Raw genomic sequence first — 115,343 nt, 5'->3', positions numbered from 1 at the left:
TGTACCTGACCGTGGTGGCCGAGACCGCCTTTACTAACACGCTCTTTGTCGCCATGCCTTCGGAAGCCGCCCGCAACGGCGACTATGCGCTGCCGACCGTCTTCCTGTCGGTGCAGTCCGACGAGAGCCGGCATATCGGTAATGGCCACTCACTGCTGATGGCGGCGCTCAAGGAGCCGGAAAATCACCTCTTGCTCGAGCGCGACCTGCGCTATGCCTTCTGGCAGAACCACGCGATCGTCGATGCGGCCATCGGCACCTTCATCGAATACGGCACCACCAACCGCGACAAGAACAAGGAGTCTTACGCGGAAATGTGGCACCGCTGGATCTATGAAGACTACTACCGCACCTACATGCTGCCGCTCGAGAAATACGGCATCAAGGTCCATCACGACGACGTCCAGGCGGCCTGGGAACGCATCACCAAGAAGAATTACGTCCACAAGGTCGGGCAGTTCTTCGCGGTCGGCTGGCCGGTTAATTTCTGGCGCATCGAAGCTCAGACCGACAAGGACTTCGAGTGGTTCGAGCACAAATATCCAGGCTGGTACGCCGAATTCGGCGACTTCTGGAAATGGTACGCCAAGCTCAGCCACAAGGGCGAGAAGGTACTGCTGTTCAACAGCGACGTCGGCTACGTCTATCCACATCGCTGTTGGTCCTGCCTTGTTCCCTGCCTGATCCGCGAGGATATGGTGGTCGGCGAGATCGACGGCCAGTTGCACACCTTCGCCCACGAACTCGACAAGTGGACTGCCACCGTGGCGTTCGCCGACGAATATCAGGGCCGCCCGACACCCGCGATGGGCCGCTTCAGCGGCAAGCGCGAATGGGAGACGCTCTATGACGGCTGGGATCTGGCCGATGCCATCAAGGACCTGAACTTCGTCCGCTCTGACGGCAAGACGCTGGTCCCGCAGCCGCATATGCGTTTCGCCGACAAGGAGATGTGGACGCTGGACGACGTGCGCGGCAACAAGCTCGGGTCGCCGCTCAACGCGCTGCGTGCCATGTCACCCGCGGACCGTGAGAAGCACCTGGCGGAATACCGGGCCGGCTTCACGATCACCCCCTGCAACTGATCAGGCCAAAGGGGGGCGGGTTCGTCCCGCCCCTTCCTTTCACTGGAGGTCCGTATGTCGGAAACCCACACGGTCAGGCTCAGCCCGGTCGGCGTCGAATTTGATGTCGAAAATGGCGAAACGGTACTCAACGCCGCTTTCCGCCAGGGCATCGCCCTGCCGCACGGCTGCAAGGAAGGGCAATGCTCGGCCTGCAAGAGCGTGTTGCTCGAAGGCGAAGTCGACATGCTGAAATACTCGACTTTCGCGCTGAACGACATGGAGAAGGAGAGCGGCCACGTCCTTTTGTGCCGCTGCATCGCCTACTCCGATCTGGAAGTCGAGCTTCTCAACTACGACGAGGAGATTTTGGCGAAAGCGATCGCCGTGAAGACGTTCAACGGCCGGATTGCTCTGATCGAGCACCTGACCCACGACATTCGCGGCATCGAGATCGAACTCGGCTCGCCGATAAAGTTCTGGGCGGGGCAATATGTCGACATCACGGTTACCACGGAAAAAGGGGAGACGATTACGCGCTCGTTCTCCATGGCAAATACGCCGGACCAAACCGAAAAACTCTGCTTCATCATCAAAAAATACCCTGAGGGAAAGTTCTCTGGAGAACTCGATTCCGGAGGAATCAAGGTTGGAGCCGAAGTCACCGTCGTCGGACCCTACGGAACCTGTTTCCGTCGCGAAGAACGGCAAGGACCCCTAGTCCTGGTCGGCGCCGGCTCGGGCATGTCGCCGATCTGGTCGATCCTCAACGACCATCTGAAGAGCGGCGAGAAACGTCCGGTCTATTTCTTCTACGGTGCCAGGACCCGCAACGACCTGTTCTATCTCGACAGGATCGCCGAGCTGATCGGCCAGCATTCGGATGTCACTTTCATTCCCGTGCTGTCGCACGCGACTGATGACGCCGAATGGGAAGGCGAACGCGGTTTCGTACACCAGAGTGTCGACGCCAAGCTCAAGCAACTTGCGGTCGACGGGCAGGGCGATGTCCATGCATGTGGCCCGCCACCGATGATCGATGCGCTTCAGCCGGTTCTATTCATGAACGGGTTCGAGACTGAACGGATCTTCTTCGACAAGTTCACCACATCGACAGGTGCTACGCCGACCCACTGTGGGGACGGCCACGCAACTGCAACCATAACTGCAACAAGGGAGTGAAGACTATGCCAGCTATCTCGAGTTCAGTCGGATCCGGAGCCGCCGGCGCGGCGATCTTTGCCGATTCCGACAGCCGGAAGTACCGGTATTTCGACCCGAAGGGCCAGCGCGCCACGCACTACGAAGACATGACGGTCGACGTGCAGCCTGACCCGGAGCGTTACTTGATCCAGGACTGGATCATCTCCTTTGCCGACGGCAAGGGCGCTTATGTCAAGCAGAACACTGCTGCGCAGAGTTCCAACTGGCATGCCTTTCGCGCCCCCGATCAGGAGTGGGAACGCACGCACTACCAGCGCCAGTCGAAAATCGAGACGATGGTGCAGAGCGTCATCAACAACGCCCGCAAGTCGGGGGCGCCCAAGACCTTCGACAAGGCCTGGGTCAAGATTCTGCAGACGCAGCTCGGCGCCTGGAAGCACTCCGAATTCGGGCTCGGCACCTCGCTGATGCAGGCGCAGCGCTACGGCTACACCCAGATGATCAACAACGCGACGCTGACCAACTCGTCCTACAAGCTTCGGCTTGCCCAGGACATCACGCTCTACCTTGCCGAGATCGGCATGGACCTTCCCGGCTGGGACGACGAACTTGGCAAGAAGGCCTGGCTCGAGGACAACAACTGGCAAGGTACCCGCGAGGCGGTCGAAACCATCATGGGCGCGACCGACTATCTCGAACAGTATTTCGCCATCAACATCGTCTTCGAGCCGCTGGTCGGGGAAGCATTCCGCTCAGGCTTCCTGATGCAGATCGCCGCCGCCAACCACGACTTCATAACGCCTGCGGTGATCTCGGCCGCCGAGGCCGACTACGAACGCAACCTCGCCAACACGATCGACCTCATGCACATGCTCGCCAACGACGAGAAGCACGGCGCGGCGAACAAGAAGCTCTTCCAGGGCTGGGTCGAGAAACACGGCGCGCTCGCCGACAAGGCAGCCACCGGCCTGCAGCCGATCTGGTCGATGCCGCATTCCAAGCCGGTCGCATTTGCGGATGTCCGTGCCAAATCCGAGGAACGGATTGGTCAGATACTCCGCGAACTTGGCCTCAAGCGCTGACACAGGGAGAAACCGTCATGTCAACTGCAGCACGCGACGCATCGCAATCCAACATCTTCAGGGCGATGAAGGACATCACCTTCGAACAGACGATTTCGCATCAGTGCGGCGTCACCATGAACGACTCGGTGGAAGCCAGGGCCATCGCTGAATTCATGGGCCTGAAGCCGAACGTGACCGTAACCTACCAACCGGCGATGATCCGGATCGACGGCACCGGCAAACTGATCTTCAAAATGGACGAGATCAGCGAATATCTCGGCCGCGAGATGACGGCGGAAACGTTCGAGGTCAACAGCTCGACCCACTACGGGCGGATGGTGCGCATCGACGACAACACCGTGATCCTGTTCGGCAACATGGACGAGATGTTCGAATACATCGAATAGCCAGCAAAAAATCAGGCGTGCCGGCTGGTTGCGGCACGCCGAACCGATCAACACGCATCTTGCGGAGGAAAGAATGTTTAGGACACCGGAAGGCAAGGATATTTTCGTGGTCGACGGCCACACCCATTTCTGGGACGGCAGCCCGGAAAACCAGAAGAATATTCACGGCAAGCAGTTTATCGATTGCTTCTACGCCTATCACACGGGGATGAGCCCCAAGGACCAGCTGTGGGAGAAGAGCAAGTTCGAGAAATACAGTGCCGACGATCTCTATCGCGACCTGTTCATCGACGGTCCAGATGACATGGCGATCGTCCAGTCGACCTATCTCAAGGACTTCTACAAGAACGGCTTCAACACGATCGAGCGCAACGCCGAGGTGGCCAAGCGTTATCCGGAGCGTTTCATCGTCAACGGCGCCTTCGATCCGCGGGACGGTGAGAAGGCGCTTGAGTACATCCATTTCCTCAAGGAGACCTACGACGTCAAGGGCGTGAAGATGTACACGGCCGAATGGAACGGCGCCTCCAAGGGCTGGAAGCTCACCGATCCCGATGCCTACAAATGCTTCGAACTCTGCGACAAGCTTGGCATCAGGAACATTCACGTCCACAAGGGCCCGACGATCCTGCCGCTCTCGAAGGATGCGTTCGACGTGCATGACGTCGATCATGCGGCGACGGATTTCCAGGGCCTCAACTGGGTCATCGAGCATTGCGGCCTGCCGCGTCTTGACGATTTCTGCTGGATCGCGACCCAGGAAACCAACGTCTATGGCGGGCTTGCGGTAGCGCTGCCCTTCATCCATTCCCGCCCGCGCTATTTCGGCGAGGTCATCGCCGAACTGCTGTTCTGGATCGGGCCGGAGAAAATCCTGTTCGGTTCCGACTACGCGATCTGGACGCCACGCTGGCTGGTCGAGAAATTCTGGGCCTACCAGATCCCCGACGACATCGCCGCAGAACGCGGCGTGCAACTGACCGACGAGATCAAGGAGAAGATCCTCGGTCTTAATGCCGCGCGTCTCTACAACATCGACATCGCAGCCAAGAAGAAGGCGCTCGCCAGTTCGCCCTTCAGCATCGCGGCGGAGTAGGGGCCATGGCAACCGCCGCCAGCGTTTCCGGCAACCGCGAGAAGGAGCTCTGGCGGTGCCTTGGTGAGGTCAATGACCCCGAACTCGACGAACCGATTACCGAGATGGGCTTCGTCGAGCGAGCCGTGATGACGGGCGATGGCAGCGTGGAGATAGATTTCCGCCTGCCGACCTACTGGTGCTCGCCCAACTTCGCGTTCCTGATGCTGGACGGCGTCCGCAAGGCGCTCGACCAACTCTCATGGTCGCCGGCCTATCGCGTCAAGCTGCACGACCACATGTTCGCGGAAGAGGTCAATCGCGGCATGGCAGCCGGCAAGACATTCGGCGATATTTTCGCTGAACTTGCCGAGGATCAGGATCTCGGCGCCTTGCGCGAAACCTTCAGGATGAAGGCATTCAAGCGGCGCCAGGAGGCGGTTTTGCGGGGCCTTCGGCAGCATGGTCTGACGGATCGGGAAATCCTCGGCATGGACCTGCCGGCATACGACGTCGCGCGGCTCGAGGCGGGCGAAGCGGCCAAACAGAAGCCGAGATACCGGGCGGCTCTGATCGAGCGTTTTCCCGGCCGCCGGGCGGATGATCCTGTCTTCGTGACCTGGGAAGGGCAACGCATACAGACTGCCGCACTCGGCGCCCATCTCGCTGAACTGCGCGGTGTGCGCGTCAATATGGAGTTCAACGGCGCGCTTTGCCGTGGGCTCAAGCAGACCAGATACAAGGAACTGTATGTGGTCGACGGCGAACCGACACTGGTCGATTTCATCATGGATCGCGTGCCGGCACGAGCCGCGCCGACCGCCTGAAGTAGAGCCGAAAACAACGGCCTCCCTTGCACGAGGCCCCTAACCAACAACCCGCCCGTAAGGCGGAAGGAGGAATCATGCCCAAAATAATGCTTCACAACTCCGACGCCCGTCGTGCTCTCGCCCGTGGCGTCTTCCGGCTGGCCGCTGCCGTCGAGCCGACGCTCGGCCCCAAAGGCATGAACGCGATGATCGATCGGCCGATCGGCACGCCGATGGTGACCCGTGACGGCGTCAGCATCGCCTCCGAGATCGAATTGCACGACCGTTTCGAAAACATGGGCGCGCAGGTCGTTCGCGAAGTGTCGATGCAAACCAACGAGGTCGCCGGCGACGGTACCACGACTGCCATCGTGCTCGCCAACGCTCTCATCCAGGGCGGTGTGGAGGCGAATGAACGCGGCGTGAAATCCGTCGATCTGTGCAAGGGTATCGACCTTGCCGTGACAGCGGTGGTGGCGGCGCTCAAGGCTTCGGCCAAACCGGCTAAGGGCAACGGCATTCTCGCCTCGGTCGCCAACATTGCGGCGACCAATGCCAAGCTTGGCGCACTGGTGGCGGAAGCCCACCAGCGGGTGGGGGCCGAAGGCGTCATCACCACGGACTTCAGCGTCACCACCGAGACCACGCTCGATGTGGTCGAGGGCATGTCCTTCGACCGCGGCTATCTCTCTCATCACATGGTGACTGACCAGGAGAAGATGGAGGCTGTTCTCGAACGGCCGTACATCCTGATGACCGATCTCAAGATCAAGCAGCCCGAGGCGCTGGATGCGGCTCGCCGCATTGCCGCCGAGGATGGTCGGCCGCTGCTGATCGTGTCCGAGGAAATGTCGCCGGAAGTCGTGGTAACGCTGCTCGGCAAGCAAGGACCTGGAAAATACCTCGTTGTCCATCCGCCGGAATATGGCCATTGGCGCAAGGCGATGATGGAGGATCTGGCGATCATCACCGGCGGCAAGGTGATCGCGCGCGACCTCGGCGGTCGGCTGGAGGACATCACCGCCGACGATCTCGGAACGGCTGACCGGGTGAAGACCAGTTCGTCCTACACCTCGATCATCCGCGGCGGCGGCGACCACGCGGCAATCGCGTCGCGTCGCGCTCAGGTGCAGCGGCAGTATGAAGCTTCGCCGCCGAATATCGATCAGGACAAGTTGCGCGAACGCCTGGCCAAGCTTTCTGGCGGCACCGCGATTCTCTATGCCGGCGGTGTCACGCCGGTCGAGCAAAAGCGAACCATTCAGCTCATCGAGGATTCGCTGAATGCGGTGCGCGCCGCATCCGAAGAGGGCGTGGTCGCCGGAGGTGGCTCGGCGCTTGCCCAGATCGCGCCGCTGCTCGACAAGGTGGCGGCAGACGTCGACGGCGATGTCGCCGAAGGCGTGCGCCTGGTGCGATCGGTGCTGTCGCGGCCGCTCTGGCGCATAGCCGTCAATGCCGGCGCCGATCCCGAAGCGGTCGTGGCGGAAGTCACGCGCATCAACGGCGGCTACGGCTACAACGCGTCTGCCGGCAGCTACCAGAACATGTTCGAGGCAGGGATCATTGATCCGGTCCGCGTCACCTACACAGCATTCGCCAACGCAGCTTCGGTCGCGACGCTGATCCTGACCACCGAAACGCTGATCGGCCATCTCGCCGAGGACGAGGACCCGACGGCCGGACCGGCTCGCGGTGGCGGTTCTGAAAAGCTCGGCCGTGCCTGAAGCAATCCGAACAATCTCGACGTTGAAAGGATACGACGATGAAAGCTGCCAGACTGTACGAATACGACCCGCATATGAACGTCCAGCTCAGGGTCGAGGAGGTCAAGGCGCCGACCATTACCGCTCCCGACGAGGTCATAGTGCGGGTAGGTGCCGCCGGCCTCTGCCGCACCGACCTCCACATCATCGAGGGTGTGTGGAAGCCGACCATGGATCCAGAGGGGACGCTGCTGCCTTACATCATGGGCCATGAAAATGCAGGCTGGGTCGAGGAGGTCGGCAGCGGCGTCAGGTCGGTCAAGCGCGGTGACGCCGTGATCTGCCACCCCTTCCGCTCGTGCGGCATCTGCCTCAACTGCCGCCACGGCGAGGATATGTACTGCGATAACGGCCAATTTCCGGGCCTCGGCATGAATGGCGGTTTCGCGGAGTATTTCATCACCAGCGAGCGTTCGTTGATCAAGCTGAACGCCAACGTCACGCCGATCGAGGTGGCGCCGCTTGCCGACGCCGGCATCACCGCTTATCGCGCCGCCAAGCGCGCCGCCAAACTGCTGCGACCAGGGAGCTATTGTGTGCTGCTCGGCATAGGCGGGCTCGGCCACATCGCGCTGCAATCGCTGCACGCGATCTCGGGCTGCCGCATCATCGCCGTCGATCGCGAGCCGGCAGCACAGGTGCTGGCCAAGGATCTCGGCGCCGACTTCGTCCTCGATGGCGGACCGAACGTCATCGAGGAGGTCAGCCAGATCACCGGCGGAGGCGCCCATGTGGTCATCGATTTCGTCGGCGAGCTCGGCGTCGAAAACATCTGCTGGAAGATGGTGCGCAAGGGCGGGCAACTGTTCGTCGTCGGCTATGGCGGCAATATCAATGTGCCGACCGCCCATCTCGTCATCGAGGAGATCAACATCGGCGGCAGCCTGGTCGGCAATTTCATCGAGCTTGTCGAACTGATGGAGCTCAACGCCGACGGCAAGGTGAAGATGCACTACACCGAATACAACCTTGCCAGCATCAACACCGCGCTCGACGATTTCAAGAACCGTCGGTTCACCGGTCGCGGAGTCATCGTGCCCTGAAATGTATGGACCGGATTTCGCGCGGACGCGGTGTCCGGTCACATCTAGACGGAGAGAAAGGGTCCAAGCGTCATAACCAAGATCGGCGCTGCTGTGGTAATTTCGCTGACCATTGGCATGACTTTCCCCAGCCAGTGGCGCGAATGCCGCGCGGCGCTTTTGTGCCGGTGACGGGTTCTGATCCTAGAGGAAACCGCGGCGGATGCCGTATTGGTCGAGTTTGCGATAGAGCGTCGGCCGGGAAATACCGAGCCGCCGCGCGACCCGACTGAGATTGCCGCCCTCGGCTGCCAATGCGTTCTTCATCGCCTGGCGTTCCGCCTCGACGAGTGTGCCTCCTGGCGACTCGGCCGACAGGGTCTTGCCATCATCGGACGTGGCGCTGGGCGCCGCGATTTCACCGGGGAGATCGTGGAGCCCGATATCTCGGCCCCGCGCCAGGACATGCAACCGCCCGATGAGGTTCCTCAGTTCGCGTACATTGCCCGGCCATTGATAGGCGAGCAGGGCATCGAGCGCTTCTTGGGAAAATTCCAGCGGGTCCTCGCCCGCTGCGGTGGCGATCTGCCGGTTGAAATGTTCGACCAGCAGCAGCACATCCTCGCCACGCTCGCGCAGCGGTGGAACAGTGATCGAAACCGCGCCAATTCGATAGTAGAGATCGCGGCGGAATCGGCCTGCGGCAATTTCGTGCTTGAGATCGCGATTGGTCGAGGCGACCAGGCGCACATCCACCGGGCGGCCCCGGCTGTCGCCAATGCGGTTGACCACGCGCTCTTCCAGGACACGCAGCAGAAACGGCNCAGAAACGGCTGGATCTCGAGCGGCAATTCGCCGATCTCGTCGAGACTGAGGACGCCGCCATGGGCGAGCTCGAAAACCCCCGGTTTGCCTTCACGCGAGGCGCCGGTAAAGGCGCCGGCGACATGGCCGAACAACTCGCTGCCGAACAGGTCCCTGGTGATCGCCCCGCAATTCATGGCGATGAACGGATCGTTCGCCGTGCGCCGGCTGCCGGCATGGACAAGCCGCGCAAACAGCTCTTTCCCGACCCCTGTTTCACCCTCGACCAACAGCGATGTTACGCTGCTCGACCGGGCGACGCGGCGGGCGACGTCGATGGCGGCATGCAGCGCTTCGCTTTCGCCGACGATCATGGCGACAGCATCCTGAAGATGCTTGTTCACTTCCCGGTGGACCACCGCCGCACTGGAGACTGCCGGCACGGAGGGGAACACCAGCGCCGCGCCGCGGAGGTCGCCATCGAGCTTGAGCGGGGTGATATGGCAGGATCGCAGATGGGCCGGCAGCGCCCTGGCAAGGTCGGCTTCGGAGCCGGAGGACGGAAGGTTCATCAGCCAGCGGCCACGACCTGGCTCCATCGGGCCGTCCATCATCTCAGTGGCCTCGCCATCAGGCACATTGTTGCAGAAGATGGCACGACCGCGGTGGTCGACGATTACCAGCCCGTCCTTTCGGCGGTAGCCGGGAGCCGATGAAATGAAAGCTTCGAGCAGGCGCGTGCGCTGTTCCTGCTGCTGTTCGGCCAATGCCTTTTCGATCTGCCGGGCTGTCGCGGCGACGAGCGCGGTGTTGTGCGGCCTGAAGATCGGCGAATAGCCTGACAGGTCGACCACACCGATGATCTTGCCGTCCAGCGGGTCGCGAATCGGCGCGCCGGCGCAGGTCCAGGATTTGATGCCGGCACAGAAATGCTCGGCCGCATGCACGAAAGTCGGCTCGCCGGTCCACAGCGCCGTACCGATGCCGTTCGTCCCGACGGCATCCTCGTTCCATTTGCCGCCGATGGCCAAGTGGATATCCATGCCGTCATGCAGCGTCTTCTTGTCGCCGATGGCGTCGATCAGCACGCCGTCGCTGTCGGCCAGAACCAGCATCGCGCCGGTCCCGTCCAGTAACTGGCCAAGCGACGCGAACGACCGCCGCGCCGCCGAAAGCAGTTCTGCATTGGCCCGGGTAAGATATTCGATTTCGTCGCGATCACTGCTCAGCGGCGCTTCAATGCCTTGAGCGTTGATGCCGCCGGTGGCACTGCGATACCAGGAATCGTGAATGAGGGAGCGGACGTGGCTTGGGTGGACAGCATCGCCGGCGCATTTGGGCTCGTCAGCCAGGAAACTTTCCCAGGCGCGCATGGTGGCATGCTCGTCATAGTCGATGTTGCTCAGAGCCATTTGGCCGGTGGCCAGCGACCTACGGGCCGGAAGGGCATCGATCTTCATCTGATTGGGGGCTATCTCGCGTTTCATTCAGTCATCACAGAACCTTTGAGGCATGCCATTTCTGTATGCTGTCGCGTTCGTAGGCTGCCGCGAGTTGGACGTGAAGAAGCACGCCCAGGCGTTAGCCTGATCAGTTGATGCCGAGTTTCGCGCCGATGTCGAAGGCAAGCTGTTCTTCGGTATAGGTGGCAGCGAGGCGGGATCCGTCCAACTCGGCAAGCGCTTCGGCGACGGTTTCGTCGACCGGCGAGAAGAAGCCATTCTGCTTCGTCGCCAGAACGAAGATCTGGTCCCCGCCGCGGTCGCGGATATCGCCGATATGATGAAGTTGACGGCCGGTGTTCCGATCCTTCGAAATGACGCGGCCGTTCATGGTGACTTGGATGGACGGCTTGGCCTCGGCAACCGGTGCCGCGCCGCCGCCAACATGGATGATCAGGCCTTCCGCCTTTGGTTGCTGTCGTGGCTTCCTGGAAGCTGAATAGCCGCCACCGCTGATCTGGTCGGCAAGGCGGACGATGGTCGAGCGGTTCTGCTCGATCAGTCTTTTGACTTGTGCGTCCTCGCGCCGCGGGCCATCCCGCTTGGAGATAATCTCGACCATGAATCCTCCCAGATTCGCTCCGCGTCGCCGTTTCTACGGCTCAATTCTTCTTTTGCGGTGAACCCTATACCGCCTCGGCGAAGTTCGCCATTCATATCAAGATAGCGCCAAAATTTGCTTTGCTGGTAGCAGGCGGCTGCTACACGGGATTTCCGATAACCGGAACGCCCGCTTGCTCAGATGCACGCCCGCTGTCATGCCGGCCTCGGCATGCGGCTTGGCTTCATTGAGGCGACGGTGAAAGGCGAGAGGCTCGACTTGTGACGGACTATCTGCTCGCCAGCGTCGCTACAAGATCGCTGAAGCGTTCGCCCTGGATGCTGACATGCTGCCGCAGGAGCGTGCGCGCCTGCTCCGCGTCGCCAGCGAGGATTGCTTCCACGATCGCGCCATGCTCGGCGAACGACGTGGCAACGCGGTTGCGCACGCGCAGTTGGAGACGCCTGTAGGGCTGCAGACGGCGATGCAGTGCGACGCACTGCTCGGCCAGAAAACCGCTGTGGCTGGCAGTGTAGATAGCTTTGTGAAAGCGCTCGTTATCGTAATAATAGGCGTCGCTGTTGCCGGCCGAAGACGAACGCTCGCAATCTGCATGCGCGGCCAGGATCGTGGTGCGATCGGCATCGGTGAACCGTCGCGCGGCCAGCGAACCGGCCAAGCCTTCAAGTTCCGCCATCACCTCGAACATTTCGAAAATGCGGTGCGGTCCCGGATCGATCACCACGGCACCCCGGCGCGGCCGGATCTCCACCAGCCCGATTGCGTTCAACTGCATCAGCGCCTCGCGCACCGGCGTCCTCGACACGCCGAAGCGTGTTGCCAATTGCACCTCGTCCAGTCGTGCACCGGGGGCGAAGTCGTTCGAGATTATGCCGTTTTCAATCTCGTCACGTAGGCGCTGAACGACATTCTCCGACATTTTCTGGGCCTTCCAATGCAGCATGATAAATCTTGTATGCAAGAACATTGACTTTGCGTACAAGAACGTTTAAGAACAATACCACAAAAGGCAAGTCGCACACAAATGGGTGGACGCATCCGAGCACCCGGCACGCGTCGAGGCCGCGCGGCGGGTCTGCTTGCGCCGATTTCGATTTTTTTGCCAGGAGGGACTCCGACATGGCAGGCATCTCGTTCTTTAGCGATATGGTGCAAAGCATTACCGATCGCGGCCGCAGGCTGGTTGCGGCAGGGGCGCGCAGCGAACCGGTCCAAGCCGAGACGAATATCGAAACACTCTGCGACATGCTGTTGTCCAGCCGGGGCGAGGCCTCGGGCATGGCATTGGCCGCCGAGGTCCTTCAGCGCTGGGCCCAACTGGACGCGGCCGGTCAGCAAGACTTCGCGCGTATGCTGCACGAACAGTTCGGCCCAGACATCGCCAAGCTTGACAAAGCCATCGAGCGCTACCGCAGCGACAGGAGCTCGGACGCCGTCATCGAACTGCACCAGGCCGCCGAGCCGCGTCGCCAGGAACTGGTGCGCAGACTGAACCTGGCCCCCAAAGGCACGGCAAGGCTGGTGGAGATGCGCGAACGCCTATTGGCCATGAAGGATGCGACGGAACCGTTTCGCGCTGTCGATGCCGACTTCGCCCACCTGTTCGGCTCATGGTTCAACCGCGGTTTTCTGACCCTGCGTCCGATCGACTGGTCCACGCCAGCTGACATCCTGGAGAAGATCATCAAATACGAGGCGGTGCATGAAATCGCCGGCTGGGAGGAGCTGCGGCGGAGGCTAGCTCCAGCCGACCGCAGATGCTTTGCGTTCTTCCACCCGCGTCTCGCAGACGATCCGCTGATCTTCGTCGAGGTTGCGCTGACCAGGGCGATTCCCTCTGCCATCGCTGATGTGCTCGATGTAAACCGTTCGCCGATCACGGCCCAGGACGCCACCACCGCTGTCTTCTATTCTATCTCCAACTGCCAGGACGGACTGCGTGGCATCTCTTTCGGGAATTTTCTGATCAAGCAGGTGGTGGAGGATTTGCGCCGCGACCTGCCCGGCTTGAAGACCTTCGTGACGCTGTCGCCGGTTCCGGGTTTCGCTGGCTGGCTGGCAAAACTGCGCAAGGCGGCCGATGCCAGCCTCGATGATCGGACCCTCAAGACGCTCGAGCTGCTGGACGATCCGGGCTGGGCGGACAATCCGCAGAAGGCACAGGCCGTTGAAGCGGTGCTTCTCCCGCTCGCCGCACGCTATTTCATTAGGGAACGAGCCACCGGCAGACGGCCGGTCGATCCTGTGGCGCGTTTTCATTTGGGCAACGGCGCTCGCCTTGAACGGCTGAACTTCCTCGCCGATCGCTCCGCCAAGGCGATGCGGCAGTCCCACGGCTTGATGGTCAACTACTTTTACAAGTTGGACGACATCGAGGCGAACCACGAAGCCTTGGCGCAGCATGGCGAAATAGCCGCTTCGCCGGAGGTAAGAAAACTGGCGGCAACCGCTTCGACCGACACCGATATCGCGGCCCCGGTTCATCGACGCCGCACCGAAATGCAGAAAACCTAATAAGCAGATTGGGAGGAGTTCAATGAGCAATCATCTGTTCGACGCCATGCGAGCATCCGCTAAGTCAGGCGAGTCGATTTTCATCGAGACTATTGATGGTCAGCGTTGGACCTATGCAGATGCGCTGCGGCTCTCCGGACAGATCGCCAGCGCAATTGATGTGCTCGGCGTTCGCCCGGGCGACCGCGTCGCGGTCCAGGTGGACAAGAGCCCGCAGGCTCTGATGCTCTATCTCGCATGCGTGCGCTGCGGGGCGATCTATCTGCCGCTGAATACCGCCTATACGCTGGCTGAACTCGACTATTTTATCGGTGACGCCGAACCGCGGCTCGTCATCGTCTCCTCGAAGTCGCGAACTGATGTCGAGACGATCGCGCACGGCTACGGCGCGATTGTCGAAACGCTCGATGCGGACGGCGCCGGGTCGCTCATGGAGTTGGCCCGGGACGAGTCTGACGATTTTCTCGACGCGGCGCGCGCGCCTGACGATCTCGCCGCGATCCTGTACACATCTGGAACCACCGGCCGTTCCAAGGGCGCAATGCTGACGCACGACAACCTTTTGTCCAATGCAATAGCACTGCGCGAATGGTGGCAGGTGACGGCAGCCGACCGGCTGATCCACGCGCTGCCGATTTTTCACACGCATGGGCTCTTCGTGGCGACCAATGTCACACTCATCGCCGGCGCCTCGATGTTTCTGCTGCCAAAGTTCGATCCGGAGGAAATCCTTTCTCTGATGCCGCGGGCGACGCTGATGATGGGCGTGCCGACCTTCTATGTCCGGTTGCTGCAGCATGAGGGCCTGAACCGGGAGACGGTCGCCAACATCAGGCTGTTCATCTCCGGCTCGGCGCCGTTGCTCGCTGAAACGCACGCCGCATTCGAGCAGCGCACCGGTCACGCCATTCTCGAACGCTACGGCATGACCGAAACCAACATGAACACCTCAAACCCCTATGACGGCGAGCGAAGGGCAGGGACAGTAGGTTTCCCACTCCCGGGCGTGTCGGTGAGGGTCACCGATCCGGCCACCGGCGAGACGCTCGGACCAGGCAAAACCGGCATGATCGAGATCAAGGGCCCGAACGTTTTCCGGGGTTATTGGCGGATGCCTGAAAAGACCGCGGCGGAGTTCACCAAGGACGGCTATTTCATCAGCGGCGACCTCGGCAAGATCGATGAGGCGGGCTATCTCCACATCGTCGGCCGCGACAAGGACCTGGTGATCTCCGGCGGCTACAACATCTACCCGAAGGAAGTCGAGGGTGAGATCGATCAACTCGACGGCGTCGCCGAGAGTGCGGTCGTCGGCATTGCACATCCGGATTTCGGCGAGGGGGTGACGGCCATCGTGGTGCTCAAGCCCGGTGCCACAATGGACGAAAAGGCCGTGCTGAACGCGCTGCGCGACCGCCTCGCGCGCTACAAGCAGCCGAAACGGGTGATCTTCGCCGAGGACCTTCCGCGCAACACCATGGGAAAGGTGCAGAAGAACCTTCTGCGCGACCGGTTCAGCAACCTTTACATGCCCGCCTCCTAGAGCATGATGCCGAAAAGTGTGAAGCGGTTTTCGGACGACATCATGCTCTATCTCTTTGATTTAGAGCCGGATTNATGCCGAAAAGTGTGAAGCGGTTTTCGGACGACATCATGCTCTATCTCTTTGATTTAGAGCCGGATTCAGATTTCAGGTCGACTCCTGAAATCATCCGGCTCTAGGAGGCGCTGACGACCCTGCGTTGGTGCTTGGGAGCGAGACCAACGCAGGCTGATCTACCACCGATGGAAATGAGAACGGGCGCCTGAAGGCGTTTCCCGAGGGAGGAAGCTATGAACATCCAGATTCTGTCGATTGCGCTGCTGATCGGCATGTTCGTGATCGCCACCATGCAGCCGATCAATATGGGCGCGCTCGCCTTCGCATGCGCCTTTCTGGTCGGCTCGCTCGTCATGGCGATGAAGCCGGCGGAAATATTTGCTGGCTTCCCGAGCGACCTCTTCCTGACATTGGTCGGCATTACCTACCTGTTCGCCATCGCCCAGATCAACGGTACTATCGATTGGCTGGTCGAGGGCGCGGTCAAACTGGTGCGCGGACATGTGGCGTGGATTCCCTGGGTCATGTTCCTGGTCGCGGCCGTCATCACCGGCTTCGGTGCGCTTGGACCTGCGGCGGTCGCCATCCTGGCCCCGGTGGCGCTGGGTTTTGCGTTCCAGTACCGCATCAATCCGGTCATGATGGGATTGATGGTTATTCACGGTGCACAGGCGGGCGGCTTTTCGCCGATCAGCGTCTATGGCGGCATTACCAACCAGATCGTCGAAAAGGCGGGGTTGCCGTTCGCGCCGACATCACTGTTTCTCTCCAGCTTCTTCTTCAATCTGGCCATCGCCGTCCTCGTATTCTTCGTCTTCGGCGGCTCGAAGGTGCTGCGTAAGTATTCGGTCGCGTCGGGACCGCTGCCTGACCTCCACCCCGAAGGCGTCACGCAGTCAATCGTCGGCCACGGCGGCACGCCGGCTACTCCGATCAGCCATCACGTCTTTGAGGAGCAGACAAAAAATGTGTCGGCGCTTTCCGACCTGACTACGGAAAGGCTGACGACATTAGTCGGCCTAACCGCGCTCGCGGTCGGCGCACTTGTCTTCAAGTTCAATGTCGGCCTGGTGGCGATCACCGTCGCGGTCGCGCTCGCGCTCCTCTCGCCAAAGACCCAAAAGGCAGCGATCGACAAGGTCAGCTGGTCGACGGTGCTCCTGATCGCCGGCATCATCACCTATGTCGGCGTCATGGAGAAGATCGGCACGATCGACTACGTCGCCCAAGGCATTTCAAGCCTGGGCATGCCGCTGCTGGTTGCACTCCTCCTCTGCTTCACCGGCGCCATTGTATCGGCATTCGCCTCGTCCACGGCATTGCTGGGAGCCATCATTCCACTGGCCGTGCCCTTCCTCCTGCAGGGACAGATCAGTGCCATAGGTGTGGTTGCGGCGATCGCGATCTCCACCACCATCGTCGACACCAGCCCGTTTTCGACCAACGGTGCGCTGGTCGTCGCCAATGCCCGGGAAGCAGAGCGCGAGGGCGTGCTGAATACGTTGCTGATCTACAGCGCGCTTATCGCCATCATCGGCCCTGTCATGGCCTGGCTGGTTTTCGTGGTCCCCGGTTTGGTTTGAACGGTCGGCCAATCAGTCTGGCCGCTCCGGTGCAATTTGACCGGCGGCCAGGCTTGAGCCGAAATGATCTGATCGGCGTCAACAAGAAAAAAGGCGGCGCAGGCGGAGCTGATTGCCTATCAAGGCAGCCGTTTGGCCGATAGCGCCGCCCGCCCTGCCTGGCGGGCTGTCGCTGCTCATGCGGCGGGTGAGGGCGCGTAGCGGCTGCCCAGCGAATAGCGGCTGCCGACATAGGTGAGCTTGTTGACGGTGGCGACCGCCGCGCCCGACCAGGTCCGCCGATGCAGGAGCAGGCATGGGTCGCCGGGTCGGATCTTCAAATGGCGGGCCGCCATCTCTTCTGCGGCGACGGCCGAGATCACATGCTCCACTTCCGTCAGCGGCGTCGCCCGCTGCAGGTAGTCGTAAGTGGTGGTCGCCACGAAATCTTGCCGATGGTAGTCCGGTGCGAGCGCCGGATTGACAAAGCGTTCCTCGAGTTGGACGGGCACATCGTCTTCGAAATGCACGATGATCGAATGGGCGACCGGTCTGCGGCGCGTGAACTCGAAGGCGACGACGAGGTCCAGCGCCGGGTTGCGAATCTTCTCGAGGACGATGACCTCGGCCCTGTGGCGTGCGCCGCGCGCGGCGATCTCGCCGGCGATGTTCCTGATTTCGATGAGGGCCGATTGCGGTTTCGGCGGCGCCACAAAGGTGCCTACGCCCTGGATACGCAGCAGGTGGCCTTCCGAGGTCAGTTCCCTCAGCGCCCGGTGCACCGTCATCCTCGAGACGCCGAGCGTGCTGACCAGCTCGTTTTCGGAAGGCAGCCTGCGGTCCTTCGGCCAGTTGCCACTGCCGATATTGCCAAGCACGTAGTCCTTGACCTTTTCGTAGAGCGGCCCGGCGGTTTCGGTAAGCCTGATCATCGTCCGCTCTCCATCCGGACGATGGTCTTCAACCCGCCGCTCACGCCGGCGATCAGGCGCTGGTAAGCGGCGGGAATTTCGCCGATCGCGATCTCGTCGGACACGAAGCGCGACAGCGCGGGCGCGAGATCGCCCAGCATCGAGACGGCCGGCGCAAGCTCGTCGGCGAAGGCGTGGCAGCCGACAAGCGCGATCTCGCGCTCGACCAGCAAGTTGGGGTCGAGGTCGAGGCGGCCATGCGAAATGCCGACCAGCGCCAGCGTGCCGCCGCCGGCCAAAACATCGAGCAGCCGCGCCATCACCGCCACGCTGCCCGTCGCGTCGATGGCATGGCGCAGATTGGGGGCATGGCGCAGATTGGGATCACAGGGCAGGGCGTCCAGGTCGACGACGGTCGCGCCGCTCACCTTGGCCACAAGCTCCGCACGCGCCGTATTGCGGTCGGCGACGAGGACCTGTCTCTCGCCTGGCCGCGACAGGAGCAGCGCAGCCAATCCGCCGATCGGGCCGCAACCAGCGATAAGCACCGGCGCTGCGGCCGGCGCCGCCAGCCGCCGCACCGCGTGCAGGGCGACCGCCAGCGGCTCCGCCATGGCGGCGATCGCGGGATCGAGCGTGGGGTCGTGGCGCACAAGCAGCCGCGCCGGCAGCTGCGTCTCTTCCGCGAAGCCGCCGTCGCAGATCTCGCCTACAAAGCCCAGTCTGGCACAGACATTATGCCGGCCGGCCAGGCAGGCAGGACACTCGCCGCACCAGAAGCGCGAATCGGCCACGACCCGGTCTCCGAGCGCAAACTGGGACACGCCGGCCCCCACGGCAGTCACTTCGCCAGCGAACTCATGTCCAACGACGCTCGGCGCGCGGCTGATCCACTGACCGGTGCGGAAGTTGTGGAGGTCGGAGCCGCAAATGCCGGCGGCTGTCACCTTGAGCCGCACCCAGCCAGGCGCTGGTTCGCCGGGAGATGGCACGTCCTCAACCCGCAAATCGCCCGCCGCATGGAGTCTGGCCGCCTTCATCATCCGCTACCGCGCCAGATATCGGTCGCGCACGTCGGAGACGGCGTGTTCATGCGAGGAGAAGCCTTCATAGCGGGCAAGTGTGCGGGCATGGCGCGCGAATTCCGGATAGGCCGCTTCCGTCACGTAGCCGATCGAAGAGCGCTTGACGAAATCCGTGACCGAGAGCGGTCCACAAGTACGCGCCCAGCGACTGGTCGGCAGCACGGCGTTGGGGCCCAGCCCGAAATTGCCAATCGAGACCGGCGTGTGCGGTCCCATCAGGATCTCTGCAGCTTCGGTGATGTGGCCAAGGTGCGCGAAGGGGTCGGTGGAGAGGATCTCCAGGTGCTCCGGTGCGTAGTCGTTGATGAAGCGGTAGCTCTCCTCGATCGAGGCCGTCAGCACAATGCCGCCACAGGCGCCGGTCAGGACCGCGGTGGAGAACGCGACCCGTTGCTCGGTCATGCGCGCCCAGTGCTCCGGCAGCGCGGCCAGTGCCTCCTCCGCCACGCGGCGGCTGTGGGTCACCAGATAGGCAGACGAGTCCGGTCCGTGCTCCGCCTCGATGAGGAGGTCGAGCGCGGCCAGCCCGCCATGCACGCTGTCGTCGGCGAGGATGATCGCTTCAGACGGGCCGGCGGGAAGGCCAGGATCGATGACGCCGGCAAGCAGCCGCTTGGCCGCAACCACCCAGGGGCTGCCTGGACCGACAATCTTGAGCGCGGCCGTGATCGTCTCTGTGCCGTAGGCGACCGCGGCGACCGCCTGCGCGCCGCCGCATTTGTAGACCGTTTCGACGCCGGCGAGGCGCGCCGCAACCAGCGTCGCTGCGTCCACCGAACCATCGGGCGCCGGCGGCGTGACGATGGCAAGCTCCGGAACGCCCGCCACCACTGCGGGCACTGCGGTCATCATCGTCACCGAAGGGAACGCCCCTTTGCCGCGCGGGACATAGAGCGCCACCGAGCGGATCGGCGTGAAGCGGTCGCCGGCAAAGGCGCCGGGCCGCATTTCCTTGAGCCACATCGCTTCCGGTTTCTGCTCTTCGTGGAAATGCCGGATGTTGTCGATGCCGAAGCGAATGGCGGCGATCACGTCCTCGTCGACCATGCCGAAGGCGGCGTCGAACTCGGCGGGGCTGACCTTCAGTCGCGTGGCATCGAGATCTGCCTTGTCAAAGTCGCGGGCGAAGCGAACGAGCGCGGCGTCGCCTTCTGTTCGGACCGCCTCGATGATCGGCGCGGCCTTCTCCATAAAGCCAGAGAGATCGGTCTCTGAGCGCCGCATCAATGCCGAACGAGCGGCGGCGTCGAGTTGTCTCAAATCGTGGAATGATACGTTTGGCATAGGATTTCCTTTGCGGCCCGACGAGCCGGCTTTCCTCATTTCGATTTCAGGAAGATGTCGAGCCCGACCAGCCTGTCGAGCAGGAAAACGGCGACAGCCGAGCAGGCGATGAAGACCACGGAGATCGCGGCGAGATCCGGCGTGATGATCGAGCGGATGGAGTTGTAGATGAGCACCGGCAGCGTCACGATGCGGGCATCGACGAGCAGCAGGCTGACCAGGAACTCGTTGAGCGCCAGGATGAACATCAGCAGCGAGCCGGTGATCACCCCTGGCATGACCGCCGGCAAGGTGACGGAGAAGAACACCTGGAGCGGCGGCGCGCCGCAATTGGCGGCGGCCAGTTCAAGATCCGGGTCAAGCCCGGTGGCGCTCGCCGTGACCGCCCAGATCATGAAGGGCAGGTTGATGACGCAGCAGGCGATGCCGACCGGCCAGAGCTGGCCGAGAATGCCGGCGTTGCCGAAGATCAGCATGAGGCCGATGCCCGATCCGATCAGCGGGATGGTGAATGGCAGCAGCAGGTAGATCTGGATCGTCTTCTCAAAACGCACCGCATATTTCGCCAGCGCGATGCCCGCCAGCGTGCCCACTGGAATGGCAACGATCGTACAGACCGTCGCGACCTGGAGCGTGCGCAGGAAAGCATTGCGCAGGTCGGAGGCCTGCGAAATACGCGCGTACCACCGCAGCGACAGTCCATGCGGCGGAAACGTAATGATGTTGCCGCCGGTAAACGAAGCGCCGAGCACAACGATCGTCGGCGCCGAAAGCGTCACCAGGGCGATCGTCACCAGGGTCCACAGGACAATCGATTTGCTGCGCGAGCCGCTCACGCCCGCGACCTCCCCATGGCGAGCGTTCCGGCTCCAAACAGCGCGAACACCAAGCCGACAAGGATTGACCCGAGCGCGACCAGCATAAGCGCCAGCATCGCGCCGAGACCCTGGTCGGAGGTGCGGAAGAACTGGTCGTAGATGGCGTTGGCGATGAAATCCTGCGAGCCGCCGCCAAGGATCGCAGGGACTGCGAAATCGGTGAGCGAAAGCGTCAGCACCACCACGCCGGCGCCGACGAAGCCTGGACGAGCGAGTGGCAGCACGACGTGGATGAACGTGCGAACCCAGTTCGCGCCGAGCGATCCAGCGGCTGCCTCCAGCTCTTCGGGAATCGCGGTGAGCGCCGGCGCCAGCATCAGTACGGCAAACGGCAGCATGTACTGGACGAGGCCGAACAGCACGGCGGGATAGTTATAGATGAGCCGCATCGGGGCCACCCCGACAAGGCCGAGCGCCTCGTTCACCATGCCCTGGTTGCCGAGGATGATCAGCCAGCCATAGGCACGCACCACCTGGCCGATGAAGAACGGCAGGAACAGCGCGATCAGCAGGAATTTGCGCAATCCTGGCGAACGCGTGCGCACCATCAGATAGGCGTAGGGAAAGGCGAAGACCAGCGTCACCGCGGTGACGATCAGGGCGGCAACGAGGCTGCGCTGCGCGACGACGAGGAACAGTGGCTCAATCAGCGCGCGGCGGAAATTGGCGATGGAATAGTCGTCGGAGAACTGGAAGGTGGTGTCGAGCGTGCGCAGGCTGGCATCCGCGATCTGGATGAGACCAAGCACGAGCAGCCCGACAAGCAGCACCGCCGGAAGCAGCATCAGATAGGGCGTTGCGCGCCTGAACCGCGCCGGCCAGACAGCGGCGGCAACGCCTTCCAGCACATCCATGATGCGCCATGTCAGGGGATAGGCTGTCCTGGCTGCCCGCATGAAAACCCGTATCCGACGTCGTGAAGGAGCCGGTGCCGCACGAGCGCAGCACCGGCCGACCGGCGTCAGCCCTGCATGATCGCCTTGAACTTGGAAAACCACTCGCTCTCGTTCTCGACCTGGATCTTCGACGAGATGCGGATAAGGCGCTGGAAATCCGCTTCAGTGGTCGGATAGGACGGATCGCCCACCAGATCCTTGGGCGGCGTGAGGCCCGGCACCACGCCCGGCAAGCCAAGCCCGTCCAGCCAGATCTGCTGGGCTTCCTTGGTCAAGGCGTGATTGATGTACTTCTTGGCCCAGTAGAGTTCGTTTTCCGGCAGGCCCTTGGGGATCCACAGACCGTCAGTGTCAAATTTTGCACCCTCTTCCGGCACCACCCATTCGATTTTGACGCCGTTCTTGCGCGCCTCCCGGGCGTTGGTCGAGATGGTGCAGGCGGCGTCGATCTCGCCGTTCTGGAACCAGGTGGTGAAGTCGGGATCTTCGCCCAGCAGCGGCTGCTGTGCCTTCATCTTGGTGATGAAATCCCATGCCGGCTGCATGTTGCCGGGAATGTCCTCCAGCTTGCCACCACCGGCGACCTGGGCGGGGAAATGGAAGCCGATGCCGTCATTGTAGAAGGCAAGCCGACCCTTGAACTTCGGGTCAAGCAGATCTTTCCAGGACTTGGGCGGTCCATCCGGGAATGCGGCAGGCCGATAGGCAAGCACATAGACATAACCGTAGGTATTGACGATCGGGAAGCCTTCCAGGCCGGCCGGCTTGGCAAGGTCCGTCACATTGGCGAGGTTCGGCAGGTCGGAGAGGTCTTCCGTCACGCCGCGCAGTGCCGATTTCGTGGCATTGGTGGTGGTGTCCCAGTTGATATGGATCGGCGGGACGCGTTTCTGCGCCACGGCCGCCCAGACCTTGGGCTGAATCTCGTTGTCTTCGGTCAGGTCGTGACGGACAGCAATCCCCGTCATCTTGGTGAAGCTGTCGGACACCCCGGCCTTCAGGCTATCCACCCAGCTGCCGCCCCAGGCGCGCACGATGATCTCCGCCGGCTTTTCCGGTTCCTGCGCATAGGCGCCGCGCAGGCCGAGCGCTGAGGCGCCGCCGAGCGCAGCGGTGGCCTGAAGGAAGGTTCTGCGGGAAAGATGGGATAATGTCGGCTTAAAGCGCTTCATCTGCATTCTCCTCTGGGTTTGACCGGTCTCCGGTTCTATCGAAAAACAAGCATGTCCCTGGCATTCCACCCCAGGAACACGCTTTCGCCTATGTCGAACTGCGTGTGCGCGGCGGGATCATGGTCGAAAACGCGAATGACCTCGTCGCCAATTGCGGCGCAGGCTACCTCATAGACCATGCGCTCGCCTTCGAAGATGGTGTCGGTCACAGTCCCGGCCAGCATGCAATCAAGCTTCGACAGCTGCGCAGCATCGCCGGCGAGACGGATCTGTTCGGCGCGGATCGCTCCCGATGCCTTGTCGCCCTCGGCAGGCGGATTGACCGGATCGCCGACCTTTCCGGCAAGCATCAGATCACCCCGAACGATGGAAACATCGCCCATTTCCGATACGGCCCGTACCGTGCCGGCAATGAAATTGGTGACGCCGATGAAATTGGCGACGAAGGCGTTGCGTGGCTGGCGGTAGGTGTGGATCGGCCGTGCCTTCTGCTGGATCTCGCCCTGATCCATGACGACGATATCGTCGGAAACTACCAGCGCCTCGCGCTGGTCGTGGGTGACATTGATCGTGGTGACGCCGAGCTCACGCTGGATGCGGCGGAATTCGAGCTGCATTTCCTCGCGCAGCTTGCGGTCGAGTGCGGCAAGCGGCTCGTCGAGAAGCAGCAGGTCGGGCTCAAACACCAGCGCGCGCGCAATCGCGACGCGCTGCTGCTGCCCGCCGGACAGTTCGTGAATGCGCCTGCCGCCATAGCCTCCGAGCCGCACCAGAGCGAGATATCGCTCGACGCGGTCGGGAATGGTGCGTGCGTCGCGCCGACGCATCTTCAGCGGGAAGGCGACATTCTCGGCCGCCGTCATATGAGGAAACAAGGCAAGTCTCTGAAAGACCATACCGATCGACCGCTTGTGCGGTGGCACCGCGCTCACCGCTTCACCGTTGATGAAGATCTCGCCGCTGCTCGGGGTCTGGAACCCGGCGATCATCCGCAGGAGGGTTGTCTTGCCGGACCCAGACGGCCCGAGAATGGTGAGAAACCGGCCCTTCGGCAGATCGAAGGACGCGTTCTTGACGGCTTGAACCCCATCGAAGTCCATCCCGACGTTGCGGACCGTGACGGCGATTTCCCTGTCGCCTTCCGCTTCGTGCGAAGCTGCGGCCCGAAAACGCTCCTGCATTGTGGTTCCCCATTTGTCGCCGGTCGCATGCAAGGACGTCCAGCGTGTCAGGTGGTATATACAACCATATACAAGCTCGGTCTACACAGTCCTCGTTGCGCCGCATCTCAGTCGCTCAGATGGATGCGAGAAAGCCGCCGTCGACCGGAATGCAATGCCCGGTGACATAGGCGGATGCCCCGCTCGCCAAAAACACAACAGCTCCGGCCAAGTCCTGCATCGTGCCGAAGCGCCGCTGCGGGATCTTGGCCAGCATCGCAGTCTGCCAATCGGGATCCTGATAAAAGGCGTCCGTCATCGCCGTATGGAAATACCCCGGAGCGATGGCGTTGACGCGGATGCCGAGCGATGCCCATTCCACGGCGAGTGCGCGGGTCATGCCCAGAAGCCCGGACTTGGACGAGCCGTAGGGTACCGCGGTCGGAATGCCGACATAGGAGGTCAGCGAGCAAAGATTGATGATCGCGCCACCGCTGTTGTCGTCAGCCATCCGCCGCGCCGCAGCCTGCGCGCAGAAGAAGGCGCCCTTCAGATTGGTCGATACGATGCGGTCCCATACCGCCTCGTCCACGTCGAGCGAGGGCTGGACTTTTTCGTAGCCGGCGTTGTTGACCAGAATGTCGAGCCCACCAAAGGCATCCGCCACCTCGTCGACCACCACGCGGATGCGATCGGTGTCGAGCACGTCGAGAGACCGGCAAAGCGACCTTCGCCGATGTGCGCTAATTCGGTCCGCCGTTTCACGAAGGGAATTTTCGTCGCGGGCGGTCACCGCCACATCGGCACCGGCCGCCGAGAGCGCCTCCGCCATGGCCTGGCCGATGCCGCGGCTGGCGCCCGTCACCAGCGCCTTTTTTCCGGTCAGGTCGAACAGGCGAGCGGAGTCCATGGCGGTTTCCTGCATTCCCGAAAAAAACCATGCCTTCGGATTGGAAACGAACACCAGTTGCGGCCGGTTGTCTATACATCTTGCGCTATTGCGGGGGTGCCACCAAACGGCGCGGCGCCGGTTTGCGGCGATCGCTTGAACGACGGCATCCCGGATGGCCCCCCATCAGAACGCCATCAACTGGCGTCTCGCTGGCAAAGCCATTAAGCTCTATCAACGGCAAAGGGAGTCCCACATGGTCGAACCGCGGCTGTCCGTGCGCAGCGCAAAGGCGCGTGATCTTGCGCACCGGCTGGCTCGGCGCGAGAACCGCTCGATCGCCGACCTGGTTGAGCGCGCGCTCGGAATCCTATGAGGTCCGGCAAGCCGGTCGTGAGCCGGCGTCGACGTTCTACGCGCGTTTCGCTAGCGCTTATGGCGTCGAAATCGACCTTGAAGCGGCGATCCGGGGCGCTCGGCAGGTTGATTCGGGACCTGAGCTTTGATCTTCCCCTGCTGCCAGACTCATTTCCGAGACGCTGAAGAAGTCGCCCGAGCCTGCCTTGTCGCATGGTTGTTCGCCATGGCGCCTCGACACGCTCGCCTGAGACATTGAATTCACCCTATCGGCGCGATTTTCCCGGGCGCCCTGGTCCAATCACCCCGCGGAATGCGGGGTGATTGGACAATTTTGCATGGGAGGAAAAGTTCAGCGCATCAACGGCTGCCCGCCCATGGCGCACGACCCCTAAGGACCTTGCCGGGCTGTGGCTGTTCTTCTTGCGGAGCGACCACCGGTTGAGGCAAGGAAGCCGTGTGACTGGTATCCAAGGTCATTCCGCTGTTGTCGACGCCAGTAGGGAAGCCGCGGGTCGGGTCGCGGTCCGGGTTTTGATTGGCAGCGAGCGAGACCCCTGTCGACAGGGCGAGGAGGGCGATAGCGGTTACAAGTTTGTTCATCGTACTGTGCCTTTCAATAATGAGCAGACCCGCCGACGGCGGCTCGCGCGGAATTGACTCCTGCTTTGCGAAATCCCGTCGGCTCTCTGTCTCGCCATCATGACGAGGCTTCCTGCTCACGGATGAAACTACGCTGGGCCTGTCGCAGAGGTTTGCCCGAGTGCTATCGAAGTGTATCCGAATGTATGAGAATCCATGCGAGGTCCCGCAGCTCTTGGACTTCGACAAATTTGGCTACAATTTTTTTGGCCGCCTGTCGGCGTTTGCGCGGCCAGATACCTGTCGGGCGCCGGTCATCAGGTCCAGGTAAGCGGAGCTGCCGAAGAACGCCGATGACGTAAAAGCGGGACAATTCCCCTGATCGGGTGAACGCATAATTTGCTGATCGGGCGACCGCGCGGCGCCCACCATCAGGTGGTTCGCGACCGTCGCTTTAAATTGTGCGGCGGCTGTGTTGATGCGCTTATGAAAAGATGGTAACGCGGTATTAAAGGTTGTTTCGGGTTGTTACCTCTGGGGCGGGGCGAATGGGATTGGTGGTACCGCGGGCATGGCTGTGTGCCGGCCTACTGATAGGCTTGATGATGTCCGCGACGCCGATGGAGAAGGCTTCGGCCGACGTTGTGCCTGGCGCCATGGCCACCGGGCAGCCAACCTCCATCCCTGTCGGCTACATCGAATTCTGCAGACGGCGGGCCGCGGAGTGCGCGATACGATCAGGCAAGAGCGCTCCAGTCCTTCTGTCCGCGGGCATGGAAGGCAAGCTCGCCTCCGTCAACAAGCTGGTGAACAGATCGGTCAGGCCCGCGAGCGATTTGGACGTTCACGGCATGATGGAATTCTGGTCCTATCCTGACGGCGCGCTCGGCGACTGCGAGGATTATGTCCTGCTCAAGCGCCAGTTGCTCAGGCAGAAGGGCATATCGCTGTCGAATCTTCTGATCACCGTCGTCAGGAAGCAGGACGGCGAGGGGCACGCGGTGCTGACCGTCAAGACCGACAAAGGCGACTATGTGCTCGACAACCTCAACGACGATGTGAAGCCTTGGTCGGTAACTGGATATCGATTCATAAAAAGGCAGTCGTCTACGCATACCGGGCGCTGGGTCGCGATAATCGAACACCCCGATGTACTGGTCGGGGCAGTCGACTGAACCTCCCGAATTAGCGGATCGACAATGCCTGGCGCTGGCGCTCATGCCGGAGAACGGCCAGGGATGCCCGGCTGCGCGCCTGTTCCGCACCGGCCCAGGCACATGACCCGTGATCTTGAGTCGCACTGCATGGGCGTTCCATTCCAGGCATAGGCTTATTACGAGCACCGGGAAGCACTCCTTGCGGCGCTCGATAAGCTAATGTCCCTCAGCCGGAACTCGATTTCATTCTGCGCCTGATGCCGGTAGAGCTTTCTCTTCTGCCCGTGTTATGGACATGTCGAATGCTGGAGGATACAGGATGAAATTGAGAGACGCGGCACTTGCTGTCATTTCGAAAAAACGCAGAGGCGTGGCCTGGTACAAGGTCTCTCAGAAGAAGGCCGACAAATACGGCTTCTATGTTTATTCCAGTCATATGGTCTGGAAAGACCAGCCGTTTTTCCGAAAGGCGCTGCAGCGGGTCAAAAACATCCGTGGGATTCCAGATCCCCGGGCTTTCGTCCTGCAAAGCTGCTTGCGATCGATCGAGCGTATCGACGGCGATGTGGCCGAATGCGGCGTAAGGCAAGGCCGCTCGACCATATTCATGCTGATGAGCGATCTTCGGCCACGGCACTACCACCTTTTTGACTCGTTCGCTGGCCTCTCGGAACCGACCGCAGAGGATCGCAAGCCAAACGGCCGAACGCCATGGAAGTCCGGCGATCTTAGCACCGACGAGAAGGTAGCCAGAGAGAATATTTCCGACTTCAGCAACACCACTTTTCATGTCGGATGGATACCGGAAACTCTCTCCAACGTATCTGACCGGCGTTTCGCCCTGGTCCATATTGACGTCGATCTTTACGAGCCGACACGTGACGCGCTCGCCTTCTTCTACGATCGGGTGTGCGCGAATGGCATGATCATATGTGACGACTACGGCTCTGCGCTCTGTCCTGGAGCCCGAAAGGCCTTTGATCAATTTTTCGAAAACCGCCCGGAAGGCGTCATCGAACTTCCAACGGGGCAGGCGATTGTCGTAAAGGCAAGCTAGTGCGCGGCATTCCGCGCCAACCAGCCGCAGGTTCGCGCAGTGTTCAGCTTGCACAAACAGTCCCACGAAGTACTGGGAAAAACAGAAACATTGCGGAACAAAAGTAGCAGCTATTGGGAAAAGCTGGTGCGGTCGAGAATTGTCGCACTTTGAGGCAGGCAAAGGACTTAGCAGAGAAATGGCTCTCACCTCGTCCCTTGATTCCATTGCAGGACCCGGCGGGGCACCCGCACCCTTGAGCTACTTCAAGCAGCGAAAGATTCTCGCCCCTTGACGGTTGCCACGCCGGCTGCAGAATCTCTGGCATGGCGCGGGAGATAGGCATTGGCGACGAGGTGGCTGTGACTGCCACGGTGCGCTGGCGTGTCACTGAGGCGGCGTAAGCGTCTCGATCCCGAGCTACAATTTCCCGCATTCGAGACAGCACGTCTAAAGGTCAAGCTCGACCTTACCGGAGACACCCGGATAGATGAGGGCGGCAAGGTCACGATCGGACCTCGCAGTCACAGTCGACATAGAACGGTCAATCTGATGGCGAAATATCGGGCGCCAAAGCGCAAGGTGTCGCTGCGCGACAAGGCGGGACTGAACGCAACAAGCCCTAGTGGCGATGATAAGCCTGAACCGTGCAGCCGCGCGGCGACTGGTGGCGATGAGATAAGCTGAATCCAGCGCCCTCGATTAAAGACTGAAGACGAGTATCTTTTTCTTTTGGAACCCGCGCCACGACGGTCTGTGCGCGGTTGACGATGTCGGCAAAGATGCGATCAGCCTTATCCTGGCCCAATCCCCTGCGGACATGCTGGTAAACAGCGAGGAGCAGAACGACATCATAGCTGTCCCTGAGAACGGATGGAAGCTTTCGGCTCCCCAAGTTCATGGCATCAAATCGGCTTTCGACGCCAGATCCCAGAAAGATCGAGCGAGCCACGCCGATATGCGGTTTCAGGATGTCGATGCCGTGGATGTAAGCCGGCCTATGCTTGGCGATTTCATAAGCGACGATGCCCATATTGCAGCCGACATCGAGGATCGTCTTGCCGGCGTAGTCTACCCCGCACGAAAACAGCCCATCGAGGCGATCCTCCCACGTTCCTGCGAATTTCTTGCGGGTGTTCCAAAACAGCATGAATTAGCCTCTCGTGGCTGGACCAGGTCGGCGCTGTATATCGGCCAAGAGCGCGCTGCGCTAGTCTCAGTCTAGCGCTGAATGGCTGCGGCTACTCTCCATCGACACGAAGAGAGGATGTCACGGCGGCAAGGCACGGGGTGTCTGTACGATGACGCCTACGACGGAGCAAAGTACGCGTTGAAAAACTGTTCAACGATGTCGTCGACGACCGATCTCTTTACGTGCCGTAAGTCCTCTTCGTAGCTATGAGTGAGGCCTCCATAGGTGACAAGCTCGAATGAGGGAAGGTAATGGACATTGTCCCGTTCCCGGCAGACTTGACCAAGCACAGCCCGAAGAACGGATTTGCCTTCAGTGTTCGCCGTGACGACATCCGCGTCTTGAAACGTCCGAGCCAATGCAACCGGTGAGACTGTGAGAATTATCGGTGCATCGGGTTTGTGTTGACGGACCATGTCCACGGTAGCCATCACGTTGGCATAATTTTCCTGAAAGCTGCTGACGTGAAGCGTCGTTTCCTGCATTCCGCCTCCGCCACGATAAAGCGGTTTCTGTGCTGCTACCTTGCCACTGGCCCTGTTGATGAAGACCTCAGTCATTCCGAAGGTAAATATGAATGCCGTGGCCGCATCGAAGCCAACCCGCATCTCCGTGTTCATGCTCTCGATCACCTCTTTGAGAACTTCCGGAGATTTGGCGAGGATGAGACGGCGGTAGGGGTCCTGAAAGCAGATCGGACCCCAAGGCGCAGGTTTTTTGATCTGCCACCAGTCGTCATTGGCTTGATCCCACAAGCCGAGCATTTGCTCAATCTGAAGGCGAACAGTGAAGGTGTTATAGAAGTTCATATGCTCTCGCCCGGGCAGCTCATCTACAATGGCTTGCGCTGGGTCGAAACTGATATTTCTGTAAGACGGAACGCAGGCGACCTGCTTGTTTGTTAACGCAAGACGAATTTCCTCCGCAAAGCAACTTCCCATCGTGAAGAATATATCTTTTCGAGTGAATACTGCATTTTTACGGATTGTAATGACGCCTGAGCTGGAAAAATCGCCATACTTGTTATTCAGTTTGTCCGCAGCCGCCAAATGGATAGGTTGAATGTACCCGAGTCGCTTGCGGAGCCGAAGATACTTTCGTCGAACTCGCTCTAGCAATGTCACATCGCTCCATGATCGTCATAGTTGGCCGCTGACAGCAATGCCCGACGTTTAGCCCGCTTCCCCGCTGGCCGCAATCCGGCCGGCACGCCGCCAAAGCTCGCAATCACTGCCGTCATGCGGAAGCCCATTATCGTCGCAAACGCTCTCTTCAAAGCCAACCGAAAATAGGCCCCAAGCCCCGATCATTAAAGCGACTGCTCTAAGACACGCCAAGAATCGCGGCGACCCTGTTGCAGAGCAGCATCAAAATTGGCATAGAACGTCTCCCTCTCATCTGGATTTTGCGCATAGAGGATTTTGGTGCCGACGTTCAGTGGAGTCGACAGGATCTGTCGACAGGATCTTTTTGTGTGACTATGAACGTTAAATTGCTAAAATATCACGCTTACAGCCGTTGGTTCGGGCGTCCCTCATGGAATGCTTCGTATCTGTTCGGACGGGCCTGCCGGCGGCTGAAGCCAGGCGATATTGTCATAGATGCCGGCGCGAATCTGGGTGAGATCACCTCGGCCTTGGCTAAGACGGGCTCGACGGTTCATGCCTTCGAGCCAGACCCCCACACCTTCGAACGGCTGCGCAAGAACGTTGGAGCATTCAAAAATGTCCATCTGTATCAGCAGGCGCTTGCCGACCAATCCGGGACTGCGAAGCTCTACCGGTCACGTAAATTCAGTTCTGATCCAGACTTTTGGTCGCAATCCTCTTCATTGTATGCCGACAAATCTAACATCTCGAAAGACGACTACACTGAGGTTGAGCAGTTAAGCATAGTTGATTTCGTTAGAGAGCTTGGATCTCCAGTGCGGATACTGAAGATTGATGTAGAGGGCGCGGAAGTGCCAATGCTCGAATCGATATTATCCTGCGGATTGATGAACAAGATCGATATGATCTTTGCCGAAACCCACGAGAAAAAAATTCCACAGCTTGCAGAACGTACGCGCGCGCTCCGCGAAGCAATCAAACGAGATTGGGCCAATAAAATCAACTTGGACTGGCACTAGTCATCTCCACTGGATGTTGACGAGTTGGATCGCGCCTTCATAACCACCTTTGCCATCGCCTATAACAAGTCGAGTGATGAGCGACGTTCGAAAAAAACATGGCGATCCGAACATGGCCGCTGCGACCTTGTGCGGACAGCCCCTTGAAATTTGTGAGCTCAAATGAAGAAAAGAAGCCAGTTTCATATTTTCCGTAGATCGATTGCCGACACAATTCAGTATAGATTTCGCAATGCGCTGAGGAAAGACGATTTAGAAGCGCGTGGAAATCTATCGCCTGTTTCTCAAGAAGAAATCTTGCTTGTGGCAGTCGTCAGGAACGAATACCCTGAGATAATTCCATTCCTTGATCACTATCGATCGATTGGCGTTTCCAGATTTGCCATTGTCGATGACCGTTCTGAGGACGGGACACGGGAATTTCTGTTGAGCCAGCCAGATGTGGACGTATTCATCTCACGAAAGACCTATGGAGAAGCAGGGCGCGGAACTTTCTGGCGACAGGATATAATCCGCAGATACGGGTTCAACCGGTGGTACGTGATCGTGGATGCGGATGAATACCTGGTTTATGATGGCATGGATCGCCACGACCTGCATGACCTCGCCGGTTGGATCCAAAAAAGAGGCATGAAGCACCTGCTGGCGCCGATGATCGACATGTATCCGGCAGGAGACTTAAGGGACTTTCCGTTTGACCCAAAACGCGCTCCTTGGGAGATAGCCGATCATTTCGATGCTTCAGGATACGATTACACGACGAGCCCGCAAAATATCAAAATCCGAGGTGGCCCGAGAAGCCGGGCGTTTGGTACGCACACCCTAACCAAATATCCGTTCGTATACGGAGATAGATTGACGATCTTAAATTCAATTCACGCTCCGCTACCCTATTGGCGTAACCACGTGGAGAGTTATGGCGCTCTTCTTCATTTTAAGTTTTTCTCTAATTTCACGACGAAGGCTCAGGTCGCGGTCGATGAAGGCCAATATTGGAACGGTGCGTCAAAATACAAGGAATACCTTTCCGCCACTATCGGCAAGCCGGACTTCAATGTGATGAGCGAAATTTCGCAAAGGTATTCGGGTATTCAGGATATAATCGGTGCGGGCCTGACCCAAGCTATTTCTTGGAATGATTAGATCGACAACCCGGTCCTTGGCTGCTCACAAATTTCGCGGTTGGGAGCCCGATTTTGCTAGAGGCTCTATTCCAAAGCCCAGGCGATCATTCCTCTTGGACGCGGGCTGGCATCCGGATTCGGCATTGACTGCGGGTCCGAACAAAGTCACAGACAAGCAATCCGACATAGATTTATAGCAGATGTGCGAGCGGTGTCGCGAAAGTCGCATGGATCGGCAAAGGCCAACTGACACCGACGACACATCGCAGCAGGAAACCGAATGAGCGCAAAGAGACGAATTTCAGCGGCCTTGGCGTACCCGCTGGTCAAGCGCCTGATCCTCGAGAACCTGCCGCCGCACATAAAGCTGTATCTCGCCGGTTTGCTGTGCACGATTGCCGGTGCGGCGGCGACGTCCGGATTTGCCTGGATCATGCGTGACATGATCAACAGCATCTATATCGACAGGAACGCCGCCGCCGTTTGGGGTATCAGCGCGGCAATCATCGGACTTTCCGCTGTCAAGGGCATCGCGGCATACGGTCAAACCATTACGACCGGAAACGTCCGCAGGGCCATCGTGTCGGACCTCCAACACCGGCAGTTTTCCCGGCTGATGCGCCTCGACATTGGCCATTTCGTCAATCAGCATCCGGCCAAATTCATTTCCAAGATAATGTTCAATGCACGCGCCGGTGCGTCCGTCATCATCACGCTGACGAGCAACACGGCCTCTGACGTTTTGACCCTGGTCGGACTGGCAAGTGTCATGGTCGTGCAGGACCCGACAATGTCGCTTATATCGGCGGCGGCTTTGCCGGTGATCTTCCTCTCGGTGAGCACGATCACGCGAAAGATCAAGTCGCTGGCAAGGGGCGAAACAGAGCTGGCGGCACAGGTTCAGTCGATCGGCACGGAAGCCATAGACGGCATTCGCACCATCAAATCGTTCCAGCTCGAGGACAAGGCGATCGCCAGTTTCGCTAAGGCTGTCCGCAAGATGGAAAGGCGCGGCGTCCAGATCAACCGGACATCGGCGTTGATGAGTCCATTGATGGAGACGGGCGGCGGCTTCATCATCGGCCTTTTCCTCATTTATGCCAGTTGGCAGACCCTCGGAAACGGCAAGACACCAGGCGAATTCATGGCCTTCATAACCGCCTTTCTGCTTGCCTATGAGCCCGCCAAACGGCTGGCCCGGGTCAATGTCGATATCCAGAAGCTAATGGTTGCCGTCGAGCAGATGTATGATTTGATCGACACGCCCGAACAGCGACAACTCGCAACCGCAGGCGAGCGACTGACCGGCGTCGAGGGCGGTATCCGTTTTGAAGATGTAGCCTTCTCCTATGGAGGCAACAGCCCGGCGCTGCACGGTGTTTCCTTCGAGGTCCGACCTCGTGAGAAGCTGGCGGTCGTTGGCCGCTCCGGCGCTGGCAAGACCACCATCGTCAATCTGATCTTGCGCCTGATGGAGCCGGACAGGGGCAGGATCTTCATCGACGACAAGGACATTGCCAAGATCAGCCTGGCCGACGTTCGCGACAATATCGCACTGGTGTCACAGGATATCTTCCTGTTCGAAGGTTCTATCCGTGACAATATTCGCGACGGACGCCCGAACGCCACGGATCAAGAAATCGATTCCGCGGCGGAACTCGCCCGGGTCACAAGTTTTGCATCGAACCTTGAAAACGGGCTCGACACGCTTGTCGGGCCGGGCGGTGCCAACCTGTCGGGCGGGCAGAAGCAACGCGTTGCCATCGCGCGCGCCCTGCTCAAAAACGCTCCGGTGATTGTCTACGATGAAGCAACATCCGCGCTGGACGGCGAAAACGAACGGGCGGTCATGGAGGCTGCCTTCGACGATGCATTTCACCGCACTGTGATCTGCATTGCGCACAGGCTTTCAACCATCAAGGCGGCCGATCGCATTCTCGTATTCGACGCTGGCATCCTCGCGGACTCCGGGACTCATGAAGAGCTTGCCAGGCGCAGCGAAATCTATCGCTCGATCTTCCATCTGGAGACGTCCGCTCCGCTCGTCGAAAGCGGCAAAAAGCTGCGGCAGAGCGTATTGCGCTGAAGGCCGATGACCAGTTTTTACCACGGTTCCTACATCCGGTATGTGATTGGTGGATTGGGCCTGCGGTTGCGCAGATACACAAAGGCCGTGCGGACGCTGTTTACCGGCTCCAGGCCCCGTTCCGTTCTTGAGCAGCAGGCCAAGGTCGACGCGCTGATCGCGCGCAGGGACTGGACAGGGCTTGAAGCAAGTACCAATGAAATGGCCATCATGGCCGATCGTGCCCGCGACCCTGAGATGATGCAGAAGGCAGGCCAGGCGTTCGAACGGCTGGGCAACTTCGCGCGGGCGGCCGAGCTTCGGCTTTCCGCTCGCCGGCAACGAAAAGGGAAAGGTGCCAATGAGTGGACTGGAGAAGACCTCGGTTCGGATAGACTGCTGATCGATCTTGTGGAGGATGACCCTCGCAGTCTTGGCCGGGTTATCCGCCATGCGCGACTGGCCGGCGCCGCCGCTGCATGTGCGCAAAGTGCGACGATTCGGGTCGAGCCGCGCCTCGTATCGCTTGTGCAGCGGACGTTCCCCAACGCGACCGTGGTCCCAGCGCAGCAGAATGTCGTTGGTGACAAATTTGCGACCTTCGAAAATCTCGCCTGGATTTTCGGCCGCGATGCCGAAAGACTAGCCGCCGACTTCGTGCCGCTGCGGGCAGATCCTGAACTCGTCGAGATCTTCCGCAAACGCTATCGCTCGATGACGGATCAACCATTGGTCGGCCTCTCCTGGGGCAGCAAATCCCATAGCAAGGACGTGCCTGATTTCCCCGAATGGGCACGGTTCATCGCCCGGACACAGGCGACGTTCGTTTCCCTCCAATACGGACAGATCAAGCCGGCGCTGCGGCGCCTGCGCAACGGCAATGACGCACGGCTTATCTATGACGACAGTGTCGACCAGATGCTTGATATGGACCGTTTCGCCGCGCAGATCGCCGCGCTCGATGCCGTGGTGACGATCAGCAATACGGCGGCCCATCTGTCCGGAGCACTCGGCGTGCCGACCATTTTCCTGATCGATGACAAGTTTCAAACAGCGTGGCCGGTGACTGGCAATCGAACGCCCTGGTATCCGAACGGCGTCGTCATGCGCAAGGAAGGACGTCCGTGGCCGGTGGTACTCGACGACGTCGGCCGGCGGCTCTCGTCGATTCTGACGGCGCGTTCGACGCTGTCTAGCGATAGTTGAGGGTCGCTGTGCCGAGCAGACGGTCCATACTTGAAAAGGCAAAAGCCGCCGACCTGCGCCCGCAAGGTGTTGACGGCAAGCGGCTGCAGAAGGTTCTTGATCGGGCAAAGAAGTTTTTTAAGCGCCCCTCGCGCCATGCTGACGAAAGCGTCAAACGGCATGCGAGCCTGATGGCGCAGAGTGTCGAACGGCGTGACTGGCAGGCGGCCCGGGAACATGCGCTGGCACTCGGCCTGCTCGGTGAGCAGCTTGGCGATCGCGGGCTTGTCAAAAAAGCCGGGCGTGGACTGAGACGCCTCCGCGGCGGCAATCGTGCCTGGCAGTTGATTGCGTCGAGCAAGCAAGTGCCCGGCCGGCCCGAATGGGATGGCAGTGATCTTGCGGGTCGCAGGCTTGCCGTCGAGCGGCGCGAAGGCGATCTCGCAATCTTCCTCCAGTTCGCGTCGCTGCTTGGCCCGGTGGTCGCGGCCGCCGACCGGTGCACCGTCCTGATCGAGCCGCGACTGGCGCCACTTTATCGCAGAACATATCCCGCGCTCGATGTCAGACCAGAGGCGGAAGCGGCGGCGGCGGTCGACGCCGATGTCTTCGCCTGCTTCGAGACACTGGCGAGGCACTTTTGGCCGGATGAGCCGACAGCGCGTGCGCCCTTCGTTCCGTTGGAGCCGGACCGCCGGCTTGTCGCCGAGTTGCGCGGCGCCTATCTCGATCATGGCCCGGGGCCCCTGATCGGCTTTGCCTGGGGAAGTCTGAACAAAAGCAAGGACCTGCCGGTTCTGGATGACTGGCGGGCGCTGCTCGGCGGTCTGCCGGGCCATTTCGTCAGCATGCAATATGGCGATGTCGGGCCGGCGCTCTCCGAATTCGAGCGGTGGGCGCCGGGACGCATCATCCATGACGCGTCCGTGGACCAATTGTCGGATATGGACCGCTTCGCCGCGCAAATCGCCGCCCTCGACGCGGTGGTGACGATCAGCAATACCGGTGCCAATCTGGCGGGAGCGCTCGGCGTGCCGACCGTCGTCCTGCTCGACGATGGGTTTCGGCTGTCGTGGCCTGCCTTCGGCGAGACCGTCGCCACATATCCAAGCGTTCGATTGGTGCGAAAGGGCGGCCGGGCGTGGGCGTCCGCGATGCGGGAAGCAGGTGGACGGGTTGCGCAAATCATCGGTGGAGTTGGTGATGGAAGCTAGTCAACTGCTTCGCCGGGTTCGCCGCTTTGTCGCGCTCGCAGGCTACAATTACAAGGTCTGGTTCCGTCGTCACCGGCGGCAGCTTTTCCTGCGCTGGCGCGATGGCGACATTGCCGATCAGATGGCGGATTATAGGCGAAGCATCGACGCGCGCGACTGGTCGGCGGCGCTGCCGAAAGCCCTGGCGCTGGGATCGATCGCGAAGTCGAGGCACGAGGTCCACCTGCTGGACGAGCTCAGCAAGGCGCTGATGCGCATGGGCGCCTACGGCCCGGCGGCCGAACTCAAGATCGCCCGGCGCCACATCGTCGAGGGCCGCGCCGACGGCGAATGGCTGGGCCAGGATATCTCGGGCCAGGTCCTGCTCGTCGATCTGATGGAAACCGAAAAGCAGGGTCTGGCCACCGCGATCCACCATGCGAGTTCCGTCGGCCGCGCGCTCGCCCGGGCCGCTCGTCTGATCGTCCTGGTCGAGCACCGCTTGGTGCCGCTGTTTCAGCGGACATTTCCCGCCGCCGATGTGCGGGCCGTCGGTCAGGGGACCAAGGCAGCCTATGGCGAGGCCCACCTCTTTGCCGGCGTCCAGCATCTGACCGCCGTGTTCGAGACGGATGAGACCACGATCCGGGAGCATTTTGTTCCCCTGAAGCCGGACCCGGCGCGGGTCGCTGACTTTCGCGCCCGCTATCGCAGGAACGGGCGGCCGTTGGTCGGCGTCGCATGGGGCAGCTCCAATCCCGGCAAGGACCTGCCGCCGCTCACGGCATGGCGCGGTCTCCTCGGTCGACAGGACCTGCAGTTCGTTTCGCTGCAATATGGCCGGATCGAGCCGGACCTGAAAATCCTGACCGATGGTGATCCCGCGCGCATCTTGCACGACGTCTTGGTGGATCAACTCGTCGACATGGATCTTTTCGCCGCGCAGGTCGCGGCGATGGACGCCGTCGTAACCATCAGCAACACCGGGGCGCATCTGGCCGGCGCACTCGGCATCCCTTCGGTCTTCATCCTTGGAGACGGCTTCAAACGTTCCTGGCCGGTCGAGGGCGACCGCACGCCTTACTATCCTTCCGCCGTGCTGGTCTCGAAGCGGGAACGACCCTGGGCTGCGGTGATGGAAGACGCACAAAACCACATGGGCTCACTCATCAGCACTGGTTGAATCCACCACCCAAGGCATCGCGAGTGTCCCAGGCAGGTTACAACCAGCGGGCAGTCAAGCGCCTTCTTGACGGCGAGACCAGTGTAAACTAACCGGCGGGCGGCCGTTCTGAATTTCACGGGCAAGAGGCGATGCATATCTTTGGGTAGTAGTTTGGGAAACAAGGCGTCTTCTCCTGTCAGCGATGGCTTTGTGCAGCGGCTCCTCGCGGCGTACCGGCTTGTGCATCCAGGAAATCTGTTCAAGCGCGGGCGTATCTACGCTCGCGGCAGGGCAGCGACGAGGACGGTCTACTTCGTCCCACACAACCGCAACAATGTTCGGCTGCTGGCTGACGCGGCAGAAATTCTGGGTGACCGCGGCATCCGCTGCGTGTTCGCGCATCTCGATGGATTGAAACGCGGCGGCGTAGCGCGACCTGAACTCAACGCCCGAGGAATATCGCATATCGGCTTTGCTGACCTCGAGCGGATGATCAGGCCCGGTGACATGCTGGTGACTGGAAGTGACTTTGCGCCGCAATTTTTTAGGCGATTCATCGACTCTATCAACTTCGGCATGGTCCGTGTGGTCGGCCTCATCGGAGGTGCGCGAGAGCTGCGGCCGCATCGATTTGTGAGAGCTGACTACATCCTGTCGATGGGACCAGCGGCGCTGCAGCAAAGGCGACAGCCGACATATGTTGTCGGCTCCCCGGTCATTGAGCGTGCCGCCGCAAGCGCTGGTGCCAGGCACGACGAAGGGCTTTTTGTGCTGGTGAACTTCAAGGGGAATATCGAGGACCCCGCAGATCGCCAGGCGATTGAAGCCGTGGCAGCCGCATGTGCGAAACTCGGCCTTGCCCATGTCGTTAGCGTCCACCCCACGATGTTCGCAAAAGTCGATATGCCGAACAAATCGCCGCTGGATTTCGCACAGCTGCTCCCGGACGCTCTGGCGCTCGTAACGCGCCCAAGCACCACTGTTTACGAAGCAATCGCCTGCGGCATTCCGGTGGTGCTGTTTCCGCCGGTTTCGCCCATGGTCGAGTTCGACAGGCCCATGGGCGCCTTCAAACCAACATTGTCGGAGCATGACCTCGTCGAGGATATCCGCGCTGCGGTCAGGTCAAGACCGACCTATTTTGAGCAAAGCCGGGATTTCCTCAATGCCAATCTGTCGATTGATCCAAAGGTGCCGGCTTCGCAACGGATCGCCGAAGCCTTAATCGATATTTACAATCGCTGATCCGCTCGATCAAAGTGCCGCAATCGGAGTCCATAAGTTGAGTTTGTTGTCCGCCTTTTTGCAAGGAAGCCGCCCCCTCCTTGTCGTCTCGTTTCCCAAATCCGGGCGGACATGGCTGCGAGTGTGCGGCGGGATACAAACGATGCTTGCGCGGCTCGATTACTGGAAATGGCTCGATGAAGCCTTTCAGCGGCATGGCATATCTCATGCCGACGACAGGGCAGGTGTGAATTGATCCGATGCAAAGGCTTTGTCTGCGGATGCGGGCATAGCGGCACCACGCTGATAGCGACCATCCTTGCCTCGCATGCCGATGTCTTTTTGCCATTCGAAGAAACCAACGTGTTTTTCAAATGGACCCCACTTGCGCTGTATCGCTACTCGAAGCTGAAACAGGCGGCCATTGGGGCGGGCAAGTCGGTGCTGCTTGAAAAGACACCGCGTCATATTAGGCGTGTCGACCGGATACGACGTCTGGTGCCGGGCGCGAAGTTCGTGATGCCGGTACGCGATGGGCGCGATACCGTTGCTTCGCTGACCAAGCGGCTTGGCGATGCGACCGAGAGCCTGGATCGCTGGATTTCGGACAACACAATGGTGCTTGCCGAGCGCGGCAGCACGGACGTCCTGATTTACCGCTATGAAGATCTTGTCAATGACCCGGAAGCGACCATCGAAAAGATCTGCACCTTCCTGGGATTGTCGTTCGACCAGAGTTTGCTCGACTATCATCGGAACCCGCAACGATGGTTCACACTCGATGCGCAACCCCAACATGCCGCGCTCCGCAACCAGCAGGTCAACAAGCCGATCTATGATGGCCGCGGCCGCTGGAAGACCGAACTGGGTCAAATGGAATTGAAGGAGCTTACCGAGGGACGCGGCAAACTGCTGATGCAGGCGTTCGGGTATCTTTGAGGGTTCCGCCCCGATCGTTCACTCTGGAAGCGCGCGCGGATAGCCAAACTGATCGAAGTCGCGCTCATAGGCGCGGTAGATCGTATTGGCCAGTTCTGGCGTGAAATAGTCGGCAAGCCTGCGGCGCGAGGAGGTGTGCAGAGGTGGCATCGCCGCGCGTCGCATTTCCTCGCTTGCACCGACATGATCGAGAACCCGTTCGAAATCCCGTGCGAAAGTCTCGGTTTTGCCGATGAGGTCGAACACAACGCCTGGAAGGTCGACGATGTCGCTTTGCCTCTGCCAATGCTTGTCGATGCGCCATGTCGAGGTCGTGCAGGCAAAGGCGACGAAATCAGCAAACGACAGGCTCTTGTCAGCACCGACAGGCAGCGATGGATCCGCCCTTTCGCGATGGGCCAGATAGACCTCCACCCTGCCATAGCCCTCCACAAGGGGGCGGTCGCGATATTGGTCGGCCCAGCACGACAACAGCCTTGTATAGGGATTGCGAACGAAGGTGAACCGCAAGGCTTCGGGACTTGTGGCCATGCGATGGAACTGCACGATGCCATGGCGAGGCGCCTGCAAGCTCGACGCCTTTCGGTTGTGCACCTTCCAGTTCTGGTCGCTGCGCCACTCCGACACGGTATCATTGCCGATCATGGCTGCAAGGTTGCTGCGAATGCGGCTGCTCGCCGCCTTCGGCGTGGCGAGATACAGGATCTTGAGTTGCGGGACGACGTCGATCAGGTCGTCCGGCAGATAAGCCGTCTGCATCGCTCTGCGGTAGAAAGCCAGAGCTTCCGGATGCGCCCAGGCTAGAAACGGCTCCTTGACCAGACCGCGGAGATTTCGCAGCCCCGGTCGCAACGAGCGCTCCAGGCGGCGGATCACGCCGACTTTGCGTTTGCCCGAGACGGTCTTGTCGGCGGGCGAGACATGGCTGGTGGTCATCGGCAAAAACCCTCGCCTTGAAAGCAGTCTACCGTCGTGGCATAGCCGCAACCACGCGGAACTATACGCCAGCGCCCCGATCCAGGACCGGCTTGCCACGCTTAATAGACTGCGAGCAAAGTCCCGCCAAGTTGGAAAGCTTGATTGGCTTGCAAAAGGGCGTAGCGAGGTCGCATGGATTTGCCACGGCATGATCAACGGGTTCAAGCTGACCCGAAAAAGCCTATCCTGTTCGTGCGCCAGCGTTACGCGCCCTTTGGCGGAGGCGAGATCATGCTGGAAAACATCATGGCGGCGTTCGCCGCGCGTCAACGGCCGGTGGCCGTGCTGTCAGGCGACTGGCCGCGACACGAAGGCATAGAGTTCATCCAGTGCGCCGGCCGCCGCTTTCCCCGCTACCTGCGGGCGACGTCCTTTGCCCGAGCCGCCTGCCGCAAGATCGCCGAAATGCCGCCGGCCCTGGTGCAGAGCAACGATCGCCTTCCGTGCTGCGACGTCTTCCGTGCCGGGGAAGGCGTTCATGCCGCCTATCTTGCCGAGCGACGGCGTTTCGAGACGCGGCTTGGCACGGCAGCGATGGCGCTGAGCCCGTTTCACCGCCAGACGCTACGCCTCGAGCGCGCGACCTATGGCAGCCCACGGCTTAAAGCGGTGATTGCCATTTCGAAAATGGTGGCGGAGGACATTGTCCGTCACTACGACTATCCGGCCGAACGCGTGCACCATATTCCCAACGGGGTCGACCTGGAGCGCTTCAACCTGGAGTTGCGCAGACAGCATCGAGCCGTGGTCCGCTCACGGCTTGGCGTCGACGATGACAGGCCGGTCGTTCTCTTCGTAGGCTCGGGTTTTGCGCGAAAAGGACTTCTTGCCTTGATGAAGTCTGTCGCAATGCTCGATGGTGAGCCGGAGTTATGGGTCATTGGCCACGATTCGCGCGCCGATACGTTCCAGCGGGCCGGTGACAGGCTTGGTCTTGGTGCAAGGCTCCGAATGCTGGGGCCGCAAAAAGATACGCTGCCATGGTACGGCGCCGCCGACATTGCGGTGCTGCCTTCCATCTATGATCCATTCGGCACAGTGGTGATCGAAGCCATGGCCAGCGGCTTGCCCGCCGTCGTCAGCACCGGGTGTGGGGCGCGCGAGCTTGTCGATCGCTTCGAGCCGACGCTTGTTTGCGACGCAGCCAGCGTAAACCACCTCGCCGCCGGGCTTGCCCGCGCCTTGCTGCTGTCGTCACGGCCCGAGACTGCGGCTAGGGTCAGGGCGGCAGCCGAACACTACGATTTCAACGTCATGATCAGGAGAATGATAGCGCTGTACGAAAATCTCGACCTGAAATAATTTTCGACATATTTTTTGAATCCGTTAGGATCACCGGAGTGCCAACCGGCCGGGGGACAGTTTCATTTGAACAACAGTCGCAGTTTTGATGCCGGAACCGTCTGACCGTGCCGGCGCTCTCAGTCGTCATAATCAGCCGCAATGAGGAAGCGTGCATTGCACGTTGCCTTCGCTCGGTACATTTTGCCGACGAAATCGTCGTCCTCGACAATAACAGCACCGATCAGACCAGGGACATCGCTAGCGGGCTCGGGGCCAAGGTGCTGATCACCCTCGATTGGCCGGGTTTCGGCGCGCAAAAAAACCGCGCCCTCGCCGCGGCGACAGGCGATTGGGTCCTTTCGCTTGATGCCGACGAATGGGTCGAGCCGCCGCTGGCAGCGGAAATCAGGGCCGCAATCGCAAACCCGAAAGGCTGTGACGGCTTCGAAATACCAAGACGATCGCGTTTTTGTGGGCGTATTGTCCGCCATGGCGGCTGGTCGCCCGATCTGGTGCTTAGGCTTTTCCGTCGCCAGTCCGGCCGCTTCAGCAACGACACCGTGCATGAGAAGGTGGTGGTGAATGGCAAGGTCTCGCGATTGTCCCACCCCCTGGAGCATGACTCCATCGCCGACCTGGCGGACGCGCATGACAAGATCGGCAGATACGCGCAAGCGTCCGCCGCGCGGATGCTTGCCGAGGGGAAAAAAAGCTCGATCAGCAAGGCGGTTTTGCGCTCGGTCTGGGCTTATATGAACAGCTATGTCTTCAGGCTGGGGTTTCTGGACGGTTCGACCGGTGCGATGGTCGCCGCTTATTCGGCCGGCTACACCTATCAGAAATGGGCGCTTGTCGCGTTGGGTGGCAAGTCGAGGTGCGCCGAGGAAAGCCGGGCCGGGGTGAACGGCAAATCCGCGGGTTTCAGAAATCGCCCTGGCTAATTTCCGCGCCATTGTTGCCGAGTTGTTGCCAGACAGTTAGTGTGTGCCCGTTTTGAAATTGGAGCCAAGGTACTGAATATGACTGATGCGTTTAGGGTATTCGTTGGATGGGACAGCCGTGAGCCGATCGCCTACGACGTGGCGCGGCACTCTTTGCTCAAAAACGCTTCGGTGCCTGTCTCCGTCATTCCAATCAAGCAGGACGAGCTGCGTGCCCGTGAACTGTATTGGAGGGAGAAAGATCCGCTCGCGTCAACAGAGTTCACTTATACGCGGTTTCTCACGCCTTTTCTCGCCGACTATACGGGCTGGGCTTTGTTCTGCGATTGCGACTTCCTGTGGCTCGGTGACGTCGCAGGTTTGCTGGAATACACGAAGTCGAACAAGGCGGTCTATTGTGTCCAGCACGACTACACGCCGAAGGCCACCACCAAGATGGATGGCGTTGTCCAGACATCCTACCCTCGAAAAAACTGGTCCTCGCTGATGCTGTTCAATTGCGCGCATCCTGCGGTTAAATCGCTTACGCCGGAGGTCGTGAACCGCGAAAGTGGCGCCTACCTCCACCGAATGCAGTGGGTCGCCGATGAGGATTTGGGCTCGCTGCCGGTAGAGTGGAACTGGCTTGAAGGTTGGAACGAAAAGCCGGCGCATGGCACACCCAAGGCGGTCCACTATACAAGTGGCGGTCCGTGGTTTGCCGAGTGGCAGAATGTCGACTATGCGGATCTGTGGATAGCCGAACGCGACGAATTCCTGAGTGCCGATCAGGCAGAAGCCGCTCTTTCGCGCTCGGCGACCCGGTAGCCAGTCAAAAAACCCAGTGCTGGCGGGCCCTCTACACCTGCCCGTCCAGCCATTCCCGCAAATCGCGGTCCTGCTTGTTTTCGGCAATGGGCAGCGAGGGCCGCCTCCAGACATACCAGATGGCGGCAAGCACGCCGGCAGCCCACGTGCCGGCGAAAACATTCGCAATGAGGTCGATTGGAACCTCCCAAGCCGGCTAAAACATTAGCACGGCATCATACAAGTGGGCGACACCCAATTAGGAGTAGGGCGGGTGGAGCCGTGAGCGCGTCACCGCCTTCCACCTTCTCAACCAGTTCTTCCTTGCAGATCGCGGCCAGGACGGCGGTGAGCAACAGCCATGCGCTTACAAGGCCGCGCCTGGCATTCTTCGTCAATGGCAGCGATCGAAACGCAACGCTGCTCAACATTATTGAGGCGCCGAGCAATCCGGGCGTAGCAGATCGGTGGATCTGCCCACGAGAAAAGTCATGTCCGAGGGCTAATCAATTCGGCTATATCCGAATGTAGTAGCAGGTGTACTGACCGTTTCGCGATAATGTTCGACCTTGGCCTCTGGCAAGGTTGGGAAACATTTCATGGAACGCAATGTCCACTACCACGTCATGGACTTCTTGCGCATTTTTGCAGCGCTCCTGGTGTTACTGAACCATTTCGCGACATTCGCCTGGAGCAGGGCGTCAGTCGCCGAGGGAAGCGATGTCGCCTTCGGTTTTCTGTCGGCGTTTGCCGGTTTGGGTGCTGTAGGGGTCGAAGTTTTTTTCGTAATTTCCGGGTTCGTCATTGCCATGAGCGCCGCAGGCGAAGGCGGCGCATCGCAAGCGCTGCGTTTTGCGCGCATGCGCGCTACGCGTATTTTGCCCGCCTTGTGGCTGTCCGCGCTCGTCAGCCTGGCCGCACGATCTCTTTATGGCGAGGATTTTTCCGGTCTTCTGATGGATTTTGGCAGATCGGTGACCTTGTCTCCCAAGGGCCCTTATATCGACGGGGTCGTATGGTCTCTCGTCGTCGAGGCCGTATTCTACGTCCTCGTGGCCGCGTCAATCTTGTCGAGGTTTCGCTTATCACTCTATGATCTGGCCAAAATAATAGGGTTCTCGAGTTCGGTATACCTTCTCATTCTTTCCGGGCTGCACTTGCTGCCGCCGTCCATTCGGCCGGAAGAAGCGATATCAGTGCTTTCGCGGTTCCCCTTCAAACTGCTTCTGCTGCAGCACGGCGTTTTCTTCGCAACAGGCATGATCCTCTTTCTCGTCAGGAACGGCGGCAATGGCCGTAACGAAATGGGGCATGCCGGGAAGATACGATTGATGTTGTTTTTTGGCTGTATGGGCACCGCCGAGATTTTTGTCTCGATCGAACGCGGCTATGCCTATAAAACCGCCGCCGTGATCGTGTGGTTGATGTGCATGTATGCAATGGCAGCAGGAATAAGGTATAATGAATTTATTAAATACAAGATTTCAGGCTGCCATAATTTTGTGAGATACATTGGGGGAATTAGCTATCCTCTATATTTGAATCATTACTCGGTTGGCATGGTTGTTGTCTGGTGGTTATTTTCATTGGGATTTTCGACGCCCATTGCCTTTGTACTGTCCATGCTATGTGTTTTGGGTTTGAGCATGGCGGTCATGTCGCTGGAAAAGCGGATACAGAACGCCATCAGGCGAGGGTTCCCCAGACCCGAAGCCAAAGGCGATCGAATGGCGGTTTAGCGTCTCCGAGAGGAAGGCAGGAAATCCCACGGCCTTTGGGTGGCGAGCAGTGGGATGCGGGCCGACCACATCAACAGCCAGGGCAGAGCCTGGCGACAATCTCGAATACATCTCTTCCGAGTAGGTGGCGAGCGGTCTCTTCGCAATTGCGAGGTATCAGGGGGTTCTAAGCTAACGCGAATGGCGTAACCCTGTGTCGCAGCTGAACCCGGAGACAGTCTGGCTCGAAAGAGGGGCTGTCAATCGGCCTGCTCCAGCCGCTGGCACTGCAGCGAAGCTGCTCGTCGAGCCGAACTGGCCGGCGTGTGAACGAAGGATCTTACCCGTAGAAATCTCGTCACGGCAATGAGGAAATCTCGTGCCGGGGCCCAGCAGCCTGCCAGTTTTATCAGGCATCTGACCTCAGCGGTTTAACTGAGTGCCGGTGCTGCTCGATCCGGGGGCAAATCCGAGTTGCTATCTGCGAGTGAAATCAGAAAGTTGCATGGATCGGGTAGCGGTACGATCCGCCCGATTTTGAACGATCGCCGGGTCGCCCCCGACAACGTCAGCGCGACCGCAAGTCAGCAACAGTGCCTGGCCTTGCTGTCGGGGGGGCAAGCCAGTCACGCCGAAAGCCGTAAGCAATCCGCAAGGGTGGCGTGTACGAAAGTTGCACGATGCAACCAGGCGCTTCCGACCGCCGGAGACCTCGCCATTCGAATGGATGGTGCAGAAAGTCGGTCGAACTTTATGATGAATTCCGGTCCTACTGCGCTCGATCAGGCGTGATCCTTGCTTTTTTGTGAGAGTGCAGTGCAACATCAGCCAATGGTTGTAGCCCGTGCAGGGTACTCAACACGTCAAAGCTGGAGTAGGTTTTTGCGTAGGGAGGTATCTGGGGGAGGATTGGCGGGGTATCGAATGACGTATGCTACAAGCCTTTCATCGAGTGAGAATGAAAACCGTCCGACGTCAGTCGCAGTCAAAAGCGACGATAAGGCGTATATCAAGGCGCTGGGCTTCATGCCGAAGCGATATGCGGCGGAAACCGCTATCGTCAATCAGGGGGAGGACGGCGATCGCGTCTTCATAATCGAGTCTGGCTGGGGTTGCGTTTCTCATGACCTTGCCGGTGGACAGCGACAGATCTTGGACTTTGCCTTGAAGGGCGACATTGTCCTGCCACAGACGTACTCGGGCGCTGCTCTTCAGACATTTGTGGCTCAAACCGACCTTGCGGTGCTGGAAGCCTCGGCCAAGACGCTTGCTCTTGGAGCAGCGAAGTCGCCCCACATAGCCTCGCTTTTTCTTGAAACGCTCGCGCGCCAGCGGGCGCTTGTTGCCCAACACCTCACCAATATAGGCCGACGCAGCGCGCTGGCGCGTACCGCGCACTTGCTGCTCGAGCTGAGAGCGCGACTGGAGCGCGTCGGCGCCGCCAGCCGCACCGGCTTTGCATGCCCTCTCACCCAGTACGACCTCGCGGACGCGCTCGGCCTGACGCCGGTCCATGTCAATCGAATGCTGCGGGAATTGCGGGAACGCGGGCTTCTGGAGTTCCGCCAAGGTCATGTCCGCGTGCTGGATCGGCAGGGCGTAACGAAGTTTGCCGAGTTCGATGACAGGTATATCGATGGTTGACACTTGTTTTGACGCACGGTGCAAAGGCGGCGCGACTCGCCTTGAATCCGCTGCCATCGGCGACGCCGGCTGTCTCTACCGACGGACCGTCGCGCCTGGCAAACAACGCGAGGCCCAGATTCCAGTCGGTGTGTTCTCTGGCTACCCTCCCTCTAGACCAAATTGCTAGGGCCAAGTGAAGGGGTAAAAATTTTTTACGTTTTATTAACCTAAATTAGTGAAGGCACAGCTTTTAGGCGATAAACATTATGGACGGGGTAGTGCTATCCAAGTTGGGGCTTGGGAATTCCCGAAGTTATAGTGAAGGTGACGCGAACAGAGCATCGTTCGCGGGAAATAGTATTTGCCTGCAGTACCTCTCGTGCTGGTCTCGAAACGTTGGGTAGAGTTTGGGGAGTAAGTTCATGGTTCCGACAATTCAACTGGATAGCAAATCACCCGGTGCACTGGAATTCGTATCGCACAAGGCCGGGAATGGAATACATCTTCATAGGCATGGCTTGACCGAATCCTGCCTGGCTCTGCTGGACGAGCGAGTGCTTGACCGGCAATGTCTGGCGCAATGCCTGACCGCCTACGGCATCGGCAAGGAAATCCTGTCGTTCGGCTCGATCGAAGAGTGGCGGCATCAAGAGAATACACTGTCGATATCGGCCATTCTGCTGAACGTCGGCAGCCGAAAGGTGACAGATGCAAGGACCGGCAGCGAAATCGCCGATCTCGTCAATGAGGCCCATCCGATTCCAGTGTTGATTTTGGCCGATACCGACGATCTGGAGCAGATTCTGAAGGCGTTGAATTATGGCGCAAAAGCCTACATCCCTTCATCGATCCGTTTCGAGATCTGTGTTGAAGCCGTGAATCTTGTCCTTGCCGGTGGCACATTTGTGCCTGCAAGCAGCGTGCTTGCCCAGCACAAGGCAATCGACACAACAGTCGATATGGCAAGGCCCATGGCGAGTGTGTTCACCGAGCGGCAAGAAGAGGTCGTCCAGGCTCTCAGGCGTGGCAAGGCGAACAAGATAATCGCTCACGAGCTCAACCTCCGCGAGAGCACGGTCAAGGTCCATATCCGCAACATCATGAAGAAGCTGAAGGCGACGAACAGGACGGAGGTCGTCTACAAGCTCAACGAGATGTTTCCTGGCGCCCACCTGTTGGGCCGATCGAGCTAAACGGTTGTCATCGTAACAGTGGCGCGGCTGCATGCTCGAACCGGGGCCTATCGGTGGCGATGCTGCTCGACCGTTGCAGTTCGCCGCTCTTTTTGTTGCAGATATGGATTGAAGCCATGCTAGACCGGCCGTCGGCGGCAATTGCTCACAAGCCATGGCTCGGGGCGGACGCACCGCAGGACTTTATCAGTCTCGCTGACGTTGTCTCGTTTGCCCGGCAGTATCTTTTCTCGATTCTGGCGTTCGTCGTCGCCGGAATCGTTTGCGCCACGTTCTACTTTGCTACCTCGGATCCGATTTATTCGGCGCGCACCCAGATCCTGATCGAACCGAAGATACCCAAAAACCTTCAGCAGCAACCCGCCGAAGTGAACCTGTCGCTCGATACCGCTCAGGTCGAGAGCCAACTTGCAGTTCTGCGCTCCCAGAAGATCGCGATGATGGTGATCGATGACCTTGGACTCATGGACAATTCAACCTTCAGGGATCTGGACGGTCCGACCATAGGCGAGAGGTTTCGCAGAGCCTGGATGAGCATCGTCGATGCCGGCGGATTCCATGCCGGCAATGCTGCGCTGACGGATTTCTTCCATCGCGTGCTTCCCTGGCCGGATCGAATGGAGGCGAACAGCCCGCAGCTGGAATCCGAGCGTCGGCGTCACGCGGTGGAGATGTTCAGCGATGGCCTGGATGTCCAGCGTGTCGGTGTCTCCTATGCAATGGACATTACATTTGAGTCTCAGGATCCGGCGTTGGCGGCACGCATCGCGAACGCCACCGCGGAAGCGTTCGTGCGCGAGCAAGTGCAGACGACAACAGCAACGGCCAGCGAGGGCATCGCATGGTTGGAAAGGCGGATGCGGGAGGTCGGTGATCAGATGAACCGGGCGACCTGGGTCGCCCAGGAGTTTCGCGCAAAACACGACTACAGCATCGGTCAGGACGAGACGTCCGTCGCCGGACAGGACCTCGCACACAGCGAAGGACAGCCAACACACCAGATTACGCTGGAGCAGTTGGAGGTTACCGCCGACACTTATCGAAAGATGTATGAAAGCCTGCTCGCGGCATATACAAACTCGGTCGATCAACAGCCTTATCTGATCGCCGATGCTCGCGTCATCACGTCAGCGACGAGCCCCAAGAAGGCAAGTCGGCCGCGCAAGACGCTGATCCTCGCCTTTGGCGCACTTGCCGGCATGGTGGCTGGCATCGGGTTCGCCGTCGCGCGACGCGGGCTCGATCGGAACGTCAGGACCCCGCGCCAGATCCGTCGCGAACTGGGCCTGGCCTGTATTGGAGAATTGCCGCCGGTCAGCTTCAGGCGGGGTGGTTTTGGCCGGCTTGACGAGGTGCTCAGGAACCCGGACTCTTCCTTCAGCGGCAGCCTCAGGCGTGTCAAGGCGATCATGGGCCTGGCCGGGGCCAACTCTTCAAGGCGTCGCATCGGAATTACATCCGTGTCCCCCGGCGACGGCAAGAGCACCATTGTAAGCAATCTGGCGGCCTTGTGTGGGGGGGCGGGCACAGCGACCCTCGTGATCAACGCCGACGATAAGTCGGCACTGGCCAACGAACGTCTCTTTTCCTCCGATTTCAACGTGATCGATCGGGACTCCGCCAGCCCCAAAGACATCGGCAAGCAAATCCGATTCATTGAAGAGACATCGTTTTATTACTTGAAGAACGATGCGTCGAATTCGGCGAATTTGCTTGTTCCCGATAATATGGAGAAATTGCTGAGCGAAGTTGGCAGTTACAGTATCGTCATTGTTGAACTCCCACCGTTTAGCTCCGGAGCCGAAGGGCTTGCTCTCTGCCCGCTTCTCGATGGGGTGATTGTGGTGGCGCAGTGGGGCGTGACGTCGCTTGATCAGCTGGAAGACCTGACGCAGTCACTCAAAAACACCAATTCCTCCGTCCTTGGCGTGTTGATGACCCGTGTTCGCACTGTTTCGGCTCGGCGTTACCGGAAGCGCGCAGGTCAAGCGCCGCGCTGACACCCTGTCCTCCTCGCGGCGGCGTCGAGCTAACGCATGTCGCGCAAAAGCATGCCCTTGGGCTTGAACCGAAGGTGCGCAGCGGTTTGCGATGACGACACGCATCAAGACAAGAACTTAAAGCGCGTCGCATGAATCCGTTCAAATGCGACGCGCTTTGGGGACCGGCAAGTCTCGACACCGCCCCGTCAATTCGACACTTGCCGGTCAAAGGGGAATCCGCGCCCGTTCAGGGCGTCGCGAGTCGGACAATCGAATTCCGATATCGTGCCAGGTATTGAACCGAGCAGCCATTCGTCCGTACCCGGCCTAGCAACTAAGGGGTAGCCCACGCTGCCAATCACCCCCGATCTACCACCTTTTCCCTGCTTGCCGGAGATCATCCGTAGTCGCCAAAATGCAAACGAAAAGATCGAGCGCAAGCGGAAATGTCCAACGTGATCGAAAGTAACCTGCGGCAGTGCGAAGAGCTGGCTATTGAGGGCTGGGCCATACTGGCCGGCGCCAGACCCGCAGCGACTTCGCTTCTTGGGCATGACAGCGACGCGGCCGCGAGATCGAATACGCCAGACCTTTCGCCTCAACTCAACGCAAGCCATGACCATGGCGCCGTTCCGTTGGAGCCGGATTTGTGCACCGCAAGTCTTGACGACGATGCGCGGAGCGAAAGCCGACAGCCGCTCGGCGGTTGGGCCAAGAGGCTGCTGGATCTGATAGTAGCCTCGACAGCGCTCATCCTGGCCGGTCCGATCCTGGTTCTGATCCCGCTTCTGATCAAGGCGACCACAGGCGGTCCGGTGCTGTTCGCTCACCGGCGCATTGGATTCGATGGAAAGGCCTTCGACTGCTACAAGTTCCGCACCATGGTGCCGAATGCCGAGGAGGTGCTCGAACAGCATCTGCGTTGCAACCCACAAGCCGCCCAGGAATGGGCGGCCAATCAGAAGCTGAGCTGCGATCCGCGTATCCTGTTTTTCGGAAAGATGCTTCGCAAATCGAGCCTGGATGAGTTGCCGCAGTTGTTCAACGTCTTGCGGGGCGACATGAGTTGCGTCGGCCCGCGTCCTGTCGTTGCCGACGAATTGCAACGCTATGGCGCCGCATCGCACGAATATTTGAAGACGCGGCCAGGACTGACCGGCCTCTGGCAGATAAACGGGAGAAACACGACCGAGTATTCGCATCGCGTATTGCTGGACACGCAGTACGTTCGGACATGGTCTCTACGCCGCGATCTTTCGATCCTGATGCGGACGATACCGGCCATGATGAAGTTCGATCAGACCTCCTGACCTTGGCTAGGCTATGTCAGCGGGCGCGGCAGAAACGGCCTCAAGCGATCGTCGCTCACAAGGGATCGTCGCCCACTCTATCGTCGCCTTGGGCGATGCCGCAGCACAGCAATTGCAAGGCCGACCAGGTAGGCAATTTGGGTGACGACTACAAGATAAAACGTCGAGCGGATGGTGTTTGGAACAGACAGGTGAAGAAAACTGCCTACAGCGATGCTGCCGACGATCACCACCAACGTCGCCACGATCAGCGCCGGCGCGCGCAGCGTAAGCCCTATTGCCAGGGCAAGACCGGCAACGCCGACCATGGCAAGCAACACGGCGACCTCCTCCCTGGGTCAATCTACGCTGCGAGAAACCAACCTTATCCCAAGGAAATCAGAGTCGCTCGTTTTTGTGAAGCCAACCATTTCGCTCGGCGGTTCCGGCGGCAGTCAGGGTCTGGATCATTGATCGTCGGAGTGTGAAATGCAGGTTTCCGTCGTTGGGGCACTGATTTGCACGGGGATCCTGGCCGTCGTCGTCTATATGCGCTGGTCGATGATCACTGCGCTGATTGCCTCTCTGGCGTTTGGTGCGACGTCAATCGGGACAATAACCTCGCTTGGCGGTTCATCGCCGCTTATCTTTACCGTCTTTGATATGCTCGTGATACTAGCCGCACTGGCTCGACGGGGAATCTGGAGGGACATAGGAGCGGTCTTCGTTCGTATAGGTGCCGCATGGATCGTCTGCGCGCTGATGATCTATGTCTGCATCGGGGCGGTGTTGTTTCCGAGGCTCTTTGCAGGGCAGACGAGCGCCTTCGTCGCGTCACGAACGGGCAGGGGCGTCTACGAAGCGGCCTTGGCGCCGGTGTCTGCCAATATCTCTCAGGCGGGTTACTTTATTTTGGGCGGGTTGACCTTCCTGGCGGCCTGTCTGCTGCTTCAGCGCAGCGGCACGTTAGCGGATATCAGGCGGGGCTTCTTCCTGTGGTTCAGCTTGCACGTGCTGATGGGCGTCCTGGATTTGCTGGGCAAGGTGCTCGGTGCCGGCGACATTCTTGCCCCGATCCGTACCGCCAACTACGCCATGCTGACGCAGGTCACGGAAGCTGGGTTTTGGCGGATCGCGGGCGCGTTTTCAGAGGCATCGGCGTTCGGCGCGGAATCGCTGGCAGGGCTGGCGTTCTCCTATGTCTATTGGCGCAAGACCGGTTCCAAATTCGCATTGGGGTTGGGAGCGATCCTGTTTGTTCTGCTGCTGATGTCGACATCGTCGACCGCCTATGTCGGTCTTGCGATCGTAAGCGTGCCTGTCGTCTTTTCTATCGTGAAGTCGCTCGCTTCAGGTCGGCTGAGGTCGGCCGAGGCACTGCTTATCGCGTTGCTGCCGCCCTTGCTCCTCTCCGCGATGGCAGCTGGTCTGTTCTATCCGCATTTCTTCGATCCGGTCTTGCAGCTTTTCGACACCACGGTCGTCAATAAACTCACGTCAGCCTCCGGCCAGGAGCGCAGCTACTGGAACTACAAGAGCCTGCAGTCTTTCTTCGATACAGGTGGACTGGGGGTCGGGTTAGGAAGCTCGCGCGCCTCGAGTTGGCCGATCGCTCTGCTATCCCAGTTGGGACTGTTCGGCACCGCGATGATGGCAGTTCTGTTGGCAATGCTGGTGCGCGGGCTGCGGGGTAGCCGCGGTCGCATCGATCCCGAGGTCGACGCGATCGCATCGAGTGTTCGCGCTTGCGCCTTGGCGGCGCTCGTGGCCGCATCCCTGTCAAGCGGCAGCGCCGACCCGGGTATCGTATTCCTGATTCCTCTCGCCGTCGTTCTTGTCAGCCGGCGCTTGCCTGACGACAGCGCTGTTGGAGCCCCTGCAAGGACGCTCCAGCATTCGCGCGATTCCAGAGAAGACGTGATTCAATCTCAGGTCGGCACGGTTCCCGGCCGCGTCTAGCAGAATCCGCCGGATTACTGCGGAGTGCCTACAGTATCGCCGGCGGTTTCTGCCTTGAGTTCTATTCCCGGCGCCTCGTGCCGCTCGGTCGATGTCAGGTCCATCGCGCCCGCTTCATCCGTCGCCAGTGGTATTTCAACCTTGATCGTGTCGCCGGGCTCGACGGCGCTCGTTTCGTTGGCTTGGATTTGCACTGTCGCACCATCGGCCGACGGCCGGAAAATCGTGTAGATCGGCGCAGCCAGTTCCGCGTCGGCTCGGCGGGCAAGAAGGCTCGGGGCAGATACCGCAGACTCGTACAAGAGCCGCCTTGCCGTCTCTGTCTTGCTTTCGAGAGCATCGAGCTCAGCTTGCGTTTGACGCAGGTCGATCGTCACCTCATTTTTTCGCCCATCCTGGAGCTCGAGAATTGATATGTCAGTTTTGCTGATTTCCTGACGCCCGCGCAGCAGACTGGTTTCCGCCGACAATCGCTCGCTCTGCGCCTGGGCAAGGGACCGCTCTAGAGAAAATTCGCGCGGCGCCGCCGCAAGACCTTTGGCGACAAGCGCCGAAACCGCTGTCAACTCTTTCTGGATCGAGCCGATTTGCTTGTCGAGGAAAACGAGTTGCGCTTCCAGTGAGGCAAGTTCCTTCTCGAGGAACTCACGCAGACCATGAAGCGCCTTGACCTGAGTGTCCAATCCCTCGCTGCGCGCCTGGAAGATCAAGCGCTCCTGCTTCAAGAGCATGGCAAAGACGTCGTCCTGAATGCGCGATGTCAATTGGGCCGGAAACTGAATGTCGCTGGCATGCGAGAGTTCCGCCTCGAGTCGAGCCTTGCGAGCGAGGAGGCTGGCCTCGTTCAGTCTGAGCAGGCTCACATCCCCTTGGCCCTGGATCACTTCGCGCTCGAACCTGGCGTCCTTGTCCTCTCGAGTCCGCAGTCCGCCCGCGATGCTCAATGCCTGCAAGACGGTCAACCCAGGCCGGTATGCGAATTCTCCCGACTGCGTCACCTTGCCGACTACATAGAACGGTCGGAACTGGACGATTTCCACCGCCGTATTCGGTTTTCGGGCAAGGCCGATACTTTTCATGAGGCTGTCGCCGATCGAGTTCGCGATCTCACCGGTGGTGAGTCCGGCAGCCTTGATTTCGCCGACCAGCGGTAGCGAAACGGATCCGTTGGGACCGACCGTGTACTCGTCGTTGAGAGCATCCCAGCCAAAAAGCTTGTCGCGCGACGCACGCCATTCGTAGACCTTGACGCGGAGCTTGTCCTGCGGGCCGAGCACATACTCGTCGGCGTTTGCAGCCGAGGCACCCAGCATGCAGGCCAGGGACATCCCCGCATACACCATGACGTGGAGAATGCGCCAACCTTCGCGCCGAGCGGACAGCTTGCCCAGGCGCCGAACTCGATGATTTGAACGAGCGCCGCTGTCGACTGAAAAGGGCAGTTCCTGGAGCATCTCTTACCTCTGCACTAGATCTTTAGAATATACTCGGGCTCCACGCGGCCCCTTGCGACATGTGAAAGGGCCAGGAGATTGCCGCGCAGACGCCCTCGCCGGTCGACGTAAGATTCCGGCCAGAGGCTGCGCGCGAGATTGGCGAGCAGATTTTTGCCCATCAATCTAAGTGCGAAAGTCGATGGAACGGTGCCTTTGCGGGCGAGGTAGATCGGATTCGCCACCTGGGAATAGCCGAAACGAATGCCGTTTACGCGACCGCTCTTGACGCCGAGGTGAACCCCGCGGATCGACGGCAAACGGACGACCCGCCCTCTGGCTCTCAGCTGGCTGGTGAAATCAACGTCTTCCTGCCAGCCATAGAGCGGAAGCCGTTCGTCGAAGCGCAGGCCGTCGATGAATGCGGCCCTGATCGACATGTTGCAGCCATAGGCGCTGAGTTGATCCACCCCACGCGCTTCAGTCGCAGGGCCGGCTTCGCGAAGCGCCTGGATACCCTCGTCCCATGTGAGCCCTGCGGTTGTCGCGCCGTCCTTCAGCACGTGTCCCGTCACCACTGCCCAGTCGGGCTGCTGCGTGAATGCCTTCGATACGCCTTCGAGATAGTCGTCCGCCGGAATGAAATCGTCGTCGAAAAAGGTGATTATGTCGAAACGGTCGCCTGCGACGTCGAGGGCGATGTTGCGCTGCGCCGGCAAGCCGGTCTTTCCGAATACGCGCGATACAGGAAACCGGCAAACCGAGTTGCTGGGAATATGGTCGGCGTCGGGAGCCGAGAGTATCACGGCATCAGGCAGCAGGGTCTGTCGCTCAAGCTGGGCGAGAAGCCGAGCCACTTGTTCCTTGCGACCAAACGTTGCGACGATCACGACCACTTTCATCGACGATCAACTCTCCTCGCGGGCAATGGATTACAGATACGGCGCGACCACAGTTTGCGAAGTGAGCGCGCTTTGATCCTAATCCGCCCGTCGCGCCGATACAGCCTGCGCATAAGGTTAGCGTTGATGCGTGCTTAGGTCCATCGAAGTAGGAGGCGTACCTCGTTGGAGTACACCCAGCCTCGGGAGGGTGCGGCGCTTAACCCGATAGGCAGCTTGTTTGGACGCGGCGGACGACACACAGTCGTTGGACATCCGGGCAACAAGAATTCCGGAAAAAGGTGCCAACATTTCGGGAGGCAATGCATGCGCCATGTGCGACAGCCGAAAGCAACCACCATGGTGGGCCGAGATGCCAAACATTTGCGATCCATCAGCAAGACGCCGTTTGCCGGCCTCGACCGCAATGCGCGCATCGCCGTCGTGCATGATTGGTGCCCGAACTTTCGCGGAGGGGAGCAGGTCCTTGCCCGGATCTGCAAGATTTTCCCGAGAGCCGAGGTCTTTACCCTGTTTGATTTTCTCCCGAAGGAGATCAAGGAAGAGTATTTTCCAGGCGTAATTTTCCACGTCTCCGGCATGAATCGACTTCCGTTCGTGGAAAAGTACTACAGGTCACTGTTCTTTCTCTGTCCGTTTATGATCGAGCAATTTGATGTCACGAGCTACGACGCGGTAATTTCCTCTTCGGCCGCATTCTCTCGAGGCGTTCTGACCCGACCGGACCAACTACATTTGTGCTATGTGCACAGTCCGGTGCGATATGCGTGGGACGAACAATTCTCCTATTTGCAGCAAGCCCGCTTGGGATTTGGCCCGAAAGGTCTTGCCTTTCGCTACATGCTTCACAGGCTGCGTAGCTGGGACACAAGAACGGCGCACGGTCCTGATCTGATGCTGGCGAACTCGAATTATGTCCGCTCTCGAATCGAGCGGATTTACGGCCGCGACGCGCGGGTAGTCCATCCGCCCGTCGCCATCGAGGATCTTGATCTCGTCGCCAACAAGGATGATTATTACGTCACGGCCGCGTTCCACGCCCCGTATAAACGTACGGATCTGATAATCGAGGCGTTCAGCAAAACGCCGTCGCGTCGCCTGGTTGTTGTCGGCGACGAAGTACAATCCAAGCATCTTCGGTCGCTTGCCGGCCCCAACATAGTCTTCACCGGCTATCTGCCGCGGCATGAATACATCGAAAAAATCGCCAATGCTCGTGCTATGGTGTTCGCTGGATGCGAGGATTTCGGGATAACGCTTGCCGAGGCCCAGGCGTGCGGCACGCCATTGATCGCCTTCGGCCGCGGCGGCGCGCGCGACATTGTCCGGCCGCTTGGTGAGAGCGCCCATCCGACAGGTGTGCTCTTCGACCGTCAAACCGTCGATTCCGTAGCTGGGGCGATTGATCTATTCGAGAAAAATGCGGTGTCCATTACGCCGCACGCCTGTCGCATGAACGCGACCCGGTTCTCCGAGGAAAGGTTCGACCTGGCGATACTCGACGCCTTTGGTCTGGCCCAGTCTGTCCAACTCGCTCGCGCAACCGAGTACAATGAACTCTTCGGAGCCGAAAGCTCGACGCGCGACATCACCGGTTCTCTTGTCGAGCCAATTCTACAATGAACTCATTTGACCTTCACATGGCAAGCAACAAAAAAGCGCTTGGACCGGCCGCGTGCCCGTGCTGCTCAGCGCCAGTCAGCCGGTCAATCTACCGGGTTGAATCCATCCCGGTGCATAGTTGCGTCCTGCTGAACTCGGCCCAAGAAGCGCACGCCTTTCCCCGCCGCGATCTTGACCTCGCATTCTGTGAGGCATGCGGATTCATATTCAACAGGGCCTTTGACGAAACGATCATGGGGTACTCGACCAATTTCGAGGAATCCCAGCATTTTTCCAGCACCTTCAACGGTTTCGCGAAGGGACTTGCACGCGAGATCGCACAAAAATGTGCGATAGCCGGCAAGCACGTGTTGGAGATCGGCTGCGGCAAGGGTGAATTTCTCCGCGAACTTTGCATATCGGGCGGCGCCACCGGGCTCGGTATTGATCCAGCCTATCGAGCCGACAAAGGCCGCAATGATGAGTACGGCGACGTCAAGATCATCGTCGACTATTTCGGACCGGACTACCAGCATCTCCAGGCGGATACGGTCCTCTGCCGCCACACACTCGAACACGTGAGCTCGGTGTCGAGCTTCGTGCGGCTGATCCGCAAGATGATCGGCAAAAGGACCCAGGATTGGGCGGTCTTCGAGACGCCTGATGCAAAACGTGTGCTCGTGGAGAGCGCGTTCTGGGACATTTACTACGAGCATTGCTCCTATTTCAGTCCTGGTGCGCATGCACGCCTGTTTCGCCAGGAAGGTTTCGACGTTACCGATCTGGAGCTCGTCTATGACAACCAGTACATCGTTCAGTACGCCCGGCCGTCGGCCGGCCGGACGACGCCGAGACTACCGCTCGAGCACGATCTGGAAGTGATGCACCGTTTGGCGGAAACCTTTCCCGCCCGCGTGCGAGCCGCTCAGAATGCCTGGCAGGAGCGCATTCGCGCCGCGCACGCCGCCGGCCGGCGGGTCGTCCTGTGGGGCGGCGGCTCCAAGGCAGTGTCGTTCCTGACGACCTTGCAGCTTGGCGACGAAGTCTGGGCAGCAGTCGACATCAACCCCTATAAGCAAGGCAAGTTTACGCCCGGGACCGGTCACCCGGTCATCGCGCCAAGCGACTTGTTGGACGCTCCCCCTGATCTCGTCATCGTCATGAACCCGATATACCTGAATGAAGTGACGCAATCCTTGATTGCGCTGGACCTTCGACCGGAAGTCGTCGCGGTCTGATTGCGCTCTCTCGTCAAAGAAGAACCCGAAATGGAACATCCTAAGTCACCGCAAGTGTCCCTTGGTATGCCGGTCTACAACGGCGAGAATTTCGTCTCCGAGGCGATCCGGTCGATCCTCGAGCAGGACTTCGATGATTTCGAGCTGATTATAGCTGACAATGCATCAACCGACCGTACGGCTGAAATCTGTCTCGACTTCGCCGCTGACGACCAACGAATCCGCTATGTCCGGAATGAAAGGAATTTGGGCGCGTCGGGTAACTACAATCTGACTTTCGAGCTGGCGCGGGGAGAGTTCTTCAAGTGGTGCGCGCATGACGATTTCATAAGTCCCAATTTCGTCAGGCTTGGTGTGAAAGCACTGGTCGCGGATCCGGAAGCGGTTGTTGCTTATGGCAAGCTCGAATATGTGGACGCAAACAGCAACGTCATTCCTAGGCCTGCCAGCGGCGAGCCGAATGTTTCCGTGTATGCCACGACGTTCCCCGACATGACAGGGATAACACCCGGCCGCCGGTTTCGAATGCTAGTAGCGGCGGGCGGGTCGGATAATGCGATGTTTGGCATCATGCGCCGTGCGGCCCTGGCGAAAACGTCGCTTCACCGAAAATACTATATGTCTGACCGCGCTCTTCTGGTTGAATTAGCGGTGCTGGGCACATTAGTCGACGTTCCAGGGATGACGCTCTACAACCGGGACCATGCCGGGCGCTCGACGAAACTTGCGGACAAGATGACGCGCAGCAAGTGGACCAATCCCGGCGTCAAGAACCACCGGTGCTTCGAACATCTGAGCCTGCTATCTCATCAACTGGAAATCGCCTGGAAAGGCAGAAGTGTCGCGCCGCTGCATACGACATTGCCTTATCTCACGGTGTGGGCGCTGCATCCACTCCGGGTTGGTTGCTATGCGCTGGAACTAGTCGGCGCCGTCTCGCCAAACCTGCGCCAATCGATTGGGAGGTCGATCCGGCGTCTAGGAGGGCTATTTGGGGAATCTCCCAGCGTTCGCCTTCAGAAGTCCGATAACTGACTGATCGACCGTGCGACGCGCTAAACCAAACGGCTCAGAGGGTTCGCCTGGATCGGGACTGCCGGCCGGCACCGGCAGGAAGAACCTTGTGATCGTACGGGCAGGGCGTGGATCGCTGCATGCCGGCTGGGCGCAACGAACCGGCGAGGCAGAGTTCGATCTTCTCGTCGCTGCCTACCAGGCAGGTGCACCCGGCGGGGCGGAGGGGTTCAACATATTTCTTCCGGGCCGGAAGATAGCGGGCTATCATTCCCTGTTCGAGGACTATCCGGAAATTCTGACACAGTATGAATACATAGCGCTGATCGACGATGATATAGAGACGACGGCGCATGAGTTGAACCGTCTGTTTGGGATTGGACGTCAGTACAATCTCGATCTGTTTCAGCCCGCATTGGCGTGGGACAGCCATTTCTCCTATGCCGCGACGCTGACCAACAGGAAGCACTACGTTCTTCGGTACACGAATACCGTGGAAATGATGTGTCCGGTGTTCAGCGCGAAATATCTTGCCGCGGCCCGGAGCCTATTCGGGCTTGGCTACGAGACTGGCATTGATTTGCTGTGGACCCGTCTGACCGATTCACCATGGCTGCGGTACGCCATAGTTGACGATGTTGTTGTAAGACACACGCGGCCGGTCGGGACAACAAAGTCGCTTCAAGGTTTCGCCGCCAACGAGCCTTATGACGTGCAGGTTGATGCTGTGCTGAAGAGATTCGGCGCTGCGTTTCACGGGTTCGTAACCTATGCAGCGGTGGACAGGCGCGGCCAACTCATCCGGTCTCGCTTTCTGATCGGCCTTAACTCCCTGTCCCTTTGGCGGGCGCTGTTCAGAACACCACTTAATTGGACACAGTTTATGCGTCGGTCGACCGACTATACGCGACATTGCTGGCTGAGGCCGGTCAACCTGCAACGGATCGACGTCGATGGAGTAGTAAAGTCAGTCCGTCAGCCGCAAAGGGTGGGTCGCCGGCTCATGCAATGATGATATCCGGCGCGAGACCAAGCTTATTCGCCGCCTGGGCAACTCCGTCCCGATAAAGCGGGTTCCACGATGATCGACCGAAGGGTCTGCCGCGCTGGCTCTCCCGCCCAACCACAGGCGTGCCTGTACCTGGAGCAAAGCGCCCTTGCTTGTGTCCGCGCGCCCTCGGGAACGACGTTGACGAAAGTGATACCCTTTGATCCCGCACCCCAGACAAGGTAATGGGCAATCGCGCCACCAGGGCGACTTTGTCGCGATAGGTTTGGTCGAAGCGGCGGACCAACGTATCAATCCTTCCAGGTCTTGAAAGACCAAGCGGGCTTCCCGGTTTGGGGAGGCTTGCCTCGATGAAGAGGTACTGGTCACGGTCGCGTCCCCACAGGTGGTGTAGCTCGGCGGTAGCGAAGCCGCTCGCGAGCGCGCCCTCGATAGCGCTGTAGTGAGCGAGCGGCTTTGCGGTGGTCATCAACAGAACCTGCGCGCGCTCGTGGAGAAGACTCCGGATTCCGATCTCTTGCGCGAGATGCTTGGCTTTGCCGCCGAGCGGCTGATGAAGCTGGAAGTTGGGGCCGGTACCGGCGCCGGCTGTGGCGAGAAGAACCCGTTGCGCACGGCCCAGCGCAACGGCTATCGCGAGCGCGACTGGTAGACGCGCGCCGGCACCGTCGAACTGCGCATCCCCAAGCTCAGGAAGGGCTCCTATTTCCCCGGGTTCTTCTACAGGTCGAGCCCGACACCAAACTAGCCGCGAAGCCTGAGGAACAAGTCTCGCGCATTGAACAGGTCAGAGCGCACCAGCACGAAGACAGCCGTACAATAGACAGCGGCTCCAAGGCCAATTGCGCTAATAAGAAGCGTCTCCTGCGCGGCGTGCTCCGGCGCGCTGCTTAGCCACGCGCTGACGGCGCCGAACATCAGGAGGGCGGCGAGAGCCAGTCGTGGGAAGATCTCAAGGGGTCTCAGCACGTCGATACGCGCGATGCGCTGAGCGTAGAAGAGGAAGATTGGTAGGAGGACCAGGCCGCAGGCTACGAGCGCCACCATCGTCATCTCAAGGCTGATCTGCGCAGTGACGGACAACAGCATGGTTGCGACAACAGAGTAGGCTATATTCAACTTCAGGATCAACCTGGAGTGACCCATTGCAAGGATCGTAAACGCGCAGAGGCTGTCAATCGTGCGTTGCAGGCCCAGCAGCATGAGAATCTGGACAGCGACGACTCCGCTGGCCCATTGCGGGCCGAAGATAAAGGGAACAGCGATCGGTGCGATCGCGGCAAATCCGATGAATGCAGGAAACCCCGCTATCCCGGCGATGCGGACGGTCGTGTTGAAGAAACGGTCGATCTTTTCGGGCTGATCTTGAATCCGTGCCACGGTGGGCATAGTGACAGCCATCAGCGGACTGAGGAATACTTGCACCAGAAGGTCGAGCGGACGACGGGCGAGAGCATAGACTCCGACCGCGTGGGGGCCGAGGAACGTGCCGAGTAGGACCTTTGGAATTTCCTCATTCAAAAAACTCCAAAAAGTCTGGACGATAAGCGGGCCGCCAAATCCTAATAGGTCACGAACCTTTGCATAGGAGAAGGTCAGACGGGGCCGCCAAGAACTGCCAACGAGAAGGACAGCGGTTTCCACAGCCGCTTTTGCAAGGTGCATCCAAATCATGCTCCATACGCCGAAACCGGCTATTACCAAGACGATGCCGAGTGTGCCGCCGACGACGGTGCCGGCAAGTGTACGCAACGCGAACAAGCGGAACTCGAGTTGGCGCTTCAACACAGCCGCAGGTACCGACGAGAGGGCCTGAATTACGACGACCACGCTGCTCCAGCGGATGAGATCTTCGAGAATGGGCTGTCCGAACGCTGCAGCAATCAAACCGGCAGACATCCAGATGAGCCCGCTAATCACCGCGCCGCTCGCGGCGAGAAGCCAGAAGGCCGAGTCAAAGTGTAAGGACTCAATTTTAGGGTGCTGAATGAGTGCCTCCGGTATTCCGGTCGTGACCGGAATAGCAAGAACGACGGGTACAACCATGGAGAGGGCGGCGAGGCCGAATGCTTCAGGTCCGAGGTGCCTGGCCAATACGACAAAAACGGCAAACATGGCTGCTTGCCGCCCCCATGTTTCTACTGCTGTCCAAGCTGCGCCGCTGACAATCTTCGCGCCGATCGATGTCATCGCATGTCTCTTTGCCCATTGGAGGACGGAACTGCGACTTTCGATCGCGCAGTCAAGGCTTCCCGTCTTCGTCTCACGGCTGCGCCGCTAGCGATCTGGCCTGGTCTACGTGAATAAAAAGGAGAGCCGTAGATCTCTCTCCGGCTATCGTTTATCGAGCTGGAATCTCGCGAACGCAGAGTCGGCGCGGGACACAGATGGCGGTTCGCATGCTTGCTCGTCATTCTATTCTACCACCCACAAGCACGCATGGCTGAGGATGCTGTGGTTAGCGAGGAAGGGTGGCTGCATCCAGTTCTTATTGGTCATAGGCAGCTCCTCTGGAAATCCTCTTTGTAGCGCAATCAAATTAGGCGGTGTTAAGGCTGATATCCTGACGTGATCGCTGCGGGCGCGTTGCCGGGATTCGAATTCGTTCGAGTGCATCTTGCCAAACCTTACGCCGGAGCGTGGGAACGTAAACGTCGCCAAACGACGTATGTCTTACGCACTCGGGGCCAGTTTGGTGCAGCACGATTGCCGATGGACCATCCCGCGTCCCACACGCCCATTCGCGCAGGCGATCAAGAAGCGGGAGCTACCCCTTCCGTGCCGGCTGATATTCAAGGGCAAACGAGGTGCCCGCGGCAATCAAGGTGAGCGCCTCTCTGCCAGATTGTCGGGCTAAACGAGGCGAGAAAGTCCGATGACCCCTTGGTGGGAGTATCCCCTACCAATCCTGCGCTTTCGTGCCGCTGCGGTTGAATTGAACTTTCATGCTACCGCAATCTCCGGTGTGAAGCCGAGCTCCGCTACGAGACTGGTGATCTCCTCGCGGTAGAGCGGGTTCATGACGATGATCGTTTCGACTGGCTGGCCGCGCAACTCCTCCGGAGCAAGGACCGGAGTGGCGGTTCCTGGGGCAAAGCGACCTTGCTTGTGCGGATTCACGTCGATGATCGCGCGGATCCGATCGGCGCCTGGCACCACGTTGACGAATGTAATGCCCTTCGATCCCCCTCCCCAGACGACGGTCTGCTGGGGATTGCGCCTCGCGATGTAACCACCCAATCGCTCGATCTTGTCGCGATAGGCGCGCTCGAAATCGCGGACGAGCATTTCGATCTCGCGGCTGTCAACGGAAGTAGCGTTCTTGGGGGCAGCCGGCCGCGCCTCAATGTAAAGATACTGGTCGCCGAAAGACGTCCCTGCATCCAGCACTCGAAAGCCAGCCGTCTCGAACGCCGCGTTCAGCGAAGCGGGCGTGAAATAGGAGGCGTGCTCATAAATGATGTCCCAGATTCCCATATCTCGGAGCGTGTAAAGGACATTCGGGACTTCAAAGAAGAACACCGTCTCCGGTCCGATGCCCGGATGGGCGCGAAGGGCGCGCAGGAATTTCACCGGCTCGGCGATATGTTCGAGAACCTGGCGGCATACCACCAGGTCAGGACGCAGATCCGCGTAGGAATCGCCGAACCAGTCATTGATAAATCGTACGCCAGGGACCGGCTCCCCCCGATTGTCCTCGAAGCTCTTGTCGAAACCGATTCCCTGCGCACCGCTGATCAAGCTTAGCCGCTTCAGGAAATCCCCCTTGCCGCATCCAATATCGACGATCGTCTTTCCCGAGAGCGCGTAGGTCCTGCTCAGGCGCTCGGCCAGCGTTTCAACAAACGCCACGAAACGGGGGGAGAAATGAAGCGAATTCTCGTAGCTTTGCGTATAACCGATGCGATTTTCCTCGAATGAGGCGTTGAAGACGTGCGTGCAGCCGAGGCAGAAGGTAGTCGCAAATCTGCCGGTCTGTGCCGCGCGCGCCGATGCCGGGTCCGCACAAAGTGCGTTGCAGAGCAGGGGCAACCCTTCGAATAGCACCGAATTGAGCAGATTTCGCTGACCGCAGACCAAGCAATCGGTTCGAATGGAACCCGTCGACTGCGTCGGTCCATCGGCTTTCAGGCAAGCCATTTGCGCGCGGTCCGCCTGTTTTGTCATATGATTCTCGGCGTTGGCACGGGGAGGATGAATTTTCCGCCGCGTGCACGATACTCGGCCTGTTGATCGAGAATTTCGTCTACGAAATTCCAAGCAAGGAGAAGGACGTAGTCGGGTTGCACCTCGAGAAGCGCTTCAGTCGAGCGGATCGGCAGGCGCTGTCCGGGCATGTATTTGCTGTGTTTATAGACGTTGCGATCCACGACGAAGTCAACGAGGTCGCGCCCGATGCCGACGGTGTTGATCAGCGTTGCTCCCTTGGCTGCCGCTCCATAGGCGGCAATCGTGGCACCCTGCGACTTTAACCGGCGCAAGAGCGTGGAAAGGTCGCGCTTCAGCGCGTCGACCTTGGTGGAGAAATCGCGGAAATAGCCGATCGCATCGATCCCGCGCGAGGCTTCATGGGCAAGCTGTTCCTTTACTGTCGCCCCCACGTTCTCGCGCGGTTCCACATAAAGGCGCAGTGAACCGCCGTGGATTGAAAGGTGCTTGACCTCATTGAGGTAAAGCCCGTGACGGCGAAAGAGCTTATCCAGTGCAGTGACTGAAAAATAGCAAAGATGCTCGTGATAGATCGTGTCGAACTCACAATGTTCGATCAAAGGTTCGACATAGGGTGCCTCGATAACCGCCACACCGTCATCCTTGAGAAGTCGGGCAATTCCTGCCACAAATCCGTTGGTGTCGGCCACGTGGGCGAGCACGTTATTGGCATGGATAATGTCCGCGCGCATGCCTTGCGCGCGCAGCGTTTCCGCGAGATCGCGGGTGAAGAATGCACAGCGCGTGGGCACGCCGACCCTCTCGGCAGCGGCGGCAGGTCCGTCGGCCGGATCAATTCCGAGCACCCGAATTCCCGCCTCGACGTAGTTCTTCAGCAGATAACCATCATTGCTCGCCAATTCGATGACAAGGCTCTCCGGCCCAAGACCGCGGCGGTTGATCAGATCAAGCGCATTCGCACGCGAATGCTTTAAGAGGGCAGGGGAGAAAGAAGAATAATATGGGTAGGAATCCGCAAAAAGAATTATCGGATTCACCGTCTCGGTGATCTGGACGAGGCTGCAGTCTTTGCAGAACGCGACGCGCAGCGGAAAAATGGGCTCTGGTTCGCCGATGTCGCTGCTGGTGAGAAGGCGATCGGCCAATGGCGTTTTACCGAACTCGAGAAACGTCTCAATGCCACTTCCACCGCAAGATCGGCAGGCCTGCTCGGTCACCGAATTCGCATCTAGGCACATCATGTCCATATCGTCCCCCTTTAGCCCGGCTCAGTCTGCTTTGGCCAGAACGGGAGCGCGACCAGGTGCTCGTCCAGTTCGCATTCGCGGATCAGCTTTTTTCGCGTGGGCGATGCGCCTGAAGCGCTCCCCCTCGAACTCTTCAAGCAAGAGACCAATAGTGCCTAATGCCTCGTAGCGCTGCGCGACGCCGCGCCGGGCCGTCCATTGCGGCTTGAACGCGTGCAGGCTCTCTGTTTCCTCGGCCAGCCGTGTCTCAAATCCTCCCGCGAGGATACCCACTTTCATAAAGTCTTCCCCCAACAAACACAGGTTAACGCCCGTGAGTTGTTACCATGGGCGATCGGCGTTCAACAACGCGAGCGAACGGATGATGGAAGCGCACCAACGTGGACCTTTAGGCGGACCTTCAGCACCATGCTTGATAGTAAATTGCGACTGCGACCTAAGCCGTTTGAAGTAGGCGACTGGTCAGCGCCGGCGGTCATTGTTGCGCCACATCCGGATGATGAGATGCTGGGTTGCGGTGGCGTTGCGGCCAAAAAGATTGCCTCGGGTGCCAAGGTCCGTTTGGTTTTTGTCACCGACGGCGCCGCGTCGCGACCTTAGGCATCCTGAAACCTTGCGGACGACACGCGAAGCCGGAGCCATGGAAGCAGTTCATCGTCTGGGCGCTTCATCCGAAAGTGTTACATTCTTACGCCTTCCAGGCGGGGCGGCCAATCATCACGTTCATGAGATAACACTACGGTCGTGTCGATGCTCAAGTCATGGCGGCCGCAGAGCGTTTTCGTGAACTATGCAAAGGATCCGACTTCCGATCATGTCGCCGTCAATGCAACAGTTCGCGCGGCGCTTCGTGCTTAGGGTCGCCCTGTTACGGTATTCGAGTATCCAGTCTGGATTGATACCATCGCGTCGTCCACGCTCAATAGCCCCGCCTATCCTGACGATGTGATCGGCGTAATGCGGGAAGCGCTGGCGGCGCATGCGTCTCAGATGCAGCGCCTGGAGAACCAAGATGAATGGCGGACGCTGTCGGACTTGTCGGGGGGAGATTTCGTCGGGCGGTTGCTGGCCGACTACGAAATGTTCACACGCTGCGAAATCAACATTTAGCATGTTCGGCCGCCTGATCGCCGTCCTGATGATCGGGTACACCCTCGCAAGTTGCGAGGCCGCTCGGGGACAGGGACCTCCCGAAGAAATTCTACAGTCGGGTCTTGTTTTTGAACGCAAAGAGATTGCCCCCTACTCAGGAGACGTAAAGCTTGTTGGCGATATAGACGGCGACAGTCGACTAGATTTCGTTCTTGGCGGCTTCCCCGAGGATGCGATGTCTTGGTGGCGGTGGCCCGATCTGGTTCACACCGTAATCGCGAGGCCCCACGTCGAGTTCACCACCGACGGAGTGCTTGCCGACATCGATGGGGACAGTGATCCCGACATCGTCACGGCCGATGGGCCCGATGCTGTCAATCTCGTCTGGTTCGAGAACCCGCGGCCGAATGGCAACCCGACCCACGGTCCCAGCTGGAAGCGTCGGGAAATTGGTGCAGTCGGCAGCTGGGGCAAAGACATCAAGGCGGCTGATTTCGACGGGGACGGCCTCGTTGATATCGTCGTACGGGCGCCTGGCGAAGTGATGATTTTCTTCCAAGAAAGCCCCAACTCCTGGACCCGCGTGGGCTTGTTCTTCTTCAATCTTGGCGAAGAGGGAACGGCAATCGGTGATATTGACGGCGATGCTGATGTCGATCTCGTCTTGCACGGAGTATGGGCGTCGAATCCAGGCGCTGCGGCAGCACGCGATCCAGCACTATGGCGCAGCTACGAGCTTGGTCCGTTCAATCCTGCATTCAAGGCGCTCGTCACCGACCTTGACCAGGACGGCCGCGCCGACATTCTGACTTCAAGTTCCGAGCACACTGACGACGTCGCCTGGTTCCAGCCCCTCGCCGGACCGACGGGCCGCTGGATCCGCCATGTCATTCAGCCTTCTGTCGCGGGCGCCCATACGCTGCAGGCCGCCGACATGGACGGAGACGGGGACAACGATGTCGTTGTCGGGCAGATGCATACGACCGAGGAGCGCAAGCTCGCGATCCATTACAATGTCGACGGGCGAGGAACGCGCTGGGCCCGTCAAGTGATCGACGATGTGGGTCTCCACAACGGCGTCGTCGCCGATGTCGACAGGGATGGCGATTTTGACATCTATGGGGCGAACTGGGTGGGCAACCCGCCTGTCAGAATGTGGATCAACCGGCTCGATCCGCCTGCATCGGTCCGCCTCGACCGCTGGACCTATCATAGCATCACGAACGGGCACGTCCGCTCCTTTGGGATCGCTTTTTCCGCCATGGATGGTGATGATCTCACGGACGTCATCTCGGGTCCGTTCTGGTACCGTCAACCGTCCGGAGCCTGGAACACAGAATGGGAACGGACCCCGCTTGCCGAGGGTGTGGACGCGGTCGCAGCCCTGGATCTCGATGGTGACGGGCGCGGGGAGGTCATAGCACAGCGCGGCGGAGGCAGGGCGCTGCACCTGGTGTGGCTCCATGCCGAGGACATTGAAGCGCACCGCTTTGAAGAGCACGAGATCGGAGAGGTTCCCGCCGCCAGTCATGAGCTCGGCTCTCAGGGCCATGCGCTAGCCCAGGTCGTAAAAGGTGGGAAGCCGGAGCTGGCGGTATCGAGTGGCGGTGGGGTTTTCTACTTCAAGATTCCTGACGATCCAACAGTCGAGCCATGGCCGCGCACCCGCATCTGCGCCGAAGCGTCTGATGAAGGGATCGCATTCGCCGATATCGATGGCGACGGTCTACTTGACCTTGTCGCCACGACCGGCGATGCAAAGACGGCCGCATGGTGGCGCAATCCAGGTGACGGCTCGCCAGACTGGGAGCTTCGGCATGTTGGAACAGTTCCTGAAATGGTCTATCCCGACCGCGTCGCGGCCGCCGATCTTGATGGCGATGGACGTGCGGACATCGTCGTGACCGAGGAAAATGGCAAAGCCGACAGCGCTAAGGCGTATTGGTGGCACAACCCCGGCGACAGCTCCTCCGACTGGGAGCAACACGAAATCACCTCGCGCGGTTCCCTTAATAGCCTTTCAGTGTCCGATATGACTGGGGACGGCAGGCCGGATCTTATCATGGGCGAGCATCGCGGCGCACTTCGCGTCTCGAGCTGGCATAATCTGGGTGGGGGGCGGTTCATCGAACAGCTGGTCGGCGAAGGGATGGAAAGCCATCTGGGAGCAAGGACGGTCGACCTCGACGGTGACGGGGATCTCGACATTGTGTCGATCGCATGGGACGCATTCGAAGCGATCCATGTCTGGCGGAACGACGCGGTCGGCAAGGATGCTGATGGCGATCAAAAGGCCCGCTGACGGGGAGGGGCGAGCATCGGCCGGCGCCGCAAACCGTAGCGACCTCGGCCGGCTCCACTTGTTTAGTTTACACGCCTGCGTGGGCGCTCATGCCTCGACGCTCAAGTCCGGGAAAATGCGCTGCGCTGAATGAATTCAACCGCTCGACCTGTTAAACCATTCGACGTTGTCGCTGGCAGTTGACCAAGCCAGTGCGCAAGTCGGGCCGCTCATGCCTTTACGACGTTATCGGTGCGTGACTGACTGCGCGCACAAGCATTTCTGGTATCGAGCACCAGCTTTGCGTGCTTGGTGATGTTCTGCCAATCAATCGCATCATGATCTGTCGAGATGACAACGGCATCATACGATGCCAAACTGCTAGCGCAGATATCCACAGAGGGGCGACCTGCCAGGGTGGCGTACTCTCTTGTTCCGGGTATCTCCGGTACGTAGGGGTCGTGGTAATCAACGACTGCCCCGCGTCGCTCCATGATGTCGATCAGCTTCAACGATGGGCTTTCTCGTGTGTCACCCACGTTTTTCTTGTAGGACATCCCGATCACCAGGATCCGCGAACCGCTCAGGCCGCGGCCGGCTCGCCGGTCCAGGGCCTCCACAAGGCGGTCAACCACATAATGCGGCATGTTCGTGTTGATTTCACCGGCAAGCTCAATGAAGCGTGTTGTTACTTCGTACTCTCTTGCCTTCCAGGTCAGGTAGAATGGGTCGATCGGGATGCAGTGCCCGCCGAGGCCGGGGCCTGGATAAAACGCCATATATCCGAACGGCTTGGTCTTGGCGGCTTCGATCACCTCCCAGACGTCGATGCCCATCCTGTCAAAAATCACCTTCAACTCATTGACCAACGCAATGTTCACAGAGCGAAATATGTTCTCGGTCAGCTTCACAGCCTCTGCCGTTGCGGCGGAGGCCACGGGAACGGTTTGCACGATGATCTGATCATACAGTTCCTTGGCAACCTGCAGGGACGATGGGTCGTCGGCGCCTATCACCTTTGCAACTGTGGCGGTGGTGTGTACGTCGTTGCCTGGGTCCACCCGTTCGGGCGAATAGGCGAGAAAAAAGTCCTTTCCCAGAGAAAGGTTCGTCGCCTCGAGCAGCGGCTGAACGACCTCTCGCGTCGTTCCTGGCCAGGTCGTCGACTCCAGAACGACAAGTTGACCAGGGCGCAGCCGCTCCGCGATCGCACGTGCGCTGTTTTCGACGAACGACAGGTTCGGCTCCCGGTTTCTGGTAAGCGGCGTTGGCACCGCTATCAAGATCGCGTCGGGTTCGCTTAGGTCGGCGAAATCGCTGGTGGCGCGAAACCGCTTGCTGTCGACAGCCACTTTGATGGCAGCACCAGGCAAATGATCTATGCCTGTTTCTCCGCGGTTAAGAAGTGCAACCCGAGACGCGTCGATGTCGAACCCGATGACTTTGAACCCCGCGTCCAGCGAGATCATGGCGAGCGGCAGGCCAACGTAGCCGAGGCCCATGATGCCAATGGTGTAGTCCCGCGTTCGGATGCGGTTAACCAGTTCCTGAAGGTCTGGAGCAGTCTGCATGAGATGCTGGCAACTTTCTTCAATGTCGACAATAAAGGATCGCCTCAATTACCGCGGGGAAGCAGTTCACAGCAATCAGCAAAATGTATGCGCTTAGCCAGCCCCAGAGCCGAAAATAGCATGGATTGCGCCATCGGGAGAACAGCCGAAATGCTTACCCCAAGCCACGTTGTCAAATAAACCTGGCGCTGCCACATTCAGCTTTCAAGCGACGTCCTAAAGGATCTGGGAGCCACCTTCGCTCGCGAGGTCGAAGACGCCGCGTTTCGCGCAGGGACGCACACTGCGTCAGTCGATTAAACTGTTCGGTTGAGGTGGGGAATATGATGCAATCGATCCTGGTAACTGGTGGAGCGGGCAATATCGGCAGCGCCCTCACTCGCGCGTTGGTCAAGCTACCTCAGACCCAAGTGGTCGTCGCTGACAACCTGTCGACCGGAAGTCGAGACAAGGTACAAATAGACGCGGGCAATCTGACCGTGGTAAAGGCGGATGTGAACGACTTCGATGACATCTCATCGTTGTTCTACCGCTTCCATTTCACCCACGTCTTCCACTTCGCAGCCGTCGTCGGTGTGCAGCGGACCTTGGCAAATCCTCTGCTCGTGCTGCGCGACATCACCGGTATCGAGAACGTGTTGAGGCTATGCAAGAACACCGGCGCCGAGCGTGTCTACTTCGCTTCGTCATCGGAAGTATATGGCGAGCCTTTCGAGATTCCGCAAAACGAGAGCACCACGCCGCTTAACTCACGTCTGCCGTATGCAGTGGTGAAGAATCTTGGAGAGGTCTATCTGCGCACTTTTCAGCGTGAGTTTGGACTCCCCTTTACCATTTTTCGCTTCTTCAACACCTACGGACCACGTCAGAGCGAGGATTTCGTTCTGCCGCGATTTGTGCGTGCCGCCCAGCGCGGCGAGCCCCTGACGATTTACGGGGACGGTTCGCAGACCCGCACCTTCTGCTACGTCGACGACACGGTTGACGCTTGCGTCGCGGTTCATCGAACGCGCGCGCACGAGAACGAGGTGATCAACGTGGGCAGCGACGTGGAAATGAGCATTCTACAGCTGGCCGAGTTTGTCATCGAAGTGCTGGGCTCGTCATCGAAGTTGGAATTCCGGCCGCCCCTTGCGGAAGGCGACATGACGCGCCGCTGTCCTGACACGAACAAGATGAAGGCTATACTGAACCGTCCCCTGGTGCCGCTCGAAGAGGGCATTCGCCGCCTCGCCGACCATCTCTCCCGACCGGAAGACCGCCCGGCACTTAGAAGAGTCGCCTGAACGAGCTGACGGTGGGGGAGTGACATGAAGCTCGTATACGTCGGTCAGCCGTGCGATAGACTTTTTCCGCCTGTTCAAAACTCAATCGGGCTGATCGTCTATAACACGGCGCTGCGGCTCGGCGAAGGCCTGCAGATAACGCTCTATGGCAAGCATTATCGAGACGACACGGTGCCCGCGGACCTGCCGTTCGCGGTGCGGCGGGCTGCGGTGCTACGTGATCACGCGCTGCAGCGGGTCATCAACGAGTTTCCGCGTCTGGCGCGCTGGTTGCGGTTGGATCGGAAGGCCGATGACCACTCGCAATATCGTAACAAGATTCGTCGCTACCTCGCCGTAGATCAACCAGATATTGTCCATGTGATGAATTACTGGACATGGTGCCGGGAGCTGAAGGCAGCCAGCTCATCTCATCGGCTCGTGCTTGAGATGCAGTGTGAGTGGCTATCACAGCGTGACCGCGATCAGGTGGCCCGCCAGCTCACGGTAGTGGATGCGGTGGTCGCCGTCAGCGATCACATCGCAAGGACCTTTCTTTCTGCATTCCCGGACTATCCTGGCGTCGTTGCCACCGTCGGTAATGGCGTGGACGTTTCTTACTTTCGGCCGAGCGAGCAGCGGGCTTCCGCATCCACCAGAACCCGACGTGTCATCCTGTTCGTTGGGCGGGTATCGCCAGAGAAGGGGCTTCACACACTGATCGAGGCCTTCAGTGAGGTTGCGGCCAAGTTCGCGGACGTGGAACTTCGGATCGCAGGGCCGCAATGGCCGCTTTCGGTGGACTTCCTGACCAGCCTCTCGTCGGATCCGCGGGTTACCGCGTTGAACCGTTTCTACGATCGCTGGGGCAATTGCAAATATCAGGAACACTTAGAGGAACTCATCGAGTGCCACGGGTTACGTGATCGAATTAGCTTCCTGGGCAACGTGCCCCACAAGGATCTCGTAGCGACGTACCATGAGGCCGACATTGTGGTGAATCCGTCACTCAGCGAGAGCTTCGGAATATCGGTCGTGGAGGGCATGGCCTGCGGGATACCGGTGGTGGGAACGCGCGTGGGCGGGATGTGTGAATCCATTCTAACTGGCATCACCGGGATGCTGGTCGAAGTCGACGCTCCTGGCGAGCTCGCGCAGGCATTGATCACGGTGCTGGAGGATACGGTCCGGGCAAGTGAAATGGGAAGCGAAGGGCGCAAGCGTGCCGTCGAGTTGTATTCGTGGGAGGCGCGCGCAGAACGGCTCAAGTTAGTCTATCAGAAACTGCGGCCCAGGCACGCAGGCCCATGTTTCGACAAAGATCGTGAGCCATTAGCGGTGGGCGCTCGCCAAGTGCCTCGCAGCATGCGGGCCGATGAGATGAGCATGCGGCGACCCTCGGTGTAGCGCTCAACCCGGTATCGGTTTACGGCCACCCCGGGTCGGATTGAAATGGGCCCGTCAGGCCCGCTGCTCTCTTCCCTAACGGGCGTCAGGTGCACCCAGCCCAAAGAGCGGAGAGAGGCCGATTGAACCTGGCAGTAACGCTCCGCAACCTGTTCTACAATTCGCAACGCCTTGCTGGTGGCGAGGCGGTGGCCTCAGGATCGTAACGCGAGGCGGCGGCCAGATTTTGCGCGGCGTATCCAGAAAGCCGGCGTATGTGCTGGTCGGAGTTCGAGCCCTGACGGCGCGCGGGTCCCGGGAAGAGCCGGGTGCGGGAAAGCCGCACGCCCGGATCTGTGAGGGCGAAAGCCGAATGGCTGAGCTACTCGACCACGACCACACTGAGCGGAAAGACAGGTGGCGTCGTGCCGCGCTTCAGGAAAGTGTCGATGTGACTTCCGCCGCAGGAGCGGCAAACCTTCTCGGTTGCAGAGGCTGCACCAGCAATGATGGCATGGCTCCCGGCTGTGTTTGTTCAAACCGCTACCGCTAATTGCGGCGTGCGGCGCAGATCGGTGTCCAGTTCGCCATCCTGGATCAGCTTCTGCACATGGGCGATGCGCTTGAACCGCTCGCCCTCGAAATCTGCAAGTGCAAGGCCTGCTGTGCGAAATGTGTGATAGAGCTGTTCGATACCGCGCCGCGCCGTCCATTGCGGCTTAAACCCGTGCAGGCGGCGACCAATATAGGTGCAGTCGACGCGATAGCACCGTTTGTCTGGCCCGGCGTCGGGCGCGAACTTCACCCGGCTGTCGGGAACGATCGTTTGAACCAACTCTGCGATCTCCCGAATCTGATAGTTTTCCGTGGTCAAGCCGACATTGAATGCCTCGTTGTGGACCAGCTCTCGCTCGGCTTCGAGCACGGCGATATAGGCCAGCGCAATGTCCTCTACATGGACGATCGGACGCCATGGCGAGCCGTCGCTCTTGAGATAGACCAGGCCGGTCGTGTAGGCCCAGGCGGTCAGGTTGTTGACCACGAGATCGAAGCGGATGCGAGGCGACAGGCCGTAGGCAGTGGAAGCACGCAGGAAAGTCGGGCTGAACGATTGATCCGCCATCGGCGCGACCGCTCGCTCGACATTCGCCTTCGAGGCGCCGTAAGGCGTAACCGGGTTGAAGGGAGCATCTTCAGTTAGAAAGCTGTCGCCGGCCGCGCCGTAATTGCTGCAAGAGGAGGCATACAGGAACCGCTGGACACCGGCGGCCTTGGCGAGCTGCGCGAGCCTGACCGAAGCGCCGCAGTTGATTTCCTCGGTAAGCTGGGGTCGGTAGTCCCCCAACGGATCGTTCGACAGTCCGGCGAGATGGATGATCGCGTCGAAGCCGGCGACGTCGTCGATTTCGATGTCGCGGATGTCTTTCTCGATCGTCGGCACTTCGGCCAACGTCCCTACGAAAGTGCATGACCGGAAGATGTCGCTGTCCAGACCCGTGACGTGATGGCCGCGTTCAAGCAGCATCGGAGTCAGGACGGAACCGATGTAGCCGAGGTGGCCTGTAACCAGAACTTTCATCGATCAATTCCCATGTTTTCCAGGGCGCTTGCCCGCTGTCCCATAATTTCTGAAGGAGATGCTTTTCGCGAATGGTATCCATGCACTGCCAGAAGGATTCGTGGCGATATGCCATCAGTTGGCCGTCGGCCGCGAGCCGCTGCATTGGCGCGTGTTCGAACATGACATCGTCGCCGTCGATATAGTCCTTTATGCCCGGCTCGAGGACGAAGAAGGCGCCATTGATCCAACCCTCCGAGGCCTGTGGCTTTTCCGTGAAGTCGACAACGCGATGGCCGTCGAATTCGATGTGCCCGTAGCGTGCTGGCGGACGCACCGCCGTCATCGTTGCAAGCTTGCCATGCGATTTGTGGAAGGCGATCAGTTTATCAAGGTTGACGTCCGAAACCCCATCGCCCCAGGTGAGCATGAAAGTCTCGTCGCCCATCCAGTCGATCAGGCGTTTTATGCGGCCGCCCGTCAGTGTATTCAGTCCCGTCTCGACAAGATCGACGGACCAGTCAGGCAGCGAGTTCGAGTGGCGCTTGACGCTTCCCGATGCGGCATTGACAGTCAAGCTGCCATCGAATGCGACATAGTCGCTGAACCAGCGTTTGATGTATTCGCCCTTGTATCCCAGCGCGACGGCGAACTCGCGGTGTCCATAGGCATAATAATGCATCATGATATGCCAAAGGATCGGCTTAGCTCCGATTTCGACCATTGGTTTCGGCCGGATCTCGGTTTCTTCCGCCAGCCGCGTTCCCAGTCCGCCAGCAAGAATTCCTACCTTCATTGTTTTCTCACCCCAATCGCCTACAGTGTTTTGCTACCATGCGCAGGTCGGGTTGAACCACACCGAAGAAGGGATGATCGGAACCATCGATGCATGACGTCAGACATACGATTGGCGCTATGCTCGATAGAGCGATGCATAAGCGGTCTCATCCATTCGAGGTAGCAGACTGGCAGGCGTCGGCGGTCATCATCGCACCCCATCCCGATGATGAGACGTTGGGATGTGGAGGGGTCGCCAGCAAGAAGTTCAGTTCGGGCGCCGATGTCCGGTTTATTTTCGTTACCGACGGTTCGGCATCCCATCCAAATCGGATTGACAGGGAGGCGCTGCGGATCGCCCGCGAGGGCGAAGCGATCGAGGCGGTTTGCCGGTTGGGCGGATCTGCTGATCGGGTGAGATTTTTGCGAGTTCCCGACGGCATGGCTAAGCATCATGTCGGCAAGATCGTAGAGGCGATCGCTGAGTTGCTTTTCGTTTGGCAACCGCAGAGCGTGTTCGTCACCCATGCAAAAGAGCCGCCCGCGGACCATGTTGCCGCCAATCTCGGCGCGCGAGGCGCGCTGCAACTGTATGGCCGGCGCGTGACCGTTTTCGAATATCCAGTCTGGTACTGGTATCAGTGGCCGTGGGTTCGCCTGCACGATCGAGTGCTTGGATTCAATCGCGCCGCATTGCGGCAAACGGTCCGGACCCTTGCCGGCTTGCGCGGCGTTAAAATGTTCAACTCCCACGCTTTTATCGGCGACGTGATAGATGTAAAACGTCACGCGCTGGCAGCTCACCGGTCCCAGATGGAGCGGCCGGCAGGACTCGACGACTGGCCTATCCTGGCGGATGTAGGTGGGGGCGATTTGCTGAATCGGCTGCTGAGCGAGCACGAGATGTTCACGCGATACGAGCTTAATGTGTGAACGTAGGCGGCCTGAAGCGTCTCGGGAGGAAGTCGGCGGGGTGGCCATGACCTCTTCGGGGTTCGACCCAAGGCTGCGGTGCGGGTTCGATCCCTTTGCGACTTTACTTGCGGCCCATTTTGGATGCGCCGCCGTTCCATCCAAGACAGAGCCTCGGGTCCGTTCTGGTATCGCCGGCCGGCCGATCTCTGGCAAGGTGAATGGGAACAGATCCGGCTCGGCGAGGGAGTGGATGCGATCGCGGCAATCGATGTTGACGACGACGGACGCGCGGACGTGATCGCCCCGCGCGGCGGGGGCGAGACACTGAACCTGGCGTGGCTTCAGGCGCAGTAGGCGTCAGCGCGGGGCTTTGAGGAACATGCGATCGGCGAGGTTCCCGCCGCCAGCCACGATCTCGGGGCTCAGGGCCATGCACCGTCGCAGATCGTTGAAGGCGGCCGGCCGAGCTTGAGGTCGCAAGCGGTATCGGAGTGTTCTACTTTCCCATCCCCGACGACACGGCGGCGGGGCCGCTAATCCGCATTTGCCCTGAGGCCCCTGACGAGGGGATCGCGTTCGCCTATATCGACGGCGACATCCTGCTTGACCTTGCGGCCACTACCGGCAACGCAAAGGAGATCGCATGGTGGGGCAATCCGGGGGATGGCTCTGCCGACTGGCAGCGCCGCGAGTCGCCAATGTTCCCAACATGGTCTATCCGGACCGCGTGGCGGTTGCCGATCTGGACGGCGACGGACGAACCGACATCATCGTGAGTGAGGAAAACGGGTAGGCCGACCATGCGAAGGCCTATTGGTGGCGCAATCCCGGCGACATCAGGCCAAACTGGGAGCCGCAGGAGATCACCTCGCGCGGCTCGCTCAACAGTCTTTCGGTGGCGGATATCAATGACGATGGCCGGCCGGACCTCGACATGGGCGAGCACCGCGGCGCCCTGCGCCTCTCGCTCTGGCGCAATCTGGGCGGCGGGCGGTTCATCGAGCAGTTGGTCGGGGAGGGTGTCGAGAGCCATCTCAGCGCCCGTCCGGTCGATCTCGACGCCGACGGTGATCGTGAGATCGTTTCGAAGGGGTGGGATGCTCTCTAGGCCATCCATGTCTTGCGAGACGATGACACCGTTCCATCGGACCGAGAGGCCGGGCAGGCAGGTACCCCCAAGATGAGATATGGATGCCACAATCGGAGTAGCGATCAGCCGGAGGAAGTAGGAGGCGGCCACCCGTTGTCGGGCTCGATCCCGGGCGCGCAATCTGTCACCTTCGCGGCGAGCGGCACGGGCTGGCCCCGTCCCGAGGCGTCGCAAAATGGGGAAGAGCGCGTGACATTGACGGCAAAGGTCCTCGGCGTGTTCGGCGACGCACGTGTCATAGCCAAGGGCGAGGCCGCCGGTCTCAAGCTCGTGGCGAAGAGCGCCGACCCGAACTTTGTTCGCGGCGCCTACGAGCCGCCCATCCAACAGGCGATCGCGGCAAACCTGGCGCCTGGGGACGCCTTTTTCGACATCGGCGCGAATATCGGTTTCTTCAGCCTCATCGCCGCGCGCCGCGTCGGGCCGCGCGGTCAAGTCTATGCGTTCGAACCCGTTCCCCGCAACGCCGCAGCTGTCGCAGAGAGTGCACGGCTCAACGGGTTCGACACGATACGGGTGTTCGCCGAAGCTGCGGGCGCCACATCCGGCCGTGGCCAGCTTCTGCTCGCCCATCACATCGGCGGCGCCGCGCTTGCCTCGGCGGGAGCACCGCCGGACATCAGCGGCCGCCTGGAAGTCAGCATAGTCGCCATCGACGATGCCATCGCCCAGCGAGGCCTCAGGCCGCCCTCGCTGGTCAAGATCGACGTGGAAGGCGCCGAAATCGACGTCCTGGGCGGTATGATGGAAACGCTGCGTGGGCACCGTCCGAAGGTGATTTATGAGGTCGACGATGCAACGCGCGAGGGACTCGACCGCAAGGCCCGAAAGATCGCGGAATTCCTGACTGCTGCAGGCTACGCATTGAAACAGTTGCCAGCCTCCTATGATAATCGAGAATGGCAGGTAGAACACGTCTTCGCGCAGCCCATGGGCGCTTACGAACTATCTTAGTGGCGCCATGGCTGGAATTTCAGGCAAGGACAGCAAGCGTGATCAAACGGGATAAGCGAGGCGGTCGCGACTTCTGCCCGGGGCAACGACGCGTCGATGCCTTGAAGAATCTCGTACGATTCTCGCGCAGCCCATGATGACGTGAGGAGGGTCTTAGTTGTTGCACCGCCATGGCTGGGCAGAAACTGCTGAAGGGGCTGGGTCCGGCGTTGCCCGGCCGGAGGTTCTTGTCGCAGACAATTTTCAAGATGAACGCGCCCGCGGTGCGGTAATTGGCACCTTGGCAGGAAAGGGAGGTGTCAGGCGAGGTCGCGACATCGAACGTCAGATTGCGATCGATCACGGCGCACTTCGTTTCCAGCCACTCGTCAGGCCAGGCTGGGGCCGGCAAGGGATCTCCTATGGTCCCTTTCAGCGAGAGGCTGGTCTGGTGCTATTGGTCTCGATCACCAACGGCCACAACACATCGCAGGGATCGCCATTGCCTGATGACCTCGCCAGTCGGCTCTACCGTTGGTTGCGAGGACCCGGCATTGACCCATGGCCCGGCCGTCTGCTTGCCCTGATACGTGCACCACGAAAGAGGCTCACCCTTCGCCGTTTTTGGTGGTGGACACTTAGCGCCTCTAGGACCTACCGGGGATCGAACATTGGCGAGAACCTGGCTGTCGGTTGGTTCCCCAGTGAGGCGCCGATTAATCCCGTGGAAGAGGGCTGCGGCTTTGTCGTGCACGCCGCCGAAGGCGAAAACGGCGAGTTGTGGGCTCGTGTAGGAAAGCAATGCCTGAGAGCGTTTCGGCGCCTAAAGAACGTTCATGTCTATTATGTCGTGGCGTTGCGAGAGCAGGGCGCTGTCTATTATGCGGCTGCCGACCAAAAAGCTCATGGGCTTGCCGCTTTTCCGATGATGCGTCCGATCGCGGTCGATCCTTTCAATAAGGACGAAAAGCTGTTTGCGGGTGTTCATCAGTCGGCACTTGGCCAGATCGGGTTTCGGGTCGACACACGCGTCCAAGCGGTTCAAGTCGGGCGGATACCTGAATTTTCGACCCTGTTTGGCACCGCTCACGCTGCCGATGCGCTCGTCGAAGGCTGGCCGGGCCAAATCGCCGCAATCGGGGGGCGGTGGCATTTTTCGCATGACGCTGGCGATAATCTATCCGTCATCGATCCTGGTCGCCCTTCAGGATTGATCCACGGACTGCTGGCAATTGGCGCCGTCTCGGATGTGTGTGGTCTCGTCTGTCGGTTTCGGGACAACGACAATTTCTGGGTGCTGAAACTGTCGACGCTCGGATGGACCTTGGTGCGCAAGCAATCGGGCAAAGAGATTACGATCGCGACCGGTACGGAACACGCTTTGCGCAAGTGTTCTACCCATTCGGTCCAGATTCTTGACTGGAACGGTCAGGTGAGCTGCTTTCTTGACGGGGCTCGCCTTTTCGAAGCGTCTGTCAATGCCGATTCAGTCGAGAACGCTACCGGAGTAGGTATATGGAAAAGCTTCGATAGCGAGCCGCGCTGGCATAATTTCGAGGCTCATCCTTGCGAAGTTCCCATCCCATTGATGGCGCCTCTGGGGGCACCTTGGAACCAACTCGGAGCAACCCTGTCCTACGCCGACGGATTTACCGGTTCTGCCGGCGAACTAGATCGCCGCACGTCGGAGCTTGGCGGCGGGCAATGGGCCAGAACACTGGGCACCGGTGTCATCGACGTCGACGGGCTGGGCAGCGCCCGTGTGCGCGCGAGCGTAGACAGACCGAACCCGGGTCGAACAATTTATTCGCTGCCATGGGACCTACCGGGATTCGCCGATCTCGAGGCCACAATCAAACCTCCTGGGGAGCGCCGAGGACAAGATCAGCGCGGCCGGGCAGGACTGCTTTTCTGGCAAGACAGCGACAACTACGTTTGTGTCACGACTTGGCTCGACGACGTCTACCAGGGTGCATCGATTTCGGTGTTCATCAAGCGGCTCGGCTTTGAGGAACTTTATGACGCAGTTTGGACAAATGTGGCGGACAAGGTCGTTTGGGGAAAACCTTTTCGCATGCGCGTTGCATTCGACGGAAATCGGTTTGCAATCTTGATCGACGACGAACTGGTGATGCAGCGAAGCCTCACCGACATATATCCCGATGACGCCGCCCTTCAAATTTTGCGGGTCGGACTCGCCGTCAACTGGGAGTGGGGAGATGACACGGGCTCGGTGTTCACGTCGTTCAAGGCCCGGCGCTGAGCGAAAGAGCGGATTCGCTTTCCAAGCCGTGAACGGTGGATGACGAAAGCCTTATCGTACAGGTCCCGGGTCGACTGGGCAATTTTTCCCACGAATAGAGCTCCGCGACCCGCTGGGCGCCCGGTCGGCCGATTCCATTGCTTGACTCGGGATCGGCGAGAAGGCGGGGGATCGCGTCCGAAAGTGCGGCCGGATCATTTTTTTCGACGAGCAAGCCGCCACCGGTCGCCTCCACAATCCCCGGCATGCCACCGACACGTGTGGCGACGACAGGCGTCCCGGTCGCAAGTGCCTCCACCAGGCTCATGCCGAAGGATTCGCTAAGTGACGGATTGACGAGCAGCGAGGCCCCGGCACAGCGCTCGATGAACTTTTCATACGGTTCCATCCGGTGAAGGTGACCGTGTGGGCGAGCCGCGGCGGGATCATTTCGCGCAGAGCTATCTCGCAAGAACCCCTGAAAGCGCTTCCCCTTGGATAAACCCAAGACCTCCGGATCGATCCCGGCTCAGGTCGATCAGGAGGTCCAGCGGCAGTGCCGCGGACGGGCCAACGATCTCAAGTCGGGCCTCAGGGTGAGCGGCGACAACTTCCGGCCAGGCCTCGGGAGGGGTATGAACACCCGGAGCGCCTGGCTCTACATGCGGGACGCTCTCCCCCACACACGCGCCGGCGCGCAGGTGAGGAGTTCGATCCGCACGCCATCGATCTCGAGCCGCTTGGGGTTTCCGCGCGGGTGACGCGCGATCACGGTCGTCTCGCAGTCCGCAGGCCAGACGGCGTGACACTTCCTATGTCCAGATGCCGACCGAGTTCTGGTCGGGCGGAAGGACCATGTCGAAATGCTGCGAGACGAAAGCGACTTTCATGAGCTTGGTACCTCTATGCGGGCCGGCGCACCCTGAGAAGCATGTCGCGTGCGTTGAGAAGGTCGGGACGCACAAGCACAATGACTGCGGCGACATACACGGCGGCGCCGACGATGATCCCGCCTGCGATGAGGAGGCCTTGGGAGGTCGAGGCCGGTGCCGCAACGAGCCAAGCGGTGACAACGGCGAACATGAGCAGGCCCGCCACCGCCAGCCGCGGGAATATTCTGAGCGGCTTCAGTACGTCGATATGGGCGAGGTGGTGAACGAGGAAGAGAAAGACCGGCAGGAGCAGGACGTTGCAGGCCAGAAGAGCTGCCATCGTTGTCTCGAGGTCGACCTGCACGGCAGCGGTGAGGAGGATCACGGCTAGGACGGTTTCGGATATGTTTAGCTTGACGATCAGGCCGGAATGACCGAGCGCGAGGATGGTGAGTGCACAGATGCTGTCGATCGTGCGTTGCAGGCCAAGGAGCATCAGGATTTGAACGGCGACGACACCGCTCACCCATTGCGGGCCGAAGATGAAAGGTACCGCGACGGGAGCGATCGCGGCAAACCCCAGAAATGCCGGGAAGCCGGCAATCGCTGCCACGCGTATGCTTGAGTTGAAGAAAGCATCGATCTTCGCCGGCTCGCTCTGCACTCGGGCGACTGCTGGTATGGTCACCGCCGTAAGCGGACCCAGAAATGCCTCACTCAGAAGATCCAGCGGTCGGCGGGCGAGAGCGTACACGCCTACCGCGTAGGGTCCGAGGAAGGTGCCGAGTATGACCTTTGGTATTTCGTCATTCACGAAATTCCAAAGGGAATGGCCGATGAGAGGACCAGCGAAGCCGAACAGTTCGCGGCAGCGTGCGTGGGAATATCTGAGATGCGGCCGCCACGCGCTTCCGAGTAGAATAACGGCGGTTTCCACAGCCGCCTTGGCGACCTGCATCCACACCAGGCTCCACATGCCGTGGCCGGCGATTGCCGTGCCGATTCCGATCGTTCCGCCGACGACTGTTCCGGCGAGCGTTCGCAGAGCGAACAGTCGAAAATGAAGCTGGCGCTTGAGGATCGCCGCTGGCACCGCCGCAAGGGCCTGGAGCACGATGACGACGCTGGTCCAGCGGACAAGATCCTCCAGAACGGGTTGGCTGAATGCCGCGGCGATTGCGCCGGCAAAAGTCCAGACGAGCCCACTGAACGCCGAGCCGGTGACGGCAAGGAGCCAAAAGGCTGAGTCGAAATGAATGCACTCGACATCCGGACGCTGGATGAGTGCTTCGGGGATTCCGCGCGTCACCGGAACGGCGACAATGGTCGGCATCACCATGGCGAGTGCCGCCAAACCAAATGCCTCCGGGTCGAGATTGCGGGCGAGAACGACGAAGACGACAAACATCGCCAACTGGCGGCCCCAGGTCTCGATTGCGACCCAAGCTGCCCCTTGGATAATCTCTCTGCCGGTCGCCTCCATTATCGCTCTCTTACGCCGTCGACGGGCAAACGGAATATGCGCCCAGTGACCAGCGCTGCGAGCCCGAATGCCTTGGGCCCAATACCTGGCGGTGGCGAGCCAGCACCACAAACACGCCGAACATGGCGATCTGCCGGACCCAAGTCTCGACAGCGGCGCAAACGGCGCCAGTCACGACCTGTCGGCCAAAAACGTTCATTGTCCCCCCTGCTAAGGCTCGTTGGCAAACAGAACCGTGTGTCTGGAGCGAAACTCATACGAATGGATCAATTCCGCCACGATCTGTTCTCCACTCGCCTTGTCGCTGTCCAGTTTCGACACGTAAGCAGAAAGTCCCTGGCCGTCTGGCTCCCGTCCCAGCAATGTCCGATAGAGAAGGGCCACGTATTGCGCGTTTCCAAGCCCAACCGGCTGATTGTCAGTCCTGAATTCGACCGAAAGCAACATCTTCGTCAGTAATGGAACGATCGATGGATCCTTCTTCATCGCGATGACCTCGCGCCACTGTTCGGTCGGAGACGGCATGCGACGCAGGACCAGGCAGTAAGCATATGCAATCTGGTTGGCGTGGTTGAAGACAGACTTGTCGAACGCATCAAGCGAACAGGGGTGAAATGCCCCGATGCCGGGAACGCGGGGCACCGACATCTGGTCAGCAGGCGGCAAGCTCTCCGTCGTGGCCATTGACGAGCTCGAGCCTGCATTGCCGTTCGCAATGGTCTTCTTTACGGCATCGTATGCCGGCTTTCGCCCGCTCGGCGCCCATAGCCCTTCGCCGCGCTTCTTCAGGCGCACGAGGCCCATAAAGGCCTCGTAGCTTGGCGCCCAGTACGGCTCGTCGAGCAGTTCGTAGATATGGGCAGCTTCCAATCCATATCGAGATTGATATCGGCGCAATAGCGTCATCGTCTGGACCAGACCGTCCGCCTGCTGCTTTTCCCCTCGTTGGCTGCCCCCGGCGTAGTTGAATTCGGTTAGCCAGATTGGACGACCGAGAGTGGCCAGGAACTTGAACGCTTCCTCGGGATCGCCCTCGTAAAGATGCCAGACCGATATATCCCATCTGATGCCGTCCTGCAGCATGCGGGTGAACGCTGCGCGGTGACCCCAGCCGGCCGTTCCCATTGCTTTTCGTATGGTCGGATCCACTGCGATGGTTGCATCCGACAGGCCGCGCAGCACTGCGCTTGCCTTTGCCCAGCGCGGACTGAAATAGTCGGACGTCTCGGTGCCGCCGGCAGGGCCCCAGGAGCAGTTGTATTGGATTCCGTTGTCCTGCATCTCGCAGGGCATCAGGATGGCGTAGTTCTCCATCTCGTTGCCAAGCTCCCAAACGCGGATGTCGTCCTTGAAGCGGGATACCAGTGTCGACGCGAGATCGTAGGCTTGCGCATAGAGGTCATCGACGGTCCCATTGTCGAGGTCCAGGTCGGGCGTGATTACCGGCAGGATCTGGACTCCGCGCTGCTTGCCCGCCTTGACCAGTTCGGCAAGTTTGTTGGCGCTGTCGGCGCTGGAAATGTTGACCCGATACGACTTCATGCCGAGGTCGCTGACATAGTCGAGTTGCTGTTCGATCGATATCCCGGGATAGGCGTTGAAGGGATGGCCGTTGACCCCCCAGAGCAGATCCGCTGCGCCCGAAGCTGTCATGCCAAGCAGGCATGCCAGGGCTGTCCAAAGACGTCTGGTCGCGGCGACGGCCCGTCCAACGGAGCCTGGTTGCAATGGATTGGTCGGGCGCTGCATCAGCGCGAACTTGCCTGTTTTGCGCCGGACATCATGCGGCATCACTCCACTCGCTCAACTCGCCTGACATCCATCCGAGCACGACGATTGAGATCTGCCGCGCTGCCCAACGCAGTCTATCAAAACCGCGCCACGCAGAACCTCACACATTTGGCGTAAACGCCGATGATTGGCCTCGCCATTCGGATGAGAGCTGCCGGGAAGCCTTTTCGGGCAAACGACCGGGTACGTCCCAAAGGCCAGGATGACCCTGCTGTCCTGGTCGTCCAAAGTCGTGCAACTGAGGCATGGCGCTGGTGACCAAAAACCCTGTGATGGCACGACATTGGACAATCAACGGCCGTTTTCTCGCGCAACCGACCACCGGAGTTCAGCGGTACGCACGCGAGATCGTTTCGGCGCTGGACGCCTTGATCGTGGGTCAGGCTGCCTTGACACGGGATCTCACGGTCGAGTTGCTGGTCCCGCCGGGGGCGCTTGACAAATTGCCCCTGGCAGCGATCCGTGTCCGGACTGTCGGCAGCTTTGGCGGGCATTTATGGGAACAGGCTGTGCTTCCGGCCTGTCTTCGCGGCGGGCTGCTTAGCCTCTGCAATACGGGCCCTTTGACGGTTCGTCGACAAGTGCTGTGCATTCACGACGTCAATACACGGGCATGCCCGCAGAGCTATTCATTTCCATTTCGGCTTCTCTACCGCACCTTGGTTCCTGCCTTGGGCCGGGCCGCGCATAAGATTACGACGGTATCGAAATACTCTGCGGGTGAACTGGCGCGCAATGGCGTGTGCCCGGCGGCAAAGGTCGAAATTGTAGGCAATGGGCATGAGCATGCGTTGCGATGGGCTCCTTGCCACTCGGAACAAACACTGGCAGTGGCCGGCCCTGGTACGATCGTCGTGCTTGGCAGTTCTATCCCGCACAAAAATGTCGGCTTGATCATCGGCATGCACGAGCGTCTTGCCGCGGCGGGGCTGCAGATTGTTGTTGTCGGCGCTTCAACGTCCCGCGTTTTCGCCAGCAGCGGCGACCAGAAATCGCCGAACGTCATTTGGCTGGGAAGAAGGTCGGACGCAGAACTCGGCGCGCTTCTGCGCGATTGCCTATGCCTCGCGTTCCCCTCCTTGGTCGAGGGTTTCGGGCTGCCGCCCCTCGAAGCTATGGCACTGGGATGTCCGGTGGTCATGTCGGACCGTGCCAGCCTCCCCGAAATCGGCGGCGATGCGGTCTTGTACGCATCACCTTGCGACGAGAATGCGTGGTTCGATTGTTTTATGCGCCTGGTCCACGAAGAAGGCCTCAGAACCAAATTGATCGCACGCGGTCGCGCCAGGGCGGCGCGATTTCAGTGGGCCGCGTCAGCTCAGCGCTATCTGGAGCTGATGGCCAGCGTGGATGGATTTCCAGAAGTGCCGCCACCACCGCCTGGGGTAGTCGAATGCAATCCGAATGAGCGACTTGCGGCGGCGGCTAGTATCAATTGAGGTATCTCGAGTCTAACGGCATCTGCCATTCAGGCGCATCATTCCCGTTCAGCCTGCCTGCGATGACAGGCTGGATTCCGGAGGCATGAGGCGATGGCGAAAAGAAGTGCGGGCATCCTGCCTTACCGCAGATCGACCAACGAACTGCAGGTGCTGCTTGTCCATCCGGGCGGGCCGTTCTGGCAAAGCCGCGATCTCGGCGCATGGTCGATCGCAAAGGGCGAGTATGGTGATGACGAACAGCCGGAAGCCGCGGCGCGTCGCGAATTTGAGGAGGAAACCGGCTGGGAGCTCTCGGGAGCACTGCTTCCGCTAGGGGAACTGCGCCAGCCCGGCGGCAAGCTTGTTACGGCCTTCGGCGCCGAAGGCGATTTCGATGCCGGCACCTTGCGCAGCAACATGTTCGAGATGCGATGGCCGCCGCGCAGCGGCCGCATGCAGACTTTTCCTGAGATCGATCGCGCAGGGTGGTTCGGCCTCGAAATGGCCCGGGAAAAGTTGCTTGTCGGCCAGCGGCCTTTTCTCGACCGGCTTGTGGTGTCTGTCTAAGGGTCGACCCAATTGCCCGACTGACGTCCTCAACTGGTCGTGTTGACATGCGCCATAATCAGAAGACGAATTCGACGGATGTCAGCGGCCAGCAGCCGCGGGTCCATTCGATTGGTACGCCGCTGCGGTCCTCGTTGACAGCATTGATGCGGAATACTGGCGTTCCGGGCGTCAGCCGCAGGATTTCCGCTTCATCGGGGGATGCAAAGCCGCCACTGATGCGCGTCTCGGCCCGCCGGTAGTTGTCGATGCCATGCGCGCGGAAAACATCGGTCACCGACTGACGCACATCGTATCTCTGCTCGAAGTCGGGGAAGAGATGCGCCGGAAAGAACTTGGTATTGACGTAAACTGGCTGCTTGTCCGACGTTCTGATCCGGCACAGCCGGATAATGGTGGTGTCAGGTGCGAGACGCAACCGTTCCACCACGGCCGCTTCGGCCGGTTCCCGGACGATCAGCAGCGTATTGGTGCCGATTTCCTGGCCGTGGGCTTCGAAATTGTCGAGAAAGCGCTGTCCGTCGCGAACAGTGAATGTCGAGGGCAGGTTTCGCACGAAGATACCGACGCCCTTGCGGGCGGTGAGGTGGCCCTCATGCTGTAACTGCTGCAGCGCCCGGCGAAGCGTAATGCGGGTGACCGCGAATTTCTCTGCCAGATGCGTTTCTCCGGGAAGCTGGCTGCCCGGCGCAAGACTGCCGCTCTCGATCAGATCGAAGATGTGATCGTAGATCTGCTGCCAGATCGGCGTATCGTTGCGTGGCCGAAAGACCAGCCCGTCAAAGGCCAGAAGGCGATTGCCATTGCGCTCGTGTGGTATTGAAATTTTCGTGTCCAAGTTCATGAAACCTTATCCACCGGCGACCGCTGTGCAGACCATCGGTCTGTGCGGGACAGCCCGGAGCTATAGACAATTTGTCCATGGACCATGGTGGCCACCACACGCGGATGCTCTGGATCGCCAGCATCGACCAGGATCAGATCCGCCCGGCGGCCGGCAACAAGCGAGCCGCGATCGTCGAGGCCGGCCACCCGGGCCGGGTTTGCCGAAACCAGATTCCAGATCGAGGGGAAGTCGCCGGCGTCTGGCGAAGACAGTCTGAAGGCCGCATGCAGAGGCGAAGGGTAGTGGTAATCGCTGGTCAGCACCGTGCAAAGTCCGGCTCTGACGGCCTCGGTGGCATTTAGCGCTCCATTATGGCTGCCGCCGCGCACGACGTTGGGCGCGCCGAGGATCACGTCCTCGCCCATTTGCCGCGCGGCCTTGGCTGTTTCGAGCGTTAGCGGAAATTCCGAGGCCTTTGCGCCGAGGGCGCGAAAATACATGCGTTCCTCGGGAGACGCTTCGTCATGGGCAAGAAGCACATTGCCATTGGCCCGCGCAGTTGCGGCCAGCTTCCCGATCGCGATCTCAACCTCGGCGCGGCGGGACCAAATCTGGCCGAGCAACGTCATGTATTGCTCGCGGCTCAAGCCAGACCGCTCCGCCATCTGACCGATCTTGCGGGCAATCGTGCCGTTCAGCACCGACCCCGTCGTGTGATCGTTGACGGCGATGATCGGCCGTGGCCAAAGCGAGAGCCATCGTACGACCTGCGCCATCTGATCAAGCGCGAAGGTCTCCCAGCGCAGATGCAGACGCGTATCGCAGCCAAGGCTATCGCGGAGATCGCAGACCGCGCCGATCAGCTGTTTGGCAGCGTCGAGCGACCGAAGTCCAGGCTCCCACGACACCGTGACGCCGTGAAAGGCCGTGGTTACGCCATTGGCGACAAGCTGGCGGTCCGTATCTTTCAGCGCCAGCGCGGTGTCGAAGCGGACACCGGGCCGCGGCATGATCTGGCGCTCGAAGCCGTCGCCGTGAATATCGACGATCCCCGGAAGCACGAGCAGACCATCGGCATCGATTCTGGAGGCATGGGCCGCTCGCAGCTCTGACAGGGCGCCGCCGGTGACGCTCAGGTCCGCGGTTTCAAGTCCCCGTTCGGTTAGGATGCGACCACCCTGGATGTGCCAGTTCACTGTATCCCTCAAAAAAGCAAAGGCTGCCGGTGGCGCCGGCGAAATGTCACGAGCACGTCATCTGCTGCGTATACGGATTAGCGGGTAACAGTTTCCTGTCTATACAGCAAAGGAAAAACGATGATCCGCAGCATCGCAACCGCACTCGCCCTGACGCTTGCCTCCGCCGTTCCAGTGTTTGCGGAGCCAGTGAAATTCGCGGTAACCGACATGGAGGGACTGGAGGCTCTTCAGCAGGAATTCGGTGCTTTCCAGACCGCTCTTGAGGAGGCGACCGGCCTGGATGTCGAGCTGTTTCCGGTCAGTTCGCGGACCACCGCCGTCGAGGCGATGAATTCCGGGCAGGTCGATCTTGTCCTGACCGGTCCTGCAGAATACGTCGTCATGAAGGAATTAAGCCAGCCGAAGATTGTTGTCGCCTGGCAGCGCCCCGACTATTTCGCTCAGATCGCCGTGCTGGCGAATGGACCGATCCGCTCGGTCGAAGACTTGAAGGGCAAGAAGGTCGCATTCGGCTCGGTCGGCTCGACCTCCCAGCACCTCGGCCCCGCGCAGGCGCTGGCCGATTTCAACCTGAAATATGCCACCGATTACGAACCAGTAATCATATCGCGCAACATCGCGGCTGAGGCTCTCATCCGCGGCGACATCGCCGCTATCGGCTTGAATTTCGGCTATCTCAACTCGGTCCGGGAAGCATTCCCCGACGTTGCCTTCTCGGTCATCGCACGGGGCCGCGATCTGCCGAACGACATTCTTGTCGCCCGCAAGGACATTTCAGATGACGTGTTCGTCAAGATCCGCGATGCCTTTGCGAAGAATGGCAATGAGCTGATGAAAGCGATCCTGACCGGCGAGGACAACCAGAAATTCAAGGGCGGTTTCTTCCTGACTGATGTCAGGGACTCGGACTACGACTATGTCCGCTCGATGTACCGCACGATCGGAATCGAGACCCTCACCGACTTCGTAAACTGAGGCTCGCTCCTTTTCAGCGACAACGCCGGCGGCTAACCGCCGGCCTGTTTCGCAGTTCGGTCTGGGCCAAGAGGTCACTATGACAGCCATCATTCGGGCGCACGATCTTGCGAAGAGCTATGCGAACGGAAAGGTCATTTTCTCCAGTATCGGCCTCACCATAGCATCGCGCGAACGGGTTGCCCTGATTGGCTCGAACGGTGCTGGAAAATCCACCCTGCTCAAATGCCTCATTGGTCTTCTACCGTCGAGCGGTGGCGAGGTCGTCACCCTCGGCGAGAGCTTCCGCTCGGCGCCGTCCGTCGCCCAGCTGCGGCGCATACGCAGGCAGATCGGATTTGTCTTCCAGCACCACGGACTGGTCAGCCGACAATCGGTTCTTACAAACGTTTTGCAGGGCAAGCTCGGGCTGCCCGGCGGCTGGCGCGGCTGGCACCATTCCATCGCAAAGCAACACTGGCGCGAGGAAGCAATGCAGGCCCTCGCCGAAGTGCGGCTTCTCGGCAAGGCGGGCGCCCGCGCCGACGCGCTTTCTGGAGGGCAGGCGCAGCGGGTGGCGATTGCCCGTGCGTTGATCCGGCGTCCGAAGCTTTTGATAGCAGACGAACCGGCGGCAAGTCTCGACCCGGCGGCTGGACATGATGTGATGCGCGTCTTCTCCGAGCTGACCCAGGAACAGGCGATCACTTTGGTCTACACCACGCACGACATGGAGCATGCTCTCGACTACTCCGACCGCTTGATAGCGCTCAAGGCGGGCAAGGTCTTCTTCGACCGACCGACGGCGCAGGTGACCCGCGCTGATCTGAAAGACGTCTTCGATGCATGACCGCCTTTCGCTGAGCCGGATTCCATCGATCTCGCCAGTCACTTTCAGCTTTGCCGTCGCTTTGGCCGCTCTCGTGATCGTTTCCGCCGGGCAGGTCGCACCTTCGCCGGAACAACTGGCAGGCGGGGTGCCCCGAATGGTCCGTCTCGTCGGCCGCATGATACCCCCAAATGTCGAGCCAGGGTTCCTCCTGAGGGTTTTCTGGCGCATGGTCGAAACATTTCAGATAGCGCTCGTGGGGACAGCAATAGGTGTCGTCCTCAGCTTGCCGTTTGCCTGGCTCTCGGCCAAGGACATAACCCCGATCGGCCCGTTCCGGCATATCCCCAGGATGCTGGTCTCGTTGTTCAGGACTGTTCCAGATTTGGTCTGGGCACTACTTTTCGTGTCAGCCGTTGGTCTCGGGGCGGTTGCCGGCACCATGACCATCGTCGTCGATACGATCGGCTTTTGCGGACGCTTCTTCGCCGAGGCGATGGAGGATGCCGACGAAAGACCTCAGGAAGCGCTGTTTGCAATCGGCGCCGGACGATTCTCTGTTCTGTGCGGGGCAGTACTGCCTGACGCCATGCCGTCCCTGATAAACACCACGCTCTTCGCGCTTGAAAAGGCAGTGCGCTCGTCCGTTGTTCTCGGCCTCGTTGGAGCCGGTGGCATCGGACAGGAGCTGAAGGTCGCGTTCGATCTTTTCCAATACAGGAATGCCTCGACCATCATTCTCGTGATCTTCGCCATCGTGGTGTTGATGGAGTTCGTGACGGATCGCTTGCGCTCGAAGGTCCAGTAGTTGCAGGCTAGGCATGTGCGCCGCAAATCGACAGGACGCAGCGATGGCCGAAGACGGGGGGTCGATCACCTACGGCACGAAGATAAGGAACAGATAGGCGACAAATACGACGAGATGAACGAGCCCCGTCAGCATCGTTGTTCGGCCCGTCCCAAAGCTCACGATGCTGATGGCAAGCGCGAGGATGAGAAGCACGGTATCCCCCGGACCCAGACCAAGAGTCAGGCTTCGTCCGGTGAGCAGGCTCGCCGCACCGATCGCCGGGATTGTCAGGCCGATTGTGGCGCAGGCCGAGCCGAGGGCGACATTCAGCCCTCGCTGAAGCTCGTTATTGAGCGCTGCCCGAACCGCCGATAGCGCCTCCGGCATAAGCACAAGCGCAGCGACGAAGAAGCCCACGATGGCGTCCGCCTGGGTAACTTGAAGAAACTTGAGCCCATTCTCGATGCTGCCGGCCACCTGCTCGGTCAGAAGAACGATCCCTGCCAGTCCGACAAATAAGAGGAGCACATTGGTGGTCACTTTCTCGCCCTCAGATACATGCTTGTCATGTTCCGCGCTGGACGTCAGGTCTTCGATAAAATCGCCCCGATGGCGCACCATCTGGGCAAAGACGAAGGCACCATAGAGGAGGATTGAAAGAACGCTCACGAAAGCGAGCTGCGAGGCGGAGAACGTACCGGGGCTTGTTGCAAGCGTGTAGTTTGGAAGGATCAGCGTAAGAACTGTCAGCGCCATAATGACGGCAAGCGAGGCGTTGGTGCCCTGTCGTTTGATGTCCTGATATCGATGCTTCAGCCCACCCAGGGTGAGGCAGACCCCGACGACGCCAGCGCAAACGATCATGACCGTCGAAAACACAGATTCGCGTGCCAGCGTCGGATTGTTCTCGCCGTGCAGCATCATCGAAACGATGACCGATGCTTCGATGGCCGTCACCGAAAATGTCAACAGCAGCGTGCCATATGGTTCACCGAGCCGCAGTGCGACGGCTTCTGCATGATGCAAAACCACAAACACTGTCGCGAAGATGAAGATAGCGACGACGATCAACGCCAGGATTTTGATCGAGAGCGGCGAATGCTCGATCGACGCTGCGCCGAAATGAATGAGTGCGGCCAGGCCCAAGGAGCCGATTGGGAACAGATATTGGCCGATCGGTCGCCGATGAGCAGCCAAGACGGAATTCCCTTCATCGCCATCGACGGTCGCAGATCGGGTGTTGGAGAAAGTTGACCGAAGCCCACTGTATCAACCTTACTTGCGGCTGCCGGCCCGTTCAATGGTCGCGTGGCCGATCGACCTGGCTTAACCAGCTTGCCGAGCTCGATGCCGCATATACGGATCACAATTAAGCCTTGAGTTTTTGCGCTTGGGGCAATAGCTAGGTGCTACCAGGCCGGGCCCCTCTGGCAGTCCATCAGGACTGCGATGTCGGACTGGAATTCCAATCCGGGTGGCCTGGCTTTGAGTTTTCTTCAGCTGTAGCGGCATTTCTCTTGTCATACGCAGTATCCGCGTTGCTCTACGGTTATACTCGCAAGCCGCGTCACCCCTAGCTGAACGCAAGGGTGCCGTATGACAGATTTTTTCAGTCCCGAAGCAATGACCGCTCTCATGCAGGTCATCATGATCGACCTGGTGCTGGCCGGCGACAATGCCATCGTTATCGGCCTTGCCGCGGCCGGACTACCCAAAGAGCAGCGCAGAAACGCAATCGTCGTTGGCATAATCGCAGCGGCCGTTCTGCGCATCGGCTTTGCGGCCGCGACAACCCAGCTCCTGCAGATCGTCGGGCTGCTGTTCGCCGGCGGTCTTTTGCTGTTGTGGGTCTGCTGGAAGATGTGGCGCGAACTCCGGCAAAACCATGCGCAGGAAGCACAGGCGATCGAAGCGCTTTCGGAAAGCGATGTCGACTACGATGGCGTCGTAGCTGGCAAGGCTCCGCGCAAGACCCTGGCCCAGGCAACCTGGCAGATCATCATCGCCGACGTCTCCATGTCACTCGACAATGTTCTGGCGGTAGCCGGTGCTGCGCGCGAACATCCGAACGTGCTGATCTTCGGCCTTGTCCTCTCCGTAGCCCTGATGGGCATCGCTGCAAACCTCATTGCCAATCTGCTTCAGAAGCACCGTTGGATTGCCTATGTCGGCCTGGTGGTCATCCTCTACGTCGCTGGCGACATGATCTATCGCGGTGCGCTTGAACTTCTGCCTCATGTCGGGGGCGCTTGAGACACAGAAAAAAGGGCCGGGACGACCTTCGTTCCGGCCGATTTCTGCTTATCGCTCCGCTACGATTTAGAGCGCACTCACCCGATCCGGCAGTGAAAAGAACCCTTGTGCTCAGATCCGTGTGAATCGCGGCTTGGCCCCACGCAAACGACCAAAACGGAAGGCATCAGACACGGCTGAGCGGATCATGAGCATCTCGCCTATGGTTTCGTGTGTCATGAGCCCGACCAGCCGGTCGGAACTGTCGACGACGGCTACAGCAGGCACATCTGCCTGCTGCATCAGCCGCAGGCTTTCCTCGAGACTTTTGCGGTAATGTATTTTCGGGATATCGTGCCGCATTGCGCTCGCGACCGGTGCGGCGGGTCCCTTTTCCTTCAAGGTTCGGATCATGTCGTTGCGTGTCACCAATCCTTCGAGATGGCCAGCGGAGTCGATGACAGGGAATTCGTGCTGCGTGGTCGCGAGCAGCATCTCGATTGCCTGGTCGAGCGTCGCCAACCGGTCCAGCCGGGCGAACTCGGTGATCATCACATCCGCGACAAGGACGCTTGTGGCTACCTCCCGGATCTGTGCGTTTTGCGCTTCCGCTGCCGCGGCGAGATAGACGAAGATGCCGATGAAGATCAGTAGCGGATTGTAGAACAGCCCAACAAAACCGAAGACGAAGGCCAATCCTTGCCCGATCATGGCTGCGATCTGGGTTGCGCGCGACCACGACAGGCGGGCGGCGAGTGCGGCGCGCAGGATACGGCCGCCATCCATCGGGAAGGCTGGGATCATATTGAAGATGACCAGGAAGACATTGACCCCGGCAAGCCTGGCGAGAAAACTCATACGCGGATCCTCGATCCCGGCCATCTGTTCGACGCCCGCCGACCCGCCGAGCAGGACGAAGATCAGCGCGGCGATCGCGACATTGACCAGCGGCCCCGCGACCGCGATCACGAACTCCTGCCCCGGCTCTTCGGGCATGCGTTCGAGCCTGGCGACGCCGCCGATCGGGAAAAGCGTAATGTCCGGCGTGTTGATGCCGAAATACCGCGCAGCGGCGATGTGGCCGAACTCATGCAGGACCACGCAGGCAAAAACCGCAATGATGAAGGCAACGCCTTGCCAGGCCGCTGGCGTGCCGCCGATCTGATAGTGCGTCAGCCAGATCCAGACGAGCAGAAGCAGGAAGGTAAAGTGAACGCGCACGGTGGTGCCGGCGATCGTCCCGAGGTTCAGCGACCAACCCAAATCCGTCCACTCCGAGAGGCCCGACCTTCGCAAGAGGCCCCACCTTGGCAACAGGGTTTGGCAGGACGCTTGCAATCGTTCGAGAACATCAGGTGCTCAAGCTCATCGTCTGCGACTAAGGGCTGCCCGGCCGCGAGATGCCCGCCTCGGTGTCGCGCGGTCCCGTCGCAAGAACAGCTTATCACGACACGACATCCGGGTGAACGTCTCGGCGCGTGATCTGACGCGTCCGCGCCTGCACGATGATTTCGCCCTGCCGCGCTTTTTTCGGCGATGAAGGACACGGTGCTTCGGATCGTTGTCATGGATGCTCCTGAACCTTTGCCGAAAAACATCGCGAATGCAGAAGGCTCCGGCGGGGCGCCGGCGTTAGCCGACGCACCGCGAAACAAGTGATGTTGACCTTGCGCCGACATGTCGCGGCATTAGTCAGTGAGCAGCCTGCGAATGCTCGCCGCCCGGCTTCGAGATGTCGCTTAAAGCTTCTCCCGCTTCTGCCGCTTCGCCATTCGTGGCGAGGTCGCCAAGCGAGATGATGCCGACGAGCCTCTTGTCGCGGTTCAGAACCGGGAGCCGACGTACCTGCAGGTCGCCCATGTTTTCAAGCACATGCTCGACGTCTTCGTCATCGAAGCAATATTTGACCTCCGGGCTCATGACATCACGCACCTTCGTGTCAGGTCCCTTGCCCAATGCTACGCCGCGGATCGCGATATCTCGATCGGTGATCATCCCGACCAGCCGGTCGTGGTCGCCCACGGGCATCCCTCCGGCGTCAAGCCTGCCCATCATCTCAGCCACTTCGCGGATCGACTGTTCGGGGTTAGCGACCTGTACATTCCTCGTCATGCAGTTGCCGACCTTCATGGCAATCTCCCTTAACTTGCGAAGCCCCGCCGCCGGTTCCGGTGTCAATCTAGGAAACGAACTCTTCGGCGGTAACGTTCCCTTGAATCTGAATGCCCCGCGGGAGGTTTTTCATCTGTCGCCGGCTCCCCCGATGTCGCGGCTCCAACGAGCCTCACGCGGTTGGAACCCTGACGGGCGATACGACGTTCCAGGAGATCGGCAGCCAACGGAGAAGTCGAATGCAGCCCTTAGCCGTAAATTCCACCAGCCGTCCCGGCGCGCTGACGATTACCCCGTTCAATGGAACCGTGACGGTCAGGTTCTCCGACGCGATCATTGCCTCGACAGAGCGGGCAAAAGTGCTCCATGAAGAGGGGCAAGATCCGGTCTTCTATATCCCCTTCGAGGATATCTATTTCGACCTTCTGGAGAAGACCAACACCACAACCCACTCCCCGCTGAAGGGCACGGCCAGTTACTGGCGGGTCCACGCGGTCGGCGGAGCGGCCGACGACTTCATGTGGGCCTACGAGACGCCCGACACGCCGGCATTGGCCATCGCCCGCCATGGCGCCTTCGATCCCAGCAAGGCGCGGATCGATGCCGATCCTGCCGAGGACAAGCGACATACGCCTCACATCCCCGAATAGAGCCTCGCATGAAGGTCGCACATCGGCCGATCACGCCACAGGCGACAATCCTCTCGTCATCAGGAGAATTCTTCGTCGAGGATCCGCAGTCCGTCTTCATATTTCGATGTCGACGCGCCAATCTGCTGTGCTTGCCATAAATTGTCGGCAAGATCGGCGCGCTTGACCGGCAGCGCCAATGGGTTGGCTGCTGCTCTGCGCACGAAAGCGAGGTCGTCCTCGTGCGGCCTGCGTGTCATCGCATCGACTGCCGATACGATGGAGGTTCCGAAACCTGCCGCCTCGAGCCGCTCGCGATCCCAATCGTCGCTTTTCTCAACAACCTCATGGAGGTAGGCAACGGCCTTCTGGTCGAGCGTTTCGACGGCATCAACGACCCGGCGGCAATGCTCGATATAGGGCCGTCCGGTCTTGTCCGTCTGCCCCGCATGAGTTTGTTCGGCGATTTTTGCCGCGCGGTAAAGGAAGCTCACTGCCTCGATCCTTGCTGGCCTGTGTGATGCTGCAACCGGCCTTGTTCCGGTCCACAACATGCCTCACCGAACGCGCGACGATTGCCTGAAGTCCCACAGAATGGGCAAGGCTCCGGCGCCGAAACATCTCCAGCGCCGCGAGGGCAGCCTTACAGCTTGCTGCCGCCCTGGTCGCGGGACGCTCCATCGACAATGCCGGAACTGGGCAGAATTCCAAAATCCTGCGACTTGGCACCTTGTGCGGCTGTCAAAAATCCGTCCGCGTGGAGACCGCGCCGCAGCAACTCCCTCACGGCCGCAGACCGGCTTGGCATGCGCCTTTCGAAGCGCCAGTTTTCCAAAGCAGCCAATTCCTCCGAGGTTAGCATGATCTGCAGTCGTTCGGGTCTTTCCAGCTCGGCCATTTCTGCCCTCCAGCCGCTCAAAGTTAGTATTTGTCTAAGAAGTAGGAAAAGCCTCGTCAGCCGTCAAGACCGGCTCATTGGCCATCGGCGTGAAAGGCTCACAGTTACTGTCAAGCGTCGATCGTGTAGCCTGAGCGGTATGCTAACTTGTTGATTTCGTGTGTTGTTTGATGGATTACGCTTGTCATTCGAGCTGCTATGGCACATGCTGATCTTGAGGGACAAACCGCTCCTGAAAGGAAGGGTTTTCCATGAGAGACGGTTATTCGGCCCATTTGTGTCACGACGTTAACCTGCAAGTTTGGGCAGCCGCCCGGGATAAGGGGATACTCAATGTCACTGCGGTGGCCGAGGCTGTGCGGCTGCGAAACCTCGCAGAAAACGTTGCGCTTGAAGACGTCGAATGCCTGGTGTTGCAAGCCGCCCAGTTCTACGGGGCGGCCATGGAATTCGACAGCCTGACCGTGTTTGAACCAGGTAACGTCGATCGGCACTCGCTTGGCTGCGATGCCCTGCCTGGAAGAGGCGACGTCGATGTTCTGGAGGACAGGGCTGTTTCGCCTTATTTTCGCCCGCCGGACCAAACGCAATAGGTCTGGCCGAACACAGTCGGTCGCGGGGAAGGGCTCAGCTTCACGAGCGCGGCGAAATTCCTTCAATCGGCCGCGATTTCGGCCAGTGATGTCTGGACGAAATGCAGCGGCGCCTCGAGCGTCCAGGTGATGCCTCGGGCGTGGAACTCCAGCCGCCCGCTGCCGCTGAGAGCCTGCGGCGCCACTCGCTCGAGCACGACCAGTCCGAAACCGCGCGCCCTGACAGCGTCCAGGATTGGCCCGTCCAACTCACGCCAGACCAGTCGAAAGGTCTCAGCGCCGTCGCCCGCAGGGACCACGTGCCAATCGATCTCGACGCGTCCGCCGTTGCACGACAGCGCTCCATGTTTTGCCGAATTGGTGGCGAGTTCGTGAAAGGCTATGCCGAGATACTGGACGGCGTTCGGCTGCAGTACCACCAGTGGTCCGGCCATCGACACGCGGGACTGCGCTGCGAAGGCCTTGAGCTGTGCCTGGATGAGCTCGCCGACCGTCGCGCCGCGCCATTCGGCATTGACCAGGAGATCATGGGATTCCGAAAGCGCCATGATGCGCTCTCGAACTTGCCCGAGGAAAGCCTCAGGTGTGCTCGTCAGCTTGCTTGTCTCGCGGATCATCGAGATGATGACCGAATACTGGTTCTTCACCCGATGGTTGACCTCGCGCATGAGCAGTCGGATGCGCCGTTCGTTCTCCTTGTGGGAACTGATGTCGCGCGCGATCTTGGAGGCGCCGACGACCCGCCCGATCCCGTCGCGGATCGGTGAGACGGTGAGCGAGACCGAAACGAGCGTGCCGTCCTTGCGCAGGCGCATCGTCTCATAGGAGGGGACGCGTTCGCCGGCGCGGATGCGGCTGATGATCGAGACTTCCTCGTCGAGACGGTCAGGCGGAATGAGCATCGTCACCGGCCGGCCGATCGCCTCGGCAGGCGTGTAGCCGAACAGGCGTTCTGCAGCATCGTTCCAGCTGGTGATGATGCCATTCATGTCCTTCGAGACGATGGCGTCCATCGACGACTCGACAATGGCGGCAAGACGCATGCGGGCTTCATCGCCCAGCGTCTGCGTGCGCAGGTCGAGCAGCGTGTTGATGGCACCGACTACATTGCCCGCTTCGTCGCGAAGCAGGCGTGGGTGAGCCCTGAATGGGACCAGTTCGCCATCCGGCCGCTCCGCAATCGCCTGGTCCCAGGAGACATCCCGCCCTTCGCGCAGCGCCACGGCCATCGGACACTCGCCATGCGCCATATCCCGACCGTCCAGATGACGAAGCTTCCACGAGCCGCACCATAGGTCCCGACCGATAACAGGACGATGGCCCCAGAGCTCAGCTGCGGCTTCGTTGAAGAAGGTGATGTGTCCCTGCCCGTCGACGGTGTAGATGGCGACCGGCAGTGCCTGCATCAGATCGGCAGTGGGAATGCCCGGAACTCCGAGGCCGACATCGGCTTGTTCAACGAAGTTCACTTATGGCGCCATTCCCGTGGATTTCTGAGCGGCTATAATGCCCTTGAGCGGTTTCGGTTCCGTCCGGACAATCACGTGCGGCCCCCTTTGCCCGCAGTTGGGCAAGGCATCAGGCCGACACAGGATCATCGCCAAATTGTCCGCCTAATCGTGTACTAAATGCGCCCGAGAAGGACCAGGATAATAACGATCAGCAACACGAGACCGAGGCCACCGCCACCATAATAGCCGGTGCCGTAGAACGGTCCACCACCCAAACCGCTGAACCCGCCAAGCAAGATAAGGATCAAAATGATGATGAGTATGGTTCCGAGGCTCATGGTGGTTCTCCCATTCGTGCGCTGCCGCGCCGTACAAGGGCACGTCCATGCGCCTGTTGATGACGGTATGAACTCCCAGAGGGGGCTTCCTGTTCCACCGGAAGTAGCATCGCTGTCGCTCGTCTAGCGGGAAAAGCCGGTAGGCTGACGAGACAGCCCGCCAGCCGGGAGCCCGCGGGCGACAGGCTTTCTCAGCCTCGGACCGCCTGGAGGAACGGCGATCACAGCAAAAATGCCTGACGCAGTCGGAAGTTGCGGCGGTAGGCCAAAGAAGGCCACAGCCACTGGCGGTGCTCACAGTCGACGGCCGGATGATGCTTGGCACCTCCACGCCGCACGCTTCGCAGGGGACGTGAATACAATTCACCTTCCTTTGTTTGCCGGCCGGGTGCCACCGCCCTTCTTTTCGGGGTCATGAGTATGGTGGCTGTCGCGTTCGCCTCCGCCGCCTGAGATCTTGCTGCGGCTGCGCAGATCGGAATCGGCTGGCGGCTTTTCTATCACCAGCGGCTCCTTGGCGTTTTCGTGCGATGCGCCAGGACCGCCATGGCGAATACTGGCGCGGGTCTTCTTCGACGTGGACATGAAATCACCTAACGGTCCTGCTGGTGGCCTTGATGGGTCGTATTGACCTTCGTGTTGCCCTGCTGGCCCTGTTTGTCGGGATTTGGGGCGGAATGGCTGTGCTGCGTTTGGTCGACAGGAACCGACTTGTTATCGCCCGGACCCTTTGGGCTCTGGTTCTCTGCCGGAACGGGTGGTGGTTTTGTGCTCATGACCGTCTCCTTTCACTAGCCAAAACAAGCAGGCCCCCGGGAAGGTTCCTGATCCGAACCGGGCGAGGGGCAAACTCCTGACATTGTCAATTCCGGCCTTGTCGGCGCGTCGCAGCGCAATAATCTTCTGTTAGGGCGTGGGCACTTCCACCTGTTGAAAGGAGCCGACCATGAAACACCAAACACTCGACCAACTGCAGACAGTTGCGAAAGTTGAGCCCTCGGCGACATACCCGACCATGACTCGGGCGCAGCGGATCGAGCGTTGGGCAGAGCTTCTCGAACAAAATCCACGGCGTTGCCTCGGAGCCCTTTCAGGCACCGAATATCTCAGTCCTGAAGCTCGTGACGTAGCGCGTGGCGCGGGGTCGCCGATCACCGTTGCCTATGAGGATCCGGTGCTGCGCGCCATGGGTCTGAAAGATGATACCTACGGTGAGGCAAAGCGCTTCTTCGAGCTAAGTGACTGGCAGTTGCACAACATCGTCTGTCACTGTCACGTTGGTGCTACGATGCAAGCGCGATGGGCTGCCGCCAGAGTCCGCCGGACGATTACCGGGAACAGACTTCTGGCCTGGCTGAGGGCAAGGTTTGTGCATTGAGGCCAGCCCAGAACGGTGACGACAAGTCTTGATCGTTCTCGTTAGCGGCTGGCCGGCAAAAGGCTGGTGGCATCGCCGGCGCCGCAGTGTTGATCGAGCCGACGCCTTGCATTCAGGGCGGCCGGACGAAGGCTCATGGCCGGGTCCCTTGTCGGGGGGGCAGGAAGCTCGATTCATGTGAACACGGCCCGCGCCCCTGATCCATGCCACCACCGATGCATCGTTGGCGGAATCTCGTCCCTGTGACATGCCCGCAATCGCGTCTGGGAACTTTTCTGGAGGCACATGGTTGGAAATGTGCGGCTGAAAGAATCCGGGCCCTGTGCCAAGGAGGTTCGCCATGAAGCTTCGCGAGTTGATGGACCAAGTGAAGGATCTGCCCCCGGATACCCTCGTCTGTGCCGCCGAGATTGACGAGGCCTTTGCGGCCAACATTGCCGGCATAGAAACGGTAGAAGGTGCCCGGATCGAAAGCCGGAAACCGGACGGCACCGAAGCTGTCGAACTCGCCAACGGGAACGACAGGGTTGTCGTAATCCGCTGGTGAACCGCTGGCTCATGCCGGAGCGGCCGCATGCTTGATCACTGAACGCTGGAGGCGTCGCAGGCCATGTTACCGGTATTGAACAAAAGACTTTGCGCCGGCCTGATCGCCGGAACTCTGATGCTCTCGGCCGGCGGCTTTGCTCCGCTCGCAGCTCAGGAAATCCCAAACGACTTCACGGCGATCGTGCGCGAGAAAATTCCAGCCGTGGTCGCAATAACGACCAAACAGATCATCCAGGACCAGGCGACGCTGGGCGACTTTCTTAGTCCTTTCGGCAGTCCCGGCCTCGGACCGGCGCAACCGCAGGTGCGAGAGGCCCTTGGTTCCGGCTTTGTGATCAGCCCCGAGGGGTACATCGTCACCAACAACCATGTCGTTGCCGATGCAAGCGAAATTCATGTCGTATTCTCTGACAAGGAGACGTTGCCTGCGCAGCTCGTCGGCCGCGATCCGGCAACCGACCTCGCGGTGCTGAAGATCGACCCGCGGTCCAATATGACAACGACCGCCTGGGGTGACTCCGATGCAGTACAACCCGGCGCATGGACGATCGCTATCGGCAGTCCGTTCGGGCTCGGTGGCACCGTTACCGTCGGCGTGCTTTCGGCCCGTTTCAGACCGACGCCTCAATCAATCGCGGCAATTCCGGCGGCCCGCTGTTCAATGCGCGCGGCGAAGTGATCGGGGTCAATACGGCCATCGTATCTCCCACAGGTGGCAGCATAGGGATTGGCTTTGCGGTACCATCCCGCACCGCCCGGAACGTCGTCGACCAGTTGATCCGCACTGGCCGGATCGAGCGCGGTTTCATCGGGGTGCGTCTCCAGGAGGTCACCCCGTCGATTGCCGAGGCGCTTGGAATATCCGGCAGCAAGGGAGCGCTGGTCGCCTCGGTCGAACCCGGCAGTCCGGCAGAGCAGGCAGGCATACAGGCGGGAGACGTGATTACACGCTTTAACGGCAAGGACATCCAGAGCGTCCATGATCTGACGCTCGCGGCTGCGAGCCAAAAGCCGGGAACAAAACGACGCTGACACGGAACCGCGGAGGCAGCCAACAGGAAATAGCTCTGACCATCGGACGACGCAACGATGAGGAGCAACAGACCAGCGCCGTTCCGAAGTCGGAAACGGCCGACACGCGTCTTGGATTGTCGCTCAGCCCAATCCCGGATGAGGCACGCCAGCAGCTCGGACTCCAGCCGGATACTACAGGCGTGTTCGTCCAGGAAGTGGCTCCAAACAGCCTCGCGCCGAAAACGGCGTTCAGCCCGGCGATGTGATCGTCTCGGCCAACAACCGGGATGTGACACAGCCGTCGGACATCCAAGAGGAGTGGGCGAAATCCCGCCAGCTGAACAAGCCGATGTTGTTCCGCATCAGCAGGCAAGGGCAATCTCTTTTCGTTGCCGTGGCCACGGCCAAATCTTGACGGGCCAAATCTTGACGGGCCAACTCTTGACGGGAACGCGTTAAGTTTGGCGAACGTAAACTTGGCCGAATAGATCACCCGCCTTCGCGAGAGGCGGCCTTTAGGGACGGGAACAACAGCCGACCAAGGCCGTTTCGTCCAATGAGTCATTCAACCTGTTGAAAGGAGGCTTCGATGAGCGCCACCGGACTCGAAGTATTCGACAAGACGCTGCAGACAACAAACATCTGGCTCGACGAGATCATGACCGAGATTGGACCGGATCGGCAGGTCGCATGGCATGTGCTTGGAGCGGTGCTCCACGCCCTGCGAGACCGCATGCAGCCGGATCTTGCCGCCCACCTGGGCTCGCAGCTGCCGATCCTCGTGCGCGGCGCCTACTACGACCAATATCAGCCCTCCAAGACTCCCGAGAAGTTGCGGTCGCTCGACGAGTTCCTGGCCAAAATCAAGGCGGAGCTGGAATTCACCCGACCGGTCGATTCCAAGGATGCATTCAGGGTCGTATCCCAGATTCTCGCTCACCATGTGGGAGAGGGGCAGATGATCAAGGTTTGGGAATCCTTGCCAGCAGAAATCAGGCGCGTCGCGGAAGCTCAGCAAGCGGCGTGAAATAGCGCCAGATATAGCTGGCTGTAGCGCTTGTTCTTGGGGAGATGGAAATGCCACTCACCCTTATCAGCCCGGCGTTCCCGTCGGCCGGGAAAATCCCTGAAAGGTATACCCGCGACGGCGAGAACGTCTCACCACCGCTAAAATGGTCCGGGGTTCCGAACGGTACCAAGAGCCTTGTTCTTGTCGTGCAGGATCCCGACGCGCCGAGCGGGATTTTCGGGCACTGGGCGGTGTTCAATATCCCGCCCGATGCGAGCGAACTCACCGAGGCGCAGGATGGCAAGCCAGGCCCGTCGGCACTCAGGCAAGGCACCAACGATTTCGGCAATGCCTATTACGACGGCCCGCAGCCGCCGGTGGGACATGGCGTCCATCATTATCATTTCCGGCTGGCCGCGCTCGACGTGCCGAGCCTCAGTGTGCCGGGACAGGCGGGCGTGCAGCTCGTCTGGAAGGAAGCCCAGAAGCATGCGCTGGAGCAGACTGAGCTGGTCGGAACCTACGCACGGTAACACCGGGCCGCGCCATTCGCTGCCTCTTATAGCGCGGCCGGCGCAAGCGGCTTTCGAGCTGGGCCATGGATGACCGAACCGTCGGCGGCGAAAATCGAGCCATGGCAAGGACAATCCCAGGTGTTGTCCGCATTGTTCCAGGTCACCGTGCAACCCTTGTGGGTGCATGTCGCCGAAACCGGGTGGAGCACCCCTTCAGCGTCTCTCCACGCCGCGATCTTTTCGTCAGCCCTGACGATCACACCGCCCATGCCGGGCACGATGTCGTCAAGGCTTGAGACAATCGATTGGCTGCGGCCATTCCTGTGAAAGTCCTCGGGATAAAGCCGCGCCGGATCATAGAGCTTTTGCCATGGGCTCGGCCGCGCGCAGATCAAATCCGCGATCGTCATGCCTGCGGCCGTTCCATTGGTGATGCCCCAGGCGTTGAAACCCGTGGCAATATGAAACCCGGAGGCTTTGTCCGGATCGGGCTCGCCGGCATACGGAACCCTATCGGCCGTATCATAGTCCTCATTACACCAGCGCCACGCAACGTCCCCAACTGGAAGGCTCATTCTTACCCATTGTTCCAGCTCGACAAACCGTTTCGCCACGTCGCCGTCCTGGCCCGTGTCAAACTTGGGGCCGAGCGCGACCAGCAGCGGGCCTTCGGCGTCGCGGCCGGTGCGGATGGAATGCGTCGGATCGTCGATGCCGATGAACATGCCGTCGACAGCACGAGGGTCATCGATCCGAAACGCCATGGCAGTGTGGCAGCGCGGCTGGGTCCGGTTCGCCATGCCGACGGGGCTCTTCACCGTCATGTTGGTGGCGACGACCACATGCTCGGCGTGAACGGTGCCGCTGTCGGTAACGACGCGCCAGCGGCTTGCCTCGCCGATCGAGATCGCGCGGCTGTTTTCGAAAATCCGTCCGCCACGGGCCGTCACTGCTTGAGCCAGGCCAACCAGATACATCGCCGGATTGAACTGCGCCTGGTCGGAAAAACGCAGAGCGGCGGCCGTTTCGAAAGGCAGCGGCGCGCGCTCCAAAACATCGGCGTCCAGCCCAACCTGGCGCGCGGCCTCCGCCTCGGCCACGATCTCCGCGCGCCGGCTTGCATCGCAGGTGTAGGTATAGGCGTCCTTGGCCTCGAGATCGCAGGCGATGGCGTGGTCGCGAACCCATTCCCGGATCTGGATGGCGCCAGCGGAATTCGCATCGGCATAGGTCTGCGCCAGGTCCCGCCTGAACGTGTCGATGAGATGGCGATAGATCAGCGCGTGCTGCGTCGTGATCTTGGCCGTCGAGCGGCCGGTCACCTGGCCGCCTGTCCGCAGGCCTTCGATGACGATCACCGACCGACCGGCCTCGCAAAGGCGAAGCGCCGTCGTGAGCCCGACAATCCCGGCGCCCACGACAACGGCATCGGCATCGATCGAGCCCTCGAGCGGGGGACAGTTCGTAGCGGTGACTGCCGCCACCCAACAGCTTCCCGGTTTTCCCGAAAGAATGGCCATTTCACCGGCGTCCCATGCGTTCGATGCATCTCCATCGACAACCCGCGCCGGCGCGAAAAAGTTCCGAGATCTACGCTCTTCAATCGTGGTTTCTTTGGAACTTCAGCAGATGATCGGGGCAGTCGAACGCAGCAACGGCAGATGCCATTACTGTTAGGCCTGCGGCCGAAGACTGCGCCGTTACGGCCTGTGGCGAAGGTCACCTGCGCGCGCCCGGCAAAGCCTGAAGAATGGTTCGAGCCACCCGCATCCAGTATTTTGGCGATAAAACAATTCGTACCTTGTTTTTCCCCATTGCAATTGCCAACCATGGAAATGGATTGATTCGGAGCTTGTCTATGCGTGGACTGCAAGTGGCCCTGGCTGCGGTGATCTTGGGCATTTCAGTCAGTTCTGGACTCGCCGATGACAATTCTCCCTTTATCTATTTTGCGACCCAGGACCCTTTCGCAGACGGTTTGCCGACCAAGAATGATGTTTATGTCTTTGGTGGCGTCTTTGCGCACGGGGCCTTCGGGGACGCGATCAATGTTTTGGGTGCCGACTACACGGACAACTATATAATCGGAGCTGCATACGGTCGCGATTTCGTCGATATCGGCGCTGGCTTCGTTCTTGGTGGCGTCGCCGGCGCGGCCATAAGATTTGGCGAGGACGATGATACGACTGGCGAACTTTGGGCCGGAGCGCGACTGCGCCACCACGGCCTGGTCATTGGTGATTTGGCGATTGCGCCCGCACTGACTGCTGGATTCAGTGCCGTTACCGGCCCTACCGAGATCGAGCGCGAACGCGAAATCGTCCACGATGGCGATGCATCATTCCTCGGCTTCGTTGGTGCGGAGCTTTCGTTCAGAGTGAGGCAGGCTCCCAACGTCGAACTCGTCTACCAACTCCACCATAGATCCGGCGCCGATGGTACGTTTGGAGATATGACAGAGGGTTCCAATGCGAACGCCCTTGGAATCCGTTATCGCTTCTAACGCTCGGTGCTGTAGACCTTTTTACAGGCGCCTACGCACCCACCCAGTTGGCTCGTGCTGAGGACGGCGACTCTCCCGTGAGAGTCGGCACGATGAACCACTGAAAATCTCAAGGCGGTTTCGCCCTATAGCGCCGGGTCACCCTCAGGCTATATCCTTCAGCGTGTCCAGCGGCCCTTTCAATGCAGACCTGGGCTGGATCAACTCTGGCGCGATCAGGAAGGTCTGCGGTGCCGTCGGCGGTTCATCGATCAGCTCGAATGCCTTCGTGATCATCGCCTCAACATTCTGCCGCACCATGATTACGGGGAAGGGCAGGAAGGAGCCGAAGGGGTCATAGTCGTAGCAACCGACGACGAGTTCGCTGAACATTTCCGCCGGCCGGCCGGCCATGAAACGCAGCAGACCTTCCATATTGATCGACGAATTGATGAACAACGCGCGCGGCAGCTTGCCACGGCATTGGTAAAACGCCTCGAAGGCACGCAAAGTTATATCAGGCGAATAGCCGGAGGACTGCACACCATCGTCAGGGTCGGCGCCCAGCAGCGCCTTCTTGGTCGCATGGAAAGCGGCGATGCGTTCGCGGCTGGCGTGGTCGTTGCGGCCGCCAAACAGAAACAGCTCGTCCGGCCGCAGAGGATCGTCGTTGCCGAAGTGGCGGATGATTGCTTCCGTCAGCATCCGCGCGCCGTGATAATTGTCGCTGATCACCGAATGCGCCTTCGCTCCCGGCAGGTCGATGTTGATATGCCTCAGCCCCGCCAGTTCGCAGACCTCGTGCACGCCATCGGGATCGGTGGCGCCGACGATGAAGAGCTGGTCGATTGAATAGGAGATCAGCGTCTCCGCGGTCCGCCGTTCCTCTTCGGGGTCGCGGCTGGCGCTAACCACGACCGGGCATTGGCCGCGGCTGCGCACATGCCCCTCAAACGTCTGCGCCATGGAGGAGAAGTAGCGATTGTCGTGGACGGGCAGCATCAGGCCGACCAGGCCCGATCGCGAGCGTCGCAAGCCTCGCGCTTGCAGATTGGTGGTGTATTGGTGGAGTTCGGCGAGGCCGAGAATTGTTTGCGCCGTACTTTCCTTGATGCGGCGCTTGCGCCAAGTGCCGTTCAGCACGGCACTCACGGTCGACGGCGAACTGCCCGACAGCACGGACAGGTCATAGATCGTCGCCTTCTTCTTGACCCGCTGATCCATCTGGCGCCTCCGGCGCGTCTATTTAGAGCAATATCCCGCTTGACGAGAGCTTCTCGATGCACAATAGTTTCTGCACCATCGATTGTGCAAGCGAAAACCGGTGGATGATCGATGGGGAAGTGCCCCGTCTCTTTCGGGGAGGTTTCTAACGGCCGCCGTCGTTCGACGGCTCGAGTGTGTTCCCACTAGGAACGTTATGGGAGGAGTACAGATGAAAAAGCTCTTGATCGCGGCGCTTGCCGTGACCCTTATGATTGGCGGATCATTCGCTGCGATGGCACAGCAGGCCGGCAAGGTCGGCGTCGTCGTCAAGATCGGCGGCATTCCGTGGTTCAACGCAATGGAGGCGGGTATCAAGGAGCGCGGCGAGAAGCTCGGGATCGACGCATTCATGGTCGGCCCGACCAGCGCTGATCCAGCACTGCAAGTTCGCGCCATCGAGGATCTGATCGCGCAGGGCGTCAAGGTCATCGGCGTCGTGCCGAATGATGCGAAAGTGCTTGAACCGGTCCTGCAGAAGGCCAAGGACGCCGGCATCATCGTCATCACACATGAATCGCCTGGCCAGAAGGGCGCCGACTGGGATTTCGAACTCGCGTCCGCCACCGGCTTCGGCGAGGCTCACGCCAAGCTCCTGGCGGAGAAGATGGGCGGCAAGGGTGAGTATGCAGTGTTCGTCGGCTCGTTGACGGTGCCGCTGCACAATGCCTGGGCCGATGCGGCAATCGAGTATCTGAAGAAGAATAATCCCGACATGAAACTCGTCGGCGAACGTTATGGCGTCGCCGAGGATGTAGACAAGAGCCGCAGCACTGCGCTTGATCTGATTTCCGCAAATCCCGGCCTGAAGGGCTTCCTCGCCTTCGGCAGCCAAGGCCCGATCGGCGCTGGCCGCGCAATCGAAGAGCGCCGGAAGGTGGGCGAAATTTTCGTGCTCGGACCATTCTCGCCAGGCCAGGGCCGGAAGCTCATCAAAAGCGACGCGATCTCCGGCGGCTTCATGTGGAATCCGAAGCAGGCGGGCGAGGTTTTCGTCACGCTGGCCGACCATCTCATGAAGGGCAAAGAGATCAAGGATGGCGATACGATCGAAGGGCTTGGGACAGTTAAGCCGGACTTCGAAAACCGTAACATCATCGTCGATCAACTCGTCCCCATCAACAAGGATACTGTCGACGATCTCGCGGCGATGGGCCTGTAAGGCCTCCCAAGGCTAATGGCAGTCGGGCCCGGCCTCGAACCGGCCCGGCTGCAGGATTGCAAACGCGATTGGATCCAGGTTTCGACTCGATGGCTGATCAGGCACTCGATGGCGCCGCACCACGGCCGCTGCTGTCGCTCCGCAACGTCAACATGACGTTCGGCGGCGTGAAGGCGCTGAAGAATGTCAGCTTTGAGGTGTTGCCGGGCGAGGTGCATTGTCTTGCCGGCGAGAACGGCTCCGGCAAGAGCACGCTGATCAAGGTCATTACAGGCGTGTACAAGCCCGAGGCGGGCGCCGAAATCGATTATGATGGCCAGAGCTACTCCCATATGTCGCCGGTTACGGCGCAGGCCAGCGGAATTCAGGTCATCTGGCAGGATCTCGCCCTGTTTCCCGAGATGACTGTCGCCGAGAATATCGCGTTCCAGACCGTCATCGGCCGCTGGCCGCGGCTGGTGAACTATGCCGAGATGCGTCGGGTCGCGATCAACGCCTTGCAACGTCTTGGTGTTACCTTCGATGTCGATCTAGCACTCCACCACTTTCCCATCGCACAGCGGCAAATCGTAGCAATCGCCCGCGCCCTCGTCGGTGAGGCAAAGCTCGTCTTCATGGACGAGCCGACGGCGTCGCTCACCCAATCCGAAACCGACTATCTGCTGGACGTTGTGCGCAATCTGTCGGCGTCGGGTGTCGCCGTTGTGTTCGTCAGTCATCGCCTGGCGGAGGTTCTTGAAATCTCCAGCCGCGTCACCGTGCTGCGCGACGGCGCCCTGGTTGGCGTCTATCCAACCAAAGGCCTGACCCAATCGCGCATCACCGAGTTGATGACGGGCAAGACCTTCGACTATTCCGTCCTGCATCGGGATTTGAACGGGAGCCCGGTCATGCTTGAGGTCAAGGGACTGTCGCGGCCCGGCGAATTCGACGACGTGTCCTTGACAGTCCGGCGCGGCGAGACGCTCGGCATCACCGGGTTGCTCGGGGCAGGGCGCACCGAATTGGCGCTGACATTGTTTGGCATGCGCAAGCCGAAATCGGGCTCTGTCGTCCTGGATGGCAAACCCGTCCGCTTCGGTTCCAACCGTGACGCGATCGCCGCCGGCGTCGCCTATCTTTCGGAAGACCGGCTGTCGCTCGGTCTCATTCAGCCCCAGGCAATCGCCGACAACATGGTCATCGCCTCGCTGGACAAGATCCTTTCAGGCGGTTTCGTTTCGAGCGATCGCAAGCGATCTCTGGTCAATCGCTGGATAAGGGATCTCGGGGTCAGGATCGGAAAGCAGGACGACGCGATCTCGACCCTGTCAGGGGGAAATCAGCAACGTGTCGCCATTGCAAAATGGCTGGCGACCGACCCGAAGCTGCTTATCCTCGACGCACCGACGGTCGGCGTCGATGTCGGCGCGCGCGCCGGCATTTTCGACATCGTTTCCAAGCTGGCGGACAGCGGCCTGGCCATTATCCTGATCTCGGACGAGGTGCCTGAAGTCTATTTCAACGCGCACCGTGTGCTGCACATGGCTCAGGGGCGCATTGTCGGCGAATTTACGCCGGGCGCTACGACCCTCCAGGCGATCGAGGAGGCGGTCTATGCGTAGGTTTGTCCGCTCCCACGCAACGGAACTGGCTTTGCTCGCCGTTATCGCAGTCATCTGCGTCTTCCTTTCGTTCGCGACGGACCGGTTCTTCACCCTCGGCAACGCGTTTGACCTTCTGAACACCAGCTCGGTCAACATCATCTTCGCCGTTGGCCTGCTGGTCGTGCTGATCGCCGGCGGCATTGACATCTCCTTCGCGGTTGCTGCCTCCGTTGTGCAATATCTGACCGCGACCGTCCTCGGCTGGATCGGCGGTGGGAATTGGATTGTCGGCTTCATCATCGCTGGCGCATTGGGCGTCGCGTTGGGCTGCATCAACGCCTTCCTGATCCATGGGTTCAGGATCATCTCGATCGTCGCCACGATTTCGACTTTCAACATTTTCTTCGGCTTGCTGATGTTTTTCACGGGCGGCGTGTCGATCTACAACCTGCCGGACTGGCTCACCACCCGCGTCGTGCTGTTCGAGCGAGAGATGGCTGACGGGACCTGGGCGGAGATCACCCTTCCTGTGCTCATTATGGCCATATGCGTGTTCGCTACCTGGGCGTTGATCACGCGCACCACCACCGGCCGCCAACTCTACGCATTTGGCGACAATCCGGAGGGCGCGCGCCGCTTCGGCATCAATATCGGTGCCATGCAATTTATCGCCTTCGGCTGGCTTGGCCTGATGGCGGGTATCGCCGGTCTCGTCCAAGCGCATTACGCGCAGGAGGTTGTGCCGAATGCCCTTTATGGGCGCGAACTCGACGTCCTGGCAGCCGTAGTCCTTGGCGGTGCGCGGCTCGGCGGCGGCAAGGGCAGCGTGCTCGGCTGCATTCTGGGCGTTCTGTTGGTCTCGATTACCCAGAACGGACTCAATTTGATGGGCGTGTCGCCTTTCGCGTTCAAGATGATCGTCGGCGCCATCATTCTTGCCGCCATCACCCTGTCGAACACCAGCATCGAACGCCTGCTGCCGTTCCTGAAAAGCCGACGGGTGCCTTCATGACGGTTTTGATTGAACGCGTCCGCAACGCGCTCGGCCCCGAACTTGCAGGTCCGTTTGCCGCGTTCGTAGCTGTCATGATCGTGTTTGGTTTTTCGGCGCCGAACTTTCTTTCCCGCGCTACCTTTGGATCCGTTGCCTTCCAGCTGCCGGAACTCGGCCTCCTCACACTCGCCATGCTGCTGCCGATCCTGACCGGCGGCCTGAACCTGGCCATCACCTTCACGGCCAACATGGCCGGCCTGACGCTGGCTTGGGTACTGCAAAGCCAGGGAGGCGTCGAAGCGAGCATCGGCGCCTTCCTCCTTGGCTCGGCCCTTGCCATCGCGGTCGGCGCACTGAGCGGGCTGATCATGGGGCTTGTCATCGCCTACACCAAGGCTCACCCGATCCTGGTCTCGCTGTCGATGATGATCTTCCTGCGCGGTCTCGGCGAATTCCTGACGCGCGGCGGCGACGTGTCCGGCATTCCCGGCTTCTTGGCGCCGATCGGCTACGGTTCGATTATTGGCATCCCGGTGCCGTTGATCATCTTCATCGCTTGCGTGCTGATCTGGCACGTCTTGCTGACGCGCATGAAGCTAGGCTTCAACACCTACATGATAGGCTCCAATATCGAGGCCACGCGCTATTCCGGTATCAATACGCGCAAGGTGCAGGTTCTCGTCTACACATTGTCCGGCGCGATGTGCGCGGTCGCCGGCATCATCATGCTGGCGCGCTTCAATTCGGTGCGTGTCGGCCACGGCGAGTCTTACCTGCTGATCACCGTGCTTGCCTGCTTCCTTGGCGGGGTCAATCCGTTCGGCGGCTTCGGTCGGGTGATCCCGGTCTTCGTTGCGCTCGTCGTGCTCCAGCTTCTGTCCTCGGGACTCAATCTGATGGGCGCAAGCCAGCACCTTGCGACGGCAGTCTGGGGCATCCTGATGATCACGGTGATGATCCTGCGCTGGCTTGCCGGGCGCCTCAAATTCCTGAACACAAACAGAGGGTGAGTTAGATGCATGGTTTTGGGGTCCACACCTCGATGTGGACGATGAACTGGGACCGGGCCGGCGCGGAGAAGGCGATCGCGGCTTCCGTCAAATACGGGATGGACTTTATCGAGATCGCGCTTCTGAACGCGCCGGCGGTCGATGCCGCGCACACACGCGCCTTGCTCGAAAAGCACAATCTTCCTGCCGTTTGCTCGCTTGGCCTGCCGGAGCGCGCCTGGGCCTCGGTGCGTCCGGATGCTGCCATCGAACATCTCGAAGTGGCGATCGACAAGACTGCGGAAATGGGCGCGCTGGCGCTTTCCGGCGTGATTTTCGGCGGTATCGGCGAACGCACCGGCCTGCCACCGACCGAAAAGGAATACGACAATATCGCCCACGTGCTGACCGTCGCCGCCAAGCACGCCAAGAAGCGCGGCATCGAGCTCGGAATCGAGGCGGTGAACCGCTACGAGAACCATTTGATCAACACCGGCGCGCAGGCCGTCTGGATGGTCGAGAAAGTCGGGGCCGACAACATTTTTGTTCATCTCGACACCTACCACATGAACATCGAGGAGAAGGGGGCCGCCAACGGCATTCTGGCCGCCCGCGATCACCTGAAGTACATCCACTTGTCTGAAAGCGATCGCGGCACACCAGGCACAGGCAACTGCCCCTGGGACGAGATCTACGCGACGCTGGCGGCGATCGGCTTCAAGGGCGGACTGGCCATGGAAAGCTTCATCAACATGCCGCCGGAAGTCTCCTACGGTCTCTCGGTCTGGCGGCCGGTTGCCAAGGACGAGGCAGAAGTGATGGGCAATGGCTTGCCGTTCCTGCGCAACAAGGCTCGCCAATACGGTCTGATCTGAGACGATGGGTGACGGGCAGAAGGCGGACGGCGCAAGGATCGCCGTCTTCGATGTCGGCAAGACCAACATAAAGCTCTCCGCAATGACGCTCGACGGCGTGCTCGTGGAGAGCCTCTCTGTCCACAACGAAGTGCGGCCCGGTCCACCTTGGCGGCAGCACGATCTCAACGGCATTACCGACTGGCTGTTCGGCTCGCTCGCCACTTTGTGCCGACACCATCCGCTGGAAAAGGTGGTCGGCACCGGACATGGCTCCGCAGGGGTCTTGGTGAACGCAGATCCCGACGAGACTTGTGCCCTGCCGATGATTGACTACGAGCAGGATCTGCCGCCTGCAATTCGCGAAGGCTACGCACCGCTTTCGGGCGATTTCTTCGATCGCGGCAGCGCGATCATGCTAAAGGCCGCTCACCAGGCGCGTCAGCTGTACTGGATGCAGCAGGTTGATCCGGAGCGCGTCGCTC

The 115,343-nt window shown here is 60.0% G+C and carries 103 protein-coding genes and 6 pseudogenes (2 of these 109 cut by a window edge); 67 read left to right on the top strand and 42 right to left on the bottom strand.

Features of this window, described 5'->3' with window-relative positions; genetic code table 11:
* From X738_RS59840 to X738_RS59805, 8 genes are all read left to right on the top strand, one after another.
* Positions 1-1,085, top strand: partial view of an aromatic/alkene/methane monooxygenase hydroxylase/oxygenase subunit alpha gene (locus X738_RS59840; RefSeq protein WP_023799652.1) — the 3' portion only. 589 nt of this gene lie to the left of the window's left edge; only the last 1,085 of its 1,674 coding nucleotides appear in the window; its start codon lies off the left edge, out of view; it ends in the stop codon at positions 1,083-1,085.
* A 54-nt stretch (positions 1,086-1,139) separates the two neighbouring features.
* Positions 1,140-2,246 (top strand): NADH:ubiquinone reductase (Na(+)-transporting) subunit F, encoded by a 1,107-nt coding sequence (locus tag X738_RS59835; protein ID WP_023799651.1) that lies wholly within the window; start codon positions 1,140-1,142, stop codon positions 2,244-2,246.
* 5 nt (positions 2,247-2,251) lie between these two features.
* Entirely contained in the window at positions 2,252-3,310 is a 1,059-nt protein-coding gene (locus X738_RS59830; protein ID WP_023799650.1) for an aromatic/alkene monooxygenase hydroxylase subunit beta, read from the top strand.
* Positions 3,311-3,327: 17 nt separating this feature from the next.
* Positions 3,328-3,699, top strand: coding sequence for an MmoB/DmpM family protein (locus X738_RS59825; RefSeq protein ID WP_023799649.1), 372 nt, complete (start codon positions 3,328-3,330; stop codon positions 3,697-3,699).
* 73 nt (positions 3,700-3,772) lie between these two features.
* A complete protein-coding gene (locus X738_RS59820) occupies positions 3,773-4,795 on the top strand; it encodes an amidohydrolase family protein (RefSeq protein WP_031255126.1) in 1,023 nt (340 codons plus the stop codon).
* Between the two features lie 5 nt (positions 4,796-4,800).
* Entirely contained in the window at positions 4,801-5,601 is an 801-nt protein-coding gene (locus tag X738_RS59815) for an iron-sulfur cluster assembly protein (protein WP_023799647.1), read from the top strand.
* A gap of 77 nt (positions 5,602-5,678) precedes the next feature.
* Positions 5,679-7,310, top strand: coding sequence for a molecular chaperone GroEL (locus X738_RS59810; RefSeq protein WP_031255124.1), 1,632 nt, complete (start codon positions 5,679-5,681; stop codon positions 7,308-7,310).
* A 38-nt stretch (positions 7,311-7,348) separates the two neighbouring features.
* A complete protein-coding gene (locus X738_RS59805) occupies positions 7,349-8,392 on the top strand; it encodes an NAD(P)-dependent alcohol dehydrogenase (RefSeq protein ID WP_023799645.1) in 1,044 nt (347 codons plus the stop codon).
* 183 nt (positions 8,393-8,575) lie between these two features.
* On the opposite strand, the gene X738_RS87080 is transcribed toward X738_RS59805, so the two are convergent.
* The 5 genes and pseudogenes from X738_RS87080 to X738_RS59790 form a co-directional block, all read right to left on the bottom strand.
* A complete protein-coding gene (locus X738_RS87080) occupies positions 8,576-8,989 on the bottom strand; it encodes a helix-turn-helix domain-containing protein (RefSeq protein WP_245277685.1) in 414 nt (137 codons plus the stop codon).
* Between the two features lie 78 nt (positions 8,990-9,067).
* Positions 9,068-9,127 (bottom strand): annotated as a pseudogene (locus X738_RS88375) (hypothetical protein); the annotation flags it as partial.
* 131 nt (positions 9,128-9,258) lie between these two features.
* Positions 9,259-10,548 (bottom strand): annotated as a pseudogene (locus tag X738_RS59800) (sigma-54-dependent Fis family transcriptional regulator); the annotation flags it as partial.
* 217 nt (positions 10,549-10,765) lie between these two features.
* Entirely contained in the window at positions 10,766-11,239 is a 474-nt protein-coding gene (locus X738_RS59795; protein ID WP_023799642.1) for a hypothetical protein, read from the bottom strand.
* Positions 11,240-11,507: 268 nt separating this feature from the next.
* Entirely contained in the window at positions 11,508-12,158 is a 651-nt protein-coding gene (locus X738_RS59790) for a GntR family transcriptional regulator (protein ID WP_031255123.1), read from the bottom strand.
* Positions 12,159-12,358: 200 nt separating this feature from the next.
* On the opposite strand from X738_RS59790, the gene X738_RS59785 reads away from it, so the two are divergent.
* From X738_RS59785 to X738_RS59775, 3 genes are all read left to right on the top strand, one after another.
* Entirely contained in the window at positions 12,359-13,753 is a 1,395-nt protein-coding gene (locus X738_RS59785; RefSeq protein ID WP_023799640.1) for a malonyl-CoA decarboxylase, read from the top strand.
* A gap of 22 nt (positions 13,754-13,775) precedes the next feature.
* The gene (locus X738_RS59780; RefSeq protein ID WP_023799639.1) at positions 13,776-15,296 is read left to right on the top strand and encodes a malonate--CoA ligase; all 1,521 of its coding nucleotides are present in this window, start codon (positions 13,776-13,778) and stop codon (positions 15,294-15,296) included.
* A gap of 290 nt (positions 15,297-15,586) precedes the next feature.
* A complete protein-coding gene (locus X738_RS59775; RefSeq protein ID WP_023799638.1) occupies positions 15,587-16,936 on the top strand; it encodes an SLC13 family permease in 1,350 nt (449 codons plus the stop codon).
* A gap of 176 nt (positions 16,937-17,112) precedes the next feature.
* On the opposite strand, the gene hutC is transcribed toward X738_RS59775, so the two are convergent.
* The 8 genes from hutC to X738_RS59735 all read right to left on the bottom strand — a co-directional run bounded on the left by hutC (position 17,113) and on the right by X738_RS59735 (position 25,211).
* Positions 17,113-17,847, bottom strand: coding sequence for a histidine utilization repressor (gene hutC / locus X738_RS59770; RefSeq protein WP_023799637.1), 735 nt, complete (start codon positions 17,845-17,847; stop codon positions 17,113-17,115).
* Entirely contained in the window at positions 17,844-18,866 is a 1,023-nt protein-coding gene (locus tag X738_RS59765; RefSeq protein ID WP_031255122.1) for a zinc-dependent alcohol dehydrogenase, read from the bottom strand. Before X738_RS59765 ends, hutC begins: the two co-directional genes overlap by 4 nt.
* Positions 18,867-18,872: 6 nt before the next feature.
* Positions 18,873-20,195: a histidinol dehydrogenase gene (gene hisD, locus X738_RS59760; RefSeq protein WP_031255121.1), complete on the bottom strand. Its 1,323-nt coding sequence runs from the start codon at positions 20,193-20,195 to the stop codon at positions 18,873-18,875.
* 35 nt (positions 20,196-20,230) lie between these two features.
* Complete coding sequence (locus X738_RS59755; protein WP_023799634.1) at positions 20,231-21,031, bottom strand: ABC transporter permease; 801 nt, start codon at positions 21,029-21,031, stop codon at positions 20,231-20,233.
* Positions 21,028-21,969: an ABC transporter permease gene (locus X738_RS59750; RefSeq protein WP_031255120.1), complete on the bottom strand. Its 942-nt coding sequence runs from the start codon at positions 21,967-21,969 to the stop codon at positions 21,028-21,030. The genes X738_RS59755 and X738_RS59750 overlap by 4 nt, the downstream gene beginning before the upstream one ends.
* Before the next feature lie 65 nt (positions 21,970-22,034).
* On the bottom strand, positions 22,035-23,141 hold the full coding sequence (locus tag X738_RS59745) for an ABC transporter substrate-binding protein (RefSeq protein ID WP_023799632.1): 1,107 nt from the start codon (positions 23,139-23,141) through the stop codon (positions 22,035-22,037).
* A 35-nt stretch (positions 23,142-23,176) separates the two neighbouring features.
* Positions 23,177-24,322, bottom strand: a complete 1,146-nt coding sequence (locus tag X738_RS59740; protein ID WP_023799631.1) for an ABC transporter ATP-binding protein — start codon at positions 24,320-24,322, stop codon at positions 23,177-23,179.
* A 115-nt stretch (positions 24,323-24,437) separates the two neighbouring features.
* Complete coding sequence (locus X738_RS59735; RefSeq protein WP_031255118.1) at positions 24,438-25,211, bottom strand: SDR family NAD(P)-dependent oxidoreductase; 774 nt, start codon at positions 25,209-25,211, stop codon at positions 24,438-24,440.
* A 235-nt stretch (positions 25,212-25,446) separates the two neighbouring features.
* Here X738_RS59735 and X738_RS59730 point away from each other — a divergent pair.
* The 3 genes and pseudogenes from X738_RS59730 to X738_RS59720 all read left to right on the top strand — a co-directional run bounded on the left by X738_RS59730 (position 25,447) and on the right by X738_RS59720 (position 28,343).
* Positions 25,447-25,696: pseudogene (locus X738_RS59730) on the top strand (plasmid stabilization protein).
* A gap of 1,035 nt (positions 25,697-26,731) precedes the next feature.
* Positions 26,732-27,304, top strand: coding sequence for a transglutaminase-like cysteine peptidase (locus tag X738_RS59725; protein ID WP_023799627.1), 573 nt, complete (start codon positions 26,732-26,734; stop codon positions 27,302-27,304).
* 307 nt (positions 27,305-27,611) lie between these two features.
* Complete coding sequence (locus tag X738_RS59720) at positions 27,612-28,343, top strand: TylF/MycF/NovP-related O-methyltransferase (protein WP_198032826.1); 732 nt, start codon at positions 27,612-27,614, stop codon at positions 28,341-28,343.
* 601 nt (positions 28,344-28,944) lie between these two features.
* Here X738_RS59720 and X738_RS59715 read toward each other — a convergent pair.
* Both X738_RS59715 and X738_RS59710 read right to left on the bottom strand, forming a co-directional pair.
* Positions 28,945-29,472, bottom strand: a complete 528-nt coding sequence (locus X738_RS59715) for a class I SAM-dependent methyltransferase (RefSeq protein WP_023799625.1) — start codon at positions 29,470-29,472, stop codon at positions 28,945-28,947.
* A gap of 158 nt (positions 29,473-29,630) precedes the next feature.
* Positions 29,631-30,563, bottom strand: a complete 933-nt coding sequence (locus X738_RS59710) for a GSCFA domain-containing protein (protein WP_051407831.1) — start codon at positions 30,561-30,563, stop codon at positions 29,631-29,633.
* A gap of 305 nt (positions 30,564-30,868) precedes the next feature.
* On the opposite strand from X738_RS59710, the gene X738_RS82700 reads away from it, so the two are divergent.
* The 8 genes from X738_RS82700 (at position 30,869) to X738_RS59675 (ending at position 40,537) form a co-directional block, all read left to right on the top strand.
* Positions 30,869-31,642, top strand: a complete 774-nt coding sequence (locus X738_RS82700; protein ID WP_023799623.1) for an FkbM family methyltransferase — start codon at positions 30,869-30,871, stop codon at positions 31,640-31,642.
* Between the two features lie 162 nt (positions 31,643-31,804).
* Entirely contained in the window at positions 31,805-32,785 is a 981-nt protein-coding gene (locus tag X738_RS59705) for a glycosyltransferase family 2 protein (protein ID WP_023799622.1), read from the top strand.
* A gap of 261 nt (positions 32,786-33,046) precedes the next feature.
* Positions 33,047-34,852 carry an ABC transporter ATP-binding protein gene (locus X738_RS59700; protein WP_023799621.1) on the top strand — a complete coding sequence of 602 codons (1,806 nt, stop codon included), beginning with the start codon at positions 33,047-33,049 and terminating at the stop codon, positions 34,850-34,852.
* Between the two features lie 6 nt (positions 34,853-34,858).
* On the top strand, positions 34,859-36,037 hold the full coding sequence (locus X738_RS59695) for a hypothetical protein (RefSeq protein WP_023799620.1): 1,179 nt from the start codon (positions 34,859-34,861) through the stop codon (positions 36,035-36,037).
* A gap of 170 nt (positions 36,038-36,207) precedes the next feature.
* Positions 36,208-37,230 (top strand): hypothetical protein, encoded by a 1,023-nt coding sequence (locus X738_RS59690; RefSeq protein WP_156942599.1) that lies wholly within the window; start codon positions 36,208-36,210, stop codon positions 37,228-37,230.
* The gene (locus X738_RS59685) at positions 37,220-38,392 is read left to right on the top strand and encodes a hypothetical protein (protein ID WP_023799618.1); all 1,173 of its coding nucleotides are present in this window, start codon (positions 37,220-37,222) and stop codon (positions 38,390-38,392) included. The genes X738_RS59690 and X738_RS59685 overlap by 11 nt, the downstream gene beginning before the upstream one ends.
* 153 nt (positions 38,393-38,545) lie before the next feature.
* Positions 38,546-39,619 (top strand): hypothetical protein, encoded by a 1,074-nt coding sequence (locus tag X738_RS59680; RefSeq protein WP_156942598.1) that lies wholly within the window; start codon positions 38,546-38,548, stop codon positions 39,617-39,619.
* Positions 39,620-39,940: 321 nt separating this feature from the next.
* A complete protein-coding gene (locus X738_RS59675; protein ID WP_198032825.1) occupies positions 39,941-40,537 on the top strand; it encodes a sulfotransferase family protein in 597 nt (198 codons plus the stop codon).
* Between the two features lie 18 nt (positions 40,538-40,555).
* Here the strand turns inward: X738_RS59675 and X738_RS59670 are convergent, their stop codons facing one another.
* Positions 40,556-41,473 (bottom strand): sulfotransferase family protein, encoded by a 918-nt coding sequence (locus tag X738_RS59670; protein WP_023799614.1) that lies wholly within the window; start codon positions 41,471-41,473, stop codon positions 40,556-40,558.
* 174 nt (positions 41,474-41,647) lie between these two features.
* Here X738_RS59670 and X738_RS0141765 point away from each other — a divergent pair, with 174 nt between their 5' ends.
* The 8 genes from X738_RS0141765 to X738_RS0141755 all read left to right on the top strand — a co-directional run bounded on the left by X738_RS0141765 (position 41,648) and on the right by X738_RS0141755 (position 52,355).
* Positions 41,648-42,817 carry a glycosyltransferase family 4 protein gene (locus X738_RS0141765; RefSeq protein ID WP_023799613.1) on the top strand — a complete coding sequence of 390 codons (1,170 nt, stop codon included), beginning with the start codon at positions 41,648-41,650 and terminating at the stop codon, positions 42,815-42,817.
* Positions 42,818-42,924: 107 nt separating this feature from the next.
* On the top strand, positions 42,925-43,740 hold the full coding sequence (locus X738_RS59665; RefSeq protein WP_023799612.1) for a glycosyltransferase family 2 protein: 816 nt from the start codon (positions 42,925-42,927) through the stop codon (positions 43,738-43,740).
* A gap of 78 nt (positions 43,741-43,818) precedes the next feature.
* Entirely contained in the window at positions 43,819-44,547 is a 729-nt protein-coding gene (locus X738_RS59660) for a hypothetical protein (RefSeq protein WP_023799611.1), read from the top strand.
* 578 nt (positions 44,548-45,125) lie between these two features.
* Positions 45,126-46,265: an acyltransferase family protein gene (locus X738_RS59655; protein WP_023799609.1), complete on the top strand. Its 1,140-nt coding sequence runs from the start codon at positions 45,126-45,128 to the stop codon at positions 46,263-46,265.
* A gap of 810 nt (positions 46,266-47,075) precedes the next feature.
* The gene (locus X738_RS59650; RefSeq protein ID WP_306454959.1) at positions 47,076-47,888 is read left to right on the top strand and encodes a Crp/Fnr family transcriptional regulator; all 813 of its coding nucleotides are present in this window, start codon (positions 47,076-47,078) and stop codon (positions 47,886-47,888) included.
* A 404-nt stretch (positions 47,889-48,292) separates the two neighbouring features.
* Positions 48,293-49,063 carry a response regulator transcription factor gene (locus X738_RS59645; RefSeq protein ID WP_023799607.1) on the top strand — a complete coding sequence of 257 codons (771 nt, stop codon included), beginning with the start codon at positions 48,293-48,295 and terminating at the stop codon, positions 49,061-49,063.
* 59 nt (positions 49,064-49,122) lie between these two features.
* The gene (locus tag X738_RS59640; RefSeq protein ID WP_023799606.1) at positions 49,123-51,063 is read left to right on the top strand and encodes a GNVR domain-containing protein; all 1,941 of its coding nucleotides are present in this window, start codon (positions 49,123-49,125) and stop codon (positions 51,061-51,063) included.
* 617 nt (positions 51,064-51,680) lie between these two features.
* Positions 51,681-52,355, top strand: coding sequence for a sugar transferase (locus tag X738_RS0141755; RefSeq protein ID WP_245277683.1), 675 nt, complete (start codon positions 51,681-51,683; stop codon positions 52,353-52,355).
* A 77-nt stretch (positions 52,356-52,432) separates the two neighbouring features.
* On the opposite strand, the gene X738_RS59635 is transcribed toward X738_RS0141755, so the two are convergent.
* Positions 52,433-52,675 (bottom strand): hypothetical protein, encoded by a 243-nt coding sequence (locus X738_RS59635; RefSeq protein ID WP_023799604.1) that lies wholly within the window; start codon positions 52,673-52,675, stop codon positions 52,433-52,435.
* Between the two features lie 148 nt (positions 52,676-52,823).
* Between X738_RS59635 and X738_RS59630 the strand changes: the two genes are divergently transcribed.
* Positions 52,824-54,293 (top strand): hypothetical protein, encoded by a 1,470-nt coding sequence (locus tag X738_RS59630; protein WP_023799603.1) that lies wholly within the window; start codon positions 52,824-52,826, stop codon positions 54,291-54,293.
* Positions 54,294-54,307: 14 nt separating this feature from the next.
* Here the strand turns inward: X738_RS59630 and X738_RS59625 are convergent, their stop codons facing one another.
* Positions 54,308-55,636: a polysaccharide biosynthesis/export family protein gene (locus tag X738_RS59625; RefSeq protein WP_245277682.1), complete on the bottom strand. Its 1,329-nt coding sequence runs from the start codon at positions 55,634-55,636 to the stop codon at positions 54,308-54,310.
* Between the two features lie 125 nt (positions 55,637-55,761).
* Positions 55,762-56,628 carry a glycosyltransferase family 2 protein gene (locus X738_RS59620; protein ID WP_023799601.1) on the bottom strand — a complete coding sequence of 289 codons (867 nt, stop codon included), beginning with the start codon at positions 56,626-56,628 and terminating at the stop codon, positions 55,762-55,764.
* Positions 56,629-56,967: 339 nt separating this feature from the next.
* Between X738_RS59620 and X738_RS59615 the strand changes: the two genes are divergently transcribed.
* From X738_RS59615 to X738_RS59595, 5 genes and pseudogenes are all read left to right on the top strand, one after another.
* Complete coding sequence (locus X738_RS59615; protein WP_373420419.1) at positions 56,968-58,251, top strand: glycosyltransferase; 1,284 nt, start codon at positions 56,968-56,970, stop codon at positions 58,249-58,251.
* A gap of 233 nt (positions 58,252-58,484) precedes the next feature.
* Positions 58,485-59,468, top strand: coding sequence for a class I SAM-dependent methyltransferase (locus X738_RS59610; protein ID WP_031255094.1), 984 nt, complete (start codon positions 58,485-58,487; stop codon positions 59,466-59,468).
* A gap of 30 nt (positions 59,469-59,498) precedes the next feature.
* A complete protein-coding gene (locus X738_RS59605) occupies positions 59,499-60,503 on the top strand; it encodes a glycosyltransferase family 2 protein (RefSeq protein ID WP_031255093.1) in 1,005 nt (334 codons plus the stop codon).
* Between the two features lie 88 nt (positions 60,504-60,591).
* Positions 60,592-61,494 (top strand): DUF707 domain-containing protein, encoded by a 903-nt coding sequence (locus X738_RS80885; protein ID WP_023799597.1) that lies wholly within the window; start codon positions 60,592-60,594, stop codon positions 61,492-61,494.
* 439 nt (positions 61,495-61,933) lie between these two features.
* Positions 61,934-62,209, top strand: a pseudogene (locus tag X738_RS59595) (transposase); the annotation flags it as partial.
* A gap of 26 nt (positions 62,210-62,235) precedes the next feature.
* Here X738_RS59595 and X738_RS59590 read toward each other — a convergent pair.
* From X738_RS59590 to X738_RS86065, 4 genes are all read right to left on the bottom strand, one after another.
* A complete protein-coding gene (locus X738_RS59590; protein ID WP_023799594.1) occupies positions 62,236-63,681 on the bottom strand; it encodes a lipopolysaccharide biosynthesis protein in 1,446 nt (481 codons plus the stop codon).
* Between the two features lie 753 nt (positions 63,682-64,434).
* Complete coding sequence (locus X738_RS59585) at positions 64,435-65,658, bottom strand: class I SAM-dependent methyltransferase (protein WP_023799593.1); 1,224 nt, start codon at positions 65,656-65,658, stop codon at positions 64,435-64,437.
* Complete coding sequence (locus X738_RS59580) at positions 65,655-66,908, bottom strand: class I SAM-dependent methyltransferase (protein ID WP_023799592.1); 1,254 nt, start codon at positions 66,906-66,908, stop codon at positions 65,655-65,657. The genes X738_RS59585 and X738_RS59580 overlap by 4 nt, the downstream gene beginning before the upstream one ends.
* A gap of 21 nt (positions 66,909-66,929) precedes the next feature.
* Complete coding sequence (locus X738_RS86065) at positions 66,930-67,187, bottom strand: hypothetical protein (protein WP_023799591.1); 258 nt, start codon at positions 67,185-67,187, stop codon at positions 66,930-66,932.
* Positions 67,188-67,269: 82 nt separating this feature from the next.
* On the opposite strand from X738_RS86065, the pseudogene X738_RS89065 reads away from it, so the two are divergent.
* Both X738_RS89065 and X738_RS59565 read left to right on the top strand, forming a co-directional pair.
* A pseudogene (locus X738_RS89065) lies at positions 67,270-68,018 on the top strand (PIG-L deacetylase family protein).
* 1 nt (position 68,019) lies between these two features.
* Positions 68,020-70,302: an FG-GAP repeat domain-containing protein gene (locus X738_RS59565; RefSeq protein WP_245277677.1), complete on the top strand. Its 2,283-nt coding sequence runs from the start codon at positions 68,020-68,022 to the stop codon at positions 70,300-70,302.
* Between the two features lie 209 nt (positions 70,303-70,511).
* Here X738_RS59565 and X738_RS59560 read toward each other — a convergent pair whose 3' ends face one another.
* Positions 70,512-71,852 (bottom strand): nucleotide sugar dehydrogenase, encoded by a 1,341-nt coding sequence (locus tag X738_RS59560; RefSeq protein ID WP_023799586.1) that lies wholly within the window; start codon positions 71,850-71,852, stop codon positions 70,512-70,514.
* A 323-nt stretch (positions 71,853-72,175) separates the two neighbouring features.
* Here X738_RS59560 and X738_RS59555 point away from each other — a divergent pair, with 323 nt between their 5' ends.
* Together X738_RS59555 and X738_RS59550 are read left to right on the top strand one after the other, a co-directional pair.
* Positions 72,176-73,138 carry an NAD-dependent epimerase/dehydratase family protein gene (locus X738_RS59555; RefSeq protein ID WP_023799585.1) on the top strand — a complete coding sequence of 321 codons (963 nt, stop codon included), beginning with the start codon at positions 72,176-72,178 and terminating at the stop codon, positions 73,136-73,138.
* Between the two features lie 24 nt (positions 73,139-73,162).
* Positions 73,163-74,524 carry a glycosyltransferase family 4 protein gene (locus tag X738_RS59550; protein WP_023799584.1) on the top strand — a complete coding sequence of 454 codons (1,362 nt, stop codon included), beginning with the start codon at positions 73,163-73,165 and terminating at the stop codon, positions 74,522-74,524.
* 514 nt (positions 74,525-75,038) lie between these two features.
* On the opposite strand, the gene X738_RS59545 is transcribed toward X738_RS59550, so the two are convergent.
* Together X738_RS59545 and rfbF are read right to left on the bottom strand one after the other, a co-directional pair.
* Positions 75,039-76,082 (bottom strand): NAD-dependent epimerase/dehydratase family protein, encoded by a 1,044-nt coding sequence (locus tag X738_RS59545; protein ID WP_023799583.1) that lies wholly within the window; start codon positions 76,080-76,082, stop codon positions 75,039-75,041.
* Positions 76,018-76,857 (bottom strand): glucose-1-phosphate cytidylyltransferase, encoded by an 840-nt coding sequence (gene rfbF / locus X738_RS59540; protein ID WP_023799582.1) that lies wholly within the window; start codon positions 76,855-76,857, stop codon positions 76,018-76,020. Before rfbF ends, X738_RS59545 begins: the two co-directional genes overlap by 65 nt.
* An 89-nt stretch (positions 76,858-76,946) precedes the next feature.
* On the opposite strand from rfbF, the gene X738_RS59535 reads away from it, so the two are divergent.
* The 6 genes from X738_RS59535 (at position 76,947) to X738_RS59520 (ending at position 82,099) form a co-directional block, all read left to right on the top strand.
* Positions 76,947-77,771: a PIG-L deacetylase family protein gene (locus X738_RS59535; RefSeq protein ID WP_023799581.1), complete on the top strand. Its 825-nt coding sequence runs from the start codon at positions 76,947-76,949 to the stop codon at positions 77,769-77,771.
* Positions 77,772-77,894: 123 nt separating this feature from the next.
* On the top strand, positions 77,895-78,107 hold the full coding sequence (locus X738_RS87065; protein ID WP_023799580.1) for a hypothetical protein: 213 nt from the start codon (positions 77,895-77,897) through the stop codon (positions 78,105-78,107).
* Between the two features lie 289 nt (positions 78,108-78,396).
* Complete coding sequence (locus tag X738_RS87060; protein WP_245277676.1) at positions 78,397-78,546, top strand: FG-GAP repeat protein; 150 nt, start codon at positions 78,397-78,399, stop codon at positions 78,544-78,546.
* A gap of 102 nt (positions 78,547-78,648) precedes the next feature.
* Positions 78,649-78,861 (top strand): FG-GAP repeat domain-containing protein, encoded by a 213-nt coding sequence (locus X738_RS87055; RefSeq protein ID WP_023799578.1) that lies wholly within the window; start codon positions 78,649-78,651, stop codon positions 78,859-78,861.
* A gap of 258 nt (positions 78,862-79,119) precedes the next feature.
* Positions 79,120-79,857: an FkbM family methyltransferase gene (locus X738_RS59525; protein ID WP_245277675.1), complete on the top strand. Its 738-nt coding sequence runs from the start codon at positions 79,120-79,122 to the stop codon at positions 79,855-79,857.
* A gap of 157 nt (positions 79,858-80,014) precedes the next feature.
* On the top strand, positions 80,015-82,099 hold the full coding sequence (locus X738_RS59520) for an oxidoreductase (RefSeq protein WP_245277674.1): 2,085 nt from the start codon (positions 80,015-80,017) through the stop codon (positions 82,097-82,099).
* On the opposite strand, the gene X738_RS87050 is transcribed toward X738_RS59520, so the two are convergent.
* From X738_RS87050 to X738_RS59500, 3 genes are all read right to left on the bottom strand, one after another.
* Positions 82,083-82,586 carry a glycosyltransferase family 4 protein gene (locus tag X738_RS87050; protein ID WP_245277673.1) on the bottom strand — a complete coding sequence of 168 codons (504 nt, stop codon included), beginning with the start codon at positions 82,584-82,586 and terminating at the stop codon, positions 82,083-82,085. The two genes, X738_RS59520 and X738_RS87050, sit on opposite strands and share 17 nt — an antisense overlap.
* Before the next feature lie 395 nt (positions 82,587-82,981).
* Complete coding sequence (locus tag X738_RS59510) at positions 82,982-84,433, bottom strand: lipopolysaccharide biosynthesis protein (protein WP_023799572.1); 1,452 nt, start codon at positions 84,431-84,433, stop codon at positions 82,982-82,984.
* A 210-nt stretch (positions 84,434-84,643) separates the two neighbouring features.
* Complete coding sequence (locus X738_RS59500) at positions 84,644-86,086, bottom strand: DUF4214 domain-containing protein (protein ID WP_441295547.1); 1,443 nt, start codon at positions 86,084-86,086, stop codon at positions 84,644-84,646.
* Positions 86,087-86,496: 410 nt separating this feature from the next.
* On the opposite strand from X738_RS59500, the gene X738_RS59495 reads away from it, so the two are divergent.
* Positions 86,497-87,663 (top strand): glycosyltransferase family 4 protein, encoded by a 1,167-nt coding sequence (locus X738_RS59495; RefSeq protein ID WP_084833738.1) that lies wholly within the window; start codon positions 86,497-86,499, stop codon positions 87,661-87,663.
* A gap of 93 nt (positions 87,664-87,756) precedes the next feature.
* Complete coding sequence (locus tag X738_RS59490; protein ID WP_023799568.1) at positions 87,757-88,212, top strand: NUDIX domain-containing protein; 456 nt, start codon at positions 87,757-87,759, stop codon at positions 88,210-88,212.
* 58 nt (positions 88,213-88,270) lie between these two features.
* Here the strand turns inward: X738_RS59490 and phnF are convergent, their stop codons facing one another.
* Positions 88,271-89,056 carry a phosphonate metabolism transcriptional regulator PhnF gene (phnF, locus tag X738_RS59485; RefSeq protein WP_023799567.1) on the bottom strand — a complete coding sequence of 262 codons (786 nt, stop codon included), beginning with the start codon at positions 89,054-89,056 and terminating at the stop codon, positions 88,271-88,273.
* A complete protein-coding gene (locus tag X738_RS59480) occupies positions 89,053-90,234 on the bottom strand; it encodes an alpha-D-ribose 1-methylphosphonate 5-triphosphate diphosphatase (RefSeq protein ID WP_023799566.1) in 1,182 nt (393 codons plus the stop codon). The genes phnF and X738_RS59480 overlap by 4 nt, the downstream gene beginning before the upstream one ends.
* A gap of 120 nt (positions 90,235-90,354) precedes the next feature.
* On the opposite strand from X738_RS59480, the gene X738_RS59475 reads away from it, so the two are divergent.
* The 3 genes from X738_RS59475 to phnE all read left to right on the top strand — a co-directional run bounded on the left by X738_RS59475 (position 90,355) and on the right by phnE (position 92,828).
* Positions 90,355-91,212 carry a PhnD/SsuA/transferrin family substrate-binding protein gene (locus X738_RS59475; protein ID WP_023799565.1) on the top strand — a complete coding sequence of 286 codons (858 nt, stop codon included), beginning with the start codon at positions 90,355-90,357 and terminating at the stop codon, positions 91,210-91,212.
* Between the two features lie 79 nt (positions 91,213-91,291).
* A complete protein-coding gene (locus tag X738_RS59470) occupies positions 91,292-92,041 on the top strand; it encodes a phosphonate ABC transporter ATP-binding protein (protein WP_023799564.1) in 750 nt (249 codons plus the stop codon).
* Entirely contained in the window at positions 92,034-92,828 is a 795-nt protein-coding gene (gene phnE, locus X738_RS59465) for a phosphonate ABC transporter, permease protein PhnE (RefSeq protein WP_023799563.1), read from the top strand. Before X738_RS59470 ends, phnE begins: the two co-directional genes overlap by 8 nt.
* 69 nt (positions 92,829-92,897) lie before the next feature.
* On the opposite strand, the gene X738_RS59460 is transcribed toward phnE, so the two are convergent.
* Entirely contained in the window at positions 92,898-94,007 is a 1,110-nt protein-coding gene (locus X738_RS59460; protein ID WP_023799562.1) for a calcium:proton antiporter, read from the bottom strand.
* 399 nt (positions 94,008-94,406) lie between these two features.
* Between X738_RS59460 and X738_RS59455 the strand changes: the two genes are divergently transcribed.
* Positions 94,407-95,063 (top strand): TerC family protein, encoded by a 657-nt coding sequence (locus X738_RS59455; RefSeq protein ID WP_023799561.1) that lies wholly within the window; start codon positions 94,407-94,409, stop codon positions 95,061-95,063.
* A 111-nt stretch (positions 95,064-95,174) separates the two neighbouring features.
* Here the strand turns inward: X738_RS59455 and X738_RS59450 are convergent, their stop codons facing one another.
* Both X738_RS59450 and X738_RS59445 read right to left on the bottom strand, forming a co-directional pair.
* Entirely contained in the window at positions 95,175-96,305 is a 1,131-nt protein-coding gene (locus X738_RS59450) for a site-2 protease family protein (protein ID WP_023799560.1), read from the bottom strand.
* A 429-nt stretch (positions 96,306-96,734) separates the two neighbouring features.
* On the bottom strand, positions 96,735-97,172 hold the full coding sequence (locus tag X738_RS59445; RefSeq protein ID WP_023799559.1) for a CBS domain-containing protein: 438 nt from the start codon (positions 97,170-97,172) through the stop codon (positions 96,735-96,737).
* 221 nt (positions 97,173-97,393) lie between these two features.
* Between X738_RS59445 and X738_RS59440 the strand changes: the two genes are divergently transcribed.
* The gene (locus X738_RS59440) at positions 97,394-97,804 is read left to right on the top strand and encodes a DUF427 domain-containing protein (protein WP_023799558.1); all 411 of its coding nucleotides are present in this window, start codon (positions 97,394-97,396) and stop codon (positions 97,802-97,804) included.
* A 59-nt stretch (positions 97,805-97,863) separates the two neighbouring features.
* Here the strand turns inward: X738_RS59440 and X738_RS59435 are convergent, their stop codons facing one another.
* Positions 97,864-98,277 (bottom strand): HD domain-containing protein, encoded by a 414-nt coding sequence (locus X738_RS59435; RefSeq protein ID WP_023799557.1) that lies wholly within the window; start codon positions 98,275-98,277, stop codon positions 97,864-97,866.
* Positions 98,278-98,426: 149 nt separating this feature from the next.
* The gene (locus X738_RS59430; RefSeq protein WP_023799556.1) at positions 98,427-98,681 is read right to left on the bottom strand and encodes a hypothetical protein; all 255 of its coding nucleotides are present in this window, start codon (positions 98,679-98,681) and stop codon (positions 98,427-98,429) included.
* 251 nt (positions 98,682-98,932) lie between these two features.
* Here X738_RS59430 and X738_RS59425 point away from each other — a divergent pair, with 251 nt between their 5' ends.
* Positions 98,933-99,274 (top strand): hypothetical protein, encoded by a 342-nt coding sequence (locus tag X738_RS59425; RefSeq protein WP_023799555.1) that lies wholly within the window; start codon positions 98,933-98,935, stop codon positions 99,272-99,274.
* Positions 99,275-99,336: 62 nt separating this feature from the next.
* Here X738_RS59425 and X738_RS59420 read toward each other — a convergent pair whose 3' ends face one another.
* From X738_RS59420 to X738_RS82685, 4 genes are all read right to left on the bottom strand, one after another.
* Positions 99,337-100,743, bottom strand: coding sequence for a PAS domain S-box protein (locus X738_RS59420; RefSeq protein ID WP_023799554.1), 1,407 nt, complete (start codon positions 100,741-100,743; stop codon positions 99,337-99,339).
* Between the two features lie 155 nt (positions 100,744-100,898).
* The gene (locus X738_RS81990; RefSeq protein ID WP_023799553.1) at positions 100,899-101,063 is read right to left on the bottom strand and encodes a DUF3309 family protein; all 165 of its coding nucleotides are present in this window, start codon (positions 101,061-101,063) and stop codon (positions 100,899-100,901) included.
* Positions 101,064-101,426: 363 nt separating this feature from the next.
* A complete protein-coding gene (locus tag X738_RS59415; RefSeq protein ID WP_023799552.1) occupies positions 101,427-101,648 on the bottom strand; it encodes a hypothetical protein in 222 nt (73 codons plus the stop codon).
* A gap of 8 nt (positions 101,649-101,656) precedes the next feature.
* Positions 101,657-101,839 (bottom strand): hypothetical protein, encoded by a 183-nt coding sequence (locus X738_RS82685; protein ID WP_084646754.1) that lies wholly within the window; start codon positions 101,837-101,839, stop codon positions 101,657-101,659.
* Between the two features lie 170 nt (positions 101,840-102,009).
* On the opposite strand from X738_RS82685, the gene X738_RS59410 reads away from it, so the two are divergent.
* From X738_RS59410 to X738_RS59390, 6 genes and pseudogenes are all read left to right on the top strand, one after another.
* Entirely contained in the window at positions 102,010-102,441 is a 432-nt protein-coding gene (locus X738_RS59410; protein WP_023799551.1) for a hypothetical protein, read from the top strand.
* 340 nt (positions 102,442-102,781) lie between these two features.
* Positions 102,782-102,988 (top strand): hypothetical protein, encoded by a 207-nt coding sequence (locus tag X738_RS59405; RefSeq protein WP_023799550.1) that lies wholly within the window; start codon positions 102,782-102,784, stop codon positions 102,986-102,988.
* A 63-nt stretch (positions 102,989-103,051) separates the two neighbouring features.
* A pseudogene (locus tag X738_RS87045) lies at positions 103,052-103,692 on the top strand (trypsin-like peptidase domain-containing protein); the annotation flags it as partial.
* Positions 103,666-104,022: a S1C family serine protease gene (locus X738_RS87040; protein ID WP_023799548.1), complete on the top strand. Its 357-nt coding sequence runs from the start codon at positions 103,666-103,668 to the stop codon at positions 104,020-104,022. The pseudogene X738_RS87045 and the gene X738_RS87040, both read left to right, overlap by 27 nt.
* 571 nt (positions 104,023-104,593) lie before the next feature.
* Positions 104,594-105,031 carry a DUF2267 domain-containing protein gene (locus X738_RS59395; RefSeq protein WP_023799546.1) on the top strand — a complete coding sequence of 146 codons (438 nt, stop codon included), beginning with the start codon at positions 104,594-104,596 and terminating at the stop codon, positions 105,029-105,031.
* Positions 105,032-105,081: 50 nt separating this feature from the next.
* Positions 105,082-105,546, top strand: coding sequence for a YbhB/YbcL family Raf kinase inhibitor-like protein (locus tag X738_RS59390; protein ID WP_023799545.1), 465 nt, complete (start codon positions 105,082-105,084; stop codon positions 105,544-105,546).
* Between the two features lie 26 nt (positions 105,547-105,572).
* Here X738_RS59390 and X738_RS59385 read toward each other — a convergent pair whose 3' ends face one another.
* Complete coding sequence (locus X738_RS59385) at positions 105,573-107,048, bottom strand: FAD-dependent oxidoreductase (RefSeq protein WP_023799544.1); 1,476 nt, start codon at positions 107,046-107,048, stop codon at positions 105,573-105,575.
* 230 nt (positions 107,049-107,278) lie between these two features.
* Here X738_RS59385 and X738_RS0141715 point away from each other — a divergent pair, with 230 nt between their 5' ends.
* Positions 107,279-108,031 (top strand): hypothetical protein, encoded by a 753-nt coding sequence (locus X738_RS0141715; RefSeq protein WP_156942597.1) that lies wholly within the window; start codon positions 107,279-107,281, stop codon positions 108,029-108,031.
* A gap of 144 nt (positions 108,032-108,175) precedes the next feature.
* Here the strand turns inward: X738_RS0141715 and X738_RS59380 are convergent, their stop codons facing one another.
* Positions 108,176-109,234, bottom strand: a complete 1,059-nt coding sequence (locus X738_RS59380; RefSeq protein WP_023799542.1) for a LacI family DNA-binding transcriptional regulator — start codon at positions 109,232-109,234, stop codon at positions 108,176-108,178.
* A 211-nt stretch (positions 109,235-109,445) separates the two neighbouring features.
* Here X738_RS59380 and X738_RS59375 point away from each other — a divergent pair, with 211 nt between their 5' ends.
* From X738_RS59375 to X738_RS59350, 6 genes are all read left to right on the top strand, one after another.
* Positions 109,446-110,435, top strand: coding sequence for an autoinducer 2 ABC transporter substrate-binding protein (locus tag X738_RS59375; protein ID WP_023799541.1), 990 nt, complete (start codon positions 109,446-109,448; stop codon positions 110,433-110,435).
* Positions 110,436-110,524: 89 nt separating this feature from the next.
* Positions 110,525-112,039, top strand: a complete 1,515-nt coding sequence (locus X738_RS59370; RefSeq protein WP_031255064.1) for a sugar ABC transporter ATP-binding protein — start codon at positions 110,525-110,527, stop codon at positions 112,037-112,039.
* Complete coding sequence (locus X738_RS59365) at positions 112,032-113,033, top strand: ABC transporter permease (protein WP_023799539.1); 1,002 nt, start codon at positions 112,032-112,034, stop codon at positions 113,031-113,033. The genes X738_RS59370 and X738_RS59365 overlap by 8 nt, the downstream gene beginning before the upstream one ends.
* On the top strand, positions 113,030-114,025 hold the full coding sequence (locus X738_RS59360) for an ABC transporter permease (RefSeq protein ID WP_023799538.1): 996 nt from the start codon (positions 113,030-113,032) through the stop codon (positions 114,023-114,025). Before X738_RS59365 ends, X738_RS59360 begins: the two co-directional genes overlap by 4 nt.
* A gap of 5 nt (positions 114,026-114,030) precedes the next feature.
* Positions 114,031-114,879, top strand: coding sequence for a sugar phosphate isomerase/epimerase family protein (locus X738_RS59355; RefSeq protein WP_023799537.1), 849 nt, complete (start codon positions 114,031-114,033; stop codon positions 114,877-114,879).
* Between the two features lie 4 nt (positions 114,880-114,883).
* A protein-coding gene (locus tag X738_RS59350) for an FGGY family carbohydrate kinase (RefSeq protein ID WP_023799536.1) crosses the window boundary here: on the top strand, positions 114,884-115,343 show its 5' portion. It continues 1,001 nt past the right edge of the window; the window shows 460 of its 1,461 coding nt (coding positions 1-460); its start codon is at positions 114,884-114,886; its stop codon lies off the right edge, out of view.

Origin of the sequence: Mesorhizobium sp. L48C026A00 (assembly GCF_000502375.1) — a bacterium.
Taxonomy (GTDB): domain Bacteria; phylum Pseudomonadota; class Alphaproteobacteria; order Rhizobiales; family Rhizobiaceae; genus Mesorhizobium; species Mesorhizobium muleiense.
This window is presented reverse-complemented; position numbering and strand designations above follow the sequence as displayed.

Excerpts from the sequence above, each read along its gene's own strand:
- X738_RS59725 (WP_023799627.1), top strand. The coding sequence starts at position 26,732 with ATGATGTCCGCGACGCCGATGGAGAAGGCTTCGGCCGACGTTGTGCCT.
- X738_RS59580 (WP_023799592.1), bottom strand. The coding sequence starts at position 66,908 with ATGGACATGATGTGCCTAGATGCGAATTCGGTGACCGAGCAGGCCTGC.
- X738_RS59810 (WP_031255124.1), top strand. The coding sequence starts at position 5,679 with ATGCCCAAAATAATGCTTCACAACTCCGACGCCCGTCGTGCTCTCGCC.
- X738_RS59550 (WP_023799584.1), top strand. The coding sequence starts at position 73,163 with ATGAAGCTCGTATACGTCGGTCAGCCGTGCGATAGACTTTTTCCGCCT.
- X738_RS59765 (WP_031255122.1), bottom strand. The coding sequence starts at position 18,866 with ATGAAGGCGGCCAGACTCCATGCGGCGGGCGATTTGCGGGTTGAGGAC.
- X738_RS59545 (WP_023799583.1), bottom strand. The coding sequence starts at position 76,082 with ATGAAAGTTCTGGTTACAGGCCACCTCGGCTACATCGGTTCCGTCCTG.
- X738_RS59750 (WP_031255120.1), bottom strand. The coding sequence starts at position 21,969 with ATGCGGGCAGCCAGGACAGCCTATCCCCTGACATGGCGCATCATGGAT.
- X738_RS59780 (WP_023799639.1), top strand. The coding sequence starts at position 13,776 with ATGAGCAATCATCTGTTCGACGCCATGCGAGCATCCGCTAAGTCAGGC.
- X738_RS82685 (WP_084646754.1), bottom strand. The coding sequence starts at position 101,839 with ATGAGCACAAAACCACCACCCGTTCCGGCAGAGAACCAGAGCCCAAAG.
- X738_RS59555 (WP_023799585.1), top strand. The coding sequence starts at position 72,176 with ATGATGCAATCGATCCTGGTAACTGGTGGAGCGGGCAATATCGGCAGC.
- X738_RS59430 (WP_023799556.1), bottom strand. The coding sequence starts at position 98,681 with ATGGCCGAGCTGGAAAGACCCGAACGACTGCAGATCATGCTAACCTCG.
- X738_RS59510 (WP_023799572.1), bottom strand. The coding sequence starts at position 84,433 with ATGGAGGCGACCGGCAGAGAGATTATCCAAGGGGCAGCTTGGGTCGCA.
- X738_RS59360 (WP_023799538.1), top strand. The coding sequence starts at position 113,030 with ATGACGGTTTTGATTGAACGCGTCCGCAACGCGCTCGGCCCCGAACTT.
- X738_RS59535 (WP_023799581.1), top strand. The coding sequence starts at position 76,947 with ATGCATGACGTCAGACATACGATTGGCGCTATGCTCGATAGAGCGATG.
- X738_RS59490 (WP_023799568.1), top strand. The coding sequence starts at position 87,757 with ATGGCGAAAAGAAGTGCGGGCATCCTGCCTTACCGCAGATCGACCAAC.
- X738_RS59590 (WP_023799594.1), bottom strand. The coding sequence starts at position 63,681 with ATGACATCGATCGGCGCGAAGATTGTCAGCGGCGCAGCTTGGACAGCA.
- X738_RS59445 (WP_023799559.1), bottom strand. The coding sequence starts at position 97,172 with ATGAAGGTCGGCAACTGCATGACGAGGAATGTACAGGTCGCTAACCCC.
- X738_RS0141765 (WP_023799613.1), top strand. The coding sequence starts at position 41,648 with ATGGATTTGCCACGGCATGATCAACGGGTTCAAGCTGACCCGAAAAAG.
- X738_RS59375 (WP_023799541.1), top strand. The coding sequence starts at position 109,446 with ATGAAAAAGCTCTTGATCGCGGCGCTTGCCGTGACCCTTATGATTGGC.
- X738_RS59405 (WP_023799550.1), top strand. The coding sequence starts at position 102,782 with ATGAAGCTTCGCGAGTTGATGGACCAAGTGAAGGATCTGCCCCCGGAT.
- X738_RS59630 (WP_023799603.1), top strand. The coding sequence starts at position 52,824 with ATGCAGGTTTCCGTCGTTGGGGCACTGATTTGCACGGGGATCCTGGCC.
- X738_RS59700 (WP_023799621.1), top strand. The coding sequence starts at position 33,047 with ATGAGCGCAAAGAGACGAATTTCAGCGGCCTTGGCGTACCCGCTGGTC.
- X738_RS59835 (WP_023799651.1), top strand. The coding sequence starts at position 1,140 with ATGTCGGAAACCCACACGGTCAGGCTCAGCCCGGTCGGCGTCGAATTT.
- X738_RS59620 (WP_023799601.1), bottom strand. The coding sequence starts at position 56,628 with ATGAAAGTGGTCGTGATCGTCGCAACGTTTGGTCGCAAGGAACAAGTG.
- X738_RS59685 (WP_023799618.1), top strand. The coding sequence starts at position 37,220 with ATGGAAGCTAGTCAACTGCTTCGCCGGGTTCGCCGCTTTGTCGCGCTC.
- phnF (WP_023799567.1), bottom strand. The coding sequence starts at position 89,056 with ATGAACTTGGACACGAAAATTTCAATACCACACGAGCGCAATGGCAAT.
- X738_RS59660 (WP_023799611.1), top strand. The coding sequence starts at position 43,819 with ATGACTGATGCGTTTAGGGTATTCGTTGGATGGGACAGCCGTGAGCCG.
- X738_RS59440 (WP_023799558.1), top strand. The coding sequence starts at position 97,394 with ATGCAGCCCTTAGCCGTAAATTCCACCAGCCGTCCCGGCGCGCTGACG.
- hisD (WP_031255121.1), bottom strand. The coding sequence starts at position 20,195 with ATGCCAAACGTATCATTCCACGATTTGAGACAACTCGACGCCGCCGCT.
- X738_RS81990 (WP_023799553.1), bottom strand. The coding sequence starts at position 101,063 with ATGAGCCTCGGAACCATACTCATCATCATTTTGATCCTTATCTTGCTT.
- X738_RS59415 (WP_023799552.1), bottom strand. The coding sequence starts at position 101,648 with ATGTCCACGTCGAAGAAGACCCGCGCCAGTATTCGCCATGGCGGTCCT.
- X738_RS59425 (WP_023799555.1), top strand. The coding sequence starts at position 98,933 with ATGAGAGACGGTTATTCGGCCCATTTGTGTCACGACGTTAACCTGCAA.
- X738_RS59355 (WP_023799537.1), top strand. The coding sequence starts at position 114,031 with ATGCATGGTTTTGGGGTCCACACCTCGATGTGGACGATGAACTGGGAC.
- X738_RS87065 (WP_023799580.1), top strand. The coding sequence starts at position 77,895 with ATGCGCCGCCGTTCCATCCAAGACAGAGCCTCGGGTCCGTTCTGGTAT.
- X738_RS59470 (WP_023799564.1), top strand. The coding sequence starts at position 91,292 with ATGACAGCCATCATTCGGGCGCACGATCTTGCGAAGAGCTATGCGAAC.
- X738_RS59365 (WP_023799539.1), top strand. The coding sequence starts at position 112,032 with ATGCGTAGGTTTGTCCGCTCCCACGCAACGGAACTGGCTTTGCTCGCC.
- X738_RS59820 (WP_031255126.1), top strand. The coding sequence starts at position 3,773 with ATGTTTAGGACACCGGAAGGCAAGGATATTTTCGTGGTCGACGGCCAC.
- X738_RS59495 (WP_084833738.1), top strand. The coding sequence starts at position 86,497 with ATGGCACGACATTGGACAATCAACGGCCGTTTTCTCGCGCAACCGACC.
- X738_RS59690 (WP_156942599.1), top strand. The coding sequence starts at position 36,208 with ATGGCGCAGAGTGTCGAACGGCGTGACTGGCAGGCGGCCCGGGAACAT.
- X738_RS59380 (WP_023799542.1), bottom strand. The coding sequence starts at position 109,234 with ATGGATCAGCGGGTCAAGAAGAAGGCGACGATCTATGACCTGTCCGTG.
- X738_RS59655 (WP_023799609.1), top strand. The coding sequence starts at position 45,126 with ATGGAACGCAATGTCCACTACCACGTCATGGACTTCTTGCGCATTTTT.
- X738_RS59715 (WP_023799625.1), bottom strand. The coding sequence starts at position 29,472 with ATGCTGTTTTGGAACACCCGCAAGAAATTCGCAGGAACGTGGGAGGAT.
- X738_RS86065 (WP_023799591.1), bottom strand. The coding sequence starts at position 67,187 with ATGAAAGTGGGTATCCTCGCGGGAGGATTTGAGACACGGCTGGCCGAG.
- X738_RS59830 (WP_023799650.1), top strand. The coding sequence starts at position 2,252 with ATGCCAGCTATCTCGAGTTCAGTCGGATCCGGAGCCGCCGGCGCGGCG.
- X738_RS59560 (WP_023799586.1), bottom strand. The coding sequence starts at position 71,852 with ATGCAGACTGCTCCAGACCTTCAGGAACTGGTTAACCGCATCCGAACG.
- X738_RS59790 (WP_031255123.1), bottom strand. The coding sequence starts at position 12,158 with ATGTCGGAGAATGTCGTTCAGCGCCTACGTGACGAGATTGAAAACGGC.
- X738_RS59565 (WP_245277677.1), top strand. The coding sequence starts at position 68,020 with ATGTTCGGCCGCCTGATCGCCGTCCTGATGATCGGGTACACCCTCGCA.
- X738_RS59705 (WP_023799622.1), top strand. The coding sequence starts at position 31,805 with ATGAAGAAAAGAAGCCAGTTTCATATTTTCCGTAGATCGATTGCCGAC.
- X738_RS59745 (WP_023799632.1), bottom strand. The coding sequence starts at position 23,141 with ATGAAGCGCTTTAAGCCGACATTATCCCATCTTTCCCGCAGAACCTTC.
- X738_RS59475 (WP_023799565.1), top strand. The coding sequence starts at position 90,355 with ATGATCCGCAGCATCGCAACCGCACTCGCCCTGACGCTTGCCTCCGCC.
- X738_RS59395 (WP_023799546.1), top strand. The coding sequence starts at position 104,594 with ATGAGCGCCACCGGACTCGAAGTATTCGACAAGACGCTGCAGACAACA.
- X738_RS59605 (WP_031255093.1), top strand. The coding sequence starts at position 59,499 with ATGGAACATCCTAAGTCACCGCAAGTGTCCCTTGGTATGCCGGTCTAC.
- X738_RS59645 (WP_023799607.1), top strand. The coding sequence starts at position 48,293 with ATGGTTCCGACAATTCAACTGGATAGCAAATCACCCGGTGCACTGGAA.
- X738_RS59640 (WP_023799606.1), top strand. The coding sequence starts at position 49,123 with ATGCTGCTCGACCGTTGCAGTTCGCCGCTCTTTTTGTTGCAGATATGG.
- X738_RS59610 (WP_031255094.1), top strand. The coding sequence starts at position 58,485 with ATGGGGTACTCGACCAATTTCGAGGAATCCCAGCATTTTTCCAGCACC.
- X738_RS59625 (WP_245277682.1), bottom strand. The coding sequence starts at position 55,636 with ATGGTGTATGCGGGGATGTCCCTGGCCTGCATGCTGGGTGCCTCGGCT.
- X738_RS59650 (WP_306454959.1), top strand. The coding sequence starts at position 47,076 with ATGGTTGTAGCCCGTGCAGGGTACTCAACACGTCAAAGCTGGAGTAGG.
- X738_RS59500 (WP_441295547.1), bottom strand. The coding sequence starts at position 86,086 with ATGACAGCTTCGGGCGCAGCGGATCTGCTCTGGGGGGTCAACGGCCAT.
- X738_RS59795 (WP_023799642.1), bottom strand. The coding sequence starts at position 11,239 with ATGGTCGAGATTATCTCCAAGCGGGATGGCCCGCGGCGCGAGGACGCA.
- X738_RS59805 (WP_023799645.1), top strand. The coding sequence starts at position 7,349 with ATGAAAGCTGCCAGACTGTACGAATACGACCCGCATATGAACGTCCAG.
- X738_RS59825 (WP_023799649.1), top strand. The coding sequence starts at position 3,328 with ATGTCAACTGCAGCACGCGACGCATCGCAATCCAACATCTTCAGGGCG.
- X738_RS59695 (WP_023799620.1), top strand. The coding sequence starts at position 34,859 with ATGACCAGTTTTTACCACGGTTCCTACATCCGGTATGTGATTGGTGGA.
- hutC (WP_023799637.1), bottom strand. The coding sequence starts at position 17,847 with ATGATCAGGCTTACCGAAACCGCCGGGCCGCTCTACGAAAAGGTCAAG.
- X738_RS59385 (WP_023799544.1), bottom strand. The coding sequence starts at position 107,048 with ATGGCCATTCTTTCGGGAAAACCGGGAAGCTGTTGGGTGGCGGCAGTC.
- X738_RS59615 (WP_373420419.1), top strand. The coding sequence starts at position 56,968 with ATGGTGGGCCGAGATGCCAAACATTTGCGATCCATCAGCAAGACGCCG.
- X738_RS59785 (WP_023799640.1), top strand. The coding sequence starts at position 12,359 with ATGGCAGGCATCTCGTTCTTTAGCGATATGGTGCAAAGCATTACCGAT.
- X738_RS59815 (WP_023799647.1), top strand. The coding sequence starts at position 4,801 with ATGGCAACCGCCGCCAGCGTTTCCGGCAACCGCGAGAAGGAGCTCTGG.
- X738_RS59410 (WP_023799551.1), top strand. The coding sequence starts at position 102,010 with ATGAAACACCAAACACTCGACCAACTGCAGACAGTTGCGAAAGTTGAG.
- X738_RS59670 (WP_023799614.1), bottom strand. The coding sequence starts at position 41,473 with ATGACCACCAGCCATGTCTCGCCCGCCGACAAGACCGTCTCGGGCAAA.
- rfbF (WP_023799582.1), bottom strand. The coding sequence starts at position 76,857 with ATGAAGGTAGGAATTCTTGCTGGCGGACTGGGAACGCGGCTGGCGGAA.
- X738_RS59390 (WP_023799545.1), top strand. The coding sequence starts at position 105,082 with ATGCCACTCACCCTTATCAGCCCGGCGTTCCCGTCGGCCGGGAAAATC.
- X738_RS59455 (WP_023799561.1), top strand. The coding sequence starts at position 94,407 with ATGACAGATTTTTTCAGTCCCGAAGCAATGACCGCTCTCATGCAGGTC.
- X738_RS59735 (WP_031255118.1), bottom strand. The coding sequence starts at position 25,211 with ATGGACTCCGCTCGCCTGTTCGACCTGACCGGAAAAAAGGCGCTGGTG.
- phnE (WP_023799563.1), top strand. The coding sequence starts at position 92,034 with ATGCATGACCGCCTTTCGCTGAGCCGGATTCCATCGATCTCGCCAGTC.
- X738_RS0141715 (WP_156942597.1), top strand. The coding sequence starts at position 107,279 with ATGGTTCGAGCCACCCGCATCCAGTATTTTGGCGATAAAACAATTCGT.
- X738_RS59370 (WP_031255064.1), top strand. The coding sequence starts at position 110,525 with ATGGCTGATCAGGCACTCGATGGCGCCGCACCACGGCCGCTGCTGTCG.
- X738_RS59585 (WP_023799593.1), bottom strand. The coding sequence starts at position 65,658 with ATGACAAAACAGGCGGACCGCGCGCAAATGGCTTGCCTGAAAGCCGAT.
- X738_RS87060 (WP_245277676.1), top strand. The coding sequence starts at position 78,397 with ATGGTGGGGCAATCCGGGGGATGGCTCTGCCGACTGGCAGCGCCGCGA.
- X738_RS59740 (WP_023799631.1), bottom strand. The coding sequence starts at position 24,322 with ATGCAGGAGCGTTTTCGGGCCGCAGCTTCGCACGAAGCGGAAGGCGAC.
- X738_RS59775 (WP_023799638.1), top strand. The coding sequence starts at position 15,587 with ATGAACATCCAGATTCTGTCGATTGCGCTGCTGATCGGCATGTTCGTG.